Source organism: Pseudomonas sp. AP19, assembly GCF_001728855.1.
Classification (GTDB): domain Bacteria; phylum Pseudomonadota; class Gammaproteobacteria; order Pseudomonadales; family Pseudomonadaceae; genus Aquipseudomonas; species Aquipseudomonas fluorescens.
In genome coordinates this window covers 57,672-153,895 of sequence record NZ_LXJP01000009.1, presented here as the reverse complement: position 1 = coordinate 153,895, position 96,224 = coordinate 57,672, and the positions used below count along the sequence as shown (strand labels likewise).

Genomic DNA, 96,224 nt, shown 5'->3' with positions numbered 1-96,224 from the left:
AAAAAAAAGTGCCCATTGTCAGTCGGTATATTTCAGCATATCTTGTACAAAACTTATACACGGGCATGCTCGATGTACAACAAAACCCATTGGCCACTGACGCTGTACTTTGATGGTGATTGCCCGCTGTGCGCGCGCGAAATCAAGCTCCTGCAAGGGCACGCCTCAGACACTCGACTGCTGTTTGTTGACATCAGCAGCGTGGCGTTTGACGCCGAGGCGCTAGGGTTCACCTTCGCGCAAATGCAGTCGGTGCTGCATGCCCGTTTCGCCGATGGTCGCTGGCTGACCGGCCTGGACGCCACCCTGTGGAGCTGGCGAGCTGCGGGGCTGGGGGGTTGGGCGGCGCCACTGACATGGCGCGCGTTGCGCCCGCTGTTTGAATTCGGTTATCGCCTGTTCTGCCGTTTACGTCCGCATTTGGCGTGGTTACCTCACCCTGAGGGCGGTCGTCGCTGTGTCGATAACCGTTGCGCGCTGCCGGCGGCAAAATCGGCACCCGACAAGCCGCCACGTTGAAACAAGCCGATCGCGCAGGCGTTGCGATGTCACGGGTCGGGCGCAGAGCCTGCTTCAAATCTGAACTCGCCAATGCCCCGTGATCTGCGTCAGACGGTACGCAGCCGCCCCTGCCGAACACCAAGGTTTATCGTCACACGAAGTGCAGCATGGCTGCGAGGACTCAACATGAAACCGTCATTAGCCGATCAGTACCGTGAAATCCTTGTCGGTGTGGGCGAGAACCCCGAGCGAGAGGGGTTATTGGACACGCCCGCGCGAGCGGCCAAGGCGATGCAGTACCTGTGCAATGGCTACACGATGGATCTGGAGAACGTGGTGAACGGCGCGCTATTCGAATCGCAAAGCGATGAGATGGTCGTGGTCCGCGACATCGAGCTGTACTCATTGTGTGAGCATCACCTGCTGCCCTTCATCGGTAAGGCGCATGTCGCGTACATCCCCACTGGAAGGGTGCTGGGCCTGTCGAAAGTGGCGCGAGTCGTGGATATGTTCGCCCGCCGCTTACAGATTCAGGAAAATCTCACCAAGCAAATTGCCGACGCCATTGCGCGCGCCACCGATGCCGCCAGCGTGGCGGTCGTCATTGAAGCAAAGCACATGTGCATGATGATGCGTGGGGTGGAGAAACAAAACTCGGTGATGACCTCATCGGTGATGCTGGGGGCCTTTCGCGACAACTCCGCTACGCGTCAGGAGTTTCTACAACTGATAGGGCGTGCGGGTTAACACCAACCAATCGCTTCAGAGCGTGGGAGAGGCCGAATGAACAGTTCCTTCAAGATGAACTCCCTTGGCGAGGGTTATCGTGCCTTGGTGATAGGCGCCAGTGGTGCGCTCGGCTCGGCTTTTTGTGAGTGGCTCAATCAGGATCCAAACTGCGCGTACGTGCGTGAACTGGGGCGTAACAGTGTGCCCTGCCTGAATCTGGAGGATGCCGGCAGTATCGCCGCAGCGGCAGCTGCATTGGCTGAAGAAGCGCCGTACCAGTTGATCGTGCAGGCGACCGGGTTGCTACATCGCGACGGCATAAAACCTGAAAAAAGTTACACCGCCATTGAGGCAGACGCATTGCAGTCGGTATTTCAAGTCAACACGTTGGGGCCTGCTCTGGTGTTGCGTTATTTTCTGCCGTTACTGGACGCTCATGGCGCAATGGCAATGCTCTGCGCCAAGGTCGGTAGCATCGGCGACAATCGCTTGGGTGGCTGGTACGCCTATCGTGCCTCCAAGGCAGCACTGAACATGCTGATCAAAACGGCGGCCATCGAACTGGCGCGAACCCGCCCTCAGACGCGCTTGCTGAGCCTGCATCCCGGCACGGTTATTTCGGGCCTGTCTCAGCCGTTTCGCGGGGCATCTGCCGCCAGGCCCGCCAGCACGGCGGCGCGCGAATTGTTATTGCTGATTGACAGCTTGAAGCCTGCCGACAGCGGCGAGTTTTTTGCTTACAACGGAGAGCGGCTGCCGTGGTAGGTACGGGGTGTCACATGAACAAGACACAGCGACTGTGCCTGGTCTTGGGTGACCAGTTGTGTTTTGACTTGGCCTCATTGCAGGCATTGGACGCCGAGCACGATACGGTTTTGCTGGTCGAGGTGATGGAGGAAGCCAGCCACGTGCCACATCACCCGCAGAAAATTGCACTGATCTTCAGCGCGATGCGCCATTTTGCCGAGGCGCTGCAAGCACGTGGCGTCCGCGTGCAATACGTCCGCCTCGATGATCCGCACAACAGTGGGTCAGTTCCGGGCGAGTTACGGCGCTGGCAGTCGCGGCTGCAGGCGCAGTCGCTGCATCTGACGGAATGCGGTGACTGGCGTCTGGAACAGTCCCTCAAGGATTGCGGCCTGGCCATCGAGTGGCATGTCGATAGCCGCTTTCTCTGCACACGCGCCGAATTCTCGTCCTGGGCCGAAGGCAAAAAGCAGCTGCGCATGGAGTATTTCTACCGTGAGATGCGGCGCAAAAGTGCTCTGCTGCTCAATGGCGACGGCAGCCCGGTTGGCGGTGCCTGGAACTTTGATACGGAAAACCGCAAGGCCCTGCCCAACAATGTGAGAGCCCCCTCGCCCCTGCGCTTTACGGCGGATGCCATCACCCAGGAGGTGCTGGCCCTGGTCGAAACAAACTTCAGCAGCCATTACGGCGAGCTGGGCACCTTTGACTACCCGGTGACACACGCCGACGCCCAGGCGTTGTGGGAGTATTTCCTCGACTGGGGGTTGGCAGCATTCGGCGACTACCAGGATGCCATGGCCAGTGATGAACCCTTCCTGTTTCATGCGCGGATCAGCGCCGCGCTGAATATTGGCCTGTTGGATCTGCGTCAGCTGTGCAACGACGTTGAGTCGGCCTATCAGGCGCACCGGATTCCATTAAACGCCGCCGAAGGCTTTATTCGTCAACTCATCGGCTGGCGTGAATATGTACGGGGTGTCTACTGGCTGAAAATGCCCGATTACGCCAGCGGCAATCTATTTGGCAATAGCCGACCGCTTCCAGGGTTCTACTGGACGGGTGACACCAAAATGAACTGCATGAGCCAGGCAATCGGCCAAAGTTTGAAACACGCCTATGCCCATCATATCCAGCGGCTCATGGTGACCGGCAACTTTGCGCTTTTGGCCGGCATCACGCCGACTCAGATTTGCGACTGGTACCTGGCGATTTACATGGACGCGTTCGACTGGGTCGAGATGCCCAATACATTAGGCATGGTCATGCACGCCGATGGCGGTTACCTGGGCTCCAAGCCTTACTGCGCCAGTGGCCAATATATCAAGCGCATGTCTGACTACTGCCGCAACTGCGCGTACAAGGTCAGCGAAAGCACGACCGACGACGCCTGCCCGTTTAATTCGCTTTACTGGCATTTCCTGATGCGTCACGCAGACCTTCTGCGCAGCAACCAGCGCCTGGGCATGGTCTACAAAAACCTCGACCGGATGGCTGAACCCAAACAACAGGCGCTCTGGGATCGTGGCCAGACACTGCTCGCCAGGCTCGATGCCGGGGAGTCGTTTTGAAGAAGAGCGAACTCCCGGTAAAAACCTGTGCGGTGTGCGGATTCAATGTCGTCTGGCGCAAGAAATGGGCTCGCTGCTGGAATGAGGTGCGCTACTGCTCAGAGCGTTGCCGACGCAACAAATCCCTTCAACGCTGACCTGATAAAAGACCTTCCCGGGCCGCTTCACATGGCTCGGGCCTTTCAATATGTAAAAATATATATTATACAAATACAAAATGATTCTGCGGTCGATTCTATTGCCGAATCAGCCAGCCTGCCGCGCTCGCGGCGATCCAAGTCCTTTACCCGCCCTTCTGCGCAGGAGATGCAACATGAGCATTGATTGGGTCAACTTCACGCCTTGGGCTTCGTTAGGCGGAGGGGCCTTGATAGGGCTGGCGGTGAGCATGTTCATGCTCGCCAATGGCCGTATCGCAGGTATCAGTGGTCTGCTTGGAAGCGTGTTGCATGTTGGCAGTGAAGGCTGGAGCGAAAAGGCGCTATTTCTGCTTGGCCTGTTGATTGCGCCATTGTTGTGGGGGGCGTTCGCCGTATTGCCGCAGATCGAGATTAAGGCCGAGTGGCCGGCCCTGATTATTGCGGGCCTGCTCGTCGGCTTGGGAACCCGTTACGGCTCCGGCTGTACAAGCGGTCATGGCGTTTGTGGGATCTCTCGATTGTCTCCCCGCTCCATCGCCGCAACTGTGTGCTTTATGTTCGCTGGCGTGGCCACGGTGTACACCCTTCGTCACGTGGTGGGCATATAAAGATGATCAAGTTGAGCGCATTTTTTGCAGGACTGATCTTCGGCCTTGGCCTGCTCCTGGCCGGCATGGCAAACCCCGCCAAGGTACTGGCTTTTCTTGATGTGGCCGGGGCCTGGGATCCGTCACTCGCACTGGTGATGGGAGGCGCCATCGCAGTGGCGGTTATCCCTCTGAATTGGGCGCGCAGGAACACGCATTCCTTGCTCGGCGCCGCCCTGCAGTTACCGACGAAAAGGGCGTTGGATGCCCGCTTGATTGTCGGCAGCCTGGTGTTCGGTATCGGTTGGGGCATTGCGGGGATCTGCCCTGGCCCAGCGGTCGCTGTTCTGCTGACCGGGCACACGCAAATCATCCTGTTCGTATTGGCCATGTTGGCCGGTATGTACCTGTTTGCGGTGTTGGACCGTCGCACACGCTGATTAAGGTGATAGCCATGAAAGCGAATGGTGTGAGCCAAGGCGTATTTGATACCCGCGCTCAATGCGTGTCGTCGAGGCTCAAGCGACGCTTACGTTGGCAGGCGCAATAAACTGGACGCGGACTTCAAACCCCTCCTCCCGGCCTGTTGCGGGCGAGGCCAGGGTTAACGTTGCTTTGACCCCTAGCGCGATCGTTTTGGCAATCGCCAAGCCCAACCCTGAACCACTGGCTTCGCTGTTACCCCGCACAAAGCGTTCGGTCAGGCGTTGCAACACCGACGCCGGCACCGGCGGACCGCCGTTGATCACCTGCAGCAGCGCCTGGTCCGTGAGGCTGACTTCGATCGGTTGGTCCACGGCACCGTACTTCAACGCGTTTTCGATCAGGTTGCGCAGCAAAATGCCAAACGCGTCCGGGTCAATCACAGTGTAAACACTGGGCTGGGTCGGCAGCCGCAAGTGGACTCGCTGCCCATTGTTGCGGTTCCACTCGTCCACCCCATGGGCCAATAACGGGATCAGGTCCTGGGGCGCCTCGGATAACAGCCCACCACCCTCGGCCTTGGCCAGTTGCATGAGCTTTTCCGAGAGCCGCGCCAAATCGTGCAATGCGTTTTCGATCTTCGCCGCCCGCACGCGCAACGGGCCTTCTGGCGCTTCCTGGCGCAAGCGCTGAATCTGCGCCAACGTCGCGGCCAGCGGCGTACGCAATTCATGGGCGCTGTTTGCGGTAAAGCTGCGCTCGGCCTCCAACGTCTTGCGCAGGCGCTCAAGCAAGTGGTTGACCGCTTCGGCCAATGGGTCGATTTCCGCCGGCAAGCGTGTCACGTTGATCGGTGACAAATCCCCGGCCCCGCGGGTTTCCAGGGCACGGCGATAGGTCAACACGCTGCGCAAGCTGATGCGCACAAATAACCAGGTGCCTAACAGACTGATAGGAACCAACGCCAACAACGGCAGCAACAACGCAAACAAGGCTTCCTGCGCCGCTTCACGGCGATGCGCCAGCGGTTCGGCAATCTCAATGAACAGCGTTTTGCGTAGCGCGCTAGCCCCATACAGCCGGTACTTTTCAGTGGTGGAAAACCCTTCATCCGGATGTTTGTTGAAGATCTTCGGGTTGGCATCGTGGGATTGCATCAAAATCCGGCCCTGTGCATCACGCACCAGATAGGTCAGGTATTCCTTGTGCATTTTCAGGGTGGCCACGTGTTGTGCTTCGCGGGGCGCCTCGCGGTTGCTGATCTCCAGCACGGCCAAGGGCAGGATGCGTTGCGCGGTCTCTTCCAGGGCGCTGTCGAACGCCTCGTTCAGTTCATGTTGCACCACCAACCAGGCACCGACGGTCGCTCCCAGCCAGAGCAAGGTCATTCCCAGGGTCAATCCCAGGCCGAGGCGTTTTTGCAGGCTTATCGGCGACTTCATACTGGCGTCAACCGATAACCCATGCCACGAACGGTCTCAACCAGGTCGCGTCCCAGTTTTTTACGCAGGCGACTGATATAGACCTCAATGGTGTTGCTCTCGATCTCCGCGCCAAAAGCGTACAGGCGCTCTTCGAGCTGGGACTTCGACAGCAACGCATTGGGGCGCTGTACGAATGCCTCGAACAGCGCCCACTCACGTGCGGTCAAATCCACGGTGATACCGGCGCGCTGAACTGTGCGAGCGTTCATGTCGATCTGCAGTTCACCGAGTTTGATCTGCGGGTTGGGGTTACCGCTGTAACGTCGGGCCACGGCTGCCACCCGGGCCGAGAGTTCAAACAGGTCGAACGGTTTGACCAAGTAGTCGTCAGCGCCGGCATTGAGGCCGGCAATGCGATCGGATATTTGGTCCTGGGCGGTGAGGATAATCACCGGGGTCACGTTGCCTGCTGAGCGCTGCTCGCGCAAAAAGTCCAACCCGCGACCGTCCGGCAACATCAGGTCCAGCAGGATCAAGTCATAAGGCGTGGTGCGCACGCTATTGCTTGCGTGGTTCAGGCGCTGCACCCAATCAACCGCATGGCCGTCGTCGGCGATCTGCTCGCGCACTGCCTCCCCCAACCCGGGGGCATCCTCAACCAATAAAACCCGCATCTGCTACCTCTCCTGATGAGTGTCGTGCAGCACCTTAACCGCCAGACCTGAGGTGAATCTGAAGATTCAGCTGGTTGTCAGGAATGCCCCTTAGGGTAGGCCACAGAGGCCTATCCGGCAGGAGACAGATCATGAAAACCGCATTTATTGCACGTACCGCGCTGTTGAGCCTGTTGCTCAGCGGTAGCGTGCAGGCCGATGACGACTGCAGCGAGCCCGTCAGCGATTGGCAACCGCGAGAGACCTTGCGTCAACGCGTAGAGCAGCAATACGGCTGGAGCGTGCAGCGCATCAAGGTCGACGACGGTTGCTACACGCTCAGGGGCACTGACCGCAGGGGCAACGCCATCGAGGCGCGTTATGCACCCGCCTCCCTACGTCTGCGCACGTTGCACGTCAATTTCGGCGACGACGGCGATGCCCGGGACTACCTCGTCAGCCCGGGTGCTGAATGAGCATTTCGATTTCTCCCCGGGCTTTCAGGTTGTTGTCAGCCAGCAAGTCCAGGCTCTCGCTACAACGCTCAACCAGGACATCCTCATGAAAAAATTCATCGCTGCAACCTGCCTCGCCGGCGCCATTGCCTTGCCGGGGCTGGCCCAGGCCCGTGAAGTGACCCTGACGACCCAGCTCAAGGACTACAACGGTAACGATGCGTACCTGGCGATTTACCTCACCGATGCCAACGGCCAGTACCAGAAAACCCTGTGGGTCGCCGGCAAGAAGGCCAAGTACTACCGGCATTTGACTGACTGGGCCCGCGGCAGTGGCCAGAACCCCAGGGAGTTTGATGGGGTCAGCGGTGCCAGTGTGGGCAGCGGACGCACCCTCAAAGTCAGTGTTGAATTGGCTGACACCTTGATTGATGCCGGGTATCAGATCCGAATCGACAGCGCCGTGGAGAACCAGCGTGAAGGACGAGCCGACATCAGCGTACCCCTGACCACCCAAGGATCAGGCAAGCCGGCAACCGGCAGCACTTACGTCAACGCGTTTACTTACGACCTGTAGCACCCACCCCTTCAGGAGGCTGAACATGCTTCGCCAGTTTCATTCGCTGCCCGGTCTGATCGCCGCCCTGTTGGTCATGATATTGGCCATCAGTGGCGCGGTATTGTCGGTTGATCCGGCGCTCGAACGCCTGCACAACACGTCCACCGCTGCCGGCCAGCTTAATGTCGGCCAGTTGGCGGAAGGCGTCGCACATCACTTTCCAGGCGTGGAGCAAATCCAGCGCACCGCCTCCGGCACGGTCATCGTCTACTACAACCGCGATGGCCAGTCCGGGGCGGAAACGGTTGACCCACTGACCGGCCAGGGCCTCGCGCCCTACGCGCCGTCCACCTTCACCCGCTGGGTGAAAGACTTGCACCGCGCGCTGTTCATGGGCACACCGGGCCATGGCGTGTCGGGCGTCGGTGCGTTGTTCATGTTGATCCTGGCAGTGTCCGGCGCGTTGCTGCTGGCCCGGCGCCTGGGTGGCTGGCGCAACCTGCTGCGGCCACTGCGCGGCACGTTCAGCCAACGCTGGCATGCGGAAGTCGGGCGCCTGGCTTTGCTCGGGCTGCTGCTGTCGGCCGTAAGCGGGCTGTACATGGCCGCCACGACCTTCGGCTTGATCGCCGATGGCAGCCAGAGTGAACCGGCCTTCCCCACCCACCTCAGCGCCGGCCCGTCGTTACCGGTGGCGAACCTGCAGGCCTTGCAGGCCATCGACCTGAATGACCTGCGCGAACTGGTCTACCCGAGCCCGGGCAACCCAAACGATGTGTTCTCGTTGCGCACGGCCCAGGGTGTTGGCTACGTAGACCCGGTCAGCGGCGTCCTGCTGTCCTATCAACCCCACGACTCCATGCACACCGTCTACCAATGGGTCTATCAGCTCCACACCGCAGAAGGCCTCTGGTGGCTGGGCTTGCCACTCGGGCTCTGTGCCCTCTGTGTGCCATTGATGAGCGTGACCGGCATCCTGCTCTGGTGGCGCCGTCGCAAAGCCGGTCCGAACATTCGCCACAACAGCCCCGCTCACTCGGCCGACAGCGTGATTCTGGTAGGCACTGAAAACAACACCACATGGGGCTTTGCCAACACGTTACATGCGGCCTTGCATCAGGCTGGGCACCACGTGCACAGCGCGCCGATGAATGAATGGAAAGGCGAGTACCGCAACGCCCAGAGACTGTTGATCCTCACCGCGACCCACGGTGATGGCGATGCACCGGCGTCGGCCGCGCAGTTTCTGGCACGGCTGAACCACAAGGGCGTCAAACCCGGCCTGCCCTTTGCAGTACTGGGGTTTGGGGACCGCCAGTTTCCACAGTTCTGTCAGTACGCCCATCGGGTGCAGGCCGCGCTGGAACTGGCCGGTGCCTCACCGTTGCTGGGGCTGGAAACAGTCAACCGCCAGTCTTCCCAGGAATTTGCGCGCTGGGGCCACGCCCTGGCCACAGCACTGGGGCATGACTTGGCCCTGGCCCATACACCGGAGCCCCCGCGCACCTATCAACTGGAGCTGGCCGAGCGCATCGTTTATGGCGAAGAAGTGAATGCGCCAACCCACGTCCTGCGCTTCAAGGCGCACAGCGAGCTACCGGGCTTCCAGGCAGGAGACCTGGTAGGGATTATCCCGGCGAATAGCCCGGTACCGCGTTTTTATTCACTGGCCAGCAGTTCCACGGACGGCGTGCTCGAGATTTGCGTACGCAAACACCAAGGAGGCCTCTGCTCGCAACTCCTGCATGGCCTGGACCTCGGCGCTTCGGTCGAAGCCTTTATCCAGCCCAACCCACAGTTTCGTCCTGCGTCGGGGGCACACCCGGTGATCCTGATCGGTGCCGGTACCGGCATTGGCCCGCTGGCGGGCTTCATTCGCAACAACACTGCCCGCCACCCGATGCATTTGTATTGGGGCGGGCGCAACCCGGCCTCGGACTTTCTGTACGAGCCTGAACTTAACCGCTACCTGGCAGACCAGCGACTTACCGCATTGCGCGCGGCTTTTTCCCAGGTACAGAACGGTGGCTACGTCCAGGACCGGCTGCGCAGTGATGCACTGTCCTTGCGCCGCCTGGTGGAAAAAGGCGCCCAGGTGCTGGTCTGCGGCAGTCGTGAAATGGCCAAAGGCGTGATGCAGGCCCTGGATGAAATATTGGCTCCGCTGAACCTGAGCGTACTGACCCTCAAGGCACAAGGACGCTACCGTGAAGATGTCTACTGATGTGCAGCGCTACAACCTGAACGGCGAGACCATGGGCACCCGCTACACCGCGGTGTTCTATGCGGCGGCCGGCATCGACACCGACGAAATCGGCCAGCGCCTGGCCCACGCTGTGAGCCGGGTGGACCGGCAAATGTCTACCTGGAAAGCCGACTCTGACCTCAACCGCCTCAACGCAGCCGCCGAGCAGGAATGGCTGCCAGTGCCCAAGGAACTGAGCACGGTGCTGGCCGCTGCGTTACGGGTCAGCCAGCAATCCGGCGGAGCCTTCGACATTGCCGTCGGCGATCTGGTGCAAGCCTGGGGCTTCGGCCCCGGCGAACAGACGATCACCGCGCAAGCACTCACGATGCCACTGCCACGCGCGCGACTCTCCGCCAGCGCGGCGCTGGTGGTGGACTCGCAACGCAATCGGGTGCGCAAACGGGCGCCGCTGAACCTGGATTTGAACGGCATCGCAAAAGGCTTTGGCGTCGATGAACTGGCCCGTTGCCTGGAAGCGTCAAACATCACCCGCTACCTGGTCGGCATTGACGGCGAAATGCGCGCCCGGGGCATGAAGCCAGATGCCCAACCCTGGATCGTGGCCATTGAAAAACCCTGCCGGGGCGTGCGGCAAGTCATGGGCGTAATGGAACTCGTCGACGCCGCCATCGCCACGTCCGGGGACTACCGCCACTGGGTGGAGATGAGTGGGCAATCCTGCGCCCACACCATGAACCCCGTCACCGGCGCACCGCTGCGCAACGCGCTCGCAGCGGTTACCGTCGTGGCGGGCTCGTGCATGCTCGCTGATGCCTGGGCCACGGCACTGATGGTGCTGGGTGAAGTTGAAGGCCCACGCCTGGCACAGGAACGCGGGATGGACGCACTGTTCGTGCTGCGCGACGGTGACGAACTAACAGAAATTTCGATTGTAGGCGGCACCCTGCAAGCGCAGGCTTGAGCCGCCAATCCAAACCCGTGAATAACCTGAGCGCCATCAAACCATGAAATTCATGCACCGGCACACCGAGCATCACCGCAGTGACCGGATCGGCTGGCTGCGCGCCGCTGTCCTGGGGGCCAATGATGGGATCGTCTCCACGGCCAGCCTGTTGATCGGCGTCGCTGCCGCCAACGCCAGCCACTCCACACTGATCGTTACCGGCATTGCCGGGCTGGTGGCGGGCGCGATGTCCATGGCGGCGGGTGAATATGTTTCCGTGCACTCCCAAGCCGATACCGAGCGGGCTGACTTGTCTCGGGAGCGGGCGGAGCTGGACAGCAACCCGAAAGCCGAGCACAGCGAGCTTGCCCATATCTACATGCACCGTGGGGTATCGCCCGAGCTGGCCCATCAGGTCGCCGATCAATTAATGGCACACGATGCACTGGGCGCACACGCGCGAGACGAGCTCGGCATCAGCGCAGCACTCGCGGCCAAACCGCTGCAAGCAGCGCTGGCCTCGGCCGCCAGCTTCGTGCTCGGTGCCGCCTTGCCCCTGGCGGTCATTTTCGGCGCCCCGTCCCACAGCGTAGTCCCGTGGATATCCGGCATGTCGCTGGTCTTTCTTGCCGGTCTTGGCGCCATTGCGGCCAAGGCCGGCGGGGCAAAAATCATCATAGGCGCTTGGCGCGTGACGCTGTGGGGAGCGTTGGCCATGGGCATTACCGCCGCCGTGGGGGCGTTGTTTGGCGCGGTGGTTTAGTGCCCAGCGCACGTTCGCCTGTGTTGTGGAGACTTCGCCATGGCATCGATCTGCACATTGCGCCCGCATCCTTCCTCTCGCTCCAAGCCAGCCATTGACTGGCAGCCTGAGAAGACTTGAACCCAGGCCCGTCGCATTGCTAAGCCCCTAGCCGGTTACCCGGCCAGGGGCTTTTTTTGTACGCGTGGATCAGACCAGTGGCTGCACAATCATCAAGCTGCACGGTGGGTGGTTGAGCACACGTTCGCTGGTGCTGCCGCTGAACCGGCCGCCGCCACGGGAATGGGCTGCCCCCAGTACCACGATATCGAACGCATTCTGCTCGGCAAACCGTTCAATCACCGCATGAGGGACTCCCGTGAGCAGATACCGGTGGTTCTCTTCAATGCCATAACGTGATGCAAGCGTCTCGAATGCCTCGACCTGCGCGTCATTGAACGCGTCTCTGAGGCTGTCGTCCAGGGTCAGCGTGGGCACACTCATCGACCGCTCCCCCACCACCGACCAATTACTCACACTCAGCAGGTGTAACCTGGCACCGCAGGAGGCCGCCAGTGTGGACGCCAGGTCAAGCACTCGCTCATTGACCCCATGGGTCAACTGTTCAAGGTGGGACAGGTCGATGGTCGCGAGTATTTTCACGGGCCTTGGGTGCCTGGCTTCGGTCACCAGATGCAGGTGCGAGCGGCAGTCACGCAGTAAGTGCCAGTCCAGTGGTTGATGAAAGGCCCGACGGAGTGCGGGCACGTGGTGGATATCCTTGACCACAAGGTCTGCATGGAAGTCATTCACGTACTCAAGCACATGCTCCAGGCTGGCTTTGGCCCAAACCACCTCGCTGGTCACCTGGCCCCCCGCAAGGCGTGCCTGCTGCTCAAGCCAGTGCCGATGCACCTGTAAATAACCCTCGCGCGCGCGTGCCATGGCGTCATGGTCGAACAGGCCGGCCACCGCCAGGGCCTGGACGTAATCAAACGCCACTATGTGCAATAACGCTCCGGTGGCACAGGCCAGCGCCTGCGCACGGTCGAACGCCGGAGTAAGGGCCATTTCGGTCGGGGCGATTAATAAAATACGGTTGAGTGTGGGCATTACAGCGGTCTCCTGACAACGGCGGTGCGCTCGACTGCAAACCCGATGTCGCGGTCGGGCTCCCTGCGGCGCTGTCTGTTCAGTATTGGGTTCAACCCAAGGCAGGCGCTGATTTTTATCAACTAAATACCGTGCAGCCGGCCGGTTGCCGCTCACACCTGGCTTGTTGATTTAGCTCAATGACTTTCCGTCGCCCAGGCGTAGAACACACGGACCGGGCCTGACTGCCTGTGATACCCATCGAACTCGACCGAGGACAACATCATGAGCGACCTGAGCCTGCGTAAAAGCGTAATGGAAGAACTCGAATTTCATCCGCAGATCAACGCCGCCAGTATTGGGGTATCGGTGGAAAACGGCATTGTCACGCTGTCCGGCCACGTCAGCAGTTACCCCCAGAAAGTCAATGCCGAGCGCGCGGCAAAGGGCGTCAAAGGGGTGCGGGCCATTGCGCAGGAAATTCAGGTGCGGCTGGACAAACACGCCGGTACGGCGGACGACACCCTTGCCGAGCGAGTCTTGAACATCATCGACTGGAGCTCCGACGTTCCTCAGAACGACATTAAAGTCACTGTACAAAAAGGCTGGATCACCCTGGACGGCGACGTGGACTGGCAATACCAGAAGGAAACCCTGGAGCGTGCGGTGCATGAATTATCCGGCGTGGTCGGCGTGAACAACCGGCTGGCCTTGCGCCCGAATGCCGAGGTGACCGATATCCGCCAGCGCATCGAAGAGGCCCTCAAGCGCAATGCCGAAATCGATGACAAGAACGTTTTCGTCCGAGTGGACGGTGATGTGGTCAGGCTCGAAGGCAAGGTTCACGTGTGGCGCGAGCGCAAGCTTGCCGAGCGTGCGGCCTGGTCCGTTCCGGGTGTCATGCGGGTTGAGGATCACCTGCTGATCGCCTGACCGCGTCAATCCCCCGGAGCCTCGCCATGCTGGTTGTCACGCTGATCAACACGCTGGTGGTCATCATGGCGGTGGTCATCCATTACGAATGCCTGTTGCGATTGAATGACTGGCTGCCCAGGCTCAAAATTTCGAACCGATTCAGGGTGGTGGCGGGTGTGCTGGGCGCCCTGCTGGCCCACGCCATCGAAGTGTGGTGCTTCGCGCTGGCTTATTACCTGATGACGCGCTCCGGTGCATGGGGGCACTTGAAGGGCAATTTTGATGGTTCCTTCATGGACTGCGTGTACTTTTCGTTCACGACCTACACCACCATCGGCTTTGGCGACATTACTCCCGAAGGCAACCTCAAGTACCTGACCGGTCTGCAAGCCCTCACCGGCCTGGTACTGATCACCTGGACGGCGTCGTTCCTGTTCCTTGAAATGCAGAAGTACTGGAAGCACAAGTAGCGCCTTCTTTCACGACGGCGCCGGCGTCCATTGCCACTTCAACACCTGCGGCATGTCTTCGCCGTGCTCGATCAAGTAGAGCTTGTGCTTCTCCATCATCGCCCAGTAGCGCGACTGCGCGAGGGGTCGCTGCGCCTGCAACCTGGGCACGCGTTCGACCACATCCAGTGCCAACTGGTAGCGGTCCAGATTGTTGATCACCACCATGTCGAACGGGGTGGTGGTAGCCCCCTCCTCCTTGAAGCCGCGCACATGGAAATTGCCATGGTTGGTGCGTTTGTACAGCAGTCGATGGATCAGCGCCGGATACCCGTGAAAGGCAAATATCACCGGTTTATCGACGGTGAACAGTGCATCGAACGCGCTATCCGACAGGCCATGGGGATGTTGCGAGGCGGGTTGCAGCACCATCAGGTCCACGACATTCACCACCCTCACCCGCAGGTCCGGTACGGACTCGCGCAACAAGGTCACGGCCGCCAGGGTTTCCAGGGTCGGCACGTCGCCGGCACAGGCCATGACCACGTCCGGCTCCTCATCATCCCGACACGCCCAGGCCCAGCGGCCGATGCCCTCCTGGCAATGGCGCCGGGCGGCATCGATATCCAGCCACTGCCACTCCGGTTGCTTGCCGGCAACGATCACATTGATGTAATTGCGGCTGCGCAGGCAGTGGTCAGCCACCGACAGCAGGCAGTTGGCATCGGGGGGCAGGTAGATACGCGCCACGTCGGATTTCTTGTTCGCCACCAGGTCGATAAAGCCCGGGTCCTGATGGGAGAAGCCATTATGATCCTGGCGCCACACATGGGACGTCAGCAGCAGGTTGAGCGAGGCCACAGGTTTGCGCCACGGCACGTCAGCAGCGGTTTTCAGCCACTTGGCGTGCTGGTTGATCATCGAATCGACGATGTGGATGAAGGCCTCGTAACAGGACAGCAGGCCGTGGCGCCCCGTCAGCACATACCCTTCAAGCCATCCCTCGCAAAGGTGCTCACTGAGGATCTCCATGACCCGGCCATCGGCCGCCAGGTTCAGGTCATCGGCCTCCAGCGGGTCCATCCACATCTTGGCGCTGACGTCGTAGACCGCCTCCAGTCGATTGGAGGCGGTTTCATCCGGGCCGAACAGGCGGAAGTTGCCAGTGCTGCGATTGTTTTTCATCACATCGCGCAAAAAATGCCCCAGCACCCGAGTCGCTTCGGCACGCAGGCTGCCAGGAACCTCCACTTTTACGGCGTAATCGGCAAACTGTGGCAAGTCGAGCGCCTGCAATAACTGCCCACCATTGGCATGGGGGTTAGCACTCATGCGCCGGTGGCCGGTGGGGGCCAGTGCAGCAATCTCGGGCAGCACGGCGCCGTTGGCATCGAACAGCTCGGCGGGTCGGTAGCTGTTCAGCCAATCCTCAAGTTGCTGCAGGTGAGCCGGCTGTTCAAAGTTGGCCAGTGGCACTTGATGGGCGCGCCACGTGCCCTCGACCCGATGGCCATCGACAAACGTCGGGCCGGTCCAGCCTTTGGGGGTGCGCAACACCAGCATCGGCCACAGCGGCCGTTCTGGCGCTTCGGCGCGCCACGGCTGACGCGCCGTGTGCTGAACCTCACGAATCTTCAGCACCATCGTGTGCAGCGTGCGCGCCAAGGCTTGATGCACCTGTGCCGGGTCATCACCTTCAACGAAATACACATCGTAGCCATAGCCATACATCAGAGCTGACAGCTCGTCTTCGCTGATTCTGGACAGCACCGTAGGATTGGCGATTTTATAGCCGTTGAGGTGAAGGATCGGCAGGACCGCCCCGTCACGCACCGGGTTGATGAATTTGTTGGCGTGCCAACTGGCGGCCAGTGGACCGGTTTCCGCCTCGCCGTCGCCGATCACGCAGACGACGATCAGGTCCGGGTTATCAAACGCGGCGCCATAGGCATGGGCCAGGCAGTAGCCCAGTTCGCCCCCCTCGTGGATCGAACCTGGGACCAGCGCCGAAACATGGCTGGAAATTCCATAGGGCCATGAAAATTGCCGAAACAGCCGCAGCAGCCCGTTGGTGTTTTGCTCCACCGCCGGCCAGCACTCGGTAAAGGTGCCTTCCAGGTAAGTCTGTGCGACCACCGCCGGCCCGCCATGGCCTGGGCCGGCCACAAACAGCATGTTCAGGTCGTACTGGTTGATCAACCGGTTCAGGTGCGTGTAGATCAGGTTGAGCCCCGGCGTGGTGCCCCAGTGCCCCAGCAACCGCGGTTTGATGTGCGCCAGGCTCAGCGGCACCTTCAGCAGAGGGTTGTCTTTCAGGTAAATCTGTCCGACTGCAAGATAATTGGAGGCCCGCCAATAGGCATCCAGCCCGCTCAGTTCTTCTTGACTCAGAAAGTCGCCCATGAAGGTCTCCACCCAATGCACAAAGCAAATTTGCCTCGAACGATTGTGGGAGCCTGAAACGTTCAGCTGTTGATTTACATCAACTAGCCGAGACGCCGCTGTATCCAAATGAATGAGTGTTGGACAGGGCAACTATCCAAATGCACGCAAGACCTATGCAACGACAATCCATTCGTACAGCTTTTTCCTCCACTGGTCGTTTTGCCGCTGATAAGACGTAAATTGAGTGCCCGGTTACGCACCCTGCTCCTAAGCTCAGGGGATACCCAGGTGGAGCAACACCCATGCCCGAAACCCGTGCACTCCAGGTCCAGAGCCTCAAGTCAGCCTGCTCACAATGCAGTGTGCTTGAGCTTTGCCTGCCAATCGGCCTTTCCGGTGATGAAGTTGAACGCCTGGATAAGCTGATCGTGCAGCGTTTCAAGGTCAAAAAAGGCGCAGCGCTGTACCGCGCCGGCGACCCTTTGCGCTCGCTTTACGCCGTGCGAATTGGTTCATTCAAGACCTGCTTGGTGTCAGTCGATGGGCGCGAGCAGGTCACCGGTTTTCAAATCCCCGGCGAGATGCTCGGCCTGGACGCGATCAGTGCCGACGAACATGCCTGCAGCGCGTTTGCCTTGGAAGACAGCGAAGTCTGCCCCATTCACTTTGCACAACTGGAGAAACTTGCGCAGAGCCTGCCGTCGCTGCAACACAATCTCAATCGCTTGTTGAGCCGGGAAATTGTCCGGGATCACACCATGCTCATGCTGATGGGCAATATGAACTCGGATGAGCGCCTTGCCGCCTTCCTGCTTAACCTGTCGCAACGTTTGAACGCGCGTGGTTATTCCTCCAGGGACTTCGTCCTGAAAATGCGCCGCGAAGAAATGGGCTCCTACCTCGGGCTCCGCCTGGAGACCATCTGCCGGGGCATCGCGCACCTGCGCGACCAGGGCCTGGTGGATATCGCCGCCCGGAACGTCAAGATCAAGGACATGGAAGGCCTCAAGCAACTCGTCGCAGGCTGCCATCGCCCTGTCACGCTCTGACGCTCCTTACCGGCTGCTGTGGGCGAGCGCAGCATTCGTTCGGTGGCCAACCTCACGAGGCGACGGTACCGCGTTCTTCACAGAGCAACAGCACACCCCCTTGCACTGGGATGTCACCTGCTTTGCGCTCGACGATGCCCATCAGGCCCTGGCGCAGCTGCGCGCCGGTGGATTCAACGGCGCAATCGTCCCGGTGCCTTGACGCGCCTACTACGACTTTACGCGCCCGCCTCACGGGTTGCTGATCCAGATCAGCATCACGCCGCGCCATCGACGTAAAAGGAATGGCCCGCGCGGTTAATTCACGGCGCGCCGATCGGAACCGGATGGAGGATCACCCCATGCAAACTGTCAAAGCACACAACGACCGCGCCGTCGATATCTACGCCAAAGTGGCCGGCCAGTATTGGATCGAATCGCTCAAAGACGGTCGCCACGTACTGATCCGCCCGCTGACGGAAAAAGATCGTGATCGCGAGTACGCGTTTATCCAGCGCCTGTCTCCCGAGTCGCGACATATGCGCTTTCTCGCGCAGATCAATGAACCGAGTACAGCAATGCTCGATCAGTTGATGGACACCGATAACGCACAACGCATGGCCTATGTCGCGCTCACCCATGAAAACGGCGAATTGATCGAGATCGGCGTCAGCCGCTATGCGGCCACCGGCAAACAGACGTGTGAGTGCGCGATCACCGTCGCCGATGAATGGACGCAACTGGGGTTAGGCACACACCTCATGAAGCATTTGATCCAGGCGGCACGCAGGAATGGCTTTACCCAGATGTACTCGGTCGACTCCGCCGAAAACACCGCAATGCGCGATCTGGCCAGTGCCTTGGGGTTCGAGACACACCATGACCCGGAAGATTCCCGCCAGGTCATTCATCGCCTGCACTTGTGATCGCCCGCCCCGCGATGTTCAGGCCAACGGCTCATCGCGGGGCGCGCCGGGAAATAGTCGGGTGATCGGTGGCAGGCATGGAATCAGTGCCCATGAATACGCCTGCCCTGTTTCCGTCGGTCCCGGTTCAAACCAGGCAGAGATGCTTATTTGCGGGTCGCTTTCTCAAGCATCCGAATAGCCCGCGCATTGGCCTCATCGGCAGTCCGTTGCGCCTGGTCAGCTGCCGCCGCGGCTTTTTCAGCCTTGATGTAGGCTTCATCCGCCCGCAGTCGCGCGCTGGCAGCGTTGTTTTCCGCGCCATCCAGGCGAGCCTCCAGCTCTTTGGCATGTTGATGACTGCAACCGGCAGACATTGCCAACAACAGTGCCAGCAATGAAGTGCAAAGGTATTTGTTCATGGTTGTCCCGTGGTTCAAATGAGTTGAGTACCGGCCCAGTATCTGGCGTTGGTCGGCACGGCCTCTGATCTTTATCAACAAACCCACTGCCGTCCAAGGCGTTAGGCTGATCGCCAGAATGCTGCCCGGCACCGAATACAACGCGCGCGCTGTGTGACTGCCGATCAGGCGGTCGAGATCGAACCGGTGAACGGTTCCCATGACCACCATATCGGCCTGGAACTGTTCGACGAACTCATCAATCACCGGGACCGCCTGGCCCATCACAACGTCGCGGCGCTGCGGCGGTACTCCGTAACGGTCAGCCAGGGCAGTGAACGCCTGATGCAGGGATTGGCTCATTTCACACGACGTGTTTCAGTCCCGCGGCGGTTTGATTGCCCAGACACTGCAGGGCGCCTGATGCAGCAGACTTTCGGCGGTAGTGCCCAAGAGTTTGTCCAGCCCCCAATGCTGTACCGTGCCCATGAAGATCACGTCACTCTGGTGCGTACGCGCAAAGTCGCAGATGCTCAGCAGCGGTGAACCTTCGATGAAGTGACACCGGTCAGGTGGCACGCCCTGACGCTCGGCCAGGGACGCAAACGCTACGTGCTGCGCTTCGTTCAGCGCTTCATACAGCCCCTCGGCCAGGGGGACTGCGCCGTACCCCATGTCGGTGGCGTATACCGCGGCCCAGTCATAAACGTGCAGCAGGTCAAGTTGCGCCTGGCACTGGTCGGCCAACTGGCTGGCAGCCGCCACAATCTGGTCGTTAAACACCGCATCCTGGTCTTCACTGCGCAGCACATCGACGATGACCAGCACCTTGCGCGGTAATGGTGGGTACGCATCAGTGACCAGGTGTACCGGTACCGGGCAATCGCGCAGCAATTGCCAGTCCAGCGGTGTGAAAAACACGCGTTTGAGCGTTGGTACGTGCTCGGAATCCTTGACGATCAGGGCCAGCGGCATCTCGTTGACGAAATGCAAAATCTCCTCATAAGGATGATGAACCCACACCACCTCGCTGGTGACCTTCAGCCCGTGCTTGCTGATCAATTCAGCTTGTTCGGCGAGCCATTTGCGGTGGTTTTCCAGGAACCCTTCGCGCGCCCGGCTGATCTGCTCGGGCGCAAACAGGCCGGCCACCGCCAGTGCCTGCAAATAATCGAACGCCACGATATGCAATGGCAATTGCATTGCATGTGCCAGGGCAGCGGCACGCTCAAACGCCGCTGTGCGCGTCATGGAGGAAGGGGCAATCAACAACAAACGCTGAGTCTGCAACATGGGGCACCTCGGCACGCGGCCATCTCACGACGTGAATGAGCCTTCAGGTTGAGCGTTCCGGTTCGGTACCCAGTTGATCTTTATCAGCTTGCGCCAGCAAAAGTTGATTTTGGTCAATCGCCGCCCTGCCCGTTGCCCTAGCCTGAACCAGCGCTTGCCGCGTGACGGGCTCCGTCGGAGGGCACCATGATCGAAAATGACCAACAATTATTGGTGAGGGCATTGGACGCTGCGACCAACCCGGTATTGATCACCGAGAGGACGGGGTGCATCGTCTGGACCAACAGAGCGTTCTGCCTCATGAGTGGCTATTCCAAGGCGGAATTGATCGGTCAAACACCGCATCTGTTGTCTTCGGGCAGACAAACCACCACGTTTTATCGCGAGCTTTGGATGACCATCATGGCGGGCCTGACCTGGCAGGGCGAACTGATCGAGCGCCGCAAGGACGGTTCCAATTGCCAGGTCAATCAGGTCATTACCCCGGTATTCGATGTTCAGGGAGTGGTGACGCATTTTATCGCTGTCCTGCACAACTTCCGGGTCGCGGATGAGGACCGCATCCGCATGCAACAACTGGCCTTCCACGATGCGCTGACGGGGCTGCCCAATCGCAGCCTGTTCCTCAGCCTGCTCACTCAAGCAGTCAATCAAGCCACTCGGCAACAACAGCCCCTGGCGTTGATGTTCATCGACCTGGATCGCTTCAAGTCCATTAACGACACCCTGGGCCATGCGTGTGGCGATAAGTTACTGGTGGCGGTCGCGGAACGTCTTAGCCAGTCAGTGCGCAGGTCCGACGTGGTGTGTCGCTTGAGCGGCGACGAATTCGCGATTCTCGTGAGCGGCATGGACCAAGCCGCTCAGGTCGAAGCCCTGGCTGAAAAGCTGGTCGCCGCGATCAACCAGCCTTTCGTGATCGAGGGTCACTGCATCAATACGTACATCAGCGTCGGCATCAGCCTGTTTTCTGCGGGTGGCGTCAGGATTGAACAGTTCCTCGCACAGGCAGACAGCGCGATGTACCAGGCCAAAAAAAGCGGCGGAAATACCTGCCACTTCAGCCTGCTGCACGCGTCGGCAGGTTAACGCCTGAAGAACACTGCAGCGCGTGATCATCAACGGGAGTGCTGTCATGTCTGAGCAACTGCGTTTCATGCTGATCGTTTCGCCCCTGCTGCAAACCAGCCCGGCATTCGCTCGCGCCGCCGCGCTGGCCAAGGCCGCGGGCGCGGCGCTGCACATTGTGGCGTTTGATTACCTGGAAGGGCTGGCGGCGGTCAGCATGCTCGAGGAGCCGGTGCTGAAGCAGCTGCGCCAACGCTATCTTGAGCAGCATCGTCTATGGCTTGAAGCCCAAGCCTGCAGCCTGCGCGAGACCGGCGTAGCGATCACCACCGAGGTGCTGTGGGTGGAACGGCCGTTACAGCAAATCATCATTCACCTGAAGCTGCAGCGCATAACGGCGCTCATTAAGGCGGTCGAGCATGACTCGCTGATCTCACGCCTGATGTTTACGCCACTGGATATCCATCTGCTGCGCGAATGCCCGGTGCCCCTGCACTTTGTCAGCCATATGACCAATGCTTTGCCACGCAAAATCGTCGCGGCGGTCAACCCGTTCCACCGAGATGATCGATACAAAGCTTTTAACGATCGGCTCGTCCAGGAAGCCGGCAGGCTCGCGAGTGCCTGCAACGCCGAACTGGATGTGATCTATGCGCACGAGTTTTCATCCAGCAGTGCTGAACAGTACGGCTGCGATTATGCGTCGATGCTGCTCTCACCCGGCAAGATCAAGCACCTCTTCGACGCACAGGCCGAGGCCTTTCAAGCGCTCGCCGACCGCAACGGTATTGCGCCGGAACACCAACGCATGATCATGGGCAGCCCGGCCAAAGTGCTTTCCAGTTATGCCTATGCCTATGACATTGACGTCATTGTGATGGGCCGTCTCAACCACGGCGGCATGAAACCATTGGAAAGCAATACCGTGGAGGATTTGCTCTACAAAATGCCCTGCAGTGTGTGGGTGGTTTCACCCGAAGCGATGATCGGCAAGACGAAGCCAGCGTGAGGCGCCGTGTCGGACCGAAATCAGCGCACTATTGGCCTGCGCTTTCAGGTGTTGACCTGATGGGATGATTCGCCCCCATCCCCTACGGTACTGCTTAGTCGTCAAGCCCCAGGCCCTTCGCGTATTGCCTCGGGCCTGCGCACGACTCCTTTAAGCAGGCAGTAGAAGGCAAACGAACTATGCACGGTGACCAGGATCAGTTGGGGGCTTGTCCCATCAATGAGCAGTACCCGGCGGGTCACAACCCTCGCGATGGGGATGCGTTTGCTGCGGCTCAGGCAGAGATCGACAAGCTCAATAATATCCATGCGCTTGAAGCGGTGGATTGGCAGCGGTTATCGACACTCTGCGAGGGCATTCTCAAGTCTGAAGGTAAAGACCTCAGTGTCGCCATATGGCTGCTGTGTGCCTGGACGCGGTTGCGCGCAATGGCCGGGCTGAGCGCTGGGGTCCACCTGCTCAGAGAAATGCTCGACCTCTATTGGCACACCCTGACGCCACCCGCTTCGCGCTTGCGCGCACGGCGCAATCAGGCGCAATGGCTGATCGAGTGGCTGGACAAGACGCTGACAGAGCCTTTCGAATCGTTGGACGCACCGGCGGCTGAGCGCTTGATCAGCGACTGGGATGCCATCGAGGCATTCTGGCGCACGCAGGACGACCAGGCGCCGAGCTTTGCCAGAGTCCGTCGGCGCCTGGAGCAATTAACCCGTAGCCAAACCCAACAGCCCGCCCCGGACTCGTCGTCGCCCGCCCCGCAGCCCGCGCTCGCCGACCTCGCAATCGGCGCCCCGCCCAGTGTCATCAGCCCGAGGTTGACCGCATTGGACGATGATGAAGCCATCATCAGCAACGTAGAAACGGTGTTCGAGGCGCTGCGTCCGGTGCAGGCCTACTGTCTGCATCAGCGCCCGGCGCTGCCCTTGACCTATCGGCTGAATCGCCAGGCAATCTGGATCACCGTCGAAGCGCTTCCTCCCAGCGAGGGTCGAAACACTCGCCTGCCCTCTCCGCCCCTGACGCTGCGCGAGAGTGTCCTGGGTTTACAGCAGATCGCCGAGCCGCTGGATATCGCGCGCTTCTGTGAGGGGCGGCTGAGTAGCTACCCGTTTTGGCTCGACCTTAATCGCATCAGCCACACTGCCCTTTTACAGGCGGGTGCGTGCGCTGCTGCCCAGGCCGTAGCGCACGAGGTGCACGGGCTGGTCAGCCGCCTGCCTGGGGTTATTGAGCTGAACTTTGCCGACGGCATGCCCTTTGCCGATGGTGCCACCCGCGCGTGGCTGGAAAGCCTGGCACCGACGACGCCCGTGGCCGCTCCCAAGGATGCTATCGAGGCCTGTGTCGAAGACGCTCGGCGCATGGCCAATGACGGTCGACTGAATGAAGGGCTAGCCGAACTGCAGCGCTGCATCGCCCAAACCGCCAGCGCGCGCGATCGTTTCAGGCTGAGCGCCTCGCAGTGCGTGCTGGTTTATCGGTTCGACCCCCACCCCGATCTGCGTATCGCGCTCGAAGGCCTGCTGGCCCGCGCCGACGAGCTCAATCTGGAGCAATGGGAGCCTGAGTTGGTCAAGCCGCTGCTGGAAATGATGCTTGAGCACAGCAATTCGTCTGAATGGTCACGGCGCCTGTCACGCCTGGACCTCGAAGGTTTCTGGCGCAAGCGCAGCGCCTGCGCGCCAACCGACTGAACCCCTGACAAGACGCGACGGCCTCTGCGCGTCGCTCACTGAGGAGAAACACCATGGCAAGTGACGGTTCCGTCGCGCCTAAAGAGCGCGTCAATATTGTCTACAAACCTGCGACGGGCGATGCCCAGGAACAGGTCGAGCTGCCGCTCAAGCAACTGGTGATCGGGGACTTCACCCTGCGTGAAGACCCGACCCCTGTCGAAGAACTCAAACCGATTCGCGTCGACAAAGACAACTTCACCGACGTGCTCAAAGGCCAGAACCTGAGCCTGCAACTGTCCATCGCCAACCGCCTCTCGGACAACGCGACGCCAGACGAACGCCTGGCAGTGACGCTGAAGTTCGAATCGATTCGTGACTTTGAACCGGACGCCCTGGTTGAGCAGGTGCCGGAGCTCGGTCGGTTGATCGCCCTGCGCGATGCACTCAAGGCGTTGAAAGGCCCACTGGGCAACGTGCCCGACTTTCGCAAGGAATTACAGGCATTGATTGGCGACGACGGTTCGCGTGCCCGCTTGCTCGGTGAGCTGGGCGTTGAGGAAAAGGAGTAAAGCCATGAGCCAAGAAGCAACGCAAAACCCGGCCACGCAAGTATCTACCACGCACCAGGAGGGGTCGCTACTCGATCAATTGATCCATACCGCGCGAATAAAACCTGGCGACGAGGCCTACGCGGTGACGCGTCAAGGCCTTGAGGCGTTTGTCGCCCAGTTGCTGGAACCCAGCCGCGCGGTAGAAAAAGTCAGCGCCAACCTGATCGACGACATGATTGCAGCGTTGGACGCCAAGCTGTGCCGTCAAGTCGACGCTATTTTGCACGATGAGCGTTTCCAGGCACTCGAAGCGTCATGGCGTTCGTTGAAATTTTTGGTCGACCGTACCGATTTTCGTGAAAACAACCGCCTGGAAATGCTCAGTGTGTCCAAGCAAAAGTTGCTGGACGACTTTGAAGACGCCCCGGAGATCACGCGTTCGGGTCTCTACAAGGCGGTTTACAGCGCAGAGTTCGGACAGTTCGGCGGCCAGCCATTCGGCGCCATCATCGGCAATTACGAGTTCAACCCTGGCTCGCAGGACATCAAGCTGCTGCAGTCCATCGCTGCCGTATCGACGATGTCGCACACGCCCTTCATCGCAGCGGCGGGCCCGCAGTTCTTTGGCGTCGAGAGTTTTTCCCAGCTGCCCAACCTGAAAGACCTGCAAGCCGTGTTCGAAGGCCCACAGTTCATCAAGTGGAATGCGTTTCGCGAGAGTGAAGACTCGCGGTTTGTGGGGCTGACGTTGCCGCACTTCCTGCTGCGTACGCCTTACGGGGAAGAGACGGTGCCCGTCAGGAAGTTCCGCTACAACGAAAGCGTGAACACCAGCAACCACGACTTCCTGTGGGGCAATGCCGCCTTTGCGTTTGCCAGCCGGTTGTCCGACAGCTTCGCCCAGTATCGCTGGTGTGCCAACGTCATCGGCCCGCAAGGCGGCGGCACGGTCAGTGACTTGCCGATTTACAACTACGAAGCCATGGGTGAGGTGCAGACCAAAATCCCCACCGATGTGCTGATCTCCGAGCGACGGGAATTCGAGCTGGCCGAGCAAGGTTTTATTGCCCTGACCATGCGCAAGAACACCGACAATGCCGCGTTCTTCTCCGCCAACTCTTGTCAGAAACCCAAGTATTTTGGCAATGACAAAGAAGGCAAGGAAGCGGAGTTGAACTACAAACTCGGCACTCAGTTGCCCTACATCTTCGTGGTCAGTCGCCTGGCTCACTACATCAAGGTCATCCAGCGCGAAAACATTGGCACCTGGAAAGAGCGCGGCGACCTGGAGTCGGAGCTCAATGGCTGGATCCGTCAATACGTCGCCGACATGGACAACCCCGCCGTGGGCGTGCGCAGCCGTCGGCCATTGCGCCAGGCGGATATTGCGGTGCACGACGTCGAAGGCGATCCAGGCTGGTACCGCGTGAGTCTCAAGGTGCGGCCGCATTTCAAATACATGGGCGCTTCGTTCACCTTGTCGCTGGTCGGCAAGCTGGACAAGAGCTGAACCCTGCGGCCATCGCCGTGGCGATGGCCGCACCCGTGGCATCCTGAGTACTTGAGGGACCGGTGATGAAAGAAAAACGCCTGCTGGAACGCATTGGTGCCCTGCAAGTGGGTAGCGAACGCTCGCACCTGACCCAGGCTGAAGTGTTGCTGGACTCACTGATGGCGCACCTGAGCCGAATTCTCAACACTCGCCAAGGTAGCGTGCCAATCGACCCGGATTTCGGGGTGCCCGACTTCACCAACCTGGCCGGCAGTTTCGCCACCGGGGAAACGGCGCAAATCATCGAGCACATGACACGCATGGTTGCGCGTTACGAACCGCGCCTCAAATCCCCCTGCATCACCTTGGCCGACCATGGCCGCGAGGTGTTGTCGTTGCGCTTCATGCTCGACGGATTGGTCGCGATCAATGACCGCGACATCCCCATCCACTTATCGACCCTCGTCTCCTGCGACGGGCGTGTCTCGCTGTCAATGCGCTAGGTGGACTTGTGCAGAACCTCTACTACCAAAGTGAACTGAATAACCTGCGGCATCTGGCCGATGAGTTTGCCCAGCGCAACCCGGCCCTGGCGCCATTGCTGGGCAGTGGCTCGGCCAGCGATCCGGATGTGGAGCGCCTACTTGAAGGCGTGGCGTTCCTGACAGGCATGGTGCGCCAGCGGTTGGATGACGAGTTTCCAGAATTTGTCCAAGAGCTGGCGCAGTTGCTGTATCCGCAATATTTGCAGCCGCTGCCGTGCATGACGCTGCTGCAGTTCGCGCCGCGAACAGCGCTTTCGCAGACACAACCTATCGCGACCGGCTGCGAAGTGGCTTCGGTGCCCATTGACGGCCATCGCGCGAGCTTTCGCAGCACGATGCCGGTCGACCTTGAACCGGTCACGCTGACCGGTGCGCGCTGGGACGGTGGAACCGCAGAGCGCCGCAGCCTGGTGCTGGACCTTGCGCTGACCGTCGCGCCCGATGACTTCAAGGCCGACAGCCTGACCTTTTACCTGGGGGATACCTTCAGCGAAGCCTGTGCCCTGCTCCGCCTGCTGGACCAGCATGTGCGCGAAATACGCATCCAGGGTGAAGGCCAGCCAATAACGCTGCTGTCGGCCAACCACATCCAGTCGTGCGGATTTGATCGGGCGCACGCGTTGTTGCCCTACCCGGATGCAGCACACCCGGCCTACCGGGGTTTGCAGGAGTATTTCGCGTTACCGGAAAAATTCCTGTTCGTGCGCTTGAGCGGTTTGCAGCGCTGGCGCCATCGCGGCGAACACACCCGCATGAGCGTAAAGCTGGTGTTCGACAACGTGCCGTCGTGGGCCCCTGCCCTGACCGAAAACAGCTTCATGCTCGGGGTGACGCCCGCGGTCAACCTGTTCACCCAGGACGCTCACCCACTCAGGGTCGATCACCGCCAGGCCGAATATCGCATCCAGCCTGCGAACCAGTCCCAACGCCAACGTCTGCGTATTCATTCGGTGCTGAGTGTCAGCGCCTATTCGGGCACCGGCAACGAAAAAACCTTAAAACCCTTCCACACCATTTACCAGCGCGATGCGTTCAACTTGCGCATTCGCCAGGGCAGCAATGACCCGCGTGATTACGAGCACTTCATCAGCCTGCCGTATGTCGACCGCCAATCGCCGCAAGACGTCACCCTGTCGATCTCGTTGCTGTGCACTGACGGCCCACTGCCTGAAAGCTTGCACCCCGGGGACCTCAACCAGCCGATGGACAACACCCCGGCGCGCGTCACGCTGCGCAACATTCGTGGGATCACCCCCTGCCATCCGCCCAAATACCAGGACCGGTTGCTGTGGCGCATGCTTTCCCAACTGAATGCCAACCACTTCAAACTGCTCGACGCCGATTACCTCAAGAGCCTGCTCAAACTCTACTTGCCGAGCGCCGATGAAGGTGGGCAGGACGCCAATAATCGGCGTATCAACGGCATTGAGAAGGTCGTTGCCACGCACGAGCGGCGCTTCATCAACGGGCTGCCCATCGAAGGTACGGTGGTCCACCTGGAGTGCCGTGGCGATCATTTTCTGGGGGCCGGAGGGCTTTACCTGTTTGGCGTGGTGCTCGATGAGTTCTTTGCCGGCAGTGTCGCGGTCAACAGCTTCGTAGCCCTCAACCTGTACGACAGCGTTAATCAGGAAACACTGGCGTGGCCGGCGAAAATCGGTCGGCAACGCCTGCTATGACCCAGGACACCTTGCTGGCCAACGGGCGCGACTATGCTTTTTTCCAGGCGTTGCGCTTGCTGCGGCTGCGCTTTGCAGACGATCACGCGTTCAGCGATGGTGTACGCGTGCGCCCTGGCCTGGGATTAGGGTTCCCCGAGAGCGATATTTTAGCCATCGACCAGGACGCCAGCGGGCGCTATCACCTGCAAGCCAGCTTTTTTGGCTTGTATGGCGTGACGTCACCGCTGCCGACCTTCTACACCGAAGACCTGATCGATGAGCAACTGCAAGGCCGCAGCGCCGGCCGTGATTTTCTCGACGTTTTGCATGCCGCGCTGTACCCGCTGCTGTTTCGTGCCTGGGAAAAACACCGGCTGTGGATGGCGATCGGCGAGCGTCGTGACCTGGGTCGTCTCAACCTGGTGCGCTCGCTGGTGGGCCTGGCGGATGCCGACCCGCAGTGGCGCCAGCTTGCCCCGCAATTAGTGCGCTACGCCGGCCTCTTCAACCAGTTCCCGCGCTCGGCCCTCGGCCTGGAGCAACTGCTCAGCAGCACACTCGACGGCGACCCCGTCGAGGTCGTGCCCTGTGTGCTGACCCAAGTGCCGATTGATGACCAGTCCCGCTGCCGGTTGGGCCTGCAGGGCAATGCGCTGGGGCAGGACAGCCTCCTCGGTCAACACGTCAACGACCGCAGCAGCACCCTGGACATCCGGGTCGGCCCGTTGGACGCCCTGCGTTTTCACCTGCTGATGCCAGGCACCGCGCTCTACAAACGTATCGAACGCTTAACCGCGTTGTACCTGCACACCCCGGTCAAATGCCGGCTGGTGCTGAGCCTAAAACCAGACCAACAACGTGGCACGCGTTTGGGTGACGGTTGGCAGCGCCTCGGCACCAACACCTGGCTGGGCCGTACGCTGGAACAGGGTGAGGCGGTATTCACCCTGGTCGGGGCGCAAGGTCCCGGTACTCAATCGCAGACCGGAGAATGATTCAGGCAGAGCCTTGAACAACTGAACAATCAGGTCTTTACCCGAGCGCCAAAAAAACGCGCCCGACCTACAGTGGCCCCGTGACTCGATTGCGCAGGTAACCAGGAGTTCAGACCATGACATTGACCGAGCAACCTCTGTGCACCTTCCTGAGTGATGGGCTTGCCTTGGAGCCCCTGCTGGTCGCTCGCTGGCAGGGTGAGGACGTGTTGTCACGGCCCTATCGCTTCGAGGTCGTACTGGCTTCACTGAACCCGTTACTGAACGAAGACGCCATGCTCGGTGCACCCGCGCACCTGACCCTGTTTGACGCCCTCGGCGCCGCTCACCCGTACCACGGCATCGTCACTTCGGTGGAGCTGTTGGATGCCGACGATCTCTACCACTATTGCCGTGTGGTGCTGGAGCCGCGCATCACCCGCCTGCGCCAGCAGCGCTTCAGCGAAATCTGGCTGGACAAAAACCTGCCGGAGCTGTTGCGCGACATCCTCAAAAATGCCGACCTGACACGTGAAGGCCAGGGCGCCGACAGCACCCGCACGGCCGCTTTCGATTTTGACCTGCGCCTGCGCGACGACGACATCCCCCACACGCAAGCCAACTTCACCTGCCAATACGAAGAAACCAGCTTCGACTTTCTATCGCGCCTGTTGGAATACAGCGGTTGCTACTACTTCTTCGAGCAGCAGGAGCAGCAGGAAGCCCTGATCTTTTGCAGTGATCGCAGCGCCCAACCCAAGGCATTGCTGCCGGTGCGGTACCGGCCCCTGGACACCGCACTGAACAGCGGGTTTGCGGCGGTAGCGCACACCTTTAGCCGGCGCAGCGTGGTGCAACCGGAGCAGGTGGTGCTGCAGGATTTTTCCGCGAGCAATGCGCAACTGGCGCTACACAGCACAGCGTCGGTGGCCGCCGGCAGCGTCGCCGACAATGCCCAGGCCCCCGCCACCTCGCCAGCATTCAGCGGCGAGTACGGCGTGTATGGCGAGCATTTTGGCAGTCACGATCAGGGCCTCTGGTTGGCGCAACGCCGTGCCCAGGCGCTGGGATGCCGTCATCGGCTGTTCCAGGGCAGCGGCCATGTCACTGGCCTGCGATCCGGCGGCTTGATGGCCTTGGCCGGGCATGCGCGACCTTGCATGAATGCGGCCTATCAAGTGCTTGAAGTGCACCACAGCGGCCAACAACCATTGCCCGCGACAGGCGAGGATAATCTGGCCGGCGATACCCAGACACGCTTCCTGGTGATCCCCGCCGAGGTGCAGTTCCGCCCGCCTCTGGACACCCCAAAACCCAACGCGTTTGGCGTACTGAGTGCGGTGGTGGATGGCGACGACAGTGGCAAGCCGCTGCTCAACCAGCACGGTTGCTACAAAGTGCGCTTTACATTTGCCCGCGATCAAAAGCCCAGCACTCGGGGTTCGGCATGGCTGCGCAGGGTGTCGTTGTCTGCCGGTTCCAGCCATGGCATGCACTTTCCGCTGCTCAAAGGCAGTGAAGTGTTGGTGTCATTTCTGGGGGGCGACCCCGACCGGCCGATTATCGTTGGCTGCGTGCCAAACTCGGAAAACCCGAGCATGGTCGTTGAGCGTAACGCCACCCAGAGCGGCTTCTCCACGGCCGGAGGGCACTTCCTGGCGATGGAAGACCACCCCGGGGCTGCCCATCTGAAGCTGGGTGCGCCTGGCGGCAACAGCGTCTTCACACTGGGCAATGGCGAAGTCGCCGGCGCGCAACTGCGCACCAACGCCCACATGCAATTGACATCGTCCTCGCTCAAACACGAAGTGCCCGGCGTGTACTCATTGTCGATGGGCACCGGGGACCCGGCGGCCGCCAATAGCAGCGACCCGGGCGCGGATAACCCGGTACCGGCTTCGCCCGCCGAGCCTAAACCCACACCGGGGGAACTCAACACTGGTGTCAACTGGGGCGGCCCGAACTGGCTCAACCTTGGCGCCAAGGCTGAATTCACCAACGCGCCGACCTTCTCGGCATCACTCAAGACCGCCACAACCCAGGCGGAGGCGAGCCTGGGCGTGGCCAAGCTAAGCCTGACTGCGCAAGGAAAAGCGACCACCGTGAATATGTCGGGCGTGAGCATTTTACTCTCGTGTAACGGGTTCACTTACGCCTGGGAGAAGATCGGGAAGAAGGTCGCAGCAATTTCCGAGGACAAGAAGCTGATCGACAGAACGGTGGCCTCCGTCTCACAGCTTCAAGCCGAGCTGCACAAGGTGACTACCGATCTCTATACGGTGACCGCAACGACCTCGATCACGCTGAAATGCGCTGAGCATTCGATCGTACTCAACCCCGATGGCATTCGGATCCAGTCGCCTAAAACGATCATGATCGACGGCGACGTGGCCATTACCGGTAAAACCCGGTTCGTGGGCAATGTCGATGTGGTGGGCGATATCCACTGCAAAAACGCGAGCGTTTCCTCCCAACTGAAAGCCACCTACACCAGCCTGGACGAACTGAGTGCGAGCAATGCGACGTTGGGCGCCGTGTATATCCCACCCACGCCGACGGAAGCGCTGATAGAGGCCGAAGAAATCGCGCGGCTCAAAGCCTTTGAGGTGCTCAACGAAATGGCCGAAGCGCTCGCCAGAGGCTTGGACGACGGCGCCAATGCGGCACTCCAGGTGGTCGACAACTTCGAGCCTTAAAGCGTTTCTTCCTGACGAGGGTTCAAGCATGCACCTTTCCTATTCCGACATAAGTCTGCTGACCCTGGCCCGTCAACAGGGGCCGAGGCCTGCGACCCTGGCAATTACCGTGGGCCTGCTGTTCGGTGCCGACCACCAGGTGCTGGCCGCTGAACATGCATTGCCCTGGCTCAGCCAGCGCTTCGACAAACAGCCGTTCGACAGTGGTTTGAAAAAAGCCCGTGGCAGTGTCGCCGTGCAGGGCGACGCGTACCCGCTGACGCCTGAGCAGCAACGCAATGGCATGGCCGTGCGCGTGCGCATCGCGAGCGTCAGTAAGACCTTGCACCTGCACCCACCCAGGTGCTGGGAACGCGGGGCGCTCGGCTTCACGGCGCGTCCAACCGGCCCGCTCCTGCGTTTGCCGCTGGATTTGCAGCACGCGTTCGGCGGCGCCGGCTGGGCGGATAATCCCGAAGGCAGCGGCTATCTGGCAGACCCCGACAGCAGCGTGGGCTTGCCGTTGCCGCAAATCGAAAACGCACACTTGCCCATGCGGCTACCCGGCCAGACGCTGCCAATCGCCAGCCTGCGCCCGCTGCCGCCGCAGTGCCTTGAACGCCGAAGCTTGTGGGGCACTTGCGATAAACACTGGACAGCACGTCGGGCACCCTGCCCGCCTCTGGATTGCGACGCCCGCTGGTTTGATGAAGTCGCTCAGGATCAATGCCACTCAGATTACTGGGCCGGCAACGAAACCTGGAGCGTTGACGGCATGCACCCTGTGCAGGCGCAAATCGGCGGGACGTTGCCCGCCTTCCGAGCCAGGGTGTTTCTCAAGCGCACGGCATCGACACCCGAGATCGAAGAGCCGCCAGTGCACCTGGACACGGTGTGGCTATTCCCCGACGTTGAGCGGGTGTTGCTGCTGTACCGGGCCGAGGTCGCTGTGGCCGATCTTGACGGCGCCGATATTGCGCAATTGGGCGCCGTGTATGAACGCGTCGACGCACCTACGGCAACCGCCGCCGCCTGCTGCGAAAAACTCTGGCCGTCGATCAAGCCGCCGCCTGCGGCCATGCCAATAGCGCCTGAAACCGTCGATAAAAACGCCATCATTCAGCGTATGCAGGCCTCGCTGGATGCGCGTTACGCGGCCTTCGCGGCCGAACAAGCCAACGTATTGGCCCGTGCCGGCGACGTCGGCAAACGCTTCGGCAAACGGTTGAACCCGGCCGAGTACCCGGCGACTGCACCTAACCTCGCCGCATTGGCGCAACGCCCGCCGGCCAAGGCACGGCCGTTTGACCCGGCGGCCCTCAAGGCGCGCATTCATGCCAGCATTGACCACGCGCAGGCGGCGACCGAGCAGTTCATCGACCAGACCGCGGTCCACCTGCACATGAAGCCTGAGGCGCTACGCGAAGCGATCAAACAGGTTGAGCACAACGCGCCCCGCCCGGCCAGGACAGACTTACTGTCGAGTCTTGACCAGTTGCCCCTGCCGGCGTCACGCAAAGCCACTGTGCACACACAACTGAGCGCCGGTTTGCAAGCAATGCGGGAGACAGAACAGCAGATCAACACGAAGATGCAGGCACTGCGGGCGAAATTGCCGGCGGCCAGTCCGTTAAACGACAAATCGCCGCCGCCTGCTGCCAGCCGCCACAGCGTCATCCCTGAAGCCGGGCCCTGGACTCGCGCGTTACTCGAAGCCGCCCACGCCCGGGGTGACCACCTGGAAGGCGCGCGTTTTGTCGGCCTGGACCTGTCTGCCAGTGATTTGACCGGCGCCGTACTGCAGCGCTGCCTGTTTGATCACTGTGTGTTAGCTGCCGCGCATTGGCCAGGTATCGACCTGACCGGCAGCACCTTCAAAAATTGCGACCTGCGGCAGATCGACTTGCGCGAAGCGCAGTTAACGCAAACACGTTTGCGCGACTGCCTGCTGGACCAGGCCCGGTTGGCCGGCGCGAGCCTGGGCTCGGCGGCCTGGTCTGGGGTCAACGGTAAGGACATCGACCTGACCGATGCCCATGCGGCCGAGCTGCAACTGGACCTGGGTTGCCAGTTGCCCGGCATTCGCCTGGATAACGCAAACCTTGCCAATGCCAGCCTGCAAGACGTGTCACTGCCGGGGGCAAGCCTGCGTGGCAGCCACCTGCACAACGCGCTGCTGATTCGCTGCAACTTGCGCAGCAGCCACGGTTATCGCCTGGACGCGCGCAATGCCGACTTCACCGGCAGTGACCTCAGCCAAATACAGTGGGTCGGCGCCAACTTGCAGCAAGCCCGCCTACGCAAAGTCCGTCTGGATCAGGCCGACCTGCGCGACTGCAATCTGCATGCGGTCACCAGCGAAGGCGCCCGAGGCCTCGGGGCCCGCCTGGACGGCGCTTTATTGAGCTATTGCCGATTACCCGAGGAACTCGAACATGTCTGAATCAATAACCGCCGAACAACTGCGCGCACGCGTCGCCGAGGGTGGCGTACTGCGTAACCTGTGCCTGGCCGGTGGTGACTTCCGTGGGGTGACGCTGGGCCATGCGCGCCTGGAGCAGATCGATGCGCGCAATGCGTGCTTCAACGACGCCGACCTTGAGGCCTGTACCTGGGTCGACTGCCAACTGGCAGGCAGCCATTTTTCGCGCAGCCAGTTGCGTCAGGTCGATTTCAGAAACTGTCACTTCGATGGGGCAAACCTGGCCACCGCGACCCTCGACGGTGGCCGCTGGTTACGCTGCGAGGCCGTTGGGTTGAACCTCAACGAAACCACCGCCAGCAACCTGAGTTTCATTGACTGTGCATTCTCGGTGCCGAATTTGCGCGGCAGCATCATGCGCCAATGCCAACTGGATCATGTCAGCCTGTGTGATGCCGATGCCAGCTCCGCGCAATGGCAGCAAGTGCGCGTGACCGACAGCCTGCTGCGCAACCTCTACCTGATCGACGCACACCTTGAGCAATGTGCCTTTGATCGCAGCAGCCTGACCGATGTGGACCTGAGCCACGCCGAGACCCGTGCCCTGTCGCTGTTCCAATGCCAGGGCGCTCGAGTGCGGTTCATCGCCACGAACCTCATCCAGGCGATCTTTACCGACGCCCGTCTGAGCGCTGCCGACTTCACCGACAGTGGGTTGGTCCAGGCCAACCTGAACGGCGCAGTGCTGCCCGGCGCGCAGTTCTTGCGGGCCCGCCTGCGCTACGCCCAATGCATCTATCTGCGCGCCAGCGGTGCCGACTTCACCGATGCCGACCTGTTCGGCGCCAACCTGCACGCCGCCGAACTGGACAACTGTCAGTGGAAAGGCGCACGCCTCGACGACATTCGCCCTGCCGACCCACTGCGCCTGGCCGCCGACCGTTGGCAGCCGACGCTGTAAGGAGACCACCATGCCACTGCAAGCCCCGCAGCACAGTCAATCCCCGGCCACGTTGCACCATGGGCGGGTCAATGCCGAGGATGGCGAGCGTTTTGGTGTCGTCAGTACCGACGGGCGCCGTTACTGGCTCAAGCCCGCCGCCGGTTGCCTGCTGCGCCCGGCACTCGGGGATGCGGTGCTGATCTGCATGGAGGGTACGAGCGGCTACATCCTCAGCGTACTGGAGCGCGACAGCAGCGCGCCCGCCCGCTTGAGTGTGGACGGCGACCTGCACCTGCACGTGCCGGCAGGTGCGCTGCATATAGAAGCGCGGGACGGCATCAGCCTGGATGCCGGCGCGGCACTTGCCGTGCGCAGCGCTGACGTCCTGCTGCACAGCCGCCACGCGTGCCTGACAACCCAAACGCTGCAGGTCAGCGGTGAGCGCGCCGACAGCCATTGGCTGCACCGCCACGACAGCGCGTTGCACGCTCACCAGACCGCGCAGGTCCATACCGCCGAGTTCGGCGACAGCCGCCGCCGTGTCGAAGGGCACGAAGACCTCTACGCAGGCTCGGTCAGCCAGCAGGTCAAAAACGATTGGCAACTGCGTGGCGAAACCCTCGACCTGTTCGCCGACATCACCGTCGCGCTGGATGGCCAGCGCATCAAACTCGGTTAGGAGTCCTCCCATGTTCATGCTGACCAATGATGGTGCAGTGGCTACCGCCACCGCCCCTGACATGTGTAATACACCCAGCCCGACCGGGCCTTTGCCCGTGCCCTACCCCAACATCGCCGACACGCGCATGGCCGACCCCGCCGGCCTGATGTCGAACGTGCTGGTGATGGGTATGCCGGCGATGACGCTGATGAGCAAAGTGACGATCAGCAATGGCGATCAACCCGGCGCCGCAGGCGGCCTGCTCAGTGGCCGGATCATGGGCGAGATGACCTTTCTCAACGCCAGCACCTGCGTCACGGTCGGCGGCAAACCGGCGGTGCGGGTGACCTGCCTGACCGGGCATAACGGTGCCCCTCAGAATACCGTGGGCATGGTCAGCGCGCCTGGGCAGACCAAAGTGCTGGTGTTGAGATGAACACCGTGGCACTTAAAACCCTCGCGGTGCTGCTGCTCGGTGTGTTGCTCAGCGCCTGTAGCAGTAACGGTCTGACACCGCAGCAACAAGCGTTGAGCGAGCTGAAGTGGAACTACGCCGATGACAGCATTGAACTCACGCTGACCGCCGACAAAGACCTCAATCAATACGACGGCCAGGCACACACACTCCTGCTGGTGGTGACTCAGTTCGCGCAGCCGAACGCGTTCAGTGCCTACACCGGCAGCAGCCAGCAACTGAGCAAGCTGTTGCTGATGAGCAGCGCGCCACCGGACCTGATCGGCCTGACACGCCTGTTTATCGAGCCGGGACAGACCCGCACCGTGCGCTTGCCGCGCCTGGAGGGGGCAAAAATGGTCGGCATCAGCGCCGGCTATGCCCACCTGGACCCGCAGCGCAGCGTCAAGCTCTACCGGATTGGCGTAGACGTGGCCTCCACCGGCTTTTTCAGTAAAACCTGGACCGCCCGCCCGAAAACGCTGGCCATCAACCTGTTGCTGGGGCCTGACGCACTGTTGCGCAGCCAGCAAAGCCAGTTGCAACAACCGCCCGCCGAGCAACCCGCCGAAGGCGAAGTCAGCCTGACGGACGCCGGCCAATGATGGCTTTTTGGTGTGTTTCCCCACGCTGTCGAGGTGCCCTATGAACATCGACAAACCGCTCTACTGGCATCAAGGCCTGTTCCTGCAACCGCAGCACTTTCAGCAGAATGATGCACGCCTGGAAAGCCTGGTGACGAGGACCCTTGCCTGCCAACAGCCGCATGCCTGGGGGCTGATATCGATGTGTTTGAACGATGCTGCGCTGGCGTCGCGTCAATGCCGGATTGAACAACTGTCGGTGCGGTTTACCGACGGCAGCCTGGTCGAATACCCCGGCAACGCCTTACTGGAGTGTCGCCCGCTGGCGCTCGCAGACTTTGTCAGCGACAGCCGCACGCTGTATGTCGGGCTCAAGCGCAGCCAGCCGGGCGAACCGGATGCCCAGGTGTTCGAAGCGCTGCAAGATGCCGAAAAAGCCAACGTGCGGTTTGCCGTCAGGGCTGACCCGCAAACGCTGGACGACCGTCACGGCGACGCCCCTGAAGCGCTGGTGCGGCAAATGTCCTACGTTTTGCGTCTGTTCTGGGAAGAGGAACTCGACAACCTCGGGGCCTATGAATTGCTGCCTATCGCGCGGTTGGAGCACGACGGTGACCGGATTCATTTGGCCGATCGCTACATCCCGCCTTGCGTGATGATCGGTGCCTCACCGGCATTGATGCAAACGCTGCGAGACACCCGTGACGAATTGGTCGGCCGAGCCCGCCAGTTGGAGGTGTTCAAGCAATCCGGCGATGCGCGTTACGGTGACTTCGATGCCGCGCACACCCACAATTTGCTCGCATTGGTGATCCTCAACCGTTATGGCCCATTGTTGACACACCTGCTGGAGACGCCACACGTCTCGCCGTGGCAAGTGTATGGGACGCTGCGGCAATTGATCGGTGAACTCAGTGTGTTCAGCGAGCGTTGCGACATGCTGGGGCAAACCCACGAGGGTCGATCGCTGCTGACGTCCTATCAGCATGAAACCTGCGGCCAGGCGATTACCCTGGCGGCCGGGTTGATCGGCCAGTTGCTTAACGAGATCAGCGTCGGTTCAGAACTTCTGGTGCGGTTGCTGCCCAGCGATGGGTTGTTTCAAAGCTGCTTGCCGGATGCCTTTCTTGGCCCGCGCCACCGCTATTACCTGGTGGTGCGCAGCGACGGTGATCCGACGCGGTTGGCGCAGCAGCTGGAACTGGATGCCAAGTTGGGTGCGCCGCAGGACATGCCCGACCTGATCAACCGCGCATTGCCGGGGGTCGAGCTGATTTACCTGCAAGTGCCGCCGCAAGGCATGCCGCGTCGGCCCGGAGCGCTTTATTACCGCCTGGAGCCACTGAGCGAGGCCTGGGAAACAGTCTGCAGCACCCAGGCCGCCGCATTGTTTATGCCCAACGCCCCGGCAGACATGCTGGTCGAGCTGGTGGTGGTCCGCGCATGAACGAAGGTCGCTTGGCCGACTGCTGGGTCGGCGTCTTTGAATGCACTCGGGCCGTGTTCGCCGATCCCGCGGCGTCGGCAGCCACCGCCACAGCACGCCTCATCAACCAGCTGGACATGGCGGCGAGTCGCGCCCGTGAGCTCGGTTACGTCGAGGCATGGGTACGCGAATCGCTGTTTTCGGTGGTGGCCTGGGTGGATGAAACCGCAATGACCACTGCGTGGCCCGGCGCCGCTGAGTGGCGGCGTTCGCCGTTGCAACGCCACTACTTTTTTACCACGCGGGCCGGGGTGGAGTTCTTCCAGCGCTGGCAGGCGTTGCCGGAAGAAGCGGGTGCGGTCCGTGAGGTGTTTGGCCTGGCCTTGCTCGCCGGGTTTGCCGGCCACTACGCAACGCGCCCAGCCAGCGAGCTGGACGAGTTTCGTCGGCAATGCCTGCAACGCATCGCCCGGGACGGCCAGATGGCCACGCTGCAGGCGTCCGGCACGCTGTTCAGCCAGCCCTCATTCGGCGTCACGGCGCAACGCCGCCGCGCGCGTCGGCGAGTGCCCGCGCTGGTGCTTACCCTGCTGATCGTGATTCCGCTGCTGGGGCTGGCGGCACTCTACGTCGGCCTGGACCGGCCGCTGGCAGCGGCCGCTGCAATGCTGATGGAGGCCCATTGAAATGTTAATGAAAGCGCTTGTCGCCGTGTTCTGGATGGTTGCGCTGATTGTGCTCGGGTGTGTGTGCTGGGTCGTCACCGTGCTGTCGGGCTGGCCATTGTGGTGCATGCCACTGATGCTCCTCGCCGTGATGCTCGGCACCTGGTTGCTGTTGCGGGCGCTGCGGTACTGGCAAGGTTGGCGCCTGCGCCAGCGCCTGCAGCGTGACCTGCCTGGGCGCACCGAGCCGCTCGAGCCCGATGTCGATCAGTGCTGGAACACCGGTGTGCGTTTACTGCGCCAGTCCCGTTTGGGCCAGGCGGGCCACTTGGGCTCTGCACTCTATGCCCTGCCCTGGTTCATGCTGCTCGGTGATACCACCCGCGCCAACAGCACACTGTTGGCGCGTAGCGGCCTGGATACGCCGTTGCGTTCAGCACCGCATGCGGCGGGCAGCCCACCCAGCGACGTACTCAACTGGTGGTTTTTCGAGAATGCCGTGGTACTCGACCCTTCGCGCCGCTTGCTCGATTCTGCCAGTGCCTGGAAACGCCTGTTGTTGCGCCTGTTGCGTTCACGCCGACGCGAGCCGCTGAACGGCGTAATTCTGGAGATTGCGATTGAGTCTCTGCAAGACCAGAACAAGGCTCAGCTGACTGCGCTGGGGCAGAACCTGCGCCGCCAACTGGACGATCTGGTGAAGGTATTCGGCGCGCGCCTGCCGGTGTATCTGGTCCTGACCGGCGCTGAACGCATTGAGGGCATGCCGCAATGGGCTGCCAGCCTTACTCAGCATCAGCGCCAGCAGGCGCTCGGCCTGCTGGTCGATGGCAGCGATGCAGACGCTCGTGTATTTCTGGACAAGGTACTGGGTGAGATCGGTCGTCGCCTCTTCGAACTGCGGGTCGACCTGGGGCAACGGCGGCTGCCCAATGCCCAGGCGCTGCATTTTCCCGAGCGCGTCGCCGCGCTGCGCCCGGCATTGGAACAGCTGTTGTTACCCGCCTTTGCCAGCAACCCTTACTGCGCGCCTCCGTTGTTGTCCGGCCTGTTTTTGACCGCCCAGGGGGTTGAGGACGATGGCAGCACGGTCGGCTGGTTCAGCCATGAACTGTTCGACCGTGTGCTGCCTTCACAACGCTTCGCGTACCGCGCGATCGACGGTTGGCGGCACTGGCGCCGCTTGTCCGCGCATGCCGCGGTGGTGCTGTGGCTGGTCGGTTGCGGCGCCTTTGCCGGCCTGCTGATCTACTCCAGCAATCATGTCAGTCACGAGCTGGCCCTGATCGCGCAAACATGGCCGCCGACCAGCACGTTGGATAAAGGCCTGGAACACGATCTACACAGGTTTGACCAGTACCATCAGTTTATTGAGAACCTTGAGCATGAGGTGACGCCGAGCTGGAAGCGCTGGCTGCCGTTCCACAACCGGGTCAATCAACTGATTCAGTTCGACCGTGATGGTTACGTGGCCAGCTTCGACAAAAACCTGCAGCGCCCCTTGTTCATGAGGCTGCTGCCGGATCAGTTACAGGCCATTGCCACCAGCAACGACGACACCTTGATCGCCAGCTACACGGAGCTGTTGGTTCGGCGCATCAACCTGATCAATGCGCGCCTCGCCGGTGGTTCCCTGAATGCGCTGCCCGGCCCTGGCGAAGAGCTGCTACCGCTGCTGCGGCGGTTTTTGCCGGATCAGGTGCCGAGTGCCACGCGGGTGCAATCCTTGAGCGGCAGCTTCAAGGCTTACCTGCATTGGCAAACCGACGAGCGAGCCCTGGTGGAGGATCGCGCTAACGCGCTGCGCCAGCTGAATGGCCTGGGCCTTGCCAATCGATCATTGTCCTGGTTGGAAGCCTGGGCTGACCAACAGCCGCAATTGCCCACGCTTCGCTACTCTGACTACTCGCAACTGCCCAAAGACGCCGACGCCGCGCTGCCCCGCGCATTTACGGTCGAAGGCCGCAGCGCGATTCTGGGGTTCATTGATGAGCTGATCGCTGCGACCGGTAATCAGGCATTATGGAAAAATCAACGTGAGCATTTTCTTGTGCAGTACCAGAATGACACGCAGGATGCCTGGTACCGCTTTATCGAAGGTTACCTTTCGATGGATCAAGCCCGGATGACCAGCCAAGCTCAATGGCGCGACGCGCTCAGTACCGTCGGTACCGCACGTGCGCCTTACCGGCAACTGTTGCAACGCACCGCCGAACGTTTCGCCTTGATTCCGGCGGCCAACCGTCGGCCGTGGGCGCAACTGAGCGTGCGCATGAACCGCCTGTTTGAACTGGCGCAAGAAACCCCCGCCGCGGATAACGGCAGCCTGCTCGGGCACCTGCGCATCGCCAATGAACTGGGCGGCAACGCAATCAAGGATGTCGCCAGCAGCGGTTCAGTCACCCAGGGCGTGGATGCCGTGAACACTGATATGAGGCAGGCAAAGGTGCTCAGCCAGTTCAATCAAACATTGCAGGCGGTAGCCACTGACCTGCGCAAGAGCGATGCACAGGCGTTCCAGGTCGCCCTCGACAATTGGGGGTTCGGCAACGACCCGACGATCAAGTCCGCAGCCCTGTGGGATGCTCAAGACCTGCGCGACGGGTTGCGCCAGCAACTGACGCAAGGTGACGCGCGCGAGTCGCTCGTGTGGACACTGGCCGCCGGAGGCCTGGATGTCGAGATGGCCTATGCCGGCCAGATTGCCGCCAGCCAATTGCAGCAAGCGTGGAACAGCCAGGTATTGGGCGCTGTAGAAGGCGTGCACGACCCGGTGTTGTTGAATGACGCACTCTATGGCGAGCGCGGCCAGCTCCCACGGTTTCTCAATGGTCCCATCAAGACCTTCATCCAGCAGGATGCGCAGGGCTTTAAACCGGTTATTGCATTGGGCCAGAAAGTGCCGTTGAGCAGTGCCTTTCTCGCCTACCTTGGCCGCATGCAACATACTCAGTCGGACCTCGCAGCCGCCACGCGGCAAACCGCGGCGCAACATGCTGTACGCCAGGCGCAACGGCAAAATCTGCAAACAGCTGAAAAAGCCTTGCAGGCACAGCAGGCGGTGTTGCAGCCGCAACTCAACCTGCCCAGCCTTGCCTCGGTGGTCAGCATTCAGGCCACACCGCTGTCGATCAACCTGGGCGCCAGGCAATTACCGCAGCAAACCCGACTGACGTTGCAATGCAGCAACCATTCAACCGTCCTGGACAACTTCAATTTCCCCACCAGCGCGCCCTTCACCTGGACGCCGGGCGCGTGCGGCGATGTCAGCCTGCAGGTCCGTTTTGCGCACTACACGCTGACTAAACGCTGGCCCGGCGAGCATGGCTTCATCGATTTCCTGCAGGCGTTTGCCAGTGGCCAACGCACCCTGACCCAGGACGACTTTCCCGACCAGCGTGACCTGATGGCCAGCGATAACATTACCCAACTGACACTCACCTATCGGTATACCGGGGCGGAGACCTTGCTACACACCGACCAACAGGCACAGGCTGCCGACAGCCAGTCCAAGGCGATCAATGAGCAATTGAAAACCATCAGTGATCAACTGACCGCCATGGATACCCAGGACGCCGCTAACGCAGTGGGTGAAGCCGCGCAAGGCAGCGTTGCCGAACGGCGTTTGGCCGCGCAGGCCCCCCCGGCACAGATTGCCTATGGCTGGTCGGGCATGCCGTCCTCGGTAGCGTCGGCCGATACCAAAAGCCCACCTGAATGAGAAAACTATGGCGCCGGTCACTGGCTTTACGCATTACCTGCGTGCTGGTCGTGGTTCTGGCCGGCAGTTGGTGTGTTGCAACCGGGCTCAGCGCGTGGCGCGTCTACCATCAACTGGAGCGCGAGTCGCTGCAGGAGCTCAGCCAGCGCGTGGAGTTGATCACTCGCGTCGATAACGATGATTTGCAGGAAAGCGCCGATGGCGCCCGCCGGTTATTGCGACTGTGGCGCAGCCCGGCGACCGAAGAACTCGATATACCGACGCCGCGCAGCACCCTGTGCTGGCTGCCGGACCCGGGCGCCGCGCCGTCGACCCAGTTACCCCGTGCCGCGGTGGCTGCCGAAGCCTATGGCGCAGCGGGTCAGTCGATGATTGTGGACACGTTTTTCTACTTCCCGGGTATCGGCGCGGCCTTTTCCACCGGCCCCTACCCCGTCAAGGGCTTTACTGCCAGCCGTGCTGAGTACCTGCGGGACTTGAGCAAGCGCCTGCCGGATGCAAAGGCCGACATAGTCTGGGACGGGCCGGTCTATGACCCCCATACCGGGCAGCAATTGATTACCGTGGCCGCCATCGGGCGCGACAAGGACGGCAAGGTGGAAGTCATCACCGGCTATGACCTGCAGCTCAACGATCGTTTCGCGCGCATGTCGCAGTTACTGCGCGGCTACAACGGTTACATCATCGACCACACCGGATTGCCGATTGCCACGCTGCCCGGAGGGGCGCCCAAAGAGTACCGTTACCTGACGACGCCGTTGCCAGGCCTGGATATGAAAGGCACCTTTCCCCAGCAACTGAAGCTCAACCATGGCACGGCGGTGGTCGCGCGCCTGGATGTGCTGGACTGGTACCTGGTGTCGCTTTACCCGCGAGCGCGCCTGCAGGCCAACACCTTGCAACTGATCATGAAGGAAGCGCCGTTTGCGTTGATCGGGTTGGTGCTGCTGACCCTGGGCCTGCTCACCGTACTGCGCCAACAACTCGCGCGCCCGTTGGCCGGTTTTGCCCAGGCCATCGAAGAAACCCGCCACTCCGATGACCTGACTCGCCGCCTGCCGGTGGTTCACGACGATGAGCTGGGGCGCTTTGCCCGAGCCTATAACGACCTGCTCGACACCCTTCACACCGAGCGTCTGGGGCTTGAAAACCAGGTGCAGACACGCACCTGCGAGCTGCGCGAGGCTTTGCAGAGCGCCGACCGGGCCAATCTGCTCCGGGGCGAGTTCCTCGCGAACATGAGCCACGAGATCCGTACGCCGCTCAATGCGATCATCGGCATGAGCCATTTGCTCGCCGACACATCATTGGACCCGCCACAGCTGCGCTTCGTGGGGTCTATCCGAGATAACGGCGATGTGTTGCTGGCACTGATCAACGACATTCTCGACCTGTCAAAAATCGAGTCGGGCAATCTCATCGTCGAACACACCGCGTTCGACGTGGTGGCCTTGGTGACCGAGGCGATCAACGTGTTGGTGCCGAGTGCGCAAGAGAAGCGGCTGCGCCTGACAGTGCAGGTGGCCAGCGACGTGCCGGTGGGCGTCAAGGGTGACCCTTTGCGCTTACGGCAGATATTGCTCAATTTGCTTGGCAATGCCATCAAGTTCACCCCGGGGGGCTCAGTGCGCCTACTGGTGTGGAAGGGGCCGGGGATTACCTTGGGTTTTAGCGTCGAAGACACCGGCATTGGTATTGCCGAGGACAAACAGGCACAGATTTTCGATGCGTTTCGCCAGGCCGATGCCTCCACCACCCGTGAATACGGCGGCACCGGGTTGGGCCTTTCCATCAGCCACCGCCTGGCGCAACTCATGGGGGGCGAGCTTGGGGTCAAAAGCACGCCCGGCAATGGTTCGACGTTTACCCTGGTGCTGCCCTTCCCGCCCCTGGCGCCGGATGAAGTGATCGTACCGCCGGTACGCGAGGAGATGGACACACTGCTTGGCCAAGCCTACCAACTCAACGTTCTGGTGGTAGATGACGTCGCGACCAACCGTGAAATCGCCTGCCTGTACCTTGAACGGTTTGGCCACCGTTTCCAGTGCGCAAGCAATGGCGAACAAGCCTTGCAACTGATGAGCAAAGTGATCTTCGACGTGGTCCTGATGGACAGTCAAATGCCGGTGATGGGCGGGCTGGAAACCATCGGCAAGTTGCGTTCGGGGGCGAACGGGGTGCTCGACGACGAGGTCTGGGTCATCGCCCTGACAGCGAGCGCCATGGAAGGTGATCGCGAAGGTTTCCTGCGCCAGGGCGCCAATGCCTACCTGGCCAAACCGGTGCTGCCCGGGCAGTTGTTCCGCGCATTGGAAACCGCGATTGCCTGGCAACTCAAGCGCGGCATGGAACCTGCGCCGATGCCCGCCGGTGCAATTGGCGCGTTACCGGGACAGACCACTGAGCCGCCAGCCGTATCGCCGCTCAAGGCACCGCGCCTGCGCGAGCTGTTTCGGGTCGACACGCAACACTTGCTGGGTGCGCTGCGCGAGGCGTACGACGTGGCGGATTACACTGAGCTGGCGCAACTGGCACACACCCTCAGAGGCACCTGCGGGCAATTCGGTGAACGGGAACTGGAGCTCCTCGGCCGTCAGCTTGAACACAGTGCAGAACAACAAAAACAGGCTGACTGCGAAGCCGCATTACGCAGTCTTGAGACCGCGTGCGCGCGGCTCTTTTGATACCCCCTCATACAGGATGACCTATGGCTGACTATCGGATTGTGCTGGTAGATGACCACCCACTGATGCGTGAGGGGTTGCGTGCGCTGCTTCTCGACGCACCTGGAATCCTAGTGGTCGGCGAAGCCGAGAACGGGCGCCAGGCGCTGGATGTGTGCCGCGCCCTGGCGCCTGACTTGCTGCTGCTGGACCTGAACATGCCGGTGATGGATGGCCTTTCTGCCCTGCCGCTGATACGCCAGCGCTGGCCGGGTATCCGTGTGCTGACCCTCACTGCTCGTCTTAGTGAACAAAACGCCGCCCTGGCGCTGGATGCCGGCGCGGACGGTTACGTCCTCAAAAGCAGTACCAGTGAGGTGCTCAGGACGGCAATAGCCACGTTGCTCGCGGGCAAGCCATTCCTGGATGCCGACTTGAACCCCGACCAGGTCGCCGCGCTGCGTGCAAATGCCAGCGCACAGTCGGGCATCACGCTGACCGATCGCGAGCGCCAGATCCTCAAGCTGGTGGCTGAAGGCGCGCGCAACCGCGATGTCGCCGAACTGTTATGCATCAGCTTGAAAACGGTTGAAACCCACCGCTTGAACCTGATGAAAAAACTCGACGCGCACAACGCCGCGGACCTGACCCAATGGGCGTTCAAACTGGGCGTGTGCGCCCAAGAATGATTCAGGTATTCACCGGAGGGTCGCGGTTGCCCGCGCTCAGTAATCTGACTCCATCGCGAAGCGGTTTGAAGGCCATCGCGTACGTTCACCTTACTCAATGAACTGGAGTGCTCGTTATGCCCATGCCCTGCTATCTCACGCTGGAAGGCCAGAACCAAGGCAAAATCGAAGGTTCGACCAAAGTCCAGGGCCACGAAGGAAAGATCCTCCTGCAGGCCGTAGACCACACCATCGAAATCCCGAAAAACCCGCAAACCGGGCTTCCTACAGGCAAGCGCGTGCATGGCGCAATGACCCTGACCAAGGAAATCGACAAGGCTTCGCCCAAGCTCTACCAGGCCTTGACGTCCGGTGAGCAAATGAAAACCGTGTCCTTGGAGTTCTATCGCATTTCGCCCAAGGGCACCGAGGAGAAGTACTACACAGCGAAGCTTGAAAATGCGGTGCTGGTGTCGATGAAGTCATGGACGCCGAACTGCCTGGACCCGAACAACAAGCAAATGGGGCACATGGAAGACCTGGCGTTCACCTACGAGAAAATCACCTGGACCTACGAGCCAGATGGTATTGAAGCCGAAGATTCGTGGCTGGCGCCGAAGGTGTAAGACCGCAATCAAGGCTGCAGGGGCTTATCGCCCTGTAGCCTTGGTCGTGTTTGCAGCGACCATTTTCAGTGTGGCCATGGGGTTAAATGGTCGCGCGTGACAAGAGCCGGTAACCTGAGCGCCTCTTCCTCATCCTCAATAGCGAGGCGGCACTTGGATTATTTCACTGCGCTAACCGCTTTCGTCGAAGCCGCTGAAGGCAATAACTTCTCGCGTGCCGCCGAGCGGCTCGGCATCAAGGCCTCAACGGTTTCACGCTACGTGAAGGATCTTGAGCAGGATCTGGGCATCGCCCTGTTCAACCGGTCCACACGCATGCTGCACCTGACGGAAGGCGGCCAGACATTTCTGATGCACGCGCGCAGAGTGCTGGATGAACTTGAACAAGCCAAAGCGGCCACCTCGGCACTGAACCAGGAACCCAGAGGGTTACTTAAACTCAACTTGCCGCCCGCATTTGCCCGCCACCATATCCTTCCGGTCGTTAACCTGTTTCTGGCCCGCTACCCGCAGATCAAACTGGAGCTTGTGCTGGATGACGAGCAGGTCAACCTGATCCATTCAGGCGTGGACCTTGCCATACGCATTGGTGCCCTTGCCGACTCGACGCTCAAAGCCCGCAAGATCTGCGACGGCAAGTACAGGCTGGTGGCAAGCCCGGCTTTTTGCAGGGAGCACCCGGTTCCGGCAACGCCGGCAGACCTCGCCGGCCTGCCGGCGATTGTGAGTACGCATGCCGCCGGGCACTTTGCGTTTGCCCGCGCCAACGAGGTGTTGCCACTGGTGCATAACGCCTGTGTGCGGATCAATGATCTGGATGCTCAGTTAATCGCCGCGCGCCAAGGGCTGGGCTTTGCGTTGCTGCCTGACTGGCTGGTGGCCAAGAGTCTTGAAGCGGGTGAACTGCAAGCCTGGCTCGATCCATGGGAGATCCGTGGCGCGGAGCACGCGTATGCGGTGTGGTTCGTCTACCCGCCGAAGCGAATCGTGTCGTCCAAGGTAAGGTGTTTCATCGACTTTATCGTCGAGCAGTTGGGTGATACACCCTACTGGAAAGGCTAAAACCGCCCGGCAACAAGGCCAGGGCGGCGCCGTTATCGACTATTGGCTGAACCGGATGTCCAGCGCGCGTAAATAGGTTTGCAGCCCGGCGTCCTGGATCGGGATCAGGAACGCTTCCTGGTCGGACTCGTTAAAGTGCGCGTGCCAGTAACCCGGTGGCGTCACAAACGCCAGGCCAGGCGCCCAATCGACGCGCACCGGATGGCGGATCTGGCCATCGGTATCCAGCTCAGTGCCGACCAGTGAGTAGCACCCCTTGGGGCAGTCGATGATGAAGTCGAGCGCAATCGACTGGTGCCGGTGCGGCTTTTGAATCGAGCCCGCCGGCAGAATGCCGTACATTGCCCAGAGCACATGGGTCACCGTGCGGGTCTGTGGGAAGTTGCGATTACCCAGCAAGATACTGATACGGCTGCGATCCTGGGCATGCGGATCATCTGCCGCTTCACGCAGTTTCTGGTTGGCCAGTGCTGCAGGGTACAGCGTTGGCACGAAACGGTCGGTGCTGCGCGTCACCCCCAGATAGCGCAGCAGCGGCTCATCGTGCACGTAGTACAGTCGCGCATCCTGTGATGCGCTGAAACGCGCTTCCCGCATGCCAGGCAACGCGATAAAACAGCCGGCTGACCATTCGATGGCGTGCTCGCCCTGCACGACACGGCCCTCCCCGGCAATCACATAAAACACTTGCGACGTCGCGTTGGGGTGCAAGGTCAGTGCGTCGCCGGCGTTCAGGCGCATGAAATTGGCACACAGCCCCGGCCCGGTGGCCGGGCCTGCGCAGCCCAGTGCATCGCTGAGGTCGAGCGGTACCACCCGCGAGGGGCCGCTGTCGTAGAGCGATGCCGGGAAATTGTGGTACGGAATTCGGCTGATCAGATTGGCGCTGATGGGGTTGGCTGCCTTGCTGTATTCAAAGTACTCGGCGTCCACCAAGTGGCTCGGCAAGGCGTGGGCGTGGTCAGGCTTGAATTCGCGATTCATGATGTTCACCTCAATCTTCGGCTGGATTGCACAGCGCCTCGCAAGGCGTTGCGACGGTGCTCGAACTATAGTGATCGCGCGCCAGGCGATTAAGCCCTCACGCCGCACAGCAGTTATGCGCAATGGGGCAGTCAACCGACACTCGCAGGATAGGCGCAACCCTCACCCATCATCGCCCGTTGAAGACTGCGTCTATTGGCGGTTACTCGATTCTTGAATTAACGTTCAACCCACCTGCCCCGCGTGCCTTGAACCGCGTCACGCCAAGCCGGCCGGCCTGATGCACCTGCACTCATTGCTGAACCCAAAAAGCAGTTAACCAACTGATCAATCAGAGTGACTATGAAAGAGCAGCCTCGGCAGCTTGCATCGGGACCGCACCCAGTGGCGCCAGCCTGTGCGCTTTTTCGACCCTCGCACCTTCTGGCCTCGTTCAGCCTGCTGTGCGTTGCCCTCGCCGGCTGCACCGTCGGGCCTGATTTCACACGGCCCGACGTGGCGGCGAATGCCGACTACTCGCGGGAAACACTCACCACCACCGCCCAGGCCGACATTGACGTCGGTGGCGCGGCGCAGCGGCTGATTGCCGGGATGGATATTCCCGGGCAATGGTGGACGCTGTTCCATTCACCGGCGTTGAACGCCCTGGTCGAAGAGGCCTTACGGGCCAACCCTGATGTGAGCGCCGCACAAGCAGCGTTGCGCCAGGCCAACGAGCTGGTCTACGCCGACCAGGCGTCGCTGTTTCCCTCGGTGAGCGGCAACGTGCGGAAAGCCCGCGAGAAAGTCTCCGGGGCCACGTCTGGCCTCGCCGAATCGCCGATTCTCACGGTGAGCTCCGCGTCGCTGAGCGTTTCCTACGCCCCGGACGTATTCGGCGGCACCCGTCGGCAAATTGAGTCGACCACAGCGCAAGCCGAGTACCAACGCTTCCAACTGGAGGCGACGTACCTCACGTTGACCGCCAATGTGGTCAATACCGCCATCAGCCTGGCGTCTGTGCGGGATCAAGTCGCCGCCAGCGAAGAAATCATCCGCCTCCAGAGCGGCCAACTGGATGTGCTGCAGGCGCAGCGCCGACTGGGCGCCATCGGGGATGCCGACGTGCTCACTCAGCAAACGGCATTGGCGCAAACCCGCGCCACCTTGCCGCCGCTGCAAAAACAATTGGCGCAAACGCGCAACCAGCTGATGGCTTACCTCGGCCGTTTTCCAAACCAGGATCGGGACGAGCGCTTCAACCTGGCGTCTCTGCAACTCCCGCAAGCACTGCCGCTCAGCTTGCCGTCAGCCATCGTTGGCCAGCGGCCGGATGTGCGTTCTGCACAAGCTCAACTGCATCAAGCCAGTGCCAACATTGGCGTGGCCGTCGCCAACCAGTTGCCGCAGTTCAGCATCACCGGGTCTTTGGGGTCTACGGTGACCAGCGGCACCCAGCTGTTTTCAGCCGGCTCCGGCGTCTGGAGCCTCGCCGGTTCGATCACCCAACCGCTATTTGATGCCGGCGCACTTGAACATCGCAAACGTGCCGCCGTGGCGGCCTATGACGAATCCGCGGCGCGCTATCGCGGCACAGTGATTACCGCGTTCCAGGATGTCGCCAACGCGCTCCGGGCGCTGCAGGCTGACGCCGATGCGCTCAACCAGCAGGTGGCGGCGGAACGCTCCGCACAGGCCAACCTCGAGTTGGTACAGGCGCAGTTTCGCCTCGGCGCGGTGGCTTACATCAACCTGCTGACCGCCCAACAAACCTACCAGAACACCGCGCTGGCGCGCGTCAAGGCGCAGGCCGCGCGGTACAGCGACACCACGGCGCTGTTCCAGGCATTGGGGGGTGGCTGGTGGAACCGCGCGGATGTGGACCCCGCCACCCAGGGCCGTGCGGATCGTTTCGGCCTGCCGTCATGGCAAGAAATCATGCCGACCAAGAGCAAGGCGGCGCCTGCCGATGCGGCGCGGCTCAACTGAGTTGAATCACTGAAACAGCGAGAAACCCCATGGCTGAAGTCAACACTGCCGCTGCCCCACCGCCCCAGCCCGGCAGCCCACGCAAGCGGCGACTGTGGCGGCCAATGCTGATCATGATCGGGGTGGTCGTGGTGATAGTCGCGATCATTGCCGGGGTGAAATTCGTGCAGATTTCAGCGCTGATTGCCCAGTCCAAAGTGCCCTTGCCCGCCGCGGTGGTGACGGCCATGCAGGTGCCCTTCAGCGATTGGCAACCGAGTGTCACCGCCGTCGGCTCGATGAAAGCCGTACGCGGGGTGGATGTGACCACCGAAGTCGGCGGCATTGTGCGGACCATCGGCTTCAAACCCGGACAAGGCGTCGAGGCCCAGGCACTGCTCGTGCAGTTGAATGCCGACGCCGACATCGCGCAACTTCACTCGCTTGAAGCCACGGCCGACCTGGCCGTGATCGTGCTCAAGCGCGACAAGGCGCAACTGGCGGTAAACGCGGTGTCCCAAGCCCAGGTTGATACCGACACTGCCGACTTGAAGGCCAAGCTCGCCGCCGCCGAACAGCAACGCGCGCTGGTGGCGAAAAAAACCATCCGCGCACCGTTTGCCGGGCGCATCGGGATTACCAGCGTCAACCCCGGCCAGTACCTTAACCCCGGCGACAAAATCGCGACGCTGCAGACCTTTGACCCGATTTACATTGATTTCACGGTGCCGCAAACCCAACTGGAGGCTATTGCCATCGGCCAAGCGGTGTCGGTGACCGCCGATGGCCTGTCCAACCAGACCTTCACCGGCAAGATCAGCACCATCGATACCCAGTTCGATTCAACCACACGCAACGTGACGGTCGAAGCTACGGTCGAGAACCCCAAACAAACCCTGGTGCCCGGCATGTTTGCCCGCGCAGTGGTCAACGCGGGGACCACCCAGCGCTACCTCACCGTGCCCCAAACGTCGGTCACCTATAACCCTTACGGCACCACGGTGTTCATCGCCACGTCGAGCAAGAATGACCAGGGCGAAACGGTACTCACCGCGCAGCAAACCTTCATCAAGACCGGGCCGACCCGTGGTGATCAGGTGGCCATTCTGTCCGGCGTGAAAGAAGGCGATCTGCTGATCACCAGTGGCCAGATGAAGCTCAAAAACGGTTCGGCAGTGAAGGTCGATAACAGCACCGCACCGCTGAACGACCCGGCGCCGACGCCCCAAGAACATTAAAGGTGCCCCATGAAACTTACCGATACCTTTATTCAGCGACCGGTCTGGGCCGTGGTTGTGTCGCTGTTTATCTTGATCCTGGGGCTGCGCTCGATCTTCGAATTGCCCGTGAACCAATGGCCACGTACCGAAAATACCGTGGTCACCATCACCACGGCCTACTACGGTGCAGACGCGTCCACGGTCGCAGGCTTCATTACCCAGCCGCTCGAGTCGGCGATTGCCCAGGCCCAGGGCATTGACTACCTGTCCTCGTCGAGCATCACCGGGGTCTCGACCATCACCGCCACGCTGCGGCTCAACTACGACGCGAGCAAGGCCCTTACCGAGATCAATACCCAGGTCAACTCGGTCAAGAACCAACTGCCGGCCCAGGCCCAGGAGCCGGTGCTCACGATCGCCGTCGGGCAGACCACAGACGCCATGTACCTGGGCTTCTACAGCGACACGCTGGCCACCAATAACATCACCGATTACCTGGTGCGGGTGGTCAAACCCAAGCTGGATTCGATCCAGGGCGTGCAAACCGCAGAGATCCTCGGCGGGCGCCAGTTCGCCCTGCGCGCCTGGTTGGACCCGGACAAACTGGCGGCGCATAACGTGACGGCGCAGGACGTGGCCACCGCGCTGGCCAACAACAACTACCTGTCTGCCGTCGGTTCGACCCGGGGGCAAACCGTGACGGTGGACCTGACGGCCGGGACCGATTTGCACAGCGTGGATGAGTTCAAACGGCTGGTGATCAAGCAGAAAGGCGACGCGCTGGTGTACCTGGAAGATGTCGCCACCGTCACCCTCGGCGCCGAAAGCTATGACAGCAGCGTGGCGTTTTCCGGCAAGCGTTCCGTGTTCATCGGCATCAAGGTGGCGCCCACCGCGAACATCCTGACCGTCGCCGACAGCGTGCGCGAGGCCTTCCCCGAACTGCAGTCGCAACTGCCTACCGGGGTACGCGGCGACATCGTGTATGACTCCACCGCGTTCATCAACACCTCGATCTACGAGGTGGTCAAGACCCTGGTTGAGGCGATGATTATTGTCTCGGTGGTCATTTACCTGTTCCTCGGCTCGTTCCGCGCGGTGGTGGTGCCACTGGTGGCGATACCGCTGTCGCTGGTCGGCACATTCTTTGTGATGTACCTGCTGGGGTATTCCATCAACCTGTTGACCCTGCTCGCGTTGGTATTGGCGATTGGCCTGGTGGTCGACGATGCAATTATTGTGGTGGAAAACGTCGACCGTCATATCAAGGAAGAAGGCAAAGGCGTGCTCGAGGCGGCGCTGTTGGCGGCGCGGGAACTGGGCGGCCCGATCATTGCGATGACGGTGGTGTTGATTGCTGCGTATGTGCCTATCGGGCTGCGCAGTGGGCTCACCGGGGCACTGTTCAAGGAGTTCTGTTTCTCCTTGGCGGGCGCGGTGACCGTGTCGGCCGTGGTCGCGTTGACCCTCTCACCGATGATGACCTCGAAGCTGTTCAAGACCGGGCAGGAAGAAGGCCGTTTCGCACGCCGGCTCGACCACTACTTTGATTGGCTGCGCGGGCGTTACCACCGTGTGCTGTCAGGCGGCCTGGACATCTGGCCGGTGCTGGTGACGTTTGGTTTTGTGCTGTTCCTGCTGGTCGCCGCCAGCGGCATGACGGCCAAAAGCGAGCTGTCCCCCACCGAAGACCAGGGGCTGGTCTTCATGCAGATCAAAGGCCCGCCGACGGCCTCGCCACAACAAATGGAACGGATTGCCGACCAGGCTTTCCAGATCGCCAACAAAGAGCCGGAATACGCGCAAATGTTCCAGCTGACCGGCCTGCCGGCACTGAACCAGGGCCTGGGTGGCGTGTTGCTCAAGACCTGGGGAGATCGCACGCGCTCCCAGGCTCAACTGATCCTGGATCTGCAGCAAAAATGGAATCAGGTGCCCGGCGCCACGATCGCGGCGTTTCCGCTGCCGTCACTGCCAGGCGCCCAAGGGCTGCCGGTGCAATTTGTGATCACCACCACCGACTCGGTGGAAAACCTCAACGAAGTCGCACAGGCAGTCATGGCCGAGGCGCAAAAACAACAGCTGTTCTGGTTTTCCGACATGGATTTGAAGCTGGACAAGCCACAAGCCAAGCTGGTGGTGGACCGCGAGAAAATTGCCGCGCTGGGCATGACCCAAGCCGACGTGGGTGCCGCCTTGTCTGCCGCACTGGGTGGCAACTACGTCAACTACTTCTCCACCGCCGGGCGCTCTTACAAGGTCATCCCCCAGGTGTTGCAGGTCGACCGCCTCAACCCCGAGCAAATTCTCGATTACTCCATTCGTACCCCCGCAGGCGCCATGATCCAGGCACGTACGGTGGCGCATATCGAGACGTCGACACAGCCGGAATCGATCAACCACTTTCAGCAACTCAACTCGGCCACGCTCTCGGGCGTCAGCGGCGTGGCCCAAGGCGAGCTGCTGGCCAAGCTGAACACGATCCTGACCCAGGTTGCGCCCTCGGGTTACACCTCCGACTTCTCGGGTGAATCGCGCCAATTCATCCAGGAGTCCGGCGGGTTCGTCGGCCTGCTGCTGTTCTCGATTCTGATCGTCTACCTGGCCCTGGCCTTCCAGTTCGAGAGTTTCCGTGACCCGGTGGTGATTCTGTTCTCGGTGCCGCCGGCCCTGTTTGGCGCGCTGGCCTTTATCACCATGGGCTACGCCTCTATCAACGTGTACACCCAGGTTGGCCTGGTGACGCTGCTGGGGTTGATCACCAAGCACGGGATTCTGATCGTGCAGTTCGCCAACGAGTTGCAGCGCGCAGGCCGCAGCAAGCGTGAGGCGATTGAAGAAGCGGCCGCAGTGCGCCTGCGCCCGATCCTGATGACCACCGCCGCCATGGTGCTGGGCGTGGTGCCACTGGTTTGGGCCTCCGGTGCCGGGGCGGCCGGGCGGCATGATATGGGCCTGGTGATCTTCGCCGGGCTGTCGATCGGCACGCTGTTGACGTTGTTCATGGTGCCGGCGATGTACCTGTTTATTGGCGCGACGCACCATCACGAGGCAGGCACGGCGCAGCAGGCGTATGGGTGATGCTGCTTATATCGAAAGCGCCCATAGAACGTTATGCTTCTCCACCATCCAAGCGTTGATTAGATGGGTTGCCGCACCCAACATACAAGTTAAGGACTGACTTCGCATGACCGACTTTGAAAAATGGAAATTTAACACCCAACATTATTTCTTTAGATTATTGGTTCGGAAAGGACTGAATTTTGCGGAAGAAGAAATTCAATCGAGAGTGGATGACTCTAAGCCAGGTCTGAAAGTTATCTGGGATAGATTCAAAGCCAGAGCCATCCTGAAAAAGCTCCAAGGTCTCTCTGATCGCTGTGAACTTAACTCTGAGGGCGAACGGAGGGCCTTAGCCCTACTGGATGAAACAGGGAAAGTTACTAAAGGAATTTCAATCGTCAGCCATGTGCCTGATTTTCTAGCGTGGCTTTCAGACAAGTATGTACCTCAATTCCCCGAAATTGTAATTGCCGAGATTAAGCGTGTGGCAACCAAATGGGCACATGAGTTCTTTGATTCAAAAGGGAAAATCAGCATTGACGTGATGATTCGAGAAATGGATATTGCCTCAAGAAATGTTGTTGCGCCCATTGTTAAGAAAGGGTATATGGCCTGGAGGGTGCACGAGCAAAATATAGACGTCTCCTTGATCACCCAACAAATAGAAGCTTTATACCAACGCTCCGGGGCCGTTACTTTGACGCGACCTCCCGGAACACGTTTATGGCACGTAGGCGCTATTGATCATTCATTGAAAATTAGTTTCGGGAGGCCGCTGTGGACTACTGACTCAATACTGAAAACCCATAGTTATGTGGGGCAAACCTTACAAAACGGGCAGCCTGGGTACCGTCTTCGTTTAAGACTGATATCGTCCGTCACGCTAGCTGACTTCAACGGTGTTTTACTCGGATCACTCTCATCCCACGTGAACAACGATCACCGTATTCTTGCGTATTGCCTTAAGGAATGGGCTGCTGGAAAATTTGATGGCCTGCAAGGCACTAACGGAGGGCCAGATGAAGTGGTTTTATTCGCGCCTGAGACACAGGCCGAGGTCGTGAAAATTAATGGGATCAGCACCATATTCACGCCAGCAAAAAAATTCAATATCTGACTGAGTCGAATATTCTGCAGCGGGCGGTTAACGGCGTTTATACACCCACGCGTATCCAGTTAGAGCGGCATCATAACAGGCCATGACTTACCACTCGCGCCAAGCGTGAACCACCAAACCATGTGTTTGGCGCCTACCCCATGCTCAAACGTCATAATCCCCGGTTCGCCTGCATGGTAATCTGGCATCACCATGAATAGACATTGATCGTCACTCGACGATGACAGAGCCAGGAAAGAACATGCCGAAGATTTCTCACTCAGCGTTGCGCCGCAACTTCCGTGAATTGCTTGCAAAAAAAATATGCGTTGAAACCGCCTCGGTTTTCGACCCCATGTCCGCCCGTATCGCGGCAGACCTGGGGTTTGAGGTCGGTATCCTGGGTGGCTCAGTCGCGTCTTTGCAGGTACTGGCGGCACCGGATTTTGCATTGATCACGCTGAGTGAGTTCGTCGAGCAGGCCACCCGGATTGGCCGTGTCGCCCAACTGCCTTTCATCGCTGACGCCGACCACGGTTACGGCAATGCCCTGAACGTGATGCGCACCGTCGAGGAGCTTGAGCGTGCCGGGGTGGCCGCCCTGACCATTGAAGACACGCTGTTGCCTGCCCAGTTTGGCCGTAAATCCACCGACCTGATTTCTGTCGAGGAAGGCATCGGCAAGGTCAAGGCAGCCCTGGAGGCGCGTGTCGATCCGCAGCTGTCGATCATCGCGCGCACCAACGCAGGTGTATTGCCGACCGAAGATGTCATCGCCCGCACCAAGGCCTATGAACATGCCGGTGCTGACGGCATTTGCATGGTCGGCGTCAAAGACTTCGAACACCTTGAACAGATCGCAGAAAACCTCACCGTGCCACTGATGCTGGTGACCTACGGCAATCCGAAGCTCAATGACAGCGAGCGCCTGGCCAGCCTGGGCGTGCGCATTGTGGTGGCCGGCCACGGCGCCTACTTCGCCTCGATCAAGGCGACTTACGACAGCCTGCGCGCCCAGCGCAAGATGACCAGCAGCACCTCGAACCTCAGCGCGACTGAACTGACGCATACCTACACGCTGCCGGAGAGCTACGTGGCGTGGGCTGCTGAGTTCATGGACGTTAAAGAGTAAGCGTCGCGACGGTGCTGATTGAAACAATCAGCACCGCGTTCCTCTGGCGAGCGCAGCTTCAATCGGGTTTCCAGCGCCCTCCCCTATTATTGCCGGTGCCGATATAGCCGCCACGGCCATCAGACTTATACCCACGCTTGCGGTACTCGCCGGTGCCCTCATAGCCGCCTTGCCCATCGGAACGCCAGCTGGGGCCCGAGCCATCCGGGGCAAACCCGCGACCATTGTTGTAGCCGATGCCTTTGAGGCCACCGTCATCGGCCGGCAATTCAAGAGGCCTCTGGTCCTTGTTAAGAGGAGTGCATGCGCCATGATAGGGCATGTATTTTTCGCGGCAAGCGGCGAGAACACCCACGCCGCCACTTCGACGGTGTGGCTGGCAAAGTCCATCTGCAGTCAGTAATGGGTGTTGGGATTACCCACGTCAACGTCGCCATTTTTCGCCATGATGATGGCCTCGAGTGGCGGCGGCGTGACGCCGAAACCCTTGCGCTAATCCGTGAGCCCTGTGTACCAATCCGCTTGCTGTTTGTTACGCGCACTGTCGGCGTTGATCGCGTAGCTGTCGCCTGGCTGTGACGTAAGCGAGAGGATTATTGGCGCGTCGGTGCAACAGTCTAGATAAAAACGACTAATTGTGACGCGCAGAGTTATATCGCCACTAGTGAATGGCCATTTCCGAGTTTAAACAGTGAGCTAAGTTTAGTTGACCATATCTAAAAAATCCGCCGCAGAGCCTGCGGCGGCAAACCAAAGGTTTTGTCGAAGCAGAGCGGCTAAGACCCTATCAACGCTACACCTGTGGCGGATTAAAAGAGGTGAAGTTTAATTAATCGAGTTTAATCAACGGCCGCGCTGCAGGTGGCAAAAAATATGATAAAAATCAGTCTCGACAAACACGTCGAGCACAATAAAAACAGCCTGTCGCTCACCTGAAAACATCTGCCCATTCCAGCTTAAGTTCCGTCCAAAAAAATGCGGTGTTTCTGTGCACGCGTTAATTATTCCGGGGAAGTAACAACATGATCAAACAGTGGAGCCTGTTAACGTTGGCGGTGTGTGCCAGCGTCAGCCAACTGGCCTTCGCCGAGTCCGTCACCGACCAGGCAGATTCCAAAGGCTTTATCGAGGGCAGCAGCATGACCGGCCTGTTGCGCAACTATTACTTCGACCGCGATCGCCAAAGCGGCAAGGCCGACAACCGCGACTGGACCCAGGGCGCGATGCTCAATTACGCCTCGGGCTTTACCCAGGGCACTATTGGGTTTGGCATGGATGCCTACGCTTACGGCGCGATGAAGCTCGACGCCACCCACGCAGATGCCGGCACCGGTGAGCTGCCCACCGACCGAAATGGCGACCCTGCCAATGGCTACGGTTCGGTGGGCGCTGCGGTGAAGATCAAGGTCTCCAAGACTCAGCTGAAATTCGGTGATATGCAGCCCACCGCGCCGGTCTTCGCCACTGGCGGCACACGAATTTTGCCGCAGACGGCCACCGGCTTTGACCTGACCAGCAGCGAAATCGCCGGCCTGGACCTGGAAGCCGGGCATTTCACCAGCACCAACAGCGGCATGACCAGCAACCATGACCACGATATCTATGCGACCTACGCCAACGTGGCCGCCAACAGTGCCAGTTTCATCGGCGGCAAATACACCTTCACACCGTCTTTGAGCGCGACCGTGTATGCCGGCGAGCTGGAAGATATCTGGCGCCAGTACTACACCAACCTCAATTACGTGCTGCCATTGGCGCATGACCAGTCGCTGGCACTGGACGGCAACCTGTACCGCACCCTCGACACCGGCAGCGCCAAGGCCGGGGCAATCAACAACACCACCTACTCGGTGGCGGCGGCCTATTCGTTCCTGGCCGCGCACACTGTGACGTTGTCGTTCCAGAAAGTGCATGGCGACACCCCGTTCGACTACATCGGCACCGGCGACAACGGCGCAGGCGAAGGCGGCGACTCGGTCTTGCTGGCCAACTCGGTGCAATGGGGCGACTTCAACGGCCCGGGGGAACAATCCTGGGGCGTGCGGTATGACCTGAACATGGCCAGTTATGGCGTGCCGGGCCTGAGCTTCATGACCCGCTACATCAACGGCTCGGACATCAATGGCACCCACACCCCGGCCAACAGCGCCTATGCCGGCGACTACGGCGCGGATGGCGACCACCACGAAACCGATGTAGAGGCCAAATACGTGCTGCAGAGCGGCCCGGCGAAAAACCTGTCGCTGCGCGTGCGTGACGCCATGGTCTCTTCAAATGCCGATCAGCGCGACGGCAAGTTGAATGAGCTGAGGGTGATCGTCGACTATCCGTTCACGCTTTTGTAAGGCAGTCAGTGCGCCGACCGGCTGTTGTGCCGGCCGGCGCTCCGCCGTTATCCCACCCAGCCGACCGCGGTTTTCGGAATCACCTCAGACTCATCCAACTTTGAAGCAAACATGCTCACGGCTTGTACGGCATCGCTGGTGCTGGTGCGGATCTGCAGAATCACCGAGCCCGCCTGGTCAGCCAGGCTCACGCCACGCTGCGCGCCTTCCTGAGTGGCATTCATGCTGGCAACGGCATCACGGGTTTCCGACAGGATCATGCTGATCATCTCGGCAATCTCTGCTGTTGAACCGCTGGTCCGCCCTGCCAGTTGCCGTACCTCATCGGCCACCACCGCGAAGCCACGGCCCTGATCACCTGCCCGCGCCGCCTCGATGGCAGCGTTGAGCGCGAGCAGATTGGTCTGGTCAGCGATGCCACGGATGGTATTGACGATGGCGGTAATTTGTTCGGAGCGATCGCCCAGTTGGCCCACCAGCCGCGCGGAGACGCCGATGTTGTCGGCAATCCGGCGCATTTCACTGGCGGTTTCTTGAATCACCTGTGTGCCATGCTCGGCGAATCGCTCGGTTTCGGATGAAATATGGTAAGCCCGTGAAGCGCCGCGCGAATCTTCCTCGAACTTTTCCACGCGCTCGGTAATGTCGCTGGCAAACTTGACGATCTTGATCAAAGTGCCATCGCCGTCATACACCGGGTTGTAACTGGCTTCCAGCCAGACGACGCGACCGTGCTTGCCCAGACGCTTGAATTGCCCGGTAAAGAATTCGCCATTGTTAAGGCGGCGCCAGAAGTCGGTGTATTCATTGCTGTTGATCAACTCGGGCTCGCAAAACATGCGGTGGTGTTTGCCTTTGAGTTCGGCGAGCGAATACCCCATCACGTTGAGGAAGTTTTCATTGGCGTCCAGGATTTGCCCTTTCAAGTCAAACTCGATGACCGCCATCGCTCGGTCCAGCGCGACCAGTTTGCTGTGGGTGGCCGCCTCCTGTTCGACTTTGCGGGTAACGTCCAGGGCGTACTTGACCACTTTAAGGACCTGGCCACGCTCATCCAGCACCGGGTTGTAACTGGCCTCCAGCCACACGACCCGGCCGTCACGGGTTACGCGCTTGAACGTACCTGAGACGAATTTTCCCGCCTTGAGGTCGTTCCATAACGCCGCATAGGCCGGGCTGCTGGTCAGCGCAGGCAAGCAGAAATCACGATGAGCCTTGCCGACCAATTGCTCGGCGCTATAGCCCAGGGTGTTCATAAAGTTTTCGTTGGCGCGCAGCACTTTTCCATTGGTGTCGAATTCGACCACCGCCATAGAGCGCTCGAGTGCAGTAATCAGTCCTTTATACTCGACAACTTCGGCCGTCCTGGCCGTCAGTTCTGTTTTGAGTGTTTTATTGAACATGACCTACCCTCGTTTGTGCGCAGAATCTGGGCTGCTTCATTGCACTATCGACTTGGGCACAGGCAACTTTATAGCCGAAAAATAATTATTAATTGACGCCAATTCTCTGCTGTCTTTGCGCCGATTTGCAGTGACCCTGTGTTTAAATTGACGGCCCTTTTTACCTGCCAGGAAACCATCATGGCCAACCACGACCTGACCTACACCCCCGACCCGGATGCCGATTCCATTTCCTCCGACGTCATCGGCTTCAACGGCATTCTGGTCTCCACACAGATCCCGACCCACGCCGACGGCAGCCTGGAACTGGGTGATATCACCCTGCAAAGCGAATGCACGTTGCAAGCCTTGAAAGTGGCGCTCGAAAAGGCCGGCAGTTCGATGGATCGGGTCATGCACCTGACCATCTACCTCACCGACATGGCTGATCGGGCTGCATTCAACGAAGTCTATAAGCGATTTTTTGCCAAGCCCTGGCCTGTTCGCGCGGCCGTCGGCGTAGCGGCCCTGGCCGTTGAAGGCATGCGGGTGGAAGTCACCGCGATGGCCGCCAAGGCCTGACAGCCCTGCGGTAGATGCCGGTCAGGCATTTCACAGCTACAATGCGCGCCTCAACCGTGACAAGCCTGACTAAAAAACTATGTCCTTGCCCAAGCATCACCTGGAATTGCTCAGCCCTGCCCGCGATGTCGCCATCGCGCGCGAGGCCATCTTGCATGGCGCCGACGCCATCTACATCGGCGGCCCAAGCTTCGGCGCCCGCCACAATGCGTGTAACGAGGTGAGCGATATCGCTCAACTGGTCGAATTCGCCCGCCGTTACCACGCTCGCGTGTTCACCACCATCAACACCATCCTGCATGACAACGAGCTGGAACCTGCGCGCAAGCTGATCCATCAGCTGTACGACGCCGGTGTCGATGCGCTGATCGTGCAAGACCTGGGCGTGATGGAGCTGGATATTCCGCCGATTGAGCTGCACGCCAGCACCCAGACCGACATCCGCACCCTGGGCCGCGCCAAGTTTCTCGACCAGGCCGGTTTCTCGCAGTTGGTATTGGCCCGTGAGCTGAACCTGCAGGAAATCCGCGCGATCGCCGATGAAACCGATGCAGCCATCGAGTTCTTTATCCACGGCGCCTTGTGCGTGGCGTTCTCCGGGCAGTGCAACATTTCCCACGCGCAGAATGGCCGCAGTGCCAACCGTGGCGACTGCTCCCAGGCCTGCCGCCTGCCGTACACCTTGAAAGATGACCAGGGCCGCGTCGTGGCCTTTGAAAAGCACCTGCTGTCGATGAAAGACAATAACCAGAGCGCCAACCTGCGCGCACTGGTCGAAGCCGGTGTGCGTTCGTTCAAGATCGAAGGCCGCTACAAGGACATGGGTTATGTGAAGAACATCACCGCCTATTACCGCCAGCGTCTCGACGACATCCTCGAAGACCGCCCGGACCTGGCCCGCGCGTCCAGCGGCCGCACCGCGCATTTCTTCCTGCCAGACCCGGAAAAAACCTTCCACCGTGGCAGCACCGACTACTTCGTCAGTGATCGCAAGATCGACATCGGCGCTTTCGACACCCCGACGTTCACCGGTTTGCCGGTGGGCATGGTGGAAAAAGCCGGCAAGCGCGACCTGCAGGTGGTCACCCATGAGCCGCTGTCCAACGGCGACGGCCTGAATGTGCTGATCAAGCGCGAAGTCGTGGGTTTCCGCGCCAACATCGCAGAAGCCAAAGGCGAGTTCGAGGAAGACGGCGAGAAACGCTACCGTTACCGCGTCGAGCCGAACGAGATGCCGGCCGGGCTGCACCAACTGCGCCCGAATCACCCGCTGAACCGCAACCTGGACCATAACTGGCAACAGGCGCTGCTCAAGACCTCGGCCGAGCGCCGTATCGGTCTGTCGTGGGTGGCACGCCTGCGAGAAGATCAGCTGGAAGTCACCGCCACCAGCGAAGAAGGCATCCGCGCCAGCGTCACCCTGCCCGGCCCGTTTGGCGTGGCCAACAAGCCGGAACAAGCGCTGGAGACACTGCGCGATTTGCTCGGCCAACTCGGCACCACCGAGTACCACGCCACGCACATCGAGCTGGATGCGCCACAGGCGTTCTTCATCCCCAACTCGCAACTCAAGGCATTGCGCCGCGAAGTGATCGAAGCGCTGACGGCCGCACGCGTTGCAGCGCACCCACGAGGTGGGCGCAAGGCCGAGACCACGCCGCCGCCGGTGTACCCGGAAGCGCACCTGTCATTCCTGGCCAACGTCTACAACCAGAAGGCCCGCGACTTCTACCACCGTCACGGCGTGAAGCTGATCGACGCTGCCTTTGAAGCCCACGAAGAAACCGGCGAAGTGCCGGTGATGATCACCAAGCATTGCCTGCGGTTCTCGTTCAACCTGTGCCCTAAACAGGCCAAGGGTGTGACGGGCGTGAAGACCAAAGTCGCGCCGATGCAGTTGATCCACGGCGACGAAGTGCTGACCTTGAAATTCGACTGCAAGCCGTGCGAGATGCACGTGGTGGGCAAGATCAAGGGGCATATCCTTGGCTTACCGCTGCCGGGCAGCGGCGTGGGCCATTTCGACCCGGAAAGTATCATCTTTCAGGGCACGCACTAGCCCTTGGGGAGCGGGGCCACCACCAGCCCCGCTGCAACCCCGCTGCCGCGAACAGAATCGCAACAACCCCCAGCCATTGCAGCCAACCCAGGCGATGCCCAAAGGCAAGCCAGTCGACAAAAATCGCCGCAATAGGGTAGATAAACGACAGCGCCCCGGTAATCGCGGTCGGCAGTTTCTGGATCGCCCCGTACAGCAACACATACATCAGGCCGGTGTGCACAACGCCCAGCGTAACCAGTGCAGCCCAGGCATTTGTGGTAGCGGGCAAACTGTTCCAAGGCACCAGCGGCGCCAACAGCAATGCGCCGGTGATCACTTGAATCAACGCCATCAAGTGCGGCGGCACTTCCTTCAAGCGCTTGATGATCAGCGCCGCAATCGCATATAAGAACGCCGCGCCCAGGGCCAACGCGATACCCGCCAGATAATCCCCGCCACCGCGTTGCTGCTCGCCATGGGCGGTGACAATCGCCAACATGCCCAGGAATGCCACGCTCAACCACGCGAGTTTCTGCACGGTGATCTTTTCGCCAAGCAATACCGCCGCCAGCATCACCAGCATGAACGGCTGCACGTTATACACCGCGGTACTGATGGCGATGGACGCGCGCGAATAGGATTCGAACAACAGCAACCAGTTGCCGACAATGGCCACGCCGCTGAGCATAGCCAGGCCAAGCTTGGCCCAGGTGAGCAGGTTCAGTCGCAGGTAACCCAGCAACGCACAGACCAGCAACAAGGTCAGCGCGCCTATCACGCAGCGCCAGAACACCACTTCGATCACCGAGACGCCCGACACCAGCACAAACCAGCCGATGCTGCCCGAAATCAGCATGGCGGCAACCATTTCCCACGACCCGCGACGGATAGATGTGTCCACGATAGAGGCTCCTCAAGTGAGGCTCAATTATGGCAATCTGCGTGTCAGCCGCTCCAGCGACTAAGAAAGGCAAAACGCCGCAATCACCTTTTCTTATTAGGCACATCGCATGATTGACACCATCGACCAGCAACTGATCGCCGCTTTGATGGACGACTCGCGCCTGTCCCTCAAGGCCCTGGCGGGCATCACCGGGCTGTCATCGCCGAGTGTCGGCGAACGCCTGCGGCGCCTCGAAGAGCGCGGCGTGCTGACCCACTACACCGTCGATATCGACCCCAGGCACTTCGGCTACTTGTTGCAAGCCATCGTGCGCATCCGGCCGTTGCCTGGCCAATTGCAGGAGGTGGAGCGCCAGATCCAGGCGATCCCGGAGTTCACCGAGTGCGACAAAGTCACCGGCGATGACTGCTTTATCGCCCGCCTGCACGTGCGCACCATGGACCACCTCGACAGCCTGCTGGACCGGCTCAACGCGTATGCCGAAACCAACACCGCCATCGTCAAGAAAACCCCGGTAAAACGGCGTTTGCCACCGCTGGCTGATTAATGACTGGGGCTCATTAAAGCAGTGACGGAATCGCTATTCTGTCATTGCAGGCGGGTCTTTATGCTGGGCTCCCTTCATTGGAACCCAGAGGTGTAACGCTCATGTACGTCATTACAGGTATCACAGGCAAGGTCGGCGGCGCGTTGGCGCATGCGCTCCTCGCAGCGCAGCAACCGGTGCGCGCGGTGATTCGCGATGCCAGCAAAGCGGCTTATTGGGCCGACCTGGGTTGCGAGATCGCCTTGGCCCGGATGGAAGATGCACACGCACTGACTGAAGCGTTCAAAGGTGCCACGGGCGTGTTCATTCTGCCGCCGTCGGAATTTGACCCGCAGCCCGGCTTTCCGGAAGCACGTGCGGTGATCGCCGCTGTCAGCCAGGCGCTCAAGGCCGCCGCGCCCCACAAGGTGCTGTGCCTGTCGACCATCGGCGCCCAAGCCACAGCGCTCAACCTGCTGACTCAGCGCACGCTGATGGAGCAAGCGCTCAGCGCTTTGGACATTCCCGTGACATTCCTGCGCCCGGCCTGGTTCATGGAGAACGCGGCGTACGATGTCAGCACCGCGCGTGACACCGGGCGGATCCATAGTTTCCTGCAACCGCTCGACAAGCGCGTGCCGATGGTTGCCACGGCCGACATCGGCACCCTCGCCGCGCAGTTGTTGCAGCAAGACTGGGCCGGCCGCCGCGTGGTTGAGTTGGAAGGCCAATGGGTGAGCCCGAACGACATTGCCCAGGCCCTGGGGCACATCCTGGGCCGTGACGTGAAGGCCGAAGTGGTCGAACGCGAGCGCTGGGAAAGCTTGCTTCGCGCCCAAGGCGCACAACACCCAATGCCGCGCATGCGCATGGTTGATGGGTTCAACGAAGGCTGGATCTGTTTCGAACACGACGCCGTGCTCAAGGGCACCACCTCGCTGGACCGCGTACTGCGCAGTCTGGCCAGTTAAACCGGATAATTCAGTGCGGCCCCCGCGACGGTGGCGAGCGGGCTTGCCACAACAACCGTCACCAGGCGCTTGATCAGTCGTGCAGCGCCGTTGCCGCAGCGTGTAACCCCTGGAACTGGCGATAACGCGCTTGCAGCCTTGGCTGCTGCGCGGTGTCCGGCAAGTACCGTGCCTTGACCGGCATGCCCGCCTGCAACAAGGCGGCGCCCTGCCCGATCGCCAGAAACCCAAGCTTCGCGGCGCCAATGCAGGCGCTCAATTCACTGCCGTGCAAGGTGAATATCTCGCGCTGCAGGATATTGGCCAGCAACTGCGCCCAGTATTCGCTGCGTGCGCCGCCACCGACCAGGGCGCATGCCGCGACGTTGGCGCCGGCCGATTGCACGGCGTGCAAGGCATCGAGCAAACCAAACCCGACGCCTTCCATCACCGCATAACCGAGCATGGCTGGCGTGCAATCGTGGCCCAGGCTCATAAAGCCGCCGCGCAATAAAGGATCGTTATGCGGTGTGCGCTCACCGGCCAGGTACGGCAGAAACAGCGGCGTGTCCAATGGCACGAGCTGTGCAATGGGCAATTGGGCCTGCACCTGATCCAACAACGTCTGCTCATCCGGCGTACCGGTGAGCCGCGTGACCCAACGCAAACAACTGGCACCGGCGAGCATCGCGCCCATGGTGTACCAGCGGTTGGGCAGCGCGTGACAGAAGCTGTGCACGGCACTGGCCGGATTCCCGGCGGCATGATCGGTGATCGCCACAATCGCCGCGCTGGTGCCCAGCGTAATGAAGCCGTCACCGGCGTTGATTGCGCCGATACCGACGGCGGCCACCGGGTTATCGCCGCCACCGCCGGCAATCACCACCTCGGGCGACAGGCCCAACCCGCTCGCCTTCAAACACCCACTTGCCGCGCCGCCTTCCACCAGCCTGGGCATCTGCGCCAGCGTCAGGCCCGTGGCACCCACCATGGGCGCAAACCACTCACGCTGCGCCACATCCAGCCACAGTGTGCCGGCGGCATCCGACATCTCGCTGATGCGCTCGCCCGTCAACCGCAAGCGCAGGTAATCCTTGGGGGATAGCACGCAATCAATCGCCTTGAATACCTCGGGTTCGTGCCGCTGCAGCCAGAGCAATTTCGGCGCCGTGAGCCCGGCCATGGGCAAGCTGCCGGTGACCTCGGCAAAGCCGGCGCCGAGTTGTTCGGCCTCGGCCACCGCGCGCGAGTCGTCCCACAGGATTGCCGGGTACAGCACGCGATCGTCATCCCCCAGCAGCACCGCGCCGTGCATCTGCCCCGACAGGCCGATACACGCCACCCGGGCAAACGCCTCATGGGCACGCAACTGCTCCAGCGCCTGCAAACAGGCGTGCCACCAGTCTTGCGGCGCTTGTTCGGACCAGCCGCTGTGGCGCCGCGACACGCTCAAACGCACGCCGGCGTGGGCCAGCACCTCGCCGTCAACGTCCATCAGGATCGCCTTGAGTTCCGAAGTGCCGAGGTCTATGCCGAGGGAAACAGGACTGCTCATACGCGGATCATTCCAATCAAGTACAGCCACATGAGTTACGGTATTGCAGGCTGGGTGCCAGGCGCACACTTTGCGCAGGCGCAGCCGGCGACGCCATGCGTTGCAGTAACATTTGTACGGCGCGCGCCCCAAGTTCGTTGACCGGTTGGGCAATCAACGTCAGGCGCGGCACGAAGAAATCTGCCCAGTCAAAATCATCAAAACCCACCAGGGCCATTTGCCCCGGCACCTCAATGTGCGCATCACGCAGGGCGTGCATGGCGCCCAGCGTCATCAGGTTATTGCCCGCCATGATCGCTGTCGGTGGCGCGGCCAGGCCCAGTAACTGCACGGTAGCGGCCCGTGCCGGCGCACTGCTGGAGCCGCCACTGACCAGCAATTGCGGGTCGAATATCAGGCCCGCCGCCTCCAGCGCATCGCGGTAACCCGCCACGCGCTCATCGGTGGTGCTCAGCCCTGCCCGCCCGGCGATAAAGCCGATGCGTCGGTGCCCGTGTTCAATCAGGTGGGCGACCAGTGCCCGAGTCGACTGGATATTCTCCACCCCGACCTGATCAAACTGCTCGCTCATCATGCGGTCCACCAACACCGTTGGCATGTCATTGGCCTGCAGATACGCCAGGGCCTTTGAGCCGGTGGAGGGTGCCAACAGAATGCCGTCGACGCGCCGATGATGCAGCGCCGTGACCACCCGCAGCTCTTGCTCCGGGTCGTCATGGGGGTCGGCAAACAGCATCATGAAGCCGTGCTGGGTGCACTCGGCTTCAATCGCGTGCACCATCTCGCTGAAGTAATGGTTGGACAGCGCCGAGATCGCCACGCCAATCGTGCTGGTACTGGACCGGGCCAGCGAGCGCGCCAGGGTATTGGGGATGTAGCCCAATGCCTGAATCGCGCGCTGCACCGCCTGCACCGTGGCCGGGCTGACCTTGCGGGTGCCGTTCAATACGTGTGACACCGTCGACGTCGACACACCCGCCCGGCTCGCCACGTCATCCATGGTGACCATGACGCGCTCCCCTTCAGTGGATCAATGTTTGCTCGACCAGCCGCTGTACGTACCGATGTTGTCGCGGGTGATCAATTTTGGCGTGAGCAGGGTCACCGCTTCGGCCGGGGCCTTGTCATTGAGAATGTCATTGCCGACATTCACCGCAGTCTGGGCCATGGCCCAAGGGTCTTGACTGGCCGAGGCCTGGATCTGCGTGTCGGTCTTCAAGGCATTCTCGATATCCGGCGCACCGTCCACCGAGGTGATGATGATGCCGCCGCGTTTCAGCTGCTTGGCCGCCAGGTCGCTGCCGATGGCCTGCGGATCGTTGATCGCAAACAGCCCGTCGATTTTCGGGAAGCGTGTGAGGTAACCCTGCATCACATTCAGGCCACCTTCACGCGAGCCTTTGCCGTCCTGGTCGTCGGACAGCACCTTGATAGCCGGTGCTGCGGCCAGCGCGGCTTTACAGCCTTTGACACGGTCGGTCACCGCAGTGACTTGCGGGCCGTTCTGGATGATCACATTGCCTTTGCCCGCGAGTTTGTCCACCAGGAACTGGCAGGCCAGCTTGCCGGCTTCGACGTTGTCGGTTTGCACGGTGGCGTTGACACCTTTGGCGTCCACATCCACGGCCACCACCACAATCCCGGCGTCACGGGCTTTTTTGATGGCCGAGGCCATCGCCGACGGGTCGACAGCGTTGATCAGGATCAGGTCGACCTTGGAGGAAATGAAGTTGTCGATCTGCGAGAACTGCTTGCTCAGGTCATAGTCGGCCGACACCGAGGTGACCTTGACGTTGGGGTTGAGCTCCTTGGCCCGCGCCGTAGCGCCGTCGGCCAGGGTCACGAAATACGGGTTACCGAGCGAGCCCATGCTGATGCCGAGGGCTTTGAGTTCCCGGGCTTGCACGACGTTGGACATCAGGGCAGCCAGGGCCAGAACGGGAAACAGGCGTTTAAGGTTCATGCGGATCTCTCTTGTGATTATTGTGGGAGTGAAATCAGGTACGAGCGCCGGATTGGCGATAGCGATCCAGCGCCACCGCGCCAATGATCACGATGCCCTTGATGATGTACTGCCAGATATCCGACACCCCCAGCAGCACCAGGCCATTGGTGAGCACCGCGATAATCAGCGCGCCGATCAACGTGCCGCCGATGGTGCCGACGCCGCCGGTAAAACTGGTGCCGCCGAGAATCACCGCAGCGATCGCATCCAACTCATAGGACTGGCCCAGCTGCAGGCCATTGGCGGCAAACAGGCGCGAGGCGCTCATCACCGCGCCGAGCCCGGCCAATGCGCCGGACATGGCGTAGACGAACAGCAACACCTTCCACACCTTGATCCCCGACAGCCGCGCGGCCTCCGGGTTGCCGCCCACCGAGTAGATCTGCACGCCCATCACGGTGCGGCGCAGGATGAACCACGACAACACCACCACCGCCACGGCGATGACCACCAGCCACGGTACGCCGAGGATCGAGTCATTGCCGATAAATGCAAAGGGCAGGTCAGGGTTGAACACTGTTTTATCGTCGGCCAGCAAACGCGCGAGGCCACGCATGGCAGTCAGTGCGCCGAGGGTGACAATGAACGGTGGCAGGCGCATGAATGCAATCAGCCCACCGTTGACCAGGCCCAGCAACAAGCCGAAACCAATCCCGGCGGCGATCCCGAACATGCCGAACTGCGGCGACATCGAGGCCTGTAGCGCCACCACGGCGGAGGCCGCGAGGATCGCGCCGACCGACAGGTCGATGCCCGCCGTGAGGATCACAAAGGTCATGCCCGCCGCCAGTACCACGTTGACCGAGGCCTGCTGGGTGATGATCGACAGGTTCTGCACGGTCAGGAAGTTCTCGCTGGCCAGGGCAAAGCCCACCAGCAGCAACACCAGTACCGGCAACATGCCCACCGTGCGCATCAGCTCGCGGACGCGTTCAGCCTTGCCCACCGAGGCAATTGTCATCGTGTTGTTTGAATCAACCATTAGCAGCCACCTGATCGCCACCGGTGGCGAGGTCAATAATACGTTCCTGGGATATAACGTGGCCGGATGCCCCGCCCACTTCGGCCACTAACTGGCCTTCGCGCATGATCAGCACACGGTCGCAGGTGCCGATGATTTCCGGCAGCTCGCTGGAAATCACCACGATGCCAACCCCGGCCAACGCCAGTTGATTGATGATGCGGTAGATCTCGGACTTGGAGCCGATGTCGACGCCCCGCGTGGGTTCGTCGAGGATCAGCACATGCGGCTTGACCTCCAGCAGCCGCGCCAGCAGTACCTTCTGCTGATTGCCACCCGACAGCGCACCGACATTGACCTTGCCGGAGGCCACGCGAATCGACAACGACTTGATCGCATCATTCGCGCGTTGCGCAGCATGGCCGCGGTCCAGCACACCACCGGCGTGGGCATCCGGCACACAGGCACAAACGTTGATGTTGTCGGCGACGCTCATGTCCAGGAACAGGCCCTGGGCCTTGCGGTCTTCGGTGAGGTACACCACGCCGGCGCGGATCGCGTCCGCCGGGTTGCGCAGTTGGGTAACGGTCTTGCCCACCACTTCCAGGGTGCCGGAGGTGCGCGGGTCGGCGGCGAAGATCAGCCGTGCCAGCTCGGTGCGCCCTGCCCCGACCAGCCCGGCAATGCCCAGCACTTCGCCGGCATGCAGGTCGAAGCTGCAATTGCGCACGCGCTTGCCATCGGCCATGTCGCGCACGCGCATCACCACGTTGCCGGGGTTATAGGCGGCGTGCTCCTTCTTGTAGAAACCGGAGAGATCGCGGCCGACCATCATTTTCACCAGCACCTCGGCCGACAGCGCATCGCGGGTCAGCTCGCCGATGTACTGGCCGTCGCGCAGCACCGACACCCGGTCCGACAACGCGTAGATCTCGGCCATGCGATGGCTGATATAGATGATCGCCAAGCCCTGGCTACGCAGTTGTTTGATCAGTGCGAACAGCCGATCGGTCTCGCGCGATGACAGCGGCGTGGTCGGTTCGTCCATCACCAGGATCCTGGCGTGGGCATGCAGCGCACGGGCGATTTCCACCAACTGACGCTCGGCAATCGACAGGCTGCTGACCGGCGTCGTGGGTTTGAACTCGGCACCCAGCCGCTGCAACACCTCGAAGCAGCCGTCCTGCATGCCCTTGCGGTCGATGGTCCAGCCACGCCGCAGTTCACGGCCCAGGTAAATGTTCTCGGCCACGCTCAGGTTCGGGCACAGGCTCAGTTCCTGGTAGATCACAGCGATGCCGAGGGTTTTGGCGGTGGCGGGGTCAAACGTGGCGATGCGCTGGCCGTCGATGCGGATGTCACCGCCGGGGTCAGCCTGGTAAGCGCCGGAGAGGATTTTCATCAAGGTTGATTTGCCGGCGCCGTTCTCACCCATCAAGGCGTGGATTTCACCGGGGTAAACCTTCAGGCCGACGTTCTTGAGCACCCGCAAACCATTAAAGGTTTTGCTGATGCCCTGCATCTCAAGCAAGGGTTCAAGGCTCATGCATGAGCTCCTGGAATTATTATTTTTGTAGTCGAACGCTGCCGACTCTATTCCAGTTGCATTTCGTTACGCAAGCGCTTGCGTCTGCCGTTTATCGCGTGGTTAAACGTTTCATCAAGCCAATAAATCTGAAATCCGCGAGTTTCATGGATGGCTGAACGCTTCACTGGGGATGCTTGCCGCCACCCATGTCTGGCCGTGTGCTGCGCGATCAGCGCCCGAAACGCGCGGGCAACATGCGCACCAGGGTGTTGTCCCGAACCCAGTAATGGTGGAACAACCCTGCGCCCGCATGCAGGCCGATCAACCAGTAACCGCTGCTGCCCAACCATTCATGCCAGTGCTTGAACTGCTTGGCCAGGTCCGGGTCGGGCGCCACCAGCGTCGGCAAGGCAAACTCAAAATACGGCAGCGGTTTGCCGGCGGCATTGAGCATCAGCCAGGCCAACAACGGCGTTACCACCATCAAGGCATACAGCGCCAGGTGCATCAGGTGCGAGGCTGCCGTTTGCCACAGAGGCGGACGTGGCAGGATCGCCGGGCGCGGCGCCAGGCGCCCGAGCAGTCGCAGCCACACCAGCACGAAAATGCCGATACCGAACAGCGAGTGGGCGCCAAGAAACACCCCTTTGAGCGCATGCCCGCGCGGCAACAAGCCTTTGATTTCAATACAGGCATACACGCCGACAAACAGCGCCAGCATCAGCCAGTGCAAGGTCATCGAGAGTGTCGCGTAGCGCTGCGTCTGCGGAGGTTGAGTCATGGGGTAAAAGCCTTCTGCGTGAGTGGTGGCGCTACCCTGCCGAACAAGTCTTAAGGCAGTCTGAAGATCGGCCCAACGATCATTTTCAGCACCTTCAGACTCCGTTAAGAAATGCCTTTGATACTTCTCCCAACTTCACGTGGGAGGCTCTGCGCCAATGCCCGATATCGACTGGAACATCCCCTTGCCCGTGCTGTTCGGCCCGGCCGACCGTGCACAAATGCGCCTGGCTCGCGCCCTGCCCCACGACACGCAGCGCCCCGCCTTCGAGGCCTTTATCCAACAGCGTTTTCGCCTTGCCCACGGCGCCGACATCCGACATTTCATGCCGCAGCTGTTTGGCGTCAGCCACGCCAACGGTGACCTGTGTGCGGTCGCCGGTGTACGGCTGGCATGTGCCGAGCCGCTGTTTCTGGAGCGTTACCTGGACCATCCGATCGACCCCCTGATCAGCGCCGCTGCCGACCAGACAGTAGAGCGCCAGGCAATTGCCGAAGTCGGCAACCTGGCCGCCAGCGATACCGGCAGTGCGCGCCTGAGCATCATCGCCATCACGTGGTTGCTGGCCATGGGCGGCCTGGAGTGGGTGGCATTCACCGGCAATATCGGGCTGGTCAACAGTTTCCACCGCCTCGGTTTGAAGCCGGTCACCCTGTGCGCGGCCGACCCGCAGCGTCTGGGAGATGACCGGCATCTGTGGGGCAGTTACTACGAAAGCCAACCGTGGGTGCACGTCGGCAACATCCGCGCCGGGTTCATCCACTTGCGCAACATGGGCCTGTTCTCACGCCTTGGGTTGCCGACCACGCTTGAGGACAACAGCCATGTCGCCTGAAACCCGCCGTTTCCACGCTGTGCTGCGCGGCCATGCCGAACGCAACGACGGCGCCATTGCCCTGTGGGGCGATAGCTTGAAAATGGATTACACCTCACTGTTCGCCGAAGTTGCGTACCGCCAGCAACGCCTGCGTGATGAAGGCGTGAAGGTGGTAGCGCTGGCCCTGGACAATGGCGTCGACGCCATGCTTTGGGACCTGGCGATACTCTTCGAAGGGTTGACCTGCCTGACCCTGCCGCCGTTTTTCAGCCCCGCCCAGCGCGCCCATTGCCTGGAACAAAGCCAGGCCGAACGGGTGATCGCCGAGCCCCACCTGGAGGCTGAGCTACTGGCTGCCGGTTACCAACCACGCGGCGACTTCTGGTGCAGAAGCTTTGCCGGCCGCCCGTCGATGCCATCGGGCACTGCCAAGGTGACATTCACCTCCGGCACCACCGGGGCGCCCAAGGGCGTATGCCTGAGCGCCGACAGCCTGCTGCGGGTTGCCCGCGAGTTGCACCAGGCCAGCCACGCGAGCGCTCCACGCCACCACCTGGCGCTGTTGCCGCTGGCGATTCTGCTGGAAAACCTCGGGTGCTATGCCGCGCTGTATGCCGGCGCCACCTTGAGTGTGCCCAGCCAAAAAAGCTTGGGCATCCAGGGCGCCAGCGCAGTGGATGCCGCGCAATTGCTCGGCTGCCTGGCGGTGCGTCAGCCCCATAGCCTGATTCTGGTTCCGCAATTGCTGTTAATGCTGGTCATCGCCGCTGAGCAGAAGGCATTCAGCCCGCAGCACCTGCGCTTTGCCGCCGTCGGCGGCGCTCGCGTGGCCAAGGGCTTGCTGCAACGGGCGCAGCAGTTGGGCATGCCGGTTTACGAAGGTTACGGCTTATCGGAATGCGCCTCGGTGGTGTGCCTTAATCGCCCGGATGCGCAGCGCCCGGGCAGTGTCGGCCAGCCCCTGCCCCATGTGGAGATTCGCCTCGCCGAAGACGGTGAAGTGCTGATCAAAGGCTCAAGTTTGCTCGGCTATCTGGGCCACGCCGACCACCCTGATCAGTGGTGGCCCAGCGGCGACCTAGGCACCTTCGACGCGGACGGATTCCTCTACCTCAACGGCCGCAAGAAACATCAGTTCGTCACCAGTTATGGGCGCAACGTCAACCCGGACTGGGTCGAGGCCGAACTGACCCAAGGCGGCGTCATCGCCCAAGCCTTTGTCTATGGCGAAGCTCAGCCCGCGAATCACGCGCTGCTCTGGCCCCACCGCAACGATTGCACCGACGCCCAGCTGGCCGCCACCGTCGCCGCCGTCAATGCCGGCTTGCCCGACTACGCCCAAGTGCATCACTGGACGCGTCTGGATGAACCCTTCAGTGCCGCCAACGGCATGCTCACCGCCAACGGCCGACCCCGGCGCGAGGCCATCGTCGCGCGTTATCACACCCAGCTTGCCCCCGCCTTCAACGAGGAAACCTCATCGTGAATTTTTTCGACACGCTGCAAGATGCCACCCAACAGGAACGCCAGACGCTGTTCAGCCTGCCGATCATCCGGGATGCGCTGGAAGGCAAGGTCAGCCTGGAGAGCTATCGTGCCTTCCTGGCCCAGGCCTACTACCACGTGCGTCATACCGTGCCGTTGATGATGGCCTGTGGTGCACGCCTGCCCTCGCGCCTGGAATGGCTGCGCAAGGCCGTCTGCGAGTACATCGAGGATGAGTACGGCCACGAGCAATGGGTGCTCAATGACATCCAGGCCTGTGGCGGCGATAAGGATGCGGTCCGTGACGGGCAACCGGGTTTACCCATTGAGCTGATGGTCAGCTATCTGTATGACCTGATCGCGCGGGGCAACCCGGTCGGCCTGTTCGGCATGGTCAATGTGCTGGAAGGCACCAGTATCGCCCTGGCGACCCACGCCGCCGGCAGCATCCGCGAGCGCCTGCAACTGCCGGCCACGGCGTTCAGCTACTTGAGTTCCCACGGTTCCCTGGACATTGGGCACATGGAAACCTACCGCCGCTTGATGAACAGCCTGGACGATGCCGACGACCAGGCCGCCGTGATCCATGCCTCCAAGGTGGTGTACGCGCTCTATACCGACATGTTCCGCAACCTGCCACGTATTGCGGAGGCTGCCCATGCGCCTGTCTGACGCCCGCGTGGTTCTGACCGGCGCCAGCGGTGGCATTGGCCTGGCGATTGCCGGCGCGTTGTGTGCCAGCGGCGCGCACGTGCTGGCCGTGGCACGCCATCGCACACCGCTGGAGCCGTTGCTTGCGCAGTACCCGCAGCAGCTGTGCTGGGTGAGTGCCGACCTGACCTTCCTCGCCGATCGGCGCAAGGTCAGGGTCGCCGCCGAGGCCATCGGCGGTGTCAATCTGCTGATCAACGCGGCCGGCATCAATCATTTCGCCATGCTTGAGCAACTCGACGACAACGAAATCAACGGCATGCTGGCGTTAAATATTACCGCGCCCATCTGCCTGACCAAGCTGCTGCTGCCGCTGCTCAAGCAAGCCGAGAGCGCCATGGTGGTGAATGTCGGCTCTACCTATGGCTCCATCGGCTACCCCGGCTATGCCACTTACTGCGCCACCAAGTTCGCCTTGCGCGGGTTTTCCGAAGCCTTGCGCCGGGAACTGGCCGATACCCGAGTAGGCGTGTTGTATGTGGCGCCGCGCGCCACCCATACGCGGATGAACAGCCCGGCAGCGCAGGCGTTGAACGACGCGCTCAAGTCCAATGTGGACGACCCGCTGACGGTGGCGTCGGCGGTGATCCACGCCATCGCCAATAATCGGCGTGACCTGTACCTGGGCTGGCCTGAGCGCTTTTTTGTGCGCCTCAACAGCCTGTTGCCCAACCTGGTTGACCGTGGCTTGCGCAAACAATTGCCGTTGGTACGTCGCCTGAGCGATAAACCCGTGAATAAGGATCTGAACCCATGAAACGCCTCTTTGTCGTGCTGCTGCTCAGCGCCTTGAGCCCACTCACCTGGGCGCTGGAGGCTGGTGACCAGCAGCGCCTGAGTGATATCCAGACGCGCTGGGCCGATATCCAATACACCCTGCCTGAAGCGCAGCGTACCCAGGCGTTTGCACAACTCGCGACGCAGGCGACGGCATTCACCCAGGCGCGCCCTCAGGCTGCCGAAGCATGGATCTGGTCCGGGATTGTCACCAGCAGTTGGGCCGGCGCCCAAGGCGGGCTCGGCGCATTGAGCAAGGTCAAGGCGGCCAAGGCAGACCTTGAGAAAGCGCTCGCTCTGGACCCCAAGGCCCTGCAAGGCTCGGCCTACACCAGCCTCGCGGCGCTGTACGATCGCGTCCCCGGCTGGCCGATCGGCTTTGGTGATGCCGACAAGGCTGAACAGCTGCTCACGCAAGCCTTGCAACTGAACCCGACGGGCATTGATAGTCTGTATTTCTGGGGCGACCACCTCTACCGGCAAAAACGCTATGGCGAGGCCCGTGATGCCCTGCGCAAAGCCTTACTGGCCGCGCCACGGCCGGGTCGGGAGACTGCCGATGCCGGGCGGCGCAAAGAGATCGAAAGCCTGCTGGCCGACCTCGACAAACAACTCAACTGACAGGAGTCCATGTGCGGCTATTACTGATCGAAGATGACGTTGCACTGGGCGAAGGGATTCATCAGGCACTGGTGCGTGAAGGCTATACCGTTGATTGGCTGCAGGATGGCAGCAGTGCGTTGCATGCCTTGCTCAGCGAAACCTTTGACGCGGTGGTGCTCGACCTGGGCTTGCCGCGCATGGATGGGCTTGAGGTACTGCGCCGTCTGCGGGACAGCGGGTCCAACCTGCCCGTGCTGATCCTCACCGCGCGCGATGCCACTGAAGACCGCATCGCCGGGCTCGACGCCGGTGCCGATGATTACCTGGTCAAACCCTTCGACCTCGCCGAACTCAAGGCGCGCCTGCGCGCACTGCTGCGGCGCAGCGCCGGCCGGGCGCGGGTCGTGATCGAGCACGCCGGCATTTGCCTGGACCCCAGTACCCAACAGGTCAGCTACCACGGCACGCCGGTGCCGCTCACACCCAAGGAATACCAGTTGCTGCACGAACTGCTGTCGCCACCCGGCCGCGTGATGACCCGTGACCAGTTGATGCAGTTGCTGTATGGCTGGAACGAAGAGGCCGAAAGCAATACCCTGGAAGTGCATATCCATCACCTGCGCAAAAAATTCTCCAGCGAGCTGATCCGCACCATTCGCGGCGTCGGCTACCTGGTGGAGGAGCGCCGATGAGCTCTATTCGGCGGCGCACCCTGACCCTGATCATCGGCCTGCTGTTCACGGGGTTACTGGTGATCAGCGTGCTCAACTTGCATGACAGCAACCACGAAATCGCCGAAGTCTACGACGCACAACTGGCGCAGAACGCCCGATTGCTCCAGGGCGTGATGAGCATGCCACTGGCCCGTAACGATCAGACGGAGCTGTATCGCGCCTTCAACAAAGCCTTGGGCGAAGCGATGCCCAAGGTCGATGGGCACCCCTACGAGAGCAAAATCGCCTTTCAGGTCTGGAACAGCGAAGGTGAGCGCCTGGTATTTACCGCCAGCGCACCGTCATTTGCCAAGCCTCCCGGCCAACCGGGGTACAGCAATGTCGCGGACCTGAATGGCCGTCAATGGCGCGGTTTTCTGCTCAAGGACAAAGACAATGGGCTGCGGATCTGGGTGGGTGAACGCGACGACGTACGCTCTGACCTGGTCGACCGCATCCTGCGCCACACGCTGTTGCCCAACATACTCGGCAGCCTGATTCTAGCCGCGATGGTCTGGCTGGCCATCGGCTGGGGGCTCAAGCCGCTGGCCAATATGGCGGCGACCTTGCGCGCACGGCATTCCGGCTCCCTGGAACCGATGCAACTGACCCCGCTGCCCACCGAACTGGAACCGATGCAGGCCGCGCTGAACCGCATGCTGGCGCAGATCCAGGAAATGCTCGGCCGCGAACGCCGCTTCATCGCCGACGCCGCCCACGAAATGCGCACGCCCCTGGCGGTGTTGCGGGTGCACGCGCAAAACCTGTTGGAGGCCGGTACGGAAGCCGAGCGGCGCGAGTCGCTGGCGTTTCTGATCACGGGTGTTGACCGCACCAGCCGCCTGGTCAACCAGTTGCTGACCATGGCGCGCCTGGAGCCCAGCGGCGCGCAGCCCCAGGCGCAGGCCATCGACCTGCAGAAAACGGTGCGTGAAACGCTGATTCAGTTGACGCCCTGGTTGCTGAGCAAAGGCCTGGAGTTGGCGTTCGACGTCGATGATGCCGACTACGGCGTGAGGTCCGACGCGTCCGCGATCAATATCGCGCTGACCAACCTGGTGACCAATGCGGCGAATTTCTCGCCGGAACACGGCGTGATCACCGTCGGGTTGTGCAAAACGGCCGCGGGGTTCGAGTTGACCGTGGATGACCAAGGGCCAGGCATTGACGAGAACGAGCGCGAGCGACTGTTCGAGCTGTTCTACAGCCGGGGCAATGCCGAAGGCGCAGGCTTGGGGCTGACCATCGTACAGACCATTGCCCAACGCCTTGGCGGGCAGATCCGCCTGGCCAACCTGCCCAACGGCGGGTTGCGCGCCACCTTGCAGATCCCGGGATCACTGGCCTAGCAGGCCCAGCCACATCGCGCCGGTCAGCAGGACCTGACCGGCAATCACATACACCGCAAACCGACGGCCGCCGCTGACCCACGCCACCAGGCACTTGCTCAGCGAGTTGCAACTGACCGCCAGCAACACCGGAATAGACGCCGCCTGCAGGGCGAGTTGGCCGCTGGTGGCCAGGGCGGCGATGGAGGCGGTCGATGCATGGGCGTCGGCAAACCCACCCAGAGTGGCGGTCAACATCACGCCCACCTGGCCGAAGTGAAACAGCATCATCGACGACACGAAGGTAATCCCCGTCAGGGTCAAGACCATTAGCAGGGCCAGCTTCAGGTCGAACGCGCCGCCCACGGTGATGGCTTGACCCGCAGACGTCGTCGGTGTGCGCAGCATCAGACACAACCCATACGCGGCGGTGGTGACAAACCCGCCCAGCAGTGACCAGGCCATCTGGGCCAACAGCGCCGGCTCCACGGTGCCGAGGATCAGCCCCACCTGGGCCACCGTCGCCAGGTTGGAAAAGATCGCTGCCGCTGCCAGCGTGCGCAGGTTCGAGGGTTCTTTCGCGGCCCTATGGCCCATGGCGGCAATGGTCACGGTACTGGACGCGAACCCCGAAGCAACCGCCCCGATGGCATAGCCATAACGCGCGCCCAAGGTACGCACGGCGACATGCCCAACCGCACCGATAGCCATTAACAGTACCGTCAAGGTGCAGATGGTGCGCGGGTTCAGCGCCCCATAAGGGCCGATAAAACGGTCCGGCGCCAGCGGCAGCACCACCAGCGCAACAATCAGCAGCAACAGGCCATCGCGCATTTCAGCATCGGTCAATTGGCTGCGGGCAAACTCGTGCAGCGAATGACGGTAGATCAGCAGACCGGCCACGACCACACCGATGGCCGCCGCCAGTTCGGGGGCGACACCACACAATGCACCCAGCACCAACACGGTGAACAACGCCACTTCACTGGTAATTCCCGGGTCGGTGTCCCGGCTCTTCCAGTAAGCGGTACTGACCAGCACCGCCAGGCACAGCGCTAGCAGCCCCAACAAGAGCGCGCCGCCGACTTGCTGCGTGACATAGCCGAGCAGCGCGATAATCGCGTACGTGCGTAAACCGGCAAACGCGCGGCGCTCGCCCTGCCCTTTGTGGCGCTCGCGCTCCAGCCCCACCAGCATGCCGATGCCCAGCGCGGCGGCGGCGCCGGCAAGCCCCAGGGTGGTCATAGGCCGGCGCCTTCAGGGGGTAATCGCGACTTTCATGACGCCATCGCGCTGATGAGCGAACAGCTCATAGGCGGCCTCGATGTCGTCGAGCTTGAAACGGTGCGTCACCAGCGGCGACAGGTCCACCCCGCCGCTGGCCACCACGGCCATCAAGCGGCGCATGCGTTCCTTGCCGCCAGGGCACAGGGTCGACACGATGCTGTAATCCCCCAGCCCTGCACCAAAGGCATCATAGGGAATGTGCAAGTCACTGGAGTACACCCCCAGGCTGGACACGCGCCCGCCCGGGCGCAGCACCCGCAATGCCGACTCAAACGTGCCTTGGGTGCCCAGGGCTTCGATCGCCACATCCACCCCGCGCCCGTCCGTGATGGCCATGATTTGCTCAACCACATTGCCTTGCTTGAAGTCGACGAGATGAGTGGCCCCCAGGCGTCGAGCCACGCCCATGCGCTCAGTCACGCCGTCGACGCCAATGATCATCGACGCGCCCTTGAGCCGTGCGCCCGCCACCGCACACAAGCCGATAGGCCCCAGCGCAAACACGGCCACCGTATCGCCAATGTTGACCTCGCCGCGCTCGGCGCCGGAAAAACCGGTGGACATGATGTCCGGGCACATCAGCACTTGTTCGTCGCTCAGGCCATCGGGGATCGGGCACAGGTTGGCCAGCGCATCAGGCACCAACACATACTCGGCCTGGCAGCCGTCGAGGGTATTGCCGAACTTCCAGCCGCCAGCCGCCCGAAAGCCGTGGCGGGTGTCGGGGCCGTCCTGGGAACCGCAGCCGCACAGGCACGCATAGCTTTGCCCGCTGGGGGTGATGGCCCCGGCGATCACCCGCTGCCCCTCGACAAACCCGCTCACCTGGGCACCCAGGCGTTCAATCACGCCAACCGGCTCGTGGCCGATGGTCAGGCCTTTGGCGACCGGGTACTCACCGCGCAGGATATGCACGTCGGTGCCGCAGAGGGTCGTGGTGGTGATGCGCACCAAAGCGTCCAGCGGGCCAACGTCGGGAATCGGCTTGTCCTGCAGGACAATGCGGTTTTTTTCAACGAAAACAGCGGCGCTCATGGTTGCCATAAGGTGATCTCCTGCGCAGGGGAACTCCAGATTGCGCCGCGATCACGCCTGGCAGGTTGATCATGATCAACTATCGCGCAACTGACCGCACATCGCGTGCCGCTCTGGGCCTGCGGGCAATTTGATACAGATCAACCTCGACCTCGCAGCGCAGGCCATGATCAGCGGCAGGTATCACCGCCGCTGCCACCGACCCCGAGGGAGATTGCCATGTCTGACCAAGACCGTTACTTGCTGCTGGTTTCGCCGCTGATGGAACACAGCCCCGCCTTCGACCGCGCCGCAGCCCTGGCGAAGGCCGATGGCGCTGCCCTGCATATCCTCGCCTTCGACTATTTGGAAGGCCTGGCGACCGCCGGTCTGGTCAACGAGCAGGCCCTGGAGCAAATGCGCATCGGCTACGTGGAGCGTCATCGCCAGTGGCTGGAAGAGCGGGCCGCGCCCTTGCGCAAATACGGGCTGACCGTCACCACTGAAGTGGCGTGGGTGGAACGCCCGCTTCAAGAGATTCTGGTGCGTTTGCGCGAAGAGCCGATGACCGTGGTGATCAAGGCACTGGAGCATGAATCGCTGCTGTCACGCTTGTTGTTCACGCCGCTGGATGTGCACCTGCTGCGCGAATGCCCGGTACCGCTGCATTTTGTCAGCAACGCGCAGCATGCATTGCCGCGCAAGATCGTCGCTGCGGTGGACCCGTTCCATCGTGACGATCGCTATGAGGGCCTCAACGACCGCATCCTGCATGAGGCGAGCAAATTGGCCGACCTGTGTAACGCTGAGGTGGAGGTGGTCTATGCCCACGACCTGTCCGACCTGAGCGCCCAGGAGTATGGGTTTGGCAGCGGGGCCGGCTATTTCTCTTCAGTGGCCGCCAAGCGCCTGTTTGATGACCAGGGCCAGGCCTTCGATGACCTGGCCGCGCGCAACGGCATCCCGCCGGCGCAGCGCCATATGATTCTGGGCAACCCGGCGAAGGTGTTGGCCAGCTATGCCGATGCTTACAACGTCGATGTCATCGTCATGGGCCGCGTCGGTCATCACGGGCTGTCTCGCCTGCTGGGCAGTACCGCCGAAACCCTGCTGTATAAAATGCCGTGCAGTGTATGGATGGTGACGCCCGAGATCGTCGATTAACCGCCTGATGCCCTCGCCGCGCACTGCGTAGCGAGGGCCTGCGTACGCACATTGTTGTCGACAGGGCGATGTTCCCTGCCGACCCCACCTCGGAGCCATCACATGCCTAGCCTCGCAGCACAAAACAGCCAAGCCGACGCCGTCTATGCGGCCATACCGCATGAACACTGGATCGAACAACTCGACGACGGCCGCCACGTACTGGTGCGCCCCCTGACCGCCGACGACCGTGAGCGGGAATACGCCTTCATCAAGGGTTTGTCCCGCGAGTCGCGGCACGCGCGTTTCCTTGGCGAAATCAACGAGCCCGGTAAAGCCCTGCTCGATCAATTGATGAGTGTCGATAACCAGCAACGCATGGCCTTTATCGCCCTGGTGCACGCCAACGGCACGCTGATCGAAATCGGCGTGGCGCGTTACGCCACCGCCAAGGAGGATGAGTGCGAATGTGCGGTTACTGTGGCCGACACATGGCAACGCCTGGGGTTGGGGCGCATTTTGATGCAGCACCTGATAAAGGCCGCGCGAGCCAATGGATTCAAACGGATGTATACGATAGATGCGGCGACCAACCTGCCACTGCGTGAACTGACGCATGCGTTGGGCTTCAACAGCGTCACAGACCCGGATGACCGTACTCAAATCATCAGCAGCGTGGCGCTCTGAGCGGCATGCCAGCGTGTACGGCTCATACACTCGTTTGAGTGTATGAGTACCGTGCTGATCGCAGCATCTGCTATTGTCCAAGGACCTCATCTCCTCCTCATCGCGTTCATGCGATTTTCTGTGAGCATGCTCTGCGGCCGTGTTCTGAATACGGTCGGGTCTGATATGCACGGAAAACACTGCATTGGACAATACCAACCCTGGCGCAGCCCCCGAATTACAATCGCGGGCCGAAAAAATCGTCGAGTTCAAACGCCAAAAGACCCTGCTCAAGACCGGCGCCCTGCAAGACGCAATCTTCAACAGTGCGTATTTTTCCAGCATCGCCACTGACGAAAAAGGCGTGATCCAGATCTTCAATGTTGGCGCCGAGCGCATGCTCGGCTATGCCGCCGACGATGTGCTCAACCGCATCACCCCCGCCGACATCTCCGACCCCGCCGAGCTGATTACCCGCGCCGCCGCCTTGAGCCTGGAGCTGGACACGCCGATCACGCCGGGCTTTGAAGCGCTGGTGTTCAAGGCCTCACGCGGCATCGAAGACATCTACGAACTCACCTACATCCGCAAGGACGGCAGTCGCCTGTCGGCCATGGTCTCGGTAACGGCCCTGCGCAATCGCCACGACACGATCATCGGCTACCTGTTGATCGGCACTGACAACACCGCGCGCAAACAGGAAGAAGCCGAGCGCAAAGGCTTTGAACGCGCGTTGGAAGAAAAGAACCTGGAACTGGAACACGCCAGCCACATGAAGTCCGAGTTTCTCGCCACCATGTCCCACGAGTTGCGCACGCCATTGAACGCGGTGATTGGCTTTTCAGAGGCGTTGAAGGATGGTTTGGTCGGCGACATGAGCGAGGTGCAGCGCGAGTACATCGGCGACATCTTCACCAGCGGCCAGCACTTACTGTCGTTGATCAACGACATTCTCGACCTGTCCAAGGTCGAGGCCGGGATGATGGACCTGGAGCTGGAGCCTGTGGAACTGGCGGGGTTGCTCGCCAACAGCTTGTTGATCGTGCGCGAAAAAGCCGCCTTGCAACGTATCCAATTGAAGCTGGAATGCGCGGACGATTTTGGCACCCTGGAACTGGACCTGCGCAAGACCAAGCAGATTATCTACAACCTGCTGGCCAATGCGGTGAAGTTCAGCGCACACGGCGGCTCCGTGACCCTGGCGGTCCGCGAGGTCAGCCTCGCGGATGTCGGCCACATCCCCGGCGACTGGCCTACCCACGGCTTCGACCTGCAACCCGGCACGCGCACGCAGTTCCTGGAGCTGAGTGTCAGCGACACCGGCATCGGGATCGCCGAAGACGACATGAGCAAGCTGTTCAAGGCCTTCAGCCAGATCGACAGCAGCCTGGCGCGTAAATTTGAAGGCACGGGTTTGGGACTGGCGATGGTCAAGCAACTCACCGATCTGCTCGGCGGCAGTGTCGCCGTGGCCAGCCGCGCAGGCTCGGGCGCGCGCTTTGTGGTGTGGCTGCCGCTGCACCGCGCGCCGGAGGCGGCATGGCTGAAATCCTGATCGTCGAAGACAACGAAGCGAACATGCGCCTGGCGCGGTTGTTGCTGGTCAATGCCGGGCACAGCGTGTTGTGGGCGGCGGATGCAGAAACCGGCCTGACCCTGGCGCGGGAACAACAACCGGCCCTGATTCTGATGGATATCCAGTTGCCGGGCATGGACGGCCTGGCCGCCACCTCGTTGCTCAAGCAGGACCCCAACACCGCACACATCCCGGTGATCGCCCTGACCGCCATGGCCATGAAGGAAGACCGCGAAAAGACCCGGCTAGCCGGTTGCGACGCCTACATCATCAAGCCGCTGCGCTACAAAGAGCTTTACCAGGTCATCGACACCTTGCTGCAACAGCACATCAGCCCCCACCTGTGAGTCCTCTCCATGGCCAGCCAACCCGCAACGCTGTTGATCGTTGACGACGAACCGCAGATTCGCAAGTTATTGGAAACCCTGCTGCAGCACGAGGGCTACCAGACCCTGAGTGCGAGCAGCGGTGAAGAAGCGTTGCAGATCGTGGCCCAGCGGCCGCCCGACCTGATCCTGCTGGACATCATGATGCCGGGCATGGACGGCTACGAGGTGGCCAGCCACTTGAAGGGCAACGAAACCACGGCAAGTATTCCGATCATCATGTTGTCGGCCCTCAGTGAACCGAGCGCGCGCGTCAGCGGGCTGGAAACCGGCGCCGAGGAGTTCATCAGCAAACCGGTAGAACGCGTCGAGCTGTGGCTGCGGGTGCGCAACCTGTTGCGGCTCAAGGAGCGCGGTGATCAATTGAAGGTCCATAACCTGATGCTGGAGCAGCAACTGCAACGGCAAACGGGCGAGCCCGCAGGCATGAGCGTGCACGACCTGGCGCGCCAGGATTTTGAAAATGCCCTGCGCCAGGCGGTGCGAAACCATGAGTTCACCCTGCACTACCAACCCAAGATCGAACTGGCTGGCGGGAACATATGTGCCCTTGAGGCCTTGTTGCGCTGGGAGCGTCCCAACTATGGCACGGTGTCGCCGGCGGTGTTTGTACCGGTACTCGAGAGCCTGGGCTTAATTGTGCAGGTCGGGCGCTGGGTGATCGACACCGTTTGCCAGCAAATCGCCGTGTGGCAACGCGGCCTGATTGGTGCCGTAGAGGTTTCGGTGAATGTCTCCGGGCATCAATTGATCGAGGGCGACCTGATTGCCGATATCGAACGCATCCTGAGGGAAACCGGGGTGGCGCCGCATTGGCTGGAGGTTGAACTGACCGAAGGCTCATTGATGGAAAACACCCAGCACACCATCGCCAGCTTGCAACGATTGCGCACACTGGGCGTAAAAATCTCCATCGATGACTTCGGCACCGGCTATTCAAGCCTGGCGTACCTGCGACGGTTCCCCATTGATACATTGAAGATCGATATCGCGTTCATCCGCGAAGTCACCACCAACCCGCAAGACGCAGCGATCACCCGCACCATCATTGAACTGGCCCATAGCCTGGGCTTACAAGTGGTCGCCGAAGGCGTGGAAACCCAGGAACAGCTGGCGTTTTTGAAGCAGGCCGGCTGCGATCAGATCCAAGGGTATCTGTTCAGCCGGCCATTGCCCGCAGACACCCTGGAGCGCCTTTTGCTGGAGCGCACGCCGCCGTTGTAACTGCGAGGTTCAATCAGCAGCGGTTGCTACGGGTCGAGCACCCCGCCGCTGTAACTGTCGGATAACCGCGTGCCGGTAAACTTCGCCACCACCGCGCCCTGTGCCACCAGGCGTTCGCGGTGGGCCGTGAGCATGCGCCCGGTTTGTGGGGCGTGCAAAATCACTTCTGACGCCGCATCCCCGGGCCGCCCGATGAGCCTGGCGAAACGCTCGCCCGCCTCGACCTGATCACCCAGGCCTTTCTCAAACACCAGCACACCGGCGCGGGGCGCCAGGATGGTTTCCATGCAGCCCATGTCCACTGCTTCGCCTTGCCATTCGCTGATGACCGCCACTTCGTCGATCACCCCGTTGATGCACAGCCACGCCCACAGGCCGTCGGCGTCCTGTTGCGCCAGGGCATCGCTGACGTCGGCCTGGCCACGCAATTCGACCGTGGCGGCCAGGCGCGGCGCGGCGTGATTGATGATGGTTTCCTCAAAGGAGCCGTCGCCGCCTTCATCCCAGACGATCACCACCTGCGCCTGCAGTGCCGCGGCCAGCGCCAGGCCTTGTTCGGGCCAGAAGCTGCGATGGATGTAGAGGTACGGCAATGCCTCATCGTCGGTGTGCAGGTCCAGCACCAGGTCGGCATCGGCGGCCAGTTGCAGCAGACTTTTTTGCCATTGCGCGAGGTTGCTCGCCGGGTGTTCCATCGCCAGGGCGTGATCGAAAGCGCGATTGAAGTTCTGCCCGGTAGCCTCGTGAAAGCGCCCCAGCAGTCGGCCCTGACGGAATTGGCCGATCCCAAACGGGTTGGCTTGCGGCACCACGGTCACCGTGCCTTTGAGGCGGCCCTGATCCCTGCAAGCTTGCAAACGCGGCAGCAGTTGGTGGAGCACCAGCATCCCGGCGATTTCATCGGCGTGCACGCCCGCTTGCAGGTGCACACGCGGCCCACTGCCGTCGCCGTCAAAGCGCCAGGCGCCGATGTGCAGCGCGTGGCCCGCATCGCCCGCCACCTGCCACGAAAGGTCGTTTGCCATGCCTTGCCCTCCTCCCATCATTTAATCGCTAGAGATTGAACACGCGTTCAACTAACCTGAGCATTCTGGTTTTTCATCACTGGTCTTCATCAAAGGCATCCCCGTGACCATCGACCCTCCCAAACTGCGCCGCGCCGACCCGGATGAACGCCGGGACTTGCTGATTGCCGCCACCCTGACCAGCCTCGCCCGCGACGGCCATGCGGGCATTTCCGTACGCCGGATTGCGGCTGAGGCCGGCGTTTCCGTGGGCTTGCTCAACCACCATTTCGGCAGCATCGACGCACTGATCGCCGAAACCTACCAAAAGCTCGCCAACGAATTGACCAGCGCGCTCTGGGCGCAAGTCGAACAGGCCGAAGGCGCCGCCGCGCGCCTGGATACCTTCCTCAGCGCGTCCTTTTCGCCGCGGGTGATGGACCCCGATCTGCTGGGCGTGTGGGTGGTGTTCTGGAGCCTGATCCGCCACTCGCCCCACGTGAACCAGTCCCACGAAAACAGCTACCGTGCCTACCTGGCATTGATCCAGCAGCTGCTGGACGACCTTGCCCGCAGCGAAAACCTGGTGATCCACGACAGCCATCTGGCGGCGATTGGCCTATCGGCGATGCTCGACGGACTCTGGCTTGAGGGGTGCCTCAACCCCGGCACTTTCAGCCCCGCCAACGGCTTGCACATCTGCCGATGCTGGGTACAGGGCTTGCGTTACGGTGCATTCGGCGCCGACCACATCGAGTGATTCGGGGTGGCGGGCGCTGAGCATGGCCAACGTCCCGCTGACTGCAATCAGCACTGCGCCGATGATCAGCGACAGGTCCATCGACGTGCCCCAGATCAGGCTGGATAACAGAAAAGCCCAGATCAACCCGGTGTACTCAAACGGTGCGAGCAAGGTCGCCGTGGCCCGCCGGAAACTCGCGAACAACAGAAACTGACCGATACCGCCGACCAGCCCCGCCGCCAACATGCCCAACCAGGCCGGGGTCGGCGCTGGGGTGTGCGTCCAGGGCAAGGTCAGGGCCATGCACACCACGAACACCACATTGGTGATGAGCATCTGCTCGAGCACCGAGGTGGTCGGGTCGACCTGGCGCAACTGGATATAGGTCAATGCCCAGCACAGCGCAGCGGTGAGGGTCAGGACGATCGGCACGGGGTCGAGCATAGTGCTCGGGCGACAGGCGATCACCACGCCGACAAAGCCGATGAGCAACGCGACCCATTGGCCACGGCTGGCGCGTTCCTTGAGGATCAGCGCAGCGAGCAACGTGACCATGATCGGCGCGGAGAAATACAAGGTGGTCATTTCCGCCAGGGTCAAGTCCTTGGCGGCGGTGTAATAAAGCAACCACGCCAGCAACGACAGCAACCCGCGAATGATCAGCAGCCGGCGGCTCACCGATGTGCATGCACGGCGCAATAAGCCCATGCGCCCAGCGATCACGCACGCGCCCACCACCACCAGGCTGCGCCAGAACAGAAGGGTGAACACCGAGTAATCAGCCACCAGCCATTTGATCGCCGCGTCCTGCAGCGCCAGAAACGCATAGGCCAGTGAACACAGGGCAATCCCTTGCAACGCGCGATCCTGTTTCATCCGAGCGACCTGCGCAGTGGCGTGCCGCGTCGTTCGGCGATGGCGTAAACGCCTTCGATCAGGAACGTCAGGCACAGGTAGACAGCGGCCACCAGCAACAGCGGTTGATAGATCTGCAACGTCTGCGCCCGCACCACGTTGGCCGCGCCCAGCAGGTCGACCACGGCAATCGTCGACGCGAGTGCGGTGGACTTAAGCAACATCACTGTCTCCCCCGCCAGGGTCGGCAGCAGCAGGCGCATCGCCCGGGGCAAGCGCACGCGCAATAACGCCTGGCGTGGCGTCATACCGAATGCCGAGGCGGCCTCCATCTCGCCCTTGGGCACCGCCAAAAGGCCGCCGCGAATCACTTCACCAACATAAGCGCCCACCGACAGCACCAGGGCAAAGACGATGTACCAATACCCGTCGCGCAGGAATGGCCACAGGAAGCTGGTGCGTATCAGCGGAAACTGGGCGAACAAACTGCCCAGCCCGTAGTAGAAGATATAGATCTGGATCAACAGCGGCGTGCCCCGCAGCACACTGGTGTAGGCCAGCGCCCCCCGGGCCAGCCACTTGCGCCGTGACAAACGCGCCAACGCCACCAGCACCGCCAGGACGAAGCCGAGCACCGCCGAGATCGCCAGCAAGGACAAGGTAATCTGCAGCCCCTTGGCAATCAGCCCCGCGTAGTCACTTATCCATTCAGGCATAGCCCACTCACTCGACAACCGGCATCCAGCGACGAATACGTCGCTCCAGGCGCCCGGACAGGTAGTTGGAAGCCAGCGTCACCAGGTAATACAAGGCGGCGGCCGTTAGGTAGAACAGTAAGTATTGACGGGTCGAACCCGCCGCCTGCTTGGCGGTGTAGAGCAATTCGTTGGTGCCGACCACACTGATCAAGGCGCTGTCCTTGATCAGGTTGATCCACAGGTTGGACATGCCGGCCAGGGCGTACGGCGCCATGATCGGCAGGGTCACCCGGCGGAACAGGCCCATGCCGCTCAAGCCAAAGGCCCGCGCCGCTTCAATCTGGCCATGGGGAATCGCCAGGATTGCCGCACGGAAAATCTCCGACGCGTAGGCGCCCTGCACCAGCCCCAACACCAGGATCGCCACCAGCGGGCCGCTGATGTTCACCTGCTCGAACCCCAGCCACAGCATCAACGCGTTCAGGCCCATGGAACCTGCGTAGTACAGCAGCAGGATCAGCAGTAACTCCGGCACCGCGCGAAACACCGTGGTGTAGCCGCGCATCAACAAGGCGATCGGGCGTGGCGCGCTGAGCTTGGCGCAGGCCACGACCAGGCCGATCAGCAACCCCACGGCGAACGCGCCGGCGGAGATTTGCAGGGTCATCCATAACCCTTTTAACAGCGCGTCACCCCATCCCTGTTCGCCGAAGCGGAGAAGGTCGAACATCTTATTCGGTCTTCTGGGCGATTTGCTGATAAGGGCTGTCGCAGACTTTGCTCACATACGCCGGGGTGTCGGCACGCTTGCACGGGCTGACCGACACGCCGAAGTAATGCTGGGACAGGTCATCAAAAGCCTTGCTCACCAGCAGCTCGCCGATGGCCGTGTCGAGGCGGGCCTTGAGCGCGGTGTCTTCCTTGCGTAAACCGGCACCGACGCCACGCCCGATGATCGGGTCGTAGGGCACGCTGGCGATGTGCGCCAGGCCACTGGCCTCGGGGGTCTTGACCATCATCGCGATCGCGGTGTCGTCAGCCATCATGTAGTCGATACGGCCTGCGATAAGGTCGGCGTTGGCCGATTCCTGGGTGTCGTAGTACTTAATGTCGGCGATGTTTTCGTAATACTTCTTCAGGTAATTGGCGCTGACGGTGGAGATTTGCACACCGATCAACTTGCCCTTGAGGCCTTGAGGGGTAATGTCCACCGTCGCGCCCTTGGGCCCCGCCACACCCAGCAGCGAGTCGTAGTAGGCGCGACTGAAGGCGATCTGTTTTTCACGCTCATCGGTCACCGACATCGATGAGAAGATCACGTCGATCTTCTTGGCCAGCAGCGACGGGATGATGCCATCCCACGCCACTTCCTTGATCTGGCATTCGGCTTTCATGCCTTCGCAGAGCTTGTGGATCAGGTCCACTTCAAAGCCCGACCACTCGCCATTCCCGCCTTTTACGGTGAACGGTGGATAGGGTTCCGCCGCCACCGCAAACACGATGGGTTTCTCCGCCGCCAGCGTAAAACCTGCGGCCAACATCAACACTGCACCGCCCAACCAGCTTGCCATGGGTCTTGAGTTCATGATTTGCCCCGTCTTTGTGTGGAGTTAGCGCGCTTGATGCGCGTTGACGAACTGCCGGCAACGCTCACTGCGTGGGTCGATAAACACCGAGTCCGGCGTGCCGGTTTCTTCGATCATGCCTTGGTGCAGAAAAGCGACTTTGGAGGACACATCCCGGGCGAAGGCCATTTCATGGGTGACCAGGATCATGGTGCGGCCTTCTTCGGCCAGAGAGCGGATAACGCGCAGCACTTCGCCGACCAGTTCCGGGTCGAGGGCCGACGTGGGTTCGTCGAACAGCATGACTTTGGGACGCATGGCCAACGCGCGGGCAATCGCCACCCGTTGCTGCTGGCCGCCGGAGAGAAACGCCGGGTATTCGTTGCGCTTGGCGGCGAGGCCGACGCGATCCAGCAAGGCTTCGGCGCGTTCGATCGCTTCGGCGCGGCTTTCACGCAGCACCTGGGTCGGGGCTTCGATGAGGTTTTCAAGCACGGTGCGGTGGGGCCACAGGTTGAAGTTCTGGAACACCATGCCGAGGGTCGAGCGGATGCGCACCAGTTGCTTGGCATCCGCCACCAGCGGCGCACCGGGCATGCCGTAATTGAGCTTGATGCTTTCGCCGTCGACATGAATGCTGCCTTGATCCGGCACTTCGAGCATGTTGATGCAGCGCAACAAGGTGCTCTTGCCCGAACCGCTGGCGCCGATCAGCGAGATCACCTCGCCTTCGCGAGCCGTGAGGGAAATGCCCTTGAGCACGTCGATATTGCCGAAACGCTTATGCAGGTCGATGACTTCAATCATCTTCCTGGCTTCGACCGGCGGCAGCACTTCACGCGCTGGCGCAGCCGCGACTCGCGGCTCACCGGCAAGCCTGGCAACAAACCCGGCAATACGCTGGCAAGCCTCGGCCAGGCGTGCCTCGCCGAGGGTAAACGACAACCGCACAAAGCCTTGCGCCGGCTCACCAAACGCGGCGGCATCGAGCACCGACACGCCCGCCTCTCGGAATAACCGCCAGGCAAAATCCAATGAGCCCAGACCGGTGCCGCGCACATCCATCAACACGAACATGCCTGCTTGCGGCGCCTGCACCTTGATCCCCGGGCACGCGCCGAGGCCGGTCACCACCAGGTCACGGCGCCGCCGGTAGATCTCGCGCATGCCCTGCGTCACCTGATCATGGGCCAGCACCGCCGCCGTGGCAGCCTCCATCACAAACCCGGGCAAGCCATAGAGCATGCTCAACACCAGGGTTTCTGCATGCGCAACCATCTGCGGCGCCGCGATGATCCAACCGATGCGCCAGCCGGTCATGGCATGGGATTTGGACAAGCTGCCAATCACGATGCAGCGTTCGGCCATGCCCGGCAGTGCGGCGAGGCTGTGGTATTCACCGTCGAACACCAGGCTTTCATACACCTCATCCACCACGACCCAGAGGTCATGGGCGTTGGCCAGGTCGGCGATGGCTTGCAATTCCTGCGGGTTAAGGACCACGCCGGTGGGGTTGTTCGGGTTGGAGAAGAAAATCGCCCGGGTACGTGGCGTAATCGCCGCGCCGAGCGCCTGCGCATCCAGGCGAAAGCCCGACTCCGGCGAACACGGCACGCGCACCAGCGTTGCACCGCTGGCCTTGAGCGTGGCTTCGTAGGTGACGTACATCGGGTCGAGCACCAGCACTTCATCACCGGCTTGCAGCAGGCACAACGAGCTGATGAACAGCGCGTTCTGTGCACCGGGCACGATGATGACGTTTTCGGCAGCCACCGGCCGCGACAGGGTGTTGCTGTAGCGTGCTGCGACGGCGTCGCGCAATGGGGGGCGGCCAGGGATTTCGGTGTAGTGGGTATCACCGTCGCGCAGTGCACTGACGGCCGCGTCGGTAATAAAGGAAGGCGTGGCAAAATCCGGATCGCCGACGCTGAGGATGATGATGTCCTCACCCTGGCTGGCGGCGTGGAACGCGGCGTGGTGGATGTCCCAGGCGGCGACGCCCTGCCCTGCAATTCGCTCAACAAAGGGGGAAAACCGCATGCCAGAGCCTCTCGTTCAAGAAGAAAAAGCGCGAACCCGTTTGCGCACAAAGGGGTGGATGCGGTCAACATAGTGCAAACTGAACAGTCGTTCAATGGATACGTTTGCGGGGTGTCGTTTATCGAGCGAACAGGTCGCAGTCAGTGTTTTAACCACCTCGTCGCGACAGTGGGCTCAGCGCGCGGTCATCAGGTCACAGTGACGGTCCTGTAATTCCTCGGCCGACCCCAGGTTCAGTTCACTCAGCGCCAGGTGTGTGGTCAACAACACAAAACTGCCGTCTGCGCGGGGTGCCATCAGCAAGCTGTATTGGCTCATGCTCGCGCCCTGGGCATCGACATATGCACGCAACACGACCAAGGGGTCGAGCGCATCGGCGTCCGCCGCCGTCAGCGTGCGGGCACTGTATGTGTGCCCGATCAATCGAGCCGGCAGTACCCGCCATTGTTCGTTGAGGGTGCTGCTTTGCTGGGTGAGCACGGCAAAGATATCCGCGCGCAGGCAGGCGATATGCAGATGCAACTGGTTCTGCGTACGGCCGTAACGGGAGTTGATCGCGACCGAAATGAACGCGTCGGGAATCGGCTTTTTCAGGCCATCCGACAACACACTGCGGTGCCGCCAGGCTTGAGTAAAGTAATGCGGCAGCAAGTCACGGCCCAACGCGGCGTCTTCGATGCCGGTGATTTTATCCACCGGAATCAGCAGATCCTGCAGTGGGCCGTTGCGGTCTTTTAACAGGGTGTAGCCACGGTCCAGATCGACCGCCAGGCAAGGGCTGGGGGTGTGCTGCTGTTGCAGGTTGGGCACGCATTGCCGGCTGACGATTTGCCACAAGGCGTCGGGATTGCCCCGCCATTGCCAGGCACCGAGCAACGCCAACCCAACCAACCCACCACCGACGAGCTTGAATACGGTACCGCGCTTCATGCAAAAACCTCTACGCACAGGGAGGGTGTTTTGTTACCGACAGCCCTGTCATAACCCTAACGTTTTAAGGGTGTCATCGAATCCGGCTAGCGCGGATTGTTCAGCTCGCTGGCGATGATACGGTCGATATGTGTCAGGTCTTCGGCACTCAAGCGCCAGCCAAACGCCTCGTCAACCCCGTTCAGTTGCTCGGGAGTACGGGCGCCCCACAGCGCGATGGTCGGGCCTTGGTCCAGTACCCAGCGCAAGGCCAACGCGAGCACCGACTTGCCATGACATTCACGGGCATAGCTATCCAGCGCCGCCACGGCCGCCAGGTATTGCTCAAAACGCGGCGCGGTGAATTTCGCGTCGAGCGTGCGTTTGTCATCGTCGGCAAAACAGCTGGCCGCATGCAGGCTGCCGGTCAGCAAGCCACGGCATAACGGGCCATAGGCCAACACCACCAGCGAATGTTGCTTGGCATACGGCAGAAGGTCGCAGTCGATGGCGCGCTCAAACAGGTTGTACGGCGGCTGTACGGTGGCCAACGGGGTATGCCGGCTGAAATCGTTGATGTGTGCGCAAGAGCAGTGGCTGGCGCCGACGGCAAGGATCTTGCCCTCGCGGCGCAGGCTCTCCAACGTATCGGCAGTTTCCTGGCGGGCCAGCAACGCATCGGGCCAATCAACCTGGTACAGGTCGATGTAGTCCGTTTCCAGCCGCACCAATGAGTCTTCCACCGCTTTGCGAATGCGCTGCGCCGTCGCCTGGCGCCAAGGCGAGCCATCATCCCATTGCACGCCCGCTTTGGTGGCGATCACCGCACTGTGGCGCTGGCCGCGCAGTGCCTTGCCGATCAGCGTTTCGCAAAGGCCAAGGCCGTAGACTGGCGCGCTGTCGATCAAGTTGATGCCGCAGTTCAACGCATGGCGAATCGTTCTGATCGACTGCTCGTTATCCGCGCCGCCCCACAAATGCCCGCCCATGGACCAGGTACCGAGGGCAATCCGCGCGACGGGTTTGTCGATGCCGGCAATCCGGAGGGTCTCGATGCGCATTAAAAATGACCCCTGCCGGTAACGCGACGTATAAAAGCCATTACTCTAGATCATCCAAGGTTGAATAGGGCTCAACGCCGCGTGCAACCGAACCGCTATAAAGGAGGCTTGTAATGGCGGCTTTCAATCGTTCCGAATTGGCCGATCTCAATGTGTTCATGACGATCATCCGGCGCCGCAGTTTTCGCCATGCGGCCCACGAACTGGGGGTCACCACGTCGGCGTTAAGCCATACCATGCGCAACCTGGAAACGCGCCTCGGGGTCAAACTGCTGTACCGCACCAGCCGCGCCGTGGAGCCCACCGACGCCGGCACCCTGCTAGCCGAAAAGCTGCGCCAGGGTTTTGCGATGATCCAGGATGGCCTCGACACACTCGACCTGCACCGCGAATCGCCCATCGGCCGCCTGCGCCTCAACGTGCCACGCGATGCGGCGGCGCTGCTGCTGGCGCCGATCCTGGGTGAATTCACCAACGCCTATCCGCAACTGCGCCTGGACGTGATCGTCGAGGACGCCATGATCGATATCGTTGCCGAAGGCTACGACGCGGGCATCCGTTATGGCGCCACCGTGCCGCAGGACATGGTGGCGGTGCCGCTGACCGGGACGTTGCGCTGGATCATGGTCGCCTCGCCCGCTTACCTTGCACGCTGCGGTATACCGCAGGCCCCCCAAGACCTGCTGCAGCATTCGTGCATCCGCATGTACCTGGGCGATAAAACCCCCTACAAATGGGAACTGGGCAACGGCCCGAGGCAGCAACGTATCGACGTGCCCGGGCATTTCAGCGCTGCCGACACCGAGACCATCGTCAACGCCGCGCTGCAAGGCGTGGGGGTTGCTTATTGCCTATCCAACCGTGTGCAACAGGAAATGGCGGACGGCCGTCTGGTAGAGGTCATGCCGGACTGGGCCTGCC

Annotated in this window: 85 protein-coding genes and 5 pseudogenes (1 of these 90 only partly in view); 62 read left to right on the top strand and 28 right to left on the bottom strand. The window is 61.2% G+C overall.

The features are described 5' to 3' along the window. Nucleotides 1–72 precede the first annotated feature (72 nt). From A7D21_RS09755 to A7D21_RS09730, 7 genes are all read left to right on the top strand, one after another. Entirely contained in the window at nt 73–519 is a 447-nt protein-coding gene (locus tag A7D21_RS09755) for a thiol-disulfide oxidoreductase DCC family protein (RefSeq protein ID WP_069551613.1), read from the top strand. Nucleotides 520–687: 168 nt separating this feature from the next. Further along, nucleotides 688–1,248 (top strand): GTP cyclohydrolase I FolE, encoded by a 561-nt coding sequence (gene folE / locus A7D21_RS09750; RefSeq protein WP_053256069.1) that lies wholly within the window; start codon nt 688–690, stop codon nt 1,246–1,248. A 36-nt stretch (nt 1,249–1,284) separates the two neighbouring features. Beyond that, on the top strand, nt 1,285–1,995 hold the full coding sequence (locus tag A7D21_RS09745; RefSeq protein WP_069551612.1) for an SDR family NAD(P)-dependent oxidoreductase: 711 nt from the start codon (nt 1,285–1,287) through the stop codon (nt 1,993–1,995). Between the two features lie 14 nt (nt 1,996–2,009). Beyond that, nucleotides 2,010–3,548, top strand: a complete 1,539-nt coding sequence (locus tag A7D21_RS09740; protein ID WP_069551611.1) for a cryptochrome/photolyase family protein — start codon at nt 2,010–2,012, stop codon at nt 3,546–3,548. Beyond that, entirely contained in the window at nt 3,545–3,685 is a 141-nt protein-coding gene (locus A7D21_RS34285; RefSeq protein ID WP_073637509.1) for a DUF2256 domain-containing protein, read from the top strand. Before A7D21_RS09740 ends, A7D21_RS34285 begins: the two co-directional genes overlap by 4 nt. 176 nt (nt 3,686–3,861) lie before the next feature. Further along, nucleotides 3,862–4,296 carry a YeeE/YedE family protein gene (locus tag A7D21_RS09735; protein WP_053256072.1) on the top strand — a complete coding sequence of 145 codons (435 nt, stop codon included), beginning with the start codon at nt 3,862–3,864 and terminating at the stop codon, nt 4,294–4,296. A 2-nt stretch (nt 4,297–4,298) separates the two neighbouring features. Further along, nucleotides 4,299–4,715: a DUF6691 family protein gene (locus A7D21_RS09730; RefSeq protein ID WP_069551610.1), complete on the top strand. Its 417-nt coding sequence runs from the start codon at nt 4,299–4,301 to the stop codon at nt 4,713–4,715. A gap of 78 nt (nt 4,716–4,793) precedes the next feature. On the opposite strand, the gene A7D21_RS09725 is transcribed toward A7D21_RS09730, so the two are convergent. Together A7D21_RS09725 and A7D21_RS09720 are read right to left on the bottom strand one after the other, a co-directional pair. Beyond that, nucleotides 4,794–6,140: a HAMP domain-containing sensor histidine kinase gene (locus A7D21_RS09725; protein ID WP_069551609.1), complete on the bottom strand. Its 1,347-nt coding sequence runs from the start codon at nt 6,138–6,140 to the stop codon at nt 4,794–4,796. Continuing rightward, nucleotides 6,137–6,796: a response regulator transcription factor gene (locus A7D21_RS09720; protein ID WP_053256075.1), complete on the bottom strand. Its 660-nt coding sequence runs from the start codon at nt 6,794–6,796 to the stop codon at nt 6,137–6,139. The genes A7D21_RS09725 and A7D21_RS09720 overlap by 4 nt, the downstream gene beginning before the upstream one ends. Nucleotides 6,797–6,927: 131 nt before the next feature. Here A7D21_RS09720 and A7D21_RS09715 point away from each other — a divergent pair, with 131 nt between their 5' ends. The 5 genes from A7D21_RS09715 (at nt 6,928) to A7D21_RS09695 (ending at nt 11,704) form a co-directional block, all read left to right on the top strand. After that, the gene (locus tag A7D21_RS09715) at nt 6,928–7,251 is read left to right on the top strand and encodes a PepSY domain-containing protein (protein WP_069551608.1); all 324 of its coding nucleotides are present in this window, start codon (nt 6,928–6,930) and stop codon (nt 7,249–7,251) included. A gap of 85 nt (nt 7,252–7,336) precedes the next feature. Then, a complete protein-coding gene (locus A7D21_RS09710; RefSeq protein WP_053256077.1) occupies nt 7,337–7,807 on the top strand; it encodes a DUF2271 domain-containing protein in 471 nt (156 codons plus the stop codon). Between the two features lie 25 nt (nt 7,808–7,832). Then, complete coding sequence (locus tag A7D21_RS09705; RefSeq protein ID WP_069551607.1) at nt 7,833–10,013, top strand: PepSY domain-containing protein; 2,181 nt, start codon at nt 7,833–7,835, stop codon at nt 10,011–10,013. Continuing rightward, nucleotides 10,003–10,959, top strand: a complete 957-nt coding sequence (locus A7D21_RS09700; protein ID WP_064452428.1) for an FAD:protein FMN transferase — start codon at nt 10,003–10,005, stop codon at nt 10,957–10,959. The genes A7D21_RS09705 and A7D21_RS09700 overlap by 11 nt, the downstream gene beginning before the upstream one ends. Before the next feature lie 43 nt (nt 10,960–11,002). After that, complete coding sequence (locus tag A7D21_RS09695) at nt 11,003–11,704, top strand: VIT family protein (RefSeq protein WP_053256080.1); 702 nt, start codon at nt 11,003–11,005, stop codon at nt 11,702–11,704. A 189-nt stretch (nt 11,705–11,893) separates the two neighbouring features. Here the strand turns inward: A7D21_RS09695 and A7D21_RS09690 are convergent, their stop codons facing one another. Then, nucleotides 11,894–12,796, bottom strand: coding sequence for a universal stress protein (locus A7D21_RS09690; protein WP_069551606.1), 903 nt, complete (start codon nt 12,794–12,796; stop codon nt 11,894–11,896). A gap of 264 nt (nt 12,797–13,060) precedes the next feature. Between A7D21_RS09690 and A7D21_RS09685 the strand changes: the two genes are divergently transcribed. After that, complete coding sequence (locus A7D21_RS09685) at nt 13,061–13,708, top strand: BON domain-containing protein (RefSeq protein ID WP_069551605.1); 648 nt, start codon at nt 13,061–13,063, stop codon at nt 13,706–13,708. Nucleotides 13,709–13,734: 26 nt separating this feature from the next. After that, nucleotides 13,735–14,160: a potassium channel family protein gene (locus tag A7D21_RS09680; protein ID WP_069551604.1), complete on the top strand. Its 426-nt coding sequence runs from the start codon at nt 13,735–13,737 to the stop codon at nt 14,158–14,160. A 9-nt stretch (nt 14,161–14,169) separates the two neighbouring features. On the opposite strand, the gene A7D21_RS09675 is transcribed toward A7D21_RS09680, so the two are convergent. Then, nucleotides 14,170–16,542 (bottom strand): phosphoketolase, encoded by a 2,373-nt coding sequence (locus A7D21_RS09675; RefSeq protein WP_069551603.1) that lies wholly within the window; start codon nt 16,540–16,542, stop codon nt 14,170–14,172. Between the two features lie 284 nt (nt 16,543–16,826). Here A7D21_RS09675 and fnr point away from each other — a divergent pair, with 284 nt between their 5' ends. From fnr to A7D21_RS09660, 3 genes and pseudogenes are all read left to right on the top strand, one after another. After that, the gene (fnr, locus tag A7D21_RS09670; protein WP_053256085.1) at nt 16,827–17,573 is read left to right on the top strand and encodes a fumarate/nitrate reduction transcriptional regulator Fnr; all 747 of its coding nucleotides are present in this window, start codon (nt 16,827–16,829) and stop codon (nt 17,571–17,573) included. 4 nt (nt 17,574–17,577) lie between these two features. Next, nucleotides 17,578–17,775 (top strand): annotated as a pseudogene (locus A7D21_RS36595) (alcohol dehydrogenase); the annotation flags it as partial. Nucleotides 17,776–17,914: 139 nt separating this feature from the next. Further along, nucleotides 17,915–18,478 carry a GNAT family N-acetyltransferase gene (locus tag A7D21_RS09660; protein ID WP_069551601.1) on the top strand — a complete coding sequence of 188 codons (564 nt, stop codon included), beginning with the start codon at nt 17,915–17,917 and terminating at the stop codon, nt 18,476–18,478. Between the two features lie 146 nt (nt 18,479–18,624). Here A7D21_RS09660 and A7D21_RS09655 read toward each other — a convergent pair whose 3' ends face one another. From A7D21_RS09655 to A7D21_RS09650, 3 genes and pseudogenes are all read right to left on the bottom strand, one after another. After that, the gene (locus tag A7D21_RS09655) at nt 18,625–18,879 is read right to left on the bottom strand and encodes an Lpp/OprI family alanine-zipper lipoprotein (RefSeq protein ID WP_069551616.1); all 255 of its coding nucleotides are present in this window, start codon (nt 18,877–18,879) and stop codon (nt 18,625–18,627) included. A 108-nt stretch (nt 18,880–18,987) separates the two neighbouring features. Beyond that, nucleotides 18,988–19,224 (bottom strand): annotated as a pseudogene (locus A7D21_RS34275) (universal stress protein); the annotation flags it as partial. A 12-nt stretch (nt 19,225–19,236) separates the two neighbouring features. Beyond that, nucleotides 19,237–20,151 (bottom strand): universal stress protein, encoded by a 915-nt coding sequence (locus A7D21_RS09650; RefSeq protein ID WP_069551600.1) that lies wholly within the window; start codon nt 20,149–20,151, stop codon nt 19,237–19,239. A gap of 186 nt (nt 20,152–20,337) precedes the next feature. Here A7D21_RS09650 and A7D21_RS09645 point away from each other — a divergent pair, with 186 nt between their 5' ends. The 21 genes from A7D21_RS09645 (at nt 20,338) to A7D21_RS09545 (ending at nt 47,697) form a co-directional block, all read left to right on the top strand. Next, nucleotides 20,338–21,240, top strand: a complete 903-nt coding sequence (locus A7D21_RS09645) for a diguanylate cyclase domain-containing protein (RefSeq protein ID WP_069551599.1) — start codon at nt 20,338–20,340, stop codon at nt 21,238–21,240. Nucleotides 21,241–21,286: 46 nt separating this feature from the next. Next, entirely contained in the window at nt 21,287–22,228 is a 942-nt protein-coding gene (locus A7D21_RS09640) for a universal stress protein (RefSeq protein WP_069551598.1), read from the top strand. Between the two features lie 179 nt (nt 22,229–22,407). Further along, entirely contained in the window at nt 22,408–23,922 is a 1,515-nt protein-coding gene (gene tssA / locus A7D21_RS09635; protein WP_069551597.1) for a type VI secretion system protein TssA, read from the top strand. A 53-nt stretch (nt 23,923–23,975) separates the two neighbouring features. Further along, the gene (gene tssB, locus A7D21_RS09630) at nt 23,976–24,473 is read left to right on the top strand and encodes a type VI secretion system contractile sheath small subunit (protein WP_053256092.1); all 498 of its coding nucleotides are present in this window, start codon (nt 23,976–23,978) and stop codon (nt 24,471–24,473) included. A 4-nt stretch (nt 24,474–24,477) separates the two neighbouring features. Further along, nucleotides 24,478–25,965: a type VI secretion system contractile sheath large subunit gene (gene tssC, locus A7D21_RS09625; protein ID WP_053256093.1), complete on the top strand. Its 1,488-nt coding sequence runs from the start codon at nt 24,478–24,480 to the stop codon at nt 25,963–25,965. A 65-nt stretch (nt 25,966–26,030) separates the two neighbouring features. After that, the gene (tssE, locus tag A7D21_RS09620) at nt 26,031–26,450 is read left to right on the top strand and encodes a type VI secretion system baseplate subunit TssE (protein WP_069551596.1); all 420 of its coding nucleotides are present in this window, start codon (nt 26,031–26,033) and stop codon (nt 26,448–26,450) included. A gap of 8 nt (nt 26,451–26,458) precedes the next feature. Further along, nucleotides 26,459–28,171: a type VI secretion system baseplate subunit TssF gene (tssF, locus tag A7D21_RS09615; RefSeq protein ID WP_069551595.1), complete on the top strand. Its 1,713-nt coding sequence runs from the start codon at nt 26,459–26,461 to the stop codon at nt 28,169–28,171. Further along, on the top strand, nt 28,135–29,148 hold the full coding sequence (gene tssG, locus A7D21_RS09610; RefSeq protein ID WP_069551594.1) for a type VI secretion system baseplate subunit TssG: 1,014 nt from the start codon (nt 28,135–28,137) through the stop codon (nt 29,146–29,148). Before tssF ends, tssG begins: the two co-directional genes overlap by 37 nt. A 116-nt stretch (nt 29,149–29,264) precedes the next feature. Continuing rightward, entirely contained in the window at nt 29,265–31,823 is a 2,559-nt protein-coding gene (locus tag A7D21_RS09605; protein WP_069551593.1) for a type VI secretion system Vgr family protein, read from the top strand. 28 nt (nt 31,824–31,851) lie between these two features. Continuing rightward, nucleotides 31,852–34,245: a DUF2169 domain-containing protein gene (locus A7D21_RS09600; protein ID WP_171902602.1), complete on the top strand. Its 2,394-nt coding sequence runs from the start codon at nt 31,852–31,854 to the stop codon at nt 34,243–34,245. Next, nucleotides 34,238–35,185 (top strand): pentapeptide repeat-containing protein, encoded by a 948-nt coding sequence (locus tag A7D21_RS09595; RefSeq protein WP_069551591.1) that lies wholly within the window; start codon nt 34,238–34,240, stop codon nt 35,183–35,185. Before A7D21_RS09600 ends, A7D21_RS09595 begins: the two co-directional genes overlap by 8 nt. A gap of 10 nt (nt 35,186–35,195) precedes the next feature. Next, nucleotides 35,196–35,846, top strand: a complete 651-nt coding sequence (locus A7D21_RS09590; protein ID WP_053256100.1) for a DUF3540 domain-containing protein — start codon at nt 35,196–35,198, stop codon at nt 35,844–35,846. Between the two features lie 10 nt (nt 35,847–35,856). Beyond that, the gene (locus tag A7D21_RS09585; protein ID WP_053256101.1) at nt 35,857–36,264 is read left to right on the top strand and encodes a DUF4150 domain-containing protein; all 408 of its coding nucleotides are present in this window, start codon (nt 35,857–35,859) and stop codon (nt 36,262–36,264) included. Then, nucleotides 36,261–36,887 carry a type VI secretion system lipoprotein TssJ gene (gene tssJ, locus A7D21_RS09580; protein WP_069551590.1) on the top strand — a complete coding sequence of 209 codons (627 nt, stop codon included), beginning with the start codon at nt 36,261–36,263 and terminating at the stop codon, nt 36,885–36,887. Before A7D21_RS09585 ends, tssJ begins: the two co-directional genes overlap by 4 nt. A 40-nt stretch (nt 36,888–36,927) precedes the next feature. Further along, the gene (gene tssK / locus A7D21_RS09575; RefSeq protein WP_069551589.1) at nt 36,928–38,313 is read left to right on the top strand and encodes a type VI secretion system baseplate subunit TssK; all 1,386 of its coding nucleotides are present in this window, start codon (nt 36,928–36,930) and stop codon (nt 38,311–38,313) included. After that, a complete protein-coding gene (locus A7D21_RS09570) occupies nt 38,310–38,978 on the top strand; it encodes a DotU family type IV/VI secretion system protein (RefSeq protein WP_053256104.1) in 669 nt (222 codons plus the stop codon). The genes tssK and A7D21_RS09570 overlap by 4 nt, the downstream gene beginning before the upstream one ends. A gap of 7 nt (nt 38,979–38,985) precedes the next feature. Continuing rightward, a complete protein-coding gene (locus A7D21_RS09565; protein WP_171902601.1) occupies nt 38,986–42,678 on the top strand; it encodes a type VI secretion protein IcmF/TssM N-terminal domain-containing protein in 3,693 nt (1,230 codons plus the stop codon). After that, nucleotides 42,675–45,362 (top strand): ATP-binding protein, encoded by a 2,688-nt coding sequence (locus tag A7D21_RS09560; protein WP_083272174.1) that lies wholly within the window; start codon nt 42,675–42,677, stop codon nt 45,360–45,362. The genes A7D21_RS09565 and A7D21_RS09560 overlap by 4 nt, the downstream gene beginning before the upstream one ends. A 23-nt stretch (nt 45,363–45,385) precedes the next feature. After that, a complete protein-coding gene (locus A7D21_RS09555; RefSeq protein WP_069551586.1) occupies nt 45,386–46,030 on the top strand; it encodes a response regulator in 645 nt (214 codons plus the stop codon). A 116-nt stretch (nt 46,031–46,146) separates the two neighbouring features. Then, nucleotides 46,147–46,635, top strand: a complete 489-nt coding sequence (locus A7D21_RS09550; RefSeq protein ID WP_053256108.1) for an Hcp family type VI secretion system effector — start codon at nt 46,147–46,149, stop codon at nt 46,633–46,635. A 153-nt stretch (nt 46,636–46,788) separates the two neighbouring features. Continuing rightward, complete coding sequence (locus A7D21_RS09545; RefSeq protein WP_053256109.1) at nt 46,789–47,697, top strand: LysR family transcriptional regulator; 909 nt, start codon at nt 46,789–46,791, stop codon at nt 47,695–47,697. Nucleotides 47,698–47,736: 39 nt separating this feature from the next. On the opposite strand, the gene A7D21_RS09540 is transcribed toward A7D21_RS09545, so the two are convergent. Further along, nucleotides 47,737–48,681: a cupin gene (locus A7D21_RS09540; protein ID WP_053256110.1), complete on the bottom strand. Its 945-nt coding sequence runs from the start codon at nt 48,679–48,681 to the stop codon at nt 47,737–47,739. A gap of 384 nt (nt 48,682–49,065) precedes the next feature. Here A7D21_RS09540 and A7D21_RS09535 point away from each other — a divergent pair, with 384 nt between their 5' ends. The 5 genes from A7D21_RS09535 to A7D21_RS09515 all read left to right on the top strand — a co-directional run bounded on the left by A7D21_RS09535 (nt 49,066) and on the right by A7D21_RS09515 (nt 57,139). Continuing rightward, the gene (locus A7D21_RS09535) at nt 49,066–50,649 is read left to right on the top strand and encodes an efflux transporter outer membrane subunit (protein ID WP_141718213.1); all 1,584 of its coding nucleotides are present in this window, start codon (nt 49,066–49,068) and stop codon (nt 50,647–50,649) included. Between the two features lie 104 nt (nt 50,650–50,753). Then, nucleotides 50,754–51,866 carry an efflux RND transporter periplasmic adaptor subunit gene (locus A7D21_RS09530; protein ID WP_171902604.1) on the top strand — a complete coding sequence of 371 codons (1,113 nt, stop codon included), beginning with the start codon at nt 50,754–50,756 and terminating at the stop codon, nt 51,864–51,866. Nucleotides 51,867–51,875: 9 nt separating this feature from the next. After that, complete coding sequence (locus tag A7D21_RS09525) at nt 51,876–54,929, top strand: efflux RND transporter permease subunit (RefSeq protein WP_053256112.1); 3,054 nt, start codon at nt 51,876–51,878, stop codon at nt 54,927–54,929. Between the two features lie 106 nt (nt 54,930–55,035). Then, nucleotides 55,036–56,028, top strand: a complete 993-nt coding sequence (locus A7D21_RS09520) for a hypothetical protein (protein ID WP_069551585.1) — start codon at nt 55,036–55,038, stop codon at nt 56,026–56,028. A 241-nt stretch (nt 56,029–56,269) separates the two neighbouring features. Further along, nucleotides 56,270–57,139 carry an oxaloacetate decarboxylase gene (locus A7D21_RS09515; RefSeq protein ID WP_053256113.1) on the top strand — a complete coding sequence of 290 codons (870 nt, stop codon included), beginning with the start codon at nt 56,270–56,272 and terminating at the stop codon, nt 57,137–57,139. 58 nt (nt 57,140–57,197) lie between these two features. On the opposite strand, the gene A7D21_RS09510 is transcribed toward A7D21_RS09515, so the two are convergent. Continuing rightward, complete coding sequence (locus tag A7D21_RS09510; RefSeq protein ID WP_069551584.1) at nt 57,198–57,407, bottom strand: hypothetical protein; 210 nt, start codon at nt 57,405–57,407, stop codon at nt 57,198–57,200. 754 nt (nt 57,408–58,161) lie between these two features. Here A7D21_RS09510 and A7D21_RS09505 point away from each other — a divergent pair. Then, nucleotides 58,162–59,484: an OprD family porin gene (locus tag A7D21_RS09505; protein ID WP_069551583.1), complete on the top strand. Its 1,323-nt coding sequence runs from the start codon at nt 58,162–58,164 to the stop codon at nt 59,482–59,484. A 47-nt stretch (nt 59,485–59,531) separates the two neighbouring features. On the opposite strand, the pseudogene A7D21_RS36590 reads toward A7D21_RS09505, so the two are convergent. Then, a pseudogene (locus A7D21_RS36590) lies at nt 59,532–60,008 on the bottom strand (methyl-accepting chemotaxis protein); the annotation flags it as partial. 111 nt (nt 60,009–60,119) lie between these two features. Beyond that, nucleotides 60,120–60,887, bottom strand: a pseudogene (locus A7D21_RS36585) (PAS domain-containing protein); the annotation flags it as partial. A 180-nt stretch (nt 60,888–61,067) separates the two neighbouring features. Between A7D21_RS36585 and A7D21_RS09495 the strand changes: the two are divergent. Both A7D21_RS09495 and A7D21_RS09490 read left to right on the top strand, forming a co-directional pair. Next, entirely contained in the window at nt 61,068–61,448 is a 381-nt protein-coding gene (locus A7D21_RS09495) for a RidA family protein (RefSeq protein WP_053256117.1), read from the top strand. A gap of 79 nt (nt 61,449–61,527) precedes the next feature. Then, nucleotides 61,528–63,507 (top strand): U32 family peptidase, encoded by a 1,980-nt coding sequence (locus A7D21_RS09490; protein ID WP_069551581.1) that lies wholly within the window; start codon nt 61,528–61,530, stop codon nt 63,505–63,507. On the opposite strand, the gene A7D21_RS09485 is transcribed toward A7D21_RS09490, so the two are convergent. Further along, on the bottom strand, nt 63,485–64,390 hold the full coding sequence (locus tag A7D21_RS09485; protein ID WP_053256119.1) for a DMT family transporter: 906 nt from the start codon (nt 64,388–64,390) through the stop codon (nt 63,485–63,487). The genes A7D21_RS09490 and A7D21_RS09485 overlap by 23 nt on opposite strands. Before the next feature lie 109 nt (nt 64,391–64,499). Here A7D21_RS09485 and A7D21_RS09480 point away from each other — a divergent pair, with 109 nt between their 5' ends. Continuing rightward, on the top strand, nt 64,500–64,940 hold the full coding sequence (locus A7D21_RS09480; RefSeq protein ID WP_053256120.1) for an Lrp/AsnC family transcriptional regulator: 441 nt from the start codon (nt 64,500–64,502) through the stop codon (nt 64,938–64,940). Between the two features lie 101 nt (nt 64,941–65,041). Then, nucleotides 65,042–65,890: an NmrA family NAD(P)-binding protein gene (locus A7D21_RS09475; RefSeq protein WP_069551580.1), complete on the top strand. Its 849-nt coding sequence runs from the start codon at nt 65,042–65,044 to the stop codon at nt 65,888–65,890. A 73-nt stretch (nt 65,891–65,963) separates the two neighbouring features. Here A7D21_RS09475 and xylB read toward each other — a convergent pair whose 3' ends face one another. From xylB to A7D21_RS09445, 6 genes are all read right to left on the bottom strand, one after another. After that, on the bottom strand, nt 65,964–67,424 hold the full coding sequence (gene xylB / locus A7D21_RS09470; protein ID WP_053256122.1) for a xylulokinase: 1,461 nt from the start codon (nt 67,422–67,424) through the stop codon (nt 65,964–65,966). Between the two features lie 16 nt (nt 67,425–67,440). After that, entirely contained in the window at nt 67,441–68,433 is a 993-nt protein-coding gene (locus A7D21_RS09465; RefSeq protein WP_069551579.1) for a LacI family DNA-binding transcriptional regulator, read from the bottom strand. Between the two features lie 21 nt (nt 68,434–68,454). Further along, nucleotides 68,455–69,387 (bottom strand): ABC transporter substrate-binding protein, encoded by a 933-nt coding sequence (locus A7D21_RS09460; protein ID WP_053256124.1) that lies wholly within the window; start codon nt 69,385–69,387, stop codon nt 68,455–68,457. A 34-nt stretch (nt 69,388–69,421) separates the two neighbouring features. After that, nucleotides 69,422–70,390, bottom strand: coding sequence for a ribose ABC transporter permease (locus A7D21_RS09455; protein WP_053256520.1), 969 nt, complete (start codon nt 70,388–70,390; stop codon nt 69,422–69,424). Nucleotides 70,391–70,403: 13 nt separating this feature from the next. Then, the gene (locus A7D21_RS09450) at nt 70,404–71,936 is read right to left on the bottom strand and encodes a sugar ABC transporter ATP-binding protein (protein WP_069551578.1); all 1,533 of its coding nucleotides are present in this window, start codon (nt 71,934–71,936) and stop codon (nt 70,404–70,406) included. 211 nt (nt 71,937–72,147) lie between these two features. Next, nucleotides 72,148–72,699: a cytochrome b gene (locus tag A7D21_RS09445; RefSeq protein WP_053256126.1), complete on the bottom strand. Its 552-nt coding sequence runs from the start codon at nt 72,697–72,699 to the stop codon at nt 72,148–72,150. Nucleotides 72,700–72,856: 157 nt separating this feature from the next. Here A7D21_RS09445 and A7D21_RS09440 point away from each other — a divergent pair, with 157 nt between their 5' ends. Genes A7D21_RS09440 through A7D21_RS09410 form a run of 7 tightly spaced genes read left to right on the top strand, consistent with a single transcriptional unit; the run spans nt 72,857 to nt 79,154 of the window. After that, a complete protein-coding gene (locus tag A7D21_RS09440) occupies nt 72,857–73,534 on the top strand; it encodes a thermostable hemolysin (protein ID WP_053256127.1) in 678 nt (225 codons plus the stop codon). Continuing rightward, a complete protein-coding gene (locus tag A7D21_RS09435; RefSeq protein WP_069551577.1) occupies nt 73,524–75,002 on the top strand; it encodes an AMP-binding protein in 1,479 nt (492 codons plus the stop codon). The genes A7D21_RS09440 and A7D21_RS09435 overlap by 11 nt, the downstream gene beginning before the upstream one ends. Continuing rightward, nucleotides 74,999–75,673 (top strand): TenA family transcriptional regulator, encoded by a 675-nt coding sequence (locus tag A7D21_RS09430; protein WP_069551576.1) that lies wholly within the window; start codon nt 74,999–75,001, stop codon nt 75,671–75,673. Before A7D21_RS09435 ends, A7D21_RS09430 begins: the two co-directional genes overlap by 4 nt. Further along, complete coding sequence (locus A7D21_RS09425) at nt 75,660–76,469, top strand: SDR family oxidoreductase (protein WP_069551575.1); 810 nt, start codon at nt 75,660–75,662, stop codon at nt 76,467–76,469. The genes A7D21_RS09430 and A7D21_RS09425 overlap by 14 nt, the downstream gene beginning before the upstream one ends. Then, nucleotides 76,466–77,110 (top strand): tetratricopeptide repeat protein, encoded by a 645-nt coding sequence (locus tag A7D21_RS09420; protein ID WP_069551574.1) that lies wholly within the window; start codon nt 76,466–76,468, stop codon nt 77,108–77,110. The genes A7D21_RS09425 and A7D21_RS09420 overlap by 4 nt, the downstream gene beginning before the upstream one ends. Nucleotides 77,111–77,121: 11 nt before the next feature. Continuing rightward, nucleotides 77,122–77,784 carry a response regulator gene (locus tag A7D21_RS09415; protein ID WP_053256132.1) on the top strand — a complete coding sequence of 221 codons (663 nt, stop codon included), beginning with the start codon at nt 77,122–77,124 and terminating at the stop codon, nt 77,782–77,784. Further along, the gene (locus A7D21_RS09410; RefSeq protein ID WP_053256133.1) at nt 77,781–79,154 is read left to right on the top strand and encodes an ATP-binding protein; all 1,374 of its coding nucleotides are present in this window, start codon (nt 77,781–77,783) and stop codon (nt 79,152–79,154) included. The genes A7D21_RS09415 and A7D21_RS09410 overlap by 4 nt, the downstream gene beginning before the upstream one ends. Here A7D21_RS09410 and A7D21_RS09405 read toward each other — a convergent pair. Both A7D21_RS09405 and A7D21_RS09400 read right to left on the bottom strand, forming a co-directional pair. Continuing rightward, nucleotides 79,143–80,378: an MgtC/SapB family protein gene (locus tag A7D21_RS09405; protein WP_069551573.1), complete on the bottom strand. Its 1,236-nt coding sequence runs from the start codon at nt 80,376–80,378 to the stop codon at nt 79,143–79,145. The two genes, A7D21_RS09410 and A7D21_RS09405, sit on opposite strands and share 12 nt — an antisense overlap. 12 nt (nt 80,379–80,390) lie before the next feature. Further along, nucleotides 80,391–81,464 carry an NAD(P)-dependent alcohol dehydrogenase gene (locus A7D21_RS09400; protein ID WP_053256135.1) on the bottom strand — a complete coding sequence of 358 codons (1,074 nt, stop codon included), beginning with the start codon at nt 81,462–81,464 and terminating at the stop codon, nt 80,391–80,393. A 210-nt stretch (nt 81,465–81,674) separates the two neighbouring features. Between A7D21_RS09400 and A7D21_RS09395 the strand changes: the two genes are divergently transcribed. The 5 genes from A7D21_RS09395 to A7D21_RS09375 all read left to right on the top strand — a co-directional run bounded on the left by A7D21_RS09395 (nt 81,675) and on the right by A7D21_RS09375 (nt 86,429). Further along, nucleotides 81,675–82,598 (top strand): universal stress protein, encoded by a 924-nt coding sequence (locus A7D21_RS09395; protein WP_069551572.1) that lies wholly within the window; start codon nt 81,675–81,677, stop codon nt 82,596–82,598. Between the two features lie 102 nt (nt 82,599–82,700). Further along, nucleotides 82,701–83,264, top strand: a complete 564-nt coding sequence (locus A7D21_RS09390; protein ID WP_053256137.1) for a GNAT family N-acetyltransferase — start codon at nt 82,701–82,703, stop codon at nt 83,262–83,264. Nucleotides 83,265–83,448: 184 nt separating this feature from the next. After that, nucleotides 83,449–84,798, top strand: coding sequence for a HAMP domain-containing sensor histidine kinase (locus A7D21_RS09385; RefSeq protein ID WP_053256138.1), 1,350 nt, complete (start codon nt 83,449–83,451; stop codon nt 84,796–84,798). Continuing rightward, the gene (locus tag A7D21_RS09380; RefSeq protein WP_053256521.1) at nt 84,783–85,166 is read left to right on the top strand and encodes a response regulator; all 384 of its coding nucleotides are present in this window, start codon (nt 84,783–84,785) and stop codon (nt 85,164–85,166) included. The genes A7D21_RS09385 and A7D21_RS09380 overlap by 16 nt, the downstream gene beginning before the upstream one ends. A 9-nt stretch (nt 85,167–85,175) precedes the next feature. Continuing rightward, nucleotides 85,176–86,429, top strand: a complete 1,254-nt coding sequence (locus A7D21_RS09375) for an EAL domain-containing response regulator (protein ID WP_069551571.1) — start codon at nt 85,176–85,178, stop codon at nt 86,427–86,429. A 26-nt stretch (nt 86,430–86,455) separates the two neighbouring features. On the opposite strand, the gene A7D21_RS09370 is transcribed toward A7D21_RS09375, so the two are convergent. Next, nucleotides 86,456–87,454 carry a succinylglutamate desuccinylase/aspartoacylase family protein gene (locus tag A7D21_RS09370; protein ID WP_069551570.1) on the bottom strand — a complete coding sequence of 333 codons (999 nt, stop codon included), beginning with the start codon at nt 87,452–87,454 and terminating at the stop codon, nt 86,456–86,458. A gap of 103 nt (nt 87,455–87,557) precedes the next feature. On the opposite strand from A7D21_RS09370, the pseudogene A7D21_RS36195 reads away from it, so the two are divergent. Next, nucleotides 87,558–88,097: pseudogene (locus A7D21_RS36195) on the top strand (TetR/AcrR family transcriptional regulator); the annotation flags it as partial. Here the strand turns inward: A7D21_RS36195 and A7D21_RS09360 are convergent. The 7 genes from A7D21_RS09360 to A7D21_RS09330 form a co-directional block, all read right to left on the bottom strand. Beyond that, entirely contained in the window at nt 88,053–89,051 is a 999-nt protein-coding gene (locus tag A7D21_RS09360; RefSeq protein ID WP_069551569.1) for a DMT family transporter, read from the bottom strand. The pseudogene A7D21_RS36195 and the gene A7D21_RS09360 overlap by 45 nt on opposite strands. Then, a complete protein-coding gene (locus tag A7D21_RS09355) occupies nt 89,048–89,746 on the bottom strand; it encodes an ABC transporter permease (RefSeq protein WP_053256142.1) in 699 nt (232 codons plus the stop codon). Before A7D21_RS09355 ends, A7D21_RS09360 begins: the two co-directional genes overlap by 4 nt. Before the next feature lie 7 nt (nt 89,747–89,753). Further along, nucleotides 89,754–90,458 (bottom strand): ABC transporter permease, encoded by a 705-nt coding sequence (locus A7D21_RS09350; RefSeq protein ID WP_053256143.1) that lies wholly within the window; start codon nt 90,456–90,458, stop codon nt 89,754–89,756. A gap of 1 nt (nt 90,459) precedes the next feature. After that, nucleotides 90,460–91,314 carry a transporter substrate-binding domain-containing protein gene (locus A7D21_RS09345; RefSeq protein ID WP_069551568.1) on the bottom strand — a complete coding sequence of 285 codons (855 nt, stop codon included), beginning with the start codon at nt 91,312–91,314 and terminating at the stop codon, nt 90,460–90,462. Nucleotides 91,315–91,338: 24 nt separating this feature from the next. After that, nucleotides 91,339–93,333 carry an aminotransferase class I/II-fold pyridoxal phosphate-dependent enzyme gene (locus A7D21_RS36475; protein WP_069551567.1) on the bottom strand — a complete coding sequence of 665 codons (1,995 nt, stop codon included), beginning with the start codon at nt 93,331–93,333 and terminating at the stop codon, nt 91,339–91,341. A 174-nt stretch (nt 93,334–93,507) separates the two neighbouring features. Beyond that, entirely contained in the window at nt 93,508–94,263 is a 756-nt protein-coding gene (locus A7D21_RS09335) for a CDP-diacylglycerol diphosphatase (RefSeq protein WP_069551566.1), read from the bottom strand. A gap of 86 nt (nt 94,264–94,349) precedes the next feature. Continuing rightward, a complete protein-coding gene (locus A7D21_RS09330; protein ID WP_053256147.1) occupies nt 94,350–95,303 on the bottom strand; it encodes an aldo/keto reductase in 954 nt (317 codons plus the stop codon). A gap of 113 nt (nt 95,304–95,416) precedes the next feature. Between A7D21_RS09330 and A7D21_RS09325 the strand changes: the two genes are divergently transcribed. Then, nucleotides 95,417–96,224: the 5' portion of a LysR family transcriptional regulator gene (locus tag A7D21_RS09325; protein ID WP_069551565.1), read on the top strand. Its footprint extends 161 nt past the window's final position; 808 of the gene's 969 nt are visible here — the first part of the coding sequence; it begins with the start codon at nt 95,417–95,419; its stop codon lies off the right edge, out of view.

Bases quoted from the DNA above. Each gene is read 5' to 3' on its own strand.
- A7D21_RS09725 (WP_069551609.1), bottom strand. From the start codon at position 6,140: ATGAAGTCGCCGATAAGCCTGCAAAAACGCCTCGGCCTGGGATTGACC.
- folE (WP_053256069.1), top strand. From the start codon at position 688: ATGAAACCGTCATTAGCCGATCAGTACCGTGAAATCCTTGTCGGTGTG.
- A7D21_RS09540 (WP_053256110.1), bottom strand. From the start codon at position 48,681: ATGAATCGCGAATTCAAGCCTGACCACGCCCACGCCTTGCCGAGCCAC.
- tssJ (WP_069551590.1), top strand. From the start codon at position 36,261: ATGAACACCGTGGCACTTAAAACCCTCGCGGTGCTGCTGCTCGGTGTG.
- xylB (WP_053256122.1), bottom strand. From the start codon at position 67,424: ATGAGCAGTCCTGTTTCCCTCGGCATAGACCTCGGCACTTCGGAACTC.
- A7D21_RS09380 (WP_053256521.1), top strand. From the start codon at position 84,783: ATGGCTGAAATCCTGATCGTCGAAGACAACGAAGCGAACATGCGCCTG.
- A7D21_RS09590 (WP_053256100.1), top strand. From the start codon at position 35,196: ATGCCACTGCAAGCCCCGCAGCACAGTCAATCCCCGGCCACGTTGCAC.
- tssE (WP_069551596.1), top strand. From the start codon at position 26,031: ATGAAAGAAAAACGCCTGCTGGAACGCATTGGTGCCCTGCAAGTGGGT.
- A7D21_RS09690 (WP_069551606.1), bottom strand. From the start codon at position 12,796: ATGCCCACACTCAACCGTATTTTATTAATCGCCCCGACCGAAATGGCC.
- A7D21_RS09420 (WP_069551574.1), top strand. From the start codon at position 76,466: ATGAAACGCCTCTTTGTCGTGCTGCTGCTCAGCGCCTTGAGCCCACTC.
- A7D21_RS09660 (WP_069551601.1), top strand. From the start codon at position 17,915: ATGCAAACTGTCAAAGCACACAACGACCGCGCCGTCGATATCTACGCC.
- tssB (WP_053256092.1), top strand. From the start codon at position 23,976: ATGGCAAGTGACGGTTCCGTCGCGCCTAAAGAGCGCGTCAATATTGTC.
- tssK (WP_069551589.1), top strand. From the start codon at position 36,928: ATGAACATCGACAAACCGCTCTACTGGCATCAAGGCCTGTTCCTGCAA.
- A7D21_RS09720 (WP_053256075.1), bottom strand. From the start codon at position 6,796: ATGCGGGTTTTATTGGTTGAGGATGCCCCCGGGTTGGGGGAGGCAGTG.
- A7D21_RS36475 (WP_069551567.1), bottom strand. From the start codon at position 93,333: ATGCGGTTTTCCCCCTTTGTTGAGCGAATTGCAGGGCAGGGCGTCGCC.
- A7D21_RS09425 (WP_069551575.1), top strand. From the start codon at position 75,660: ATGCGCCTGTCTGACGCCCGCGTGGTTCTGACCGGCGCCAGCGGTGGC.
- fnr (WP_053256085.1), top strand. From the start codon at position 16,827: ATGCCCGAAACCCGTGCACTCCAGGTCCAGAGCCTCAAGTCAGCCTGC.
- A7D21_RS09705 (WP_069551607.1), top strand. From the start codon at position 7,833: ATGCTTCGCCAGTTTCATTCGCTGCCCGGTCTGATCGCCGCCCTGTTG.
- A7D21_RS09350 (WP_053256143.1), bottom strand. From the start codon at position 90,458: ATGTTCGACCTTCTCCGCTTCGGCGAACAGGGATGGGGTGACGCGCTG.
- A7D21_RS09740 (WP_069551611.1), top strand. From the start codon at position 2,010: ATGAACAAGACACAGCGACTGTGCCTGGTCTTGGGTGACCAGTTGTGT.
- A7D21_RS09565 (WP_171902601.1), top strand. From the start codon at position 38,986: ATGAAAGCGCTTGTCGCCGTGTTCTGGATGGTTGCGCTGATTGTGCTC.
- A7D21_RS09700 (WP_064452428.1), top strand. From the start codon at position 10,003: ATGTCTACTGATGTGCAGCGCTACAACCTGAACGGCGAGACCATGGGC.
- A7D21_RS09735 (WP_053256072.1), top strand. From the start codon at position 3,862: ATGAGCATTGATTGGGTCAACTTCACGCCTTGGGCTTCGTTAGGCGGA.
- A7D21_RS09450 (WP_069551578.1), bottom strand. From the start codon at position 71,936: ATGAGCCTTGAACCCTTGCTTGAGATGCAGGGCATCAGCAAAACCTTT.
- A7D21_RS09475 (WP_069551580.1), top strand. From the start codon at position 65,042: ATGTACGTCATTACAGGTATCACAGGCAAGGTCGGCGGCGCGTTGGCG.
- A7D21_RS09390 (WP_053256137.1), top strand. From the start codon at position 82,701: ATGCCTAGCCTCGCAGCACAAAACAGCCAAGCCGACGCCGTCTATGCG.
- A7D21_RS09650 (WP_069551600.1), bottom strand. From the start codon at position 20,151: ATGTTGCAGACTCAGCGTTTGTTGTTGATTGCCCCTTCCTCCATGACG.
- A7D21_RS09645 (WP_069551599.1), top strand. From the start codon at position 20,338: ATGATCGAAAATGACCAACAATTATTGGTGAGGGCATTGGACGCTGCG.
- A7D21_RS09505 (WP_069551583.1), top strand. From the start codon at position 58,162: ATGATCAAACAGTGGAGCCTGTTAACGTTGGCGGTGTGTGCCAGCGTC.
- A7D21_RS09405 (WP_069551573.1), bottom strand. From the start codon at position 80,378: ATGACCACCCTGGGGCTTGCCGGCGCCGCCGCCGCGCTGGGCATCGGC.
- A7D21_RS09550 (WP_053256108.1), top strand. From the start codon at position 46,147: ATGCCCATGCCCTGCTATCTCACGCTGGAAGGCCAGAACCAAGGCAAA.
- A7D21_RS09345 (WP_069551568.1), bottom strand. From the start codon at position 91,314: ATGAACTCAAGACCCATGGCAAGCTGGTTGGGCGGTGCAGTGTTGATG.
- A7D21_RS09685 (WP_069551605.1), top strand. From the start codon at position 13,061: ATGAGCGACCTGAGCCTGCGTAAAAGCGTAATGGAAGAACTCGAATTT.
- A7D21_RS09695 (WP_053256080.1), top strand. From the start codon at position 11,003: ATGAAATTCATGCACCGGCACACCGAGCATCACCGCAGTGACCGGATC.
- A7D21_RS09730 (WP_069551610.1), top strand. From the start codon at position 4,299: ATGATCAAGTTGAGCGCATTTTTTGCAGGACTGATCTTCGGCCTTGGC.
- A7D21_RS09755 (WP_069551613.1), top strand. From the start codon at position 73: ATGTACAACAAAACCCATTGGCCACTGACGCTGTACTTTGATGGTGAT.
- A7D21_RS09710 (WP_053256077.1), top strand. From the start codon at position 7,337: ATGAAAAAATTCATCGCTGCAACCTGCCTCGCCGGCGCCATTGCCTTG.
- A7D21_RS09490 (WP_069551581.1), top strand. From the start codon at position 61,528: ATGTCCTTGCCCAAGCATCACCTGGAATTGCTCAGCCCTGCCCGCGAT.
- A7D21_RS09410 (WP_053256133.1), top strand. From the start codon at position 77,781: ATGAGCTCTATTCGGCGGCGCACCCTGACCCTGATCATCGGCCTGCTG.
- A7D21_RS09445 (WP_053256126.1), bottom strand. From the start codon at position 72,699: ATGACTCAACCTCCGCAGACGCAGCGCTACGCGACACTCTCGATGACC.
- A7D21_RS09435 (WP_069551577.1), top strand. From the start codon at position 73,524: ATGTCGCCTGAAACCCGCCGTTTCCACGCTGTGCTGCGCGGCCATGCC.
- A7D21_RS09330 (WP_053256147.1), bottom strand. From the start codon at position 95,303: ATGCGCATCGAGACCCTCCGGATTGCCGGCATCGACAAACCCGTCGCG.
- A7D21_RS09640 (WP_069551598.1), top strand. From the start codon at position 21,287: ATGTCTGAGCAACTGCGTTTCATGCTGATCGTTTCGCCCCTGCTGCAA.
- A7D21_RS09520 (WP_069551585.1), top strand. From the start codon at position 55,036: ATGACCGACTTTGAAAAATGGAAATTTAACACCCAACATTATTTCTTT.
- A7D21_RS09585 (WP_053256101.1), top strand. From the start codon at position 35,857: ATGTTCATGCTGACCAATGATGGTGCAGTGGCTACCGCCACCGCCCCT.
- A7D21_RS09555 (WP_069551586.1), top strand. From the start codon at position 45,386: ATGGCTGACTATCGGATTGTGCTGGTAGATGACCACCCACTGATGCGT.
- A7D21_RS09515 (WP_053256113.1), top strand. From the start codon at position 56,270: ATGCCGAAGATTTCTCACTCAGCGTTGCGCCGCAACTTCCGTGAATTG.
- A7D21_RS09530 (WP_171902604.1), top strand. From the start codon at position 50,754: ATGCTGATCATGATCGGGGTGGTCGTGGTGATAGTCGCGATCATTGCC.
- A7D21_RS09440 (WP_053256127.1), top strand. From the start codon at position 72,857: ATGCCCGATATCGACTGGAACATCCCCTTGCCCGTGCTGTTCGGCCCG.
- A7D21_RS09400 (WP_053256135.1), bottom strand. From the start codon at position 81,464: ATGGCAACCATGAGCGCCGCTGTTTTCGTTGAAAAAAACCGCATTGTC.
- A7D21_RS09675 (WP_069551603.1), bottom strand. From the start codon at position 16,542: ATGGGCGACTTTCTGAGTCAAGAAGAACTGAGCGGGCTGGATGCCTAT.
- A7D21_RS09455 (WP_053256520.1), bottom strand. From the start codon at position 70,390: ATGACAATTGCCTCGGTGGGCAAGGCTGAACGCGTCCGCGAGCTGATG.
- tssC (WP_053256093.1), top strand. From the start codon at position 24,478: ATGAGCCAAGAAGCAACGCAAAACCCGGCCACGCAAGTATCTACCACG.
- A7D21_RS09595 (WP_069551591.1), top strand. From the start codon at position 34,238: ATGTCTGAATCAATAACCGCCGAACAACTGCGCGCACGCGTCGCCGAG.
- A7D21_RS09465 (WP_069551579.1), bottom strand. From the start codon at position 68,433: ATGGTCACCATGGATGACGTGGCGAGCCGGGCGGGTGTGTCGACGTCG.
- A7D21_RS09335 (WP_069551566.1), bottom strand. From the start codon at position 94,263: ATGAAGCGCGGTACCGTATTCAAGCTCGTCGGTGGTGGGTTGGTTGGG.
- tssA (WP_069551597.1), top strand. From the start codon at position 22,408: ATGCACGGTGACCAGGATCAGTTGGGGGCTTGTCCCATCAATGAGCAG.
- A7D21_RS09600 (WP_171902602.1), top strand. From the start codon at position 31,852: ATGCACCTTTCCTATTCCGACATAAGTCTGCTGACCCTGGCCCGTCAA.
- A7D21_RS09560 (WP_083272174.1), top strand. From the start codon at position 42,675: ATGAGAAAACTATGGCGCCGGTCACTGGCTTTACGCATTACCTGCGTG.
- A7D21_RS09570 (WP_053256104.1), top strand. From the start codon at position 38,310: ATGAACGAAGGTCGCTTGGCCGACTGCTGGGTCGGCGTCTTTGAATGC.
- A7D21_RS09525 (WP_053256112.1), top strand. From the start codon at position 51,876: ATGAAACTTACCGATACCTTTATTCAGCGACCGGTCTGGGCCGTGGTT.
- A7D21_RS09370 (WP_069551570.1), bottom strand. From the start codon at position 87,454: ATGGCAAACGACCTTTCGTGGCAGGTGGCGGGCGATGCGGGCCACGCG.
- A7D21_RS09375 (WP_069551571.1), top strand. From the start codon at position 85,176: ATGGCCAGCCAACCCGCAACGCTGTTGATCGTTGACGACGAACCGCAG.
- A7D21_RS09745 (WP_069551612.1), top strand. From the start codon at position 1,285: ATGAACAGTTCCTTCAAGATGAACTCCCTTGGCGAGGGTTATCGTGCC.
- A7D21_RS09395 (WP_069551572.1), top strand. From the start codon at position 81,675: ATGTCTGACCAAGACCGTTACTTGCTGCTGGTTTCGCCGCTGATGGAA.
- A7D21_RS09360 (WP_069551569.1), bottom strand. From the start codon at position 89,051: ATGAAACAGGATCGCGCGTTGCAAGGGATTGCCCTGTGTTCACTGGCC.
- A7D21_RS09655 (WP_069551616.1), bottom strand. From the start codon at position 18,879: ATGAACAAATACCTTTGCACTTCATTGCTGGCACTGTTGTTGGCAATG.
- A7D21_RS09355 (WP_053256142.1), bottom strand. From the start codon at position 89,746: ATGCCTGAATGGATAAGTGACTACGCGGGGCTGATTGCCAAGGGGCTG.
- A7D21_RS09495 (WP_053256117.1), top strand. From the start codon at position 61,068: ATGGCCAACCACGACCTGACCTACACCCCCGACCCGGATGCCGATTCC.
- A7D21_RS09715 (WP_069551608.1), top strand. From the start codon at position 6,928: ATGAAAACCGCATTTATTGCACGTACCGCGCTGTTGAGCCTGTTGCTC.
- A7D21_RS09605 (WP_069551593.1), top strand. From the start codon at position 29,265: ATGACATTGACCGAGCAACCTCTGTGCACCTTCCTGAGTGATGGGCTT.
- A7D21_RS09480 (WP_053256120.1), top strand. From the start codon at position 64,500: ATGATTGACACCATCGACCAGCAACTGATCGCCGCTTTGATGGACGAC.
- A7D21_RS09680 (WP_069551604.1), top strand. From the start codon at position 13,735: ATGCTGGTTGTCACGCTGATCAACACGCTGGTGGTCATCATGGCGGTG.
- A7D21_RS09460 (WP_053256124.1), bottom strand. From the start codon at position 69,387: ATGAACCTTAAACGCCTGTTTCCCGTTCTGGCCCTGGCTGCCCTGATG.